At 38.4% G+C, this 115,343-nt stretch carries 95 protein-coding genes, 9 tRNA genes and 2 pseudogenes; 64 read left to right on the top strand and 42 right to left on the bottom strand.

The genetic code is table 11. The features are described from left to right. Nucleotides 1–66: 66 nt before the first annotated feature. Nucleotides 67–1,131, top strand: a complete 1,065-nt coding sequence (locus AC1M9M_RS10895; RefSeq protein ID WP_481596332.1) for a hypothetical protein — start codon at nucleotides 67–69, stop codon at nucleotides 1,129–1,131. A 28-nt stretch (nucleotides 1,132–1,159) separates the two neighbouring features. Here the strand turns inward: AC1M9M_RS10895 and metG are convergent, their stop codons facing one another. Beyond that, nucleotides 1,160–3,217: a methionine--tRNA ligase gene (metG, locus tag AC1M9M_RS10890; RefSeq protein ID WP_481596331.1), complete on the bottom strand. Its 2,058-nt coding sequence runs from the start codon at nucleotides 3,215–3,217 to the stop codon at nucleotides 1,160–1,162. Between the two features lie 184 nt (nucleotides 3,218–3,401). Between metG and AC1M9M_RS10885 the strand changes: the two genes are divergently transcribed. After that, the gene (locus AC1M9M_RS10885) at nucleotides 3,402–4,208 is read left to right on the top strand and encodes a hypothetical protein (protein ID WP_481596330.1); all 807 of its coding nucleotides are present in this window, start codon (nucleotides 3,402–3,404) and stop codon (nucleotides 4,206–4,208) included. A gap of 148 nt (nucleotides 4,209–4,356) precedes the next feature. Continuing rightward, nucleotides 4,357–4,707 carry a hypothetical protein gene (locus AC1M9M_RS10880; protein ID WP_092766966.1) on the top strand — a complete coding sequence of 117 codons (351 nt, stop codon included), beginning with the start codon at nucleotides 4,357–4,359 and terminating at the stop codon, nucleotides 4,705–4,707. Between the two features lie 41 nt (nucleotides 4,708–4,748). Here AC1M9M_RS10880 and AC1M9M_RS10875 read toward each other — a convergent pair whose 3' ends face one another. Then, nucleotides 4,749–5,018 carry a hypothetical protein gene (locus AC1M9M_RS10875; RefSeq protein WP_481596329.1) on the bottom strand — a complete coding sequence of 90 codons (270 nt, stop codon included), beginning with the start codon at nucleotides 5,016–5,018 and terminating at the stop codon, nucleotides 4,749–4,751. A gap of 385 nt (nucleotides 5,019–5,403) precedes the next feature. Here AC1M9M_RS10875 and apbC point away from each other — a divergent pair, with 385 nt between their 5' ends. The 8 genes and pseudogenes from apbC to AC1M9M_RS10835 all read left to right on the top strand — a co-directional run bounded on the left by apbC (nucleotide 5,404) and on the right by AC1M9M_RS10835 (nucleotide 14,445). Beyond that, the gene (gene apbC / locus AC1M9M_RS10870) at nucleotides 5,404–6,687 is read left to right on the top strand and encodes an iron-sulfur cluster carrier protein ApbC (protein WP_481596328.1); all 1,284 of its coding nucleotides are present in this window, start codon (nucleotides 5,404–5,406) and stop codon (nucleotides 6,685–6,687) included. Between the two features lie 142 nt (nucleotides 6,688–6,829). Then, a complete protein-coding gene (locus tag AC1M9M_RS10865; protein ID WP_179999384.1) occupies nucleotides 6,830–6,985 on the top strand; it encodes a hypothetical protein in 156 nt (51 codons plus the stop codon). Between the two features lie 272 nt (nucleotides 6,986–7,257). Continuing rightward, the gene (locus AC1M9M_RS10860; RefSeq protein WP_035269555.1) at nucleotides 7,258–7,851 is read left to right on the top strand and encodes a LysE family translocator; all 594 of its coding nucleotides are present in this window, start codon (nucleotides 7,258–7,260) and stop codon (nucleotides 7,849–7,851) included. A 114-nt stretch (nucleotides 7,852–7,965) separates the two neighbouring features. Beyond that, nucleotides 7,966–8,535: a dCTP deaminase gene (gene dcd, locus AC1M9M_RS10855; protein ID WP_004694514.1), complete on the top strand. Its 570-nt coding sequence runs from the start codon at nucleotides 7,966–7,968 to the stop codon at nucleotides 8,533–8,535. A gap of 218 nt (nucleotides 8,536–8,753) precedes the next feature. Beyond that, nucleotides 8,754–10,163, top strand: a pseudogene (locus AC1M9M_RS10850) (hypothetical protein); the annotation flags it as partial. 106 nt (nucleotides 10,164–10,269) lie between these two features. Continuing rightward, nucleotides 10,270–10,959, top strand: a complete 690-nt coding sequence (locus AC1M9M_RS10845; protein WP_481591613.1) for a hypothetical protein — start codon at nucleotides 10,270–10,272, stop codon at nucleotides 10,957–10,959. Between the two features lie 25 nt (nucleotides 10,960–10,984). Next, on the top strand, nucleotides 10,985–13,453 hold the full coding sequence (locus tag AC1M9M_RS10840) for a DUF6160 family protein (RefSeq protein WP_481596327.1): 2,469 nt from the start codon (nucleotides 10,985–10,987) through the stop codon (nucleotides 13,451–13,453). Nucleotides 13,454–13,485: 32 nt separating this feature from the next. Next, nucleotides 13,486–14,445, top strand: coding sequence for a DUF6160 family protein (locus AC1M9M_RS10835; protein ID WP_481596326.1), 960 nt, complete (start codon nucleotides 13,486–13,488; stop codon nucleotides 14,443–14,445). 36 nt (nucleotides 14,446–14,481) lie between these two features. Here the strand turns inward: AC1M9M_RS10835 and AC1M9M_RS10830 are convergent, their stop codons facing one another. The 4 genes from AC1M9M_RS10830 to AC1M9M_RS10815 form a co-directional block, all read right to left on the bottom strand. Continuing rightward, entirely contained in the window at nucleotides 14,482–16,197 is a 1,716-nt protein-coding gene (locus tag AC1M9M_RS10830) for a proline--tRNA ligase (protein ID WP_481596325.1), read from the bottom strand. A 94-nt stretch (nucleotides 16,198–16,291) separates the two neighbouring features. Beyond that, complete coding sequence (locus AC1M9M_RS10825; protein ID WP_481596324.1) at nucleotides 16,292–19,396, bottom strand: efflux RND transporter permease subunit; 3,105 nt, start codon at nucleotides 19,394–19,396, stop codon at nucleotides 16,292–16,294. A 15-nt stretch (nucleotides 19,397–19,411) separates the two neighbouring features. Beyond that, entirely contained in the window at nucleotides 19,412–20,533 is a 1,122-nt protein-coding gene (locus tag AC1M9M_RS10820; protein WP_481596323.1) for an efflux RND transporter periplasmic adaptor subunit, read from the bottom strand. A gap of 34 nt (nucleotides 20,534–20,567) precedes the next feature. Further along, nucleotides 20,568–21,140, bottom strand: a complete 573-nt coding sequence (locus tag AC1M9M_RS10815; RefSeq protein WP_481591663.1) for a hypothetical protein — start codon at nucleotides 21,138–21,140, stop codon at nucleotides 20,568–20,570. 348 nt (nucleotides 21,141–21,488) lie between these two features. Here AC1M9M_RS10815 and pilG point away from each other — a divergent pair, with 348 nt between their 5' ends. From pilG to AC1M9M_RS10790, 5 genes and pseudogenes are all read left to right on the top strand, one after another. Beyond that, complete coding sequence (gene pilG / locus AC1M9M_RS10810; protein WP_481596322.1) at nucleotides 21,489–21,875, top strand: twitching motility response regulator PilG; 387 nt, start codon at nucleotides 21,489–21,491, stop codon at nucleotides 21,873–21,875. Nucleotides 21,876–21,893: 18 nt separating this feature from the next. Beyond that, nucleotides 21,894–22,268 (top strand): response regulator, encoded by a 375-nt coding sequence (locus tag AC1M9M_RS10805; protein WP_035269071.1) that lies wholly within the window; start codon nucleotides 21,894–21,896, stop codon nucleotides 22,266–22,268. Beyond that, entirely contained in the window at nucleotides 22,265–22,819 is a 555-nt protein-coding gene (locus tag AC1M9M_RS10800) for a chemotaxis protein CheW (RefSeq protein WP_481596321.1), read from the top strand. The genes AC1M9M_RS10805 and AC1M9M_RS10800 overlap by 4 nt, the downstream gene beginning before the upstream one ends. Before the next feature lie 529 nt (nucleotides 22,820–23,348). Beyond that, a pseudogene (locus AC1M9M_RS10795) lies at nucleotides 23,349–24,473 on the top strand (methyl-accepting chemotaxis protein); the annotation flags it as partial. Nucleotides 24,474–24,480: 7 nt separating this feature from the next. Further along, on the top strand, nucleotides 24,481–28,539 hold the full coding sequence (locus tag AC1M9M_RS10790; RefSeq protein WP_481596320.1) for a hybrid sensor histidine kinase/response regulator: 4,059 nt from the start codon (nucleotides 24,481–24,483) through the stop codon (nucleotides 28,537–28,539). A gap of 72 nt (nucleotides 28,540–28,611) precedes the next feature. On the opposite strand, the gene dapE is transcribed toward AC1M9M_RS10790, so the two are convergent. The 3 genes from dapE to AC1M9M_RS10775 form a co-directional block, all read right to left on the bottom strand. Next, nucleotides 28,612–29,745 carry a succinyl-diaminopimelate desuccinylase gene (gene dapE, locus AC1M9M_RS10785; RefSeq protein WP_035269063.1) on the bottom strand — a complete coding sequence of 378 codons (1,134 nt, stop codon included), beginning with the start codon at nucleotides 29,743–29,745 and terminating at the stop codon, nucleotides 28,612–28,614. Between the two features lie 138 nt (nucleotides 29,746–29,883). Continuing rightward, nucleotides 29,884–30,036, bottom strand: a complete 153-nt coding sequence (locus AC1M9M_RS10780; RefSeq protein ID WP_092766976.1) for an entericidin A/B family lipoprotein — start codon at nucleotides 30,034–30,036, stop codon at nucleotides 29,884–29,886. A gap of 126 nt (nucleotides 30,037–30,162) precedes the next feature. Further along, a complete protein-coding gene (locus AC1M9M_RS10775) occupies nucleotides 30,163–31,008 on the bottom strand; it encodes a DUF1853 family protein (RefSeq protein WP_481596319.1) in 846 nt (281 codons plus the stop codon). Between the two features lie 99 nt (nucleotides 31,009–31,107). On the opposite strand from AC1M9M_RS10775, the gene AC1M9M_RS10770 reads away from it, so the two are divergent. From AC1M9M_RS10770 to AC1M9M_RS10720, 11 genes are all read left to right on the top strand, one after another. Further along, a complete protein-coding gene (locus tag AC1M9M_RS10770; RefSeq protein ID WP_035269059.1) occupies nucleotides 31,108–31,476 on the top strand; it encodes a YbaN family protein in 369 nt (122 codons plus the stop codon). Nucleotides 31,477–31,512: 36 nt separating this feature from the next. Then, complete coding sequence (gene elsL, locus AC1M9M_RS10765; protein ID WP_481596318.1) at nucleotides 31,513–32,040, top strand: cell wall-recycling L,D-carboxypeptidase ElsL; 528 nt, start codon at nucleotides 31,513–31,515, stop codon at nucleotides 32,038–32,040. Nucleotides 32,041–32,252: 212 nt separating this feature from the next. After that, nucleotides 32,253–32,328, top strand: a tRNA-Val gene (locus AC1M9M_RS10760). Between the two features lie 22 nt (nucleotides 32,329–32,350). Then, nucleotides 32,351–32,427: transfer RNA gene (locus tag AC1M9M_RS10755), tRNA-Asp, on the top strand. 49 nt (nucleotides 32,428–32,476) lie between these two features. Then, nucleotides 32,477–32,553 (top strand) — tRNA-Asp (locus AC1M9M_RS10750). A gap of 22 nt (nucleotides 32,554–32,575) precedes the next feature. After that, nucleotides 32,576–32,651, top strand: a tRNA-Val gene (locus tag AC1M9M_RS10745). 13 nt (nucleotides 32,652–32,664) lie between these two features. After that, nucleotides 32,665–32,741: transfer RNA gene (locus AC1M9M_RS10740), tRNA-Asp, on the top strand. A gap of 23 nt (nucleotides 32,742–32,764) precedes the next feature. Further along, nucleotides 32,765–32,840: transfer RNA gene (locus AC1M9M_RS10735), tRNA-Val, on the top strand. Between the two features lie 51 nt (nucleotides 32,841–32,891). Beyond that, nucleotides 32,892–32,968 (top strand) — tRNA-Asp (locus AC1M9M_RS10730). A gap of 92 nt (nucleotides 32,969–33,060) precedes the next feature. Next, nucleotides 33,061–33,136: transfer RNA gene (locus AC1M9M_RS10725), tRNA-Val, on the top strand. 76 nt (nucleotides 33,137–33,212) lie between these two features. Then, nucleotides 33,213–33,683, top strand: a complete 471-nt coding sequence (locus AC1M9M_RS10720) for a DUF2750 domain-containing protein (RefSeq protein WP_035268330.1) — start codon at nucleotides 33,213–33,215, stop codon at nucleotides 33,681–33,683. A gap of 5 nt (nucleotides 33,684–33,688) precedes the next feature. Here AC1M9M_RS10720 and AC1M9M_RS10715 read toward each other — a convergent pair whose 3' ends face one another. From AC1M9M_RS10715 to AC1M9M_RS10695, 5 genes are all read right to left on the bottom strand, one after another. Continuing rightward, nucleotides 33,689–34,429, bottom strand: a complete 741-nt coding sequence (locus tag AC1M9M_RS10715; RefSeq protein WP_481596317.1) for a YdcF family protein — start codon at nucleotides 34,427–34,429, stop codon at nucleotides 33,689–33,691. 142 nt (nucleotides 34,430–34,571) lie between these two features. After that, nucleotides 34,572–37,187: a PepSY domain-containing protein gene (locus AC1M9M_RS10710; protein WP_481596316.1), complete on the bottom strand. Its 2,616-nt coding sequence runs from the start codon at nucleotides 37,185–37,187 to the stop codon at nucleotides 34,572–34,574. A 155-nt stretch (nucleotides 37,188–37,342) separates the two neighbouring features. Then, nucleotides 37,343–37,903, bottom strand: coding sequence for a YcxB family protein (locus tag AC1M9M_RS10705; RefSeq protein WP_035268336.1), 561 nt, complete (start codon nucleotides 37,901–37,903; stop codon nucleotides 37,343–37,345). Between the two features lie 101 nt (nucleotides 37,904–38,004). Next, a complete protein-coding gene (gene yccS, locus AC1M9M_RS10700; RefSeq protein ID WP_481596315.1) occupies nucleotides 38,005–40,179 on the bottom strand; it encodes a YccS family putative transporter in 2,175 nt (724 codons plus the stop codon). Nucleotides 40,180–40,325: 146 nt separating this feature from the next. Then, nucleotides 40,326–41,033, bottom strand: a complete 708-nt coding sequence (locus AC1M9M_RS10695) for a nitroreductase (RefSeq protein ID WP_481596314.1) — start codon at nucleotides 41,031–41,033, stop codon at nucleotides 40,326–40,328. A 376-nt stretch (nucleotides 41,034–41,409) separates the two neighbouring features. Between AC1M9M_RS10695 and AC1M9M_RS10690 the strand changes: the two genes are divergently transcribed. The 5 genes from AC1M9M_RS10690 to AC1M9M_RS10670 all read left to right on the top strand — a co-directional run bounded on the left by AC1M9M_RS10690 (nucleotide 41,410) and on the right by AC1M9M_RS10670 (nucleotide 46,568). Next, nucleotides 41,410–42,663 (top strand): DcaP family trimeric outer membrane transporter, encoded by a 1,254-nt coding sequence (locus tag AC1M9M_RS10690; RefSeq protein WP_092766984.1) that lies wholly within the window; start codon nucleotides 41,410–41,412, stop codon nucleotides 42,661–42,663. 511 nt (nucleotides 42,664–43,174) lie between these two features. After that, a complete protein-coding gene (gltS, locus tag AC1M9M_RS10685; protein WP_481596313.1) occupies nucleotides 43,175–44,422 on the top strand; it encodes a sodium/glutamate symporter in 1,248 nt (415 codons plus the stop codon). Nucleotides 44,423–44,553: 131 nt separating this feature from the next. Further along, nucleotides 44,554–45,549, top strand: a complete 996-nt coding sequence (locus tag AC1M9M_RS10680) for a patatin-like phospholipase family protein (protein WP_481596312.1) — start codon at nucleotides 44,554–44,556, stop codon at nucleotides 45,547–45,549. 153 nt (nucleotides 45,550–45,702) lie between these two features. After that, the gene (locus AC1M9M_RS10675; protein ID WP_035268348.1) at nucleotides 45,703–45,882 is read left to right on the top strand and encodes a hypothetical protein; all 180 of its coding nucleotides are present in this window, start codon (nucleotides 45,703–45,705) and stop codon (nucleotides 45,880–45,882) included. Between the two features lie 170 nt (nucleotides 45,883–46,052). Beyond that, nucleotides 46,053–46,568, top strand: coding sequence for an acyl-CoA thioesterase (locus tag AC1M9M_RS10670; RefSeq protein WP_035268353.1), 516 nt, complete (start codon nucleotides 46,053–46,055; stop codon nucleotides 46,566–46,568). A 31-nt stretch (nucleotides 46,569–46,599) separates the two neighbouring features. Here AC1M9M_RS10670 and AC1M9M_RS10665 read toward each other — a convergent pair whose 3' ends face one another. Continuing rightward, entirely contained in the window at nucleotides 46,600–46,950 is a 351-nt protein-coding gene (locus AC1M9M_RS10665) for a hypothetical protein (RefSeq protein ID WP_228143104.1), read from the bottom strand. Nucleotides 46,951–47,176: 226 nt separating this feature from the next. Beyond that, a complete protein-coding gene (locus tag AC1M9M_RS10660) occupies nucleotides 47,177–47,407 on the bottom strand; it encodes a hypothetical protein (RefSeq protein WP_035268355.1) in 231 nt (76 codons plus the stop codon). Nucleotides 47,408–47,988: 581 nt separating this feature from the next. Between AC1M9M_RS10660 and AC1M9M_RS10655 the strand changes: the two genes are divergently transcribed. The 4 genes from AC1M9M_RS10655 (at nucleotide 47,989) to sbmA (ending at nucleotide 51,365) form a co-directional block, all read left to right on the top strand. Beyond that, nucleotides 47,989–48,990 carry a CobW family GTP-binding protein gene (locus AC1M9M_RS10655; protein ID WP_481596311.1) on the top strand — a complete coding sequence of 334 codons (1,002 nt, stop codon included), beginning with the start codon at nucleotides 47,989–47,991 and terminating at the stop codon, nucleotides 48,988–48,990. A gap of 102 nt (nucleotides 48,991–49,092) precedes the next feature. Continuing rightward, the gene (locus tag AC1M9M_RS10650) at nucleotides 49,093–49,623 is read left to right on the top strand and encodes a YaeQ family protein (protein WP_035268360.1); all 531 of its coding nucleotides are present in this window, start codon (nucleotides 49,093–49,095) and stop codon (nucleotides 49,621–49,623) included. Nucleotides 49,624–49,661: 38 nt separating this feature from the next. Continuing rightward, nucleotides 49,662–50,000 carry an FKBP-type peptidyl-prolyl cis-trans isomerase gene (locus tag AC1M9M_RS10645; protein ID WP_035268363.1) on the top strand — a complete coding sequence of 113 codons (339 nt, stop codon included), beginning with the start codon at nucleotides 49,662–49,664 and terminating at the stop codon, nucleotides 49,998–50,000. Between the two features lie 165 nt (nucleotides 50,001–50,165). Then, complete coding sequence (gene sbmA / locus AC1M9M_RS10640; RefSeq protein WP_481596310.1) at nucleotides 50,166–51,365, top strand: peptide antibiotic transporter SbmA; 1,200 nt, start codon at nucleotides 50,166–50,168, stop codon at nucleotides 51,363–51,365. A gap of 71 nt (nucleotides 51,366–51,436) precedes the next feature. Here sbmA and AC1M9M_RS10635 read toward each other — a convergent pair whose 3' ends face one another. From AC1M9M_RS10635 to salA, 3 genes are all read right to left on the bottom strand, one after another. After that, complete coding sequence (locus AC1M9M_RS10635; RefSeq protein ID WP_481596349.1) at nucleotides 51,437–52,327, bottom strand: LysR family transcriptional regulator; 891 nt, start codon at nucleotides 52,325–52,327, stop codon at nucleotides 51,437–51,439. Between the two features lie 123 nt (nucleotides 52,328–52,450). After that, on the bottom strand, nucleotides 52,451–53,815 hold the full coding sequence (locus AC1M9M_RS10630) for an aromatic acid/H+ symport family MFS transporter (RefSeq protein WP_481596309.1): 1,365 nt from the start codon (nucleotides 53,813–53,815) through the stop codon (nucleotides 52,451–52,453). Between the two features lie 58 nt (nucleotides 53,816–53,873). Then, nucleotides 53,874–55,181 carry a salicylate 1-monooxygenase gene (gene salA, locus AC1M9M_RS10625; protein WP_481596308.1) on the bottom strand — a complete coding sequence of 436 codons (1,308 nt, stop codon included), beginning with the start codon at nucleotides 55,179–55,181 and terminating at the stop codon, nucleotides 53,874–53,876. A gap of 308 nt (nucleotides 55,182–55,489) precedes the next feature. On the opposite strand from salA, the gene AC1M9M_RS10620 reads away from it, so the two are divergent. Beyond that, nucleotides 55,490–55,975 (top strand): hypothetical protein, encoded by a 486-nt coding sequence (locus tag AC1M9M_RS10620; RefSeq protein WP_481596307.1) that lies wholly within the window; start codon nucleotides 55,490–55,492, stop codon nucleotides 55,973–55,975. Nucleotides 55,976–56,112: 137 nt separating this feature from the next. On the opposite strand, the gene AC1M9M_RS10615 is transcribed toward AC1M9M_RS10620, so the two are convergent. Then, nucleotides 56,113–57,012, bottom strand: a complete 900-nt coding sequence (locus AC1M9M_RS10615) for an NADP-dependent oxidoreductase (protein ID WP_481596306.1) — start codon at nucleotides 57,010–57,012, stop codon at nucleotides 56,113–56,115. A 454-nt stretch (nucleotides 57,013–57,466) separates the two neighbouring features. Here AC1M9M_RS10615 and AC1M9M_RS10610 point away from each other — a divergent pair, with 454 nt between their 5' ends. Beyond that, nucleotides 57,467–58,762, top strand: a complete 1,296-nt coding sequence (locus tag AC1M9M_RS10610; protein ID WP_481596305.1) for a hypothetical protein — start codon at nucleotides 57,467–57,469, stop codon at nucleotides 58,760–58,762. Nucleotides 58,763–58,808: 46 nt separating this feature from the next. Here AC1M9M_RS10610 and gatB read toward each other — a convergent pair whose 3' ends face one another. The 3 genes from gatB to gatC are packed head-to-tail and all read right to left on the bottom strand — an operon-like array spanning nucleotide 58,809 to nucleotide 62,122. Beyond that, the gene (gene gatB, locus AC1M9M_RS10605) at nucleotides 58,809–60,284 is read right to left on the bottom strand and encodes an Asp-tRNA(Asn)/Glu-tRNA(Gln) amidotransferase subunit GatB (RefSeq protein WP_481596304.1); all 1,476 of its coding nucleotides are present in this window, start codon (nucleotides 60,282–60,284) and stop codon (nucleotides 58,809–58,811) included. After that, nucleotides 60,284–61,762: an Asp-tRNA(Asn)/Glu-tRNA(Gln) amidotransferase subunit GatA gene (gene gatA, locus AC1M9M_RS10600; protein WP_481596303.1), complete on the bottom strand. Its 1,479-nt coding sequence runs from the start codon at nucleotides 61,760–61,762 to the stop codon at nucleotides 60,284–60,286. Before gatA ends, gatB begins: the two co-directional genes overlap by 1 nt. 45 nt (nucleotides 61,763–61,807) lie before the next feature. After that, nucleotides 61,808–62,122: an Asp-tRNA(Asn)/Glu-tRNA(Gln) amidotransferase subunit GatC gene (gene gatC / locus AC1M9M_RS10595; protein ID WP_035269791.1), complete on the bottom strand. Its 315-nt coding sequence runs from the start codon at nucleotides 62,120–62,122 to the stop codon at nucleotides 61,808–61,810. A 133-nt stretch (nucleotides 62,123–62,255) separates the two neighbouring features. Between gatC and AC1M9M_RS10590 the strand changes: the two genes are divergently transcribed. The 6 genes from AC1M9M_RS10590 to AC1M9M_RS10565 all read left to right on the top strand — a co-directional run bounded on the left by AC1M9M_RS10590 (nucleotide 62,256) and on the right by AC1M9M_RS10565 (nucleotide 67,035). After that, nucleotides 62,256–63,302 carry a rod shape-determining protein gene (locus AC1M9M_RS10590; protein WP_035269793.1) on the top strand — a complete coding sequence of 349 codons (1,047 nt, stop codon included), beginning with the start codon at nucleotides 62,256–62,258 and terminating at the stop codon, nucleotides 63,300–63,302. Between the two features lie 30 nt (nucleotides 63,303–63,332). Continuing rightward, nucleotides 63,333–64,190, top strand: coding sequence for a rod shape-determining protein MreC (mreC, locus tag AC1M9M_RS10585; protein WP_035269796.1), 858 nt, complete (start codon nucleotides 63,333–63,335; stop codon nucleotides 64,188–64,190). After that, entirely contained in the window at nucleotides 64,177–64,671 is a 495-nt protein-coding gene (gene mreD / locus AC1M9M_RS10580) for a rod shape-determining protein MreD (protein WP_481591637.1), read from the top strand. The genes mreC and mreD overlap by 14 nt, the downstream gene beginning before the upstream one ends. After that, nucleotides 64,659–65,225, top strand: coding sequence for a Maf family nucleotide pyrophosphatase (locus AC1M9M_RS10575; protein WP_035269801.1), 567 nt, complete (start codon nucleotides 64,659–64,661; stop codon nucleotides 65,223–65,225). Before mreD ends, AC1M9M_RS10575 begins: the two co-directional genes overlap by 13 nt. Nucleotides 65,226–65,276: 51 nt before the next feature. Continuing rightward, complete coding sequence (gene rng / locus AC1M9M_RS10570; protein WP_035269804.1) at nucleotides 65,277–66,731, top strand: ribonuclease G; 1,455 nt, start codon at nucleotides 65,277–65,279, stop codon at nucleotides 66,729–66,731. A gap of 136 nt (nucleotides 66,732–66,867) precedes the next feature. Next, complete coding sequence (locus tag AC1M9M_RS10565; RefSeq protein ID WP_171076802.1) at nucleotides 66,868–67,035, top strand: PA1571 family protein; 168 nt, start codon at nucleotides 66,868–66,870, stop codon at nucleotides 67,033–67,035. Nucleotides 67,036–67,087: 52 nt separating this feature from the next. Here the strand turns inward: AC1M9M_RS10565 and AC1M9M_RS10560 are convergent, their stop codons facing one another. Continuing rightward, nucleotides 67,088–68,542: a WS/DGAT/MGAT family O-acyltransferase gene (locus tag AC1M9M_RS10560; RefSeq protein WP_481591639.1), complete on the bottom strand. Its 1,455-nt coding sequence runs from the start codon at nucleotides 68,540–68,542 to the stop codon at nucleotides 67,088–67,090. A gap of 166 nt (nucleotides 68,543–68,708) precedes the next feature. Continuing rightward, nucleotides 68,709–69,443 (bottom strand): phosphoadenylyl-sulfate reductase, encoded by a 735-nt coding sequence (locus AC1M9M_RS10555; RefSeq protein ID WP_035269807.1) that lies wholly within the window; start codon nucleotides 69,441–69,443, stop codon nucleotides 68,709–68,711. Nucleotides 69,444–69,641: 198 nt separating this feature from the next. Between AC1M9M_RS10555 and thrH the strand changes: the two genes are divergently transcribed. After that, on the top strand, nucleotides 69,642–70,259 hold the full coding sequence (gene thrH, locus AC1M9M_RS10550; protein ID WP_035269809.1) for a bifunctional phosphoserine phosphatase/homoserine phosphotransferase ThrH: 618 nt from the start codon (nucleotides 69,642–69,644) through the stop codon (nucleotides 70,257–70,259). A gap of 51 nt (nucleotides 70,260–70,310) precedes the next feature. Here thrH and AC1M9M_RS10545 read toward each other — a convergent pair whose 3' ends face one another. The 5 genes from AC1M9M_RS10545 to AC1M9M_RS10525 form a co-directional block, all read right to left on the bottom strand. Further along, nucleotides 70,311–71,498: an OmpP1/FadL family transporter gene (locus tag AC1M9M_RS10545; RefSeq protein WP_481596302.1), complete on the bottom strand. Its 1,188-nt coding sequence runs from the start codon at nucleotides 71,496–71,498 to the stop codon at nucleotides 70,311–70,313. 294 nt (nucleotides 71,499–71,792) lie between these two features. Then, a complete protein-coding gene (locus AC1M9M_RS10540) occupies nucleotides 71,793–73,100 on the bottom strand; it encodes an OmpP1/FadL family transporter (protein WP_481596301.1) in 1,308 nt (435 codons plus the stop codon). Nucleotides 73,101–73,437: 337 nt separating this feature from the next. Then, complete coding sequence (locus tag AC1M9M_RS10535) at nucleotides 73,438–74,724, bottom strand: OmpP1/FadL family transporter (protein WP_179998572.1); 1,287 nt, start codon at nucleotides 74,722–74,724, stop codon at nucleotides 73,438–73,440. A 219-nt stretch (nucleotides 74,725–74,943) separates the two neighbouring features. Then, nucleotides 74,944–75,019: transfer RNA gene (locus AC1M9M_RS10530), tRNA-Arg, on the bottom strand. A 70-nt stretch (nucleotides 75,020–75,089) separates the two neighbouring features. After that, nucleotides 75,090–76,439: an amino acid permease gene (locus AC1M9M_RS10525; RefSeq protein WP_180028093.1), complete on the bottom strand. Its 1,350-nt coding sequence runs from the start codon at nucleotides 76,437–76,439 to the stop codon at nucleotides 75,090–75,092. A 322-nt stretch (nucleotides 76,440–76,761) separates the two neighbouring features. On the opposite strand from AC1M9M_RS10525, the gene prpF reads away from it, so the two are divergent. From prpF to AC1M9M_RS10510, 3 genes are all read left to right on the top strand, one after another. Continuing rightward, nucleotides 76,762–77,949, top strand: coding sequence for a 2-methylaconitate cis-trans isomerase PrpF (gene prpF, locus AC1M9M_RS10520; protein ID WP_180028094.1), 1,188 nt, complete (start codon nucleotides 76,762–76,764; stop codon nucleotides 77,947–77,949). A 234-nt stretch (nucleotides 77,950–78,183) separates the two neighbouring features. Next, a complete protein-coding gene (locus AC1M9M_RS10515) occupies nucleotides 78,184–79,146 on the top strand; it encodes a GGDEF domain-containing protein (RefSeq protein WP_481596300.1) in 963 nt (320 codons plus the stop codon). A gap of 136 nt (nucleotides 79,147–79,282) precedes the next feature. Continuing rightward, a complete protein-coding gene (locus tag AC1M9M_RS10510; RefSeq protein WP_092767007.1) occupies nucleotides 79,283–80,194 on the top strand; it encodes a polyprenyl synthetase family protein in 912 nt (303 codons plus the stop codon). Between the two features lie 35 nt (nucleotides 80,195–80,229). Here AC1M9M_RS10510 and putP read toward each other — a convergent pair whose 3' ends face one another. The 5 genes from putP to AC1M9M_RS10485 all read right to left on the bottom strand — a co-directional run bounded on the left by putP (nucleotide 80,230) and on the right by AC1M9M_RS10485 (nucleotide 84,949). After that, nucleotides 80,230–81,720, bottom strand: coding sequence for a sodium/proline symporter PutP (gene putP / locus AC1M9M_RS10505; protein WP_481596299.1), 1,491 nt, complete (start codon nucleotides 81,718–81,720; stop codon nucleotides 80,230–80,232). Nucleotides 81,721–81,888: 168 nt separating this feature from the next. Continuing rightward, entirely contained in the window at nucleotides 81,889–82,743 is an 855-nt protein-coding gene (locus AC1M9M_RS10500) for an SPFH domain-containing protein (protein ID WP_035268029.1), read from the bottom strand. 24 nt (nucleotides 82,744–82,767) lie between these two features. Then, nucleotides 82,768–83,241: an NfeD family protein gene (locus tag AC1M9M_RS10495; RefSeq protein ID WP_481596298.1), complete on the bottom strand. Its 474-nt coding sequence runs from the start codon at nucleotides 83,239–83,241 to the stop codon at nucleotides 82,768–82,770. Between the two features lie 86 nt (nucleotides 83,242–83,327). After that, complete coding sequence (locus tag AC1M9M_RS10490) at nucleotides 83,328–84,257, bottom strand: patatin-like phospholipase family protein (protein WP_481596348.1); 930 nt, start codon at nucleotides 84,255–84,257, stop codon at nucleotides 83,328–83,330. 74 nt (nucleotides 84,258–84,331) lie between these two features. Further along, nucleotides 84,332–84,949 carry a lysophospholipid acyltransferase family protein gene (locus AC1M9M_RS10485; protein ID WP_481596297.1) on the bottom strand — a complete coding sequence of 206 codons (618 nt, stop codon included), beginning with the start codon at nucleotides 84,947–84,949 and terminating at the stop codon, nucleotides 84,332–84,334. A 137-nt stretch (nucleotides 84,950–85,086) separates the two neighbouring features. Here AC1M9M_RS10485 and AC1M9M_RS10480 point away from each other — a divergent pair, with 137 nt between their 5' ends. From AC1M9M_RS10480 to AC1M9M_RS10435, 10 genes are all read left to right on the top strand, one after another. Beyond that, nucleotides 85,087–86,373, top strand: a complete 1,287-nt coding sequence (locus tag AC1M9M_RS10480; protein WP_481596296.1) for an MFS transporter — start codon at nucleotides 85,087–85,089, stop codon at nucleotides 86,371–86,373. 110 nt (nucleotides 86,374–86,483) lie between these two features. Continuing rightward, complete coding sequence (locus AC1M9M_RS10475) at nucleotides 86,484–87,203, top strand: HAD family hydrolase (protein ID WP_481596295.1); 720 nt, start codon at nucleotides 86,484–86,486, stop codon at nucleotides 87,201–87,203. A gap of 140 nt (nucleotides 87,204–87,343) precedes the next feature. Further along, on the top strand, nucleotides 87,344–88,252 hold the full coding sequence (locus AC1M9M_RS10470) for an AEC family transporter (RefSeq protein WP_481596294.1): 909 nt from the start codon (nucleotides 87,344–87,346) through the stop codon (nucleotides 88,250–88,252). 125 nt (nucleotides 88,253–88,377) lie between these two features. Then, nucleotides 88,378–88,890, top strand: coding sequence for a hypothetical protein (locus AC1M9M_RS10465; protein WP_481596293.1), 513 nt, complete (start codon nucleotides 88,378–88,380; stop codon nucleotides 88,888–88,890). 112 nt (nucleotides 88,891–89,002) lie between these two features. Then, nucleotides 89,003–89,221, top strand: a complete 219-nt coding sequence (locus AC1M9M_RS10460) for a hypothetical protein (protein WP_481596292.1) — start codon at nucleotides 89,003–89,005, stop codon at nucleotides 89,219–89,221. Nucleotides 89,222–89,518: 297 nt separating this feature from the next. Continuing rightward, a complete protein-coding gene (locus AC1M9M_RS10455) occupies nucleotides 89,519–89,857 on the top strand; it encodes a hypothetical protein (RefSeq protein WP_481596291.1) in 339 nt (112 codons plus the stop codon). A gap of 94 nt (nucleotides 89,858–89,951) precedes the next feature. Continuing rightward, nucleotides 89,952–91,739, top strand: a complete 1,788-nt coding sequence (locus AC1M9M_RS10450) for a cholesterol oxidase substrate-binding domain-containing protein (RefSeq protein ID WP_481596290.1) — start codon at nucleotides 89,952–89,954, stop codon at nucleotides 91,737–91,739. A 235-nt stretch (nucleotides 91,740–91,974) separates the two neighbouring features. Beyond that, nucleotides 91,975–93,243, top strand: coding sequence for an HlyD family secretion protein (locus AC1M9M_RS10445; RefSeq protein ID WP_481596289.1), 1,269 nt, complete (start codon nucleotides 91,975–91,977; stop codon nucleotides 93,241–93,243). A gap of 11 nt (nucleotides 93,244–93,254) precedes the next feature. After that, a complete protein-coding gene (locus AC1M9M_RS10440) occupies nucleotides 93,255–95,387 on the top strand; it encodes a peptidase domain-containing ABC transporter (protein ID WP_481596288.1) in 2,133 nt (710 codons plus the stop codon). Beyond that, nucleotides 95,384–96,925: a TolC family protein gene (locus AC1M9M_RS10435; protein WP_481596287.1), complete on the top strand. Its 1,542-nt coding sequence runs from the start codon at nucleotides 95,384–95,386 to the stop codon at nucleotides 96,923–96,925. Before AC1M9M_RS10440 ends, AC1M9M_RS10435 begins: the two co-directional genes overlap by 4 nt. A 58-nt stretch (nucleotides 96,926–96,983) precedes the next feature. Here AC1M9M_RS10435 and AC1M9M_RS10430 read toward each other — a convergent pair whose 3' ends face one another. The 3 genes from AC1M9M_RS10430 to AC1M9M_RS10420 all read right to left on the bottom strand — a co-directional run bounded on the left by AC1M9M_RS10430 (nucleotide 96,984) and on the right by AC1M9M_RS10420 (nucleotide 101,116). Next, nucleotides 96,984–98,321, bottom strand: coding sequence for a CitMHS family transporter (locus AC1M9M_RS10430; RefSeq protein WP_481596286.1), 1,338 nt, complete (start codon nucleotides 98,319–98,321; stop codon nucleotides 96,984–96,986). Nucleotides 98,322–98,658: 337 nt separating this feature from the next. Further along, on the bottom strand, nucleotides 98,659–99,981 hold the full coding sequence (paeA, locus tag AC1M9M_RS10425; RefSeq protein ID WP_481596285.1) for a polyamine export protein PaeA: 1,323 nt from the start codon (nucleotides 99,979–99,981) through the stop codon (nucleotides 98,659–98,661). A gap of 142 nt (nucleotides 99,982–100,123) precedes the next feature. Next, a complete protein-coding gene (locus AC1M9M_RS10420) occupies nucleotides 100,124–101,116 on the bottom strand; it encodes a LysR family transcriptional regulator (RefSeq protein WP_035268043.1) in 993 nt (330 codons plus the stop codon). A 680-nt stretch (nucleotides 101,117–101,796) separates the two neighbouring features. Between AC1M9M_RS10420 and AC1M9M_RS10415 the strand changes: the two genes are divergently transcribed. Beyond that, nucleotides 101,797–103,398, top strand: coding sequence for an isocitrate lyase (locus AC1M9M_RS10415; protein WP_035267987.1), 1,602 nt, complete (start codon nucleotides 101,797–101,799; stop codon nucleotides 103,396–103,398). 194 nt (nucleotides 103,399–103,592) lie between these two features. After that, the gene (locus AC1M9M_RS10410; RefSeq protein ID WP_481596284.1) at nucleotides 103,593–104,180 is read left to right on the top strand and encodes a 1-acyl-sn-glycerol-3-phosphate acyltransferase; all 588 of its coding nucleotides are present in this window, start codon (nucleotides 103,593–103,595) and stop codon (nucleotides 104,178–104,180) included. A 31-nt stretch (nucleotides 104,181–104,211) separates the two neighbouring features. Here the strand turns inward: AC1M9M_RS10410 and AC1M9M_RS10405 are convergent, their stop codons facing one another. From AC1M9M_RS10405 to trpS, 4 genes are all read right to left on the bottom strand, one after another. After that, entirely contained in the window at nucleotides 104,212–104,949 is a 738-nt protein-coding gene (locus AC1M9M_RS10405) for a sulfite exporter TauE/SafE family protein (RefSeq protein ID WP_481596283.1), read from the bottom strand. Nucleotides 104,950–105,128: 179 nt separating this feature from the next. Next, complete coding sequence (locus AC1M9M_RS10400; RefSeq protein WP_481596282.1) at nucleotides 105,129–106,835, bottom strand: flotillin family protein; 1,707 nt, start codon at nucleotides 106,833–106,835, stop codon at nucleotides 105,129–105,131. 18 nt (nucleotides 106,836–106,853) lie between these two features. Next, a complete protein-coding gene (locus AC1M9M_RS10395) occupies nucleotides 106,854–107,492 on the bottom strand; it encodes a YqiJ family protein (protein WP_481593582.1) in 639 nt (212 codons plus the stop codon). 387 nt (nucleotides 107,493–107,879) lie between these two features. Then, a complete protein-coding gene (gene trpS, locus AC1M9M_RS10390; RefSeq protein ID WP_481588074.1) occupies nucleotides 107,880–108,893 on the bottom strand; it encodes a tryptophan--tRNA ligase in 1,014 nt (337 codons plus the stop codon). A gap of 202 nt (nucleotides 108,894–109,095) precedes the next feature. On the opposite strand from trpS, the gene AC1M9M_RS10385 reads away from it, so the two are divergent. From AC1M9M_RS10385 to AC1M9M_RS10370, 4 genes are all read left to right on the top strand, one after another. Beyond that, a complete protein-coding gene (locus AC1M9M_RS10385; protein ID WP_092767024.1) occupies nucleotides 109,096–110,019 on the top strand; it encodes a DUF808 domain-containing protein in 924 nt (307 codons plus the stop codon). Nucleotides 110,020–110,074: 55 nt separating this feature from the next. After that, entirely contained in the window at nucleotides 110,075–110,974 is a 900-nt protein-coding gene (ypfJ, locus tag AC1M9M_RS10380; protein ID WP_481596281.1) for a KPN_02809 family neutral zinc metallopeptidase, read from the top strand. Nucleotides 110,975–111,179: 205 nt separating this feature from the next. Then, on the top strand, nucleotides 111,180–112,679 hold the full coding sequence (locus AC1M9M_RS10375) for a cation:proton antiporter (RefSeq protein ID WP_179998547.1): 1,500 nt from the start codon (nucleotides 111,180–111,182) through the stop codon (nucleotides 112,677–112,679). 578 nt (nucleotides 112,680–113,257) lie between these two features. Next, the coding region (locus tag AC1M9M_RS10370; protein ID WP_481596280.1) for an Ig-like domain-containing protein at nucleotides 113,258–115,343 on the top strand (2,086 nt) is incomplete at its 3' end.

Raw genomic sequence — 115,343 nt, 5'->3', positions numbered from 1 at the left:
ATCTAACGACATTGTTTAAAATCTTTATGGCTTATAAAATGTACAATTAACCAATAGGAACATTGTATGAGCGAACTGAAATATTCAGGAAAACCTCTAGCGTATTTAGATCAAAATATTTTAGATGCCTTTTTAAAAGCAGATGATAAGGATAAAAGTTTCATTGAGGGGTTCTTATCAAAAGTTCAAGTCGTATATTCTGATATTACTTTGCAAGAAATTCATGTGTCAGGATTAAAAAATATAGATTATACAAAATCTTTTTTACAACTTTTGATGGATATAAATGCTCATCATATTTCTATGCAGATAGATCAAAATTGGAAACCATTAGATGCTATAAGAGGATCATCAAATTCAGCATTTCATCACTATCAATTATTTTTAGAAAATAGACAATACGATGAATTAATACACGAAGGAAAAATGAACCTATTTGCGTTATATGGGGGAGTTAAAGATTTTGATCAATTAAAGGTTAAACAAATTAGTAATCAAAATGAGTTGTTAAATGATTTGGAAAGGCAGTTACATGATTTAGAGAAGTTAGGTACTAGTGATCCCATTATTAACTATTTTATAAAAGAAAAAGAAGGTGAATTACAAATTTTAAAATCCCAAATGCCTAATTTTGAAGAAGCGGTAATTTTTACAACAGAAAAATTAGCAGAAGCTAATGCTGAAACAGATGCGCATCTAGCATTTAGAAAGCAATTAGGGATAAATATTGATAAGATAAAAGAAATAGAATCTCCTAATGTTATAGAAAAAATTTGGAGATATATTCAAAGTAATAATGATGCTTTAGAAAAAATAACATTTGATTATTTTTGTCAAATCAGCTCAGATCTTAATGATTCTAATAGAAAATTAACTGATTTTGAAAAAATTCACTCTATTTATACTATATTAAATCTAATTGGTTATATGCCAGAAAAGAAAGTAAAAAACGAAAAGAAGTTCACTGCATCTGATAGAGATATTTCACATGTTGCTTATGCAAGTTATTGCCATTATTTCATAACTAATGATGAACGATTAGGGAATAAAAGCAGAGCTATTTACGAATACTTAAATATTCCAACAGAGGTTATAGAAATACCATTATTCAAAAAAGCCCCTACGATGTAGAGGCTTTTTATCATCTTAATCTAAAAAATTAAGACACTTTATCACCCGGTTTAGCACCAGTTTCAGGTGAAATCACCCAAACGCCGTCGCCATTACCCGCAGCGAGTACCATACCGTTAGAAATGCCAAAACGCATCTTACGTGGTGCAAGGTTTGCCACCATCACCACCAATTTGCCTTTAAGGTCTTCAGGCTTATAGAACTCACGAATACCGCTGAATACGTTGCGTGGCTCAGCTTCACCAACATTTAAAGTCAATTGAAGAAGTTTATCCGAACCTTCAACGTGAGCGGCTTCTAAAACTTCAGCCACACGCAGGTCAACTTTCATAAAGTCTTCGATGCCAATAATTTCAGCTTCACCCACTTTCGGTTCAGCTTTTTTCTCTTTGGCTTTTTCTTTTTTCTTTTCAGCTTTTGGTGCTTCAGCAGGGGCAGTTAAAGAATCTTTAGATGCATCCACCATGGCAGCAACCGCTTTCGGATCAACACGTTGCATCAATGGTTGGAACAATGCAATTTCATGTGCAACCAAGATTTGCTTACGAGATTCAAAGTTGAAGCTGTCAAGCTGTAAGAACGCTTGAACTTGTTCTGCCAATGTTGGCAATACAGGCGCAAGGTACACCGCCAATTGACGGAATAGGTTAATACCCACTGAACACACATCATGAACTTGTTGTTCTTCACCTTCAATCTTCGCTAAAGCCCAAGGCTTTTTCTCATCGATGTATTGGTTGGCTTTATCTGCAAGCGCCATGATATCACGAATGGCAGTTGAGAATTCACGTGATTCGTATGCTTGCGCAATTGAATCACCTGCATCAATAAAGCTTTGAACCAACTCAGGCTCTGCACACGTTGCAGAAAGCTTGTTATCAAATTTCGTGTTGATAAACTTGGCACAACGGCTTGCGATGTTTACCACTTTACCGACTAAATCAGAATTTACTTTCTGAACAAAATCATCAAGATTCAAATCAGAGTCTTCAACTTTATCAGACAATTTAGATGCAAAGTAATAACGTAAATATTCAGGGTTTAAATGCTCTAAATACGTTTCCGCTTTAATGAACGTACCACGAGATTTAGACATCTTCTGACCATTTACAGTCAAGAAACCGTTTACGAATAGGCTTGTCGGTGTACGGTAGTTGGCACCTTCAAGCATTGCAGGCCAGAACAATGCGTGGAAATACACGATGTCTTTACCAATGAAGTGATACACCTCATTTTTAGAATCTTTTTTCCAATAGTCATCAAAGCTTAAGTCAGGACGTTTAGTTTTGATGTAATTTTCAAAGCTCGACATATAGCCGATTGGCGCATCCACCCAAACATAGAAGTATTTGTTTGGAGCATCAGGGATTTCAAAACCGAAGTAAGGCGCATCACGAGAAATATCCCAATCCGACAAACCTGCTTCAAACCATTCATCTAACTTGTTGGCAATCGACACAGGTAAACGACCTTCGTCACGTGTCCATTTTTGTAGGTATTCACCAAAGTTAGGTAGTTTAAAGAAGTAGTGATCTGAAGATTTCTCAACAGGAGTCGCACCGCTCAAAGTTGATTTTGGATTGAGTAATTCAGTTGCGTTGTAGGTTGTGCCGCAGACTTCGCATGAGTCGCCGTATTGATCTTCCGCTTTACATTTCGGGCAGGTGCCTTTAATAAAACGGTCTGATAAGAACATGCCTTTTTCAGGGTCAAACAATTGCGTTACAGGGCGCACCGCAATATTGCCTGCTTCACGGTTCTTAATATAAATCTCAGAAGCGCGAGCTTGGTTTTCAGCGCTGTTGGTTGAATCGTAATGATCGAAATCAACCTTGAAGCCGGCAAAGTCACGCTCATGTTCTTTTTGTACATTGGCAATTTGCTGTTCTGGAGTAATACCGTTGGCTTCAGCACGTAGCATAATTGCTGTGCCGTGAGCATCGTCCGCGCAGACATAAGTCACGTTATGACCCATTGCACGCATCGCACGTACCCAAATATCTGCTTGGATATAACCGAGTAAGTGACCCATATGGATCGGGCCATTGGCGTATGGAAGGGCGTTAGTGACTAAGATATTACGCACGGATCTGACTCTCTCATTCGTATTTTATGCAATGGGCGATAATTTTACATGAGATAGGCGAGACTTGCATGAGCCTTTTGATGAATTCTTATTTATTAACAAAGTTAGAGCACGTGGAAAGGCTACTTTGTTACAGACTTATCAGGGATAATAGATATCCTGCTATTCACCTGAGTGTTTGACCATGTATGACGATTTTGATGATTATGAAGATGAGCAACCTGTAAAACGCATCAAATTGAATGTGCAGGGCTTACCAACTCTGGGTAAGCAAATTCTTAATCAGGCACAGGATTATCTTGATCAAATCTCACAAGGCGAACATACACTTTTAGTCAATCATTTACGTGAACTTGCCCAGCAAGATGAATATTTTAATGTGCTTGCCGATCAGTTGGATCAACCTGTCGGTTCGAAAGTTGCCAATGATGCGTTAAACCTGATGCACTTTTGGCAACAAATTCATGCTTATGAAGATGTGCAAAGTTTTAACTTACTTGATGTTATTAACAAGGAAGCTTTTCAAAAAGATGTGTTGACCGCTTTCGATGCTATGCAGATCGATGAGCAGAATAAAGCCTTGCGTCGTCCTGTGATTATCGAAGCTTTTAAAATGTATAAACTCGGCTGTTATGCAGGTTGTGTGCCTTTACTCTATGCACAGTTGGAAGGGCTGTTGACAGATGTACTGATTCAACAAGCATTCTTAAAACAAAACGGCACCAAGTTTGTCGATGTCTACAAAATTGTGCCAGGTCTAAAAGGCAATGAAATTAAGAGCCTTTGGCATAAATCCAAGATTGCCATTGAGCTTAATCCATACTTTGCAGAACTCGCGGCTTATAAAATGGATTCAAGCTCGAATGTGACTGCGACACGTCATAATATTTTGCATGGCACGGATGTCGAGCATTTCACACAAGCACGAAGCTTTATTTTATTTATTTGGTTGTTTTCTGCATTGAACTTTATGTCGAGTATTCGCTCCTAAATTCATCATTTTCAAATCAAAAGTTACAGCGTATTGTTGTTCTACATCATCATGTGAGAAATTGTAGTGATTCGAAACATTTACGATGAGCACTGCAAATCTTCGATATAACTAAGATTCACTATCAAAGCGATAAAGAGGATTGAAGATGTCGAATAATAAAATTGATGACTTAAAAAACAAAGCTTCAGAACTCGGCGATGATCTGAAATTGAAGGCGAAAGAAGCTGAGCTGAAAGGCGAGAAAGCATTGGATCAAGTGAAGCATGGTGCAGCAGAAGCCAAGCTTGAAGGTGAAAAAAAACTGAATGATCTTAAACATGATACGCAGCAAAATTCTTCTGAAGCGCATTCAACTTTAGATGATTTAAAACATAAAGCTGTAGATTTAAAAGAGCAAGCAGCAGATAAATTGCATGACCTGAAAGATCAAGCGAGTGAAAAATTTGCGGATCTTAAAGCAAAAGCATCAGAGAAAATTGATCAACTGAAAAAGTAAATTGATCACAAAAAAGCTCATCATCAGATGAGCTTTATTTTTTAATTTTTTCTAATCCATTCGATTTTTCTAATTTCATTATTCACCACAGTAAAGGTGTAAATCAGATCATGAAATTCGTAGGTATAGCTATACGCCATAAAACGATTTTTTCCTTCTTTCCATTCATAATTTTGTGTTGAAGTCGGCGTCTGCTTCATGTGTGAGCTTAATTTTGCATAAGAGTCACCTAAGCTGATGATTTGTCCAGAAGGAGTACGAAAACTTCGGGATTCATTGGCGGCATAGCCTAAAATTGGTAGAAGCAGCATTGTGCTCATTAAGGCAGTTATTGAGCGTGTTTTTAATTTAAGTTTCAGATTTCTTTGTTTTAAAGACATATCGAAGTGTTATCTTGGTTTTATATTCTTTTCAATTTTAATTTGAAAAATTCTCTATTGTGTTGCTATTTGTTGAAAGCATGAATCACTTGCAACATGAATCAAGGCGTTTAACAGTGAAATCAAGTTTATAGCCTGTAACAATGACAGCATTCGCAATACGCCAATAAAAATAATAAAAAAGGTGACTAATTTAGTTGGAATTCGACTAACATATTTCTAATCAAACGGGGATCAATATATTGTTGCTTAACCTTGTTGATATTTCTCGTTAAACTATTCCTTTATCAGTTTCTGTCCAGACTTGGAGTACGGTATGTCGTGGCTTTCTTCACTCAAATCTGTTTTTTCACCCTCAAAGGAGGTGAATGAAGAGGCTGTACAACACGTATTACAACACTACGTTTTGCCGAATTCTGACAATTTTTTGAAAGATCGAATCACACAGGTCAATGTTGAAGGTGATGTACTGCAAATTACCATTAATACCGTGCCAAGTGAAAAAGATCAGTTACAGCAAATTCACGATGAACTTGCTGATGCTTTGGAAAAGTGTGGGATTAAAGAGCTGAATATGCATGTCATTCAGCAAAAAACAGGCAGTCATGCTCAACAACAAGGTGGTTGTGGGCACAACCATGCAGCAGATGAAAGCTGTTCAAGCAAAAAAGCTGATGCCCCAAAATCTAATCTGCCTCCTGTTGTAGATGCATCTGCAAGCCAAGATGCGGTAAAACAAGCGAATGCGAATTACCAACCTCAACAAGAAGAAGCACCGATTCAAAAAGCTGCACCACAGCAACGTGATGTACCTAAGCATCCACGTATCCAGAACGTGATTTTAGTTTCGTCAGGTAAGGGTGGTGTAGGCAAATCAACCACTACGGTCAATTTAGCTTTGGCATTACAAAAGCTCGGGCTAAAAGTAGGTGTATTGGATGCAGATATCTATGGTCCAAGTATCCCAACGATGCTTGGCAATGCCGGTAAAACCCCAATGATCGAGGCAGAACATTTTGTACCGTTGGATGCTTTCGGTATGGCAGTGTTGTCGATTGGTCATCTGACAGGAGATCACAATACTCCTGTGGCTTGGCGTGGTCCAAAAGCAACAGGCGCATTGATGCAACTGTTCAACCAAACCCTTTGGCCTGATCTTGATGTATTAATGATCGACATGCCACCAGGAACAGGGGATATTCAATTAACTCTGGCACAACGTATTCCAGTGACCGGTGCAGTGATCGTGACGACACCACAAAATGTCGCATTGATGGATGCGACCAAAGGTATTGAATTGTTTAACCGCGTTCAAATTCCTGTGATGGGGGTGGTGGAAAATATGTCGACACATATTTGTTCAAACTGTGGCCATGAAGAGCAAATCTTCGGTACTGGTGGTGGTGATAAGTTATCGGAACAATACGGTATTCCATTACTTGGACGTTTACCATTGAATGCGAAAATCCGAGAGCATGCCGATGAAGGTAAACCATCTGTATTGATTGGTGATGATGCAGCAGATAGTTATATTGAAATTGCACAGAAGATTGCAGCTGCATTGCCTAAAGCTGAAAAAGATCAAAGTCGGATTTTCTAAGTATTTGAAAAGACTCGATGTTAAACCTGTCTAAGTCTGACTTAGGCAGGTTTTTTGTTGACCGTTCGTCGTTTTAGGATTATTTACTCTAATTTTTCTACCTAAAATATTTTGTGAAATTTCACGTTATATGGGTATAGAAATGCGTTCAATCACTGCAATGAAGATGGTTATGATTTCTCTCATTCTGTCAACGACAGCTTCTGCTGCCATTATTCCTTATGTTGATTATCCTGAAGAATTCCAAAAGAAATCTTTAAATATTCAGGTTCAAGAAGCTGAACAACAGTCAAATTAATGCTTGAACTCAGCATCACAGCGTGAATGGACTGTGATGCTGAATTTCATCGATGAAGAACGTGCTATAAGCATTTTTGCAAGAGTACATCATGTTTGTCATTTCGATTACATCGTGTGACTTCAGAGTTATAATTTAAATGACAAACTAACCTGATGAAAAATATTGCAAAAAAAATTGTGTTTCATTCTTGAGAAATTTTCACACAAATAATATTTTGCCAATTGAAATAATCCTGATTAATCTGAGCGCATTATCAGCGAGGTCATCCTATGATTTCATGGCTCTTTATTGCGTTGGTTACCACGATTTTATTCACACCCGGACCAACCAATACTTTACTTGCATCTTCAGGCATACAGGTAGGTATTAAAAAGTCATTTCGCTTAATACCCGCGGAAGCATTAGGTTATCTTATTGCCATCACTGCATGGGGATTTTTAATTGGTCGTGTCACCACTCATTTGCCAATTTTGCCAGTGATATTAAAATTATTTAGTTCATTCTATATTATCTATCTGGCCATCAAATTATGGCGCACTGCCAACGTAGAACATCAGTTGAATCAGCCCACCATCAAGGCTTCTGAATTATTCTGTGCAACTTTACTCAATCCTAAAGCTTTGCTTTTTGCCTCGGCTATTTTCCCTGCAATTGTTTGGGTGAGTGTAGATTATTATATTGCGCACATGTTGATGTTTATTTTATTGATCCTACCCATCGCTTTTATTTGGACACTCATTGGGTCGCTGTTAGCCAATAATAAAATTAAATGGTTAAACCAGTCCAATATGCAAAAAACAGCATCCTTAGTCCTGATGAGTTTCTCAATTCCAATGAGTTATTCGGCATTGTTAAGTCTTTAAGATGATTCACCGTAGCAGACTGAATAGGAATACAAATCGTGGGTTATTTCCATTGACGGGGTTTTCAGTTAAAGTACAGCGCAGTAATTGAATATGTATTCTGGGAATAAATAAATGGCAATTAAGTCTGATCGTTGGATTCGCGAAATGAGCGAAAAACACGGCATGATTGAACCGTATGCAGAAAACCAAGTTCGTCTAGACGAAAATGGTCAAAAACTCATTTCATATGGCGTTTCAAGCTATGGTTATGATGTTCGTTGTGCGCGTGAGTTCAAAGTGTTCACAAACGTTCACTCTGCTATTGTTGACCCAAAAAATTTCGATGATAAAAGTTTTATCGATATCGAAGCTGACGTGTGTATTATTCCACCTAACTCATTTGCGCTTGCTCGTACAGTAGAATACTTCCGTATCCCACGTAATGTCTTGACGGTGTGTTTAGGTAAATCAACCTATGCACGTTGCGGTATTATTGTAAACGTGACGCCACTTGAGCCAGAGTGGGAAGGTCATGTGACCTTGGAATTTTCAAATACAACCAATTTACCTGCACGTATTTATGCTGGTGAAGGTGTTGCTCAAATGTTGTTCTTTGAGTCTGATGAAGTGTGTGAAACATCTTATAAAGATCGTGGTGGAAAATACCAAGGTCAAACAGGTGTAACTTTACCTAAAACCTAAGTATTGAATTGTAAGACTTCATGCAAAAAGCAAACTCAATGAGTTTGCTTTTTTTATAAGTGTCTGAAAAATTGAGTTTATTCATTTATCGGAAAAAATGCCAACCCAATCTCAATTTTTTGCAAATTCTACTTCATTTATATACTATAAACTGTGATGTAATCTTAATATTAAAAGAGAAGCATGGAATTCTTCTCTGAACAATTAAAAATATAAATATGGTGCAAGGCATCGTATACGGGAAGGTCGAGATGGCACTTAATTATACGAACATATTTAATCAGACTTTACTTGCAAGTTTAATGACGCTTACTACGGTTTCGGTCTATGCATTGCAGCCTCTTTCGGATGAAAATTTAAGTGCGACGACTGGTGAGGGTGTCGCCATGATTCCTCAAGATGCTTATTTTGTTTTTCAAGGGGAAAATTCAACTGCGGCAGATTTAATGAATCGCCAAAAAGATACTGGATATATTCATCTCATTCCAGTGGGTCCTTTAACAGATGCGGCATTGGATACCAATAAGAATGGAACAGTAGGGTCAGAAGATCATTCCGTGGGTAAGGCTGATTTGTTCGTGTATGGTCTCGCATTATCTAAATCTGATAATAATCACAATACGCGCTTAGCTGCGACAGATAAAGATGCACGTATAGGATCATGGGGAACAGCAACCAATCCATGGCTACTTCGAGTCGGTACTGAAAATCAGGTTCCAAATTTTGATTTAAATAAAACATGTATAAGTAATGATCCTAGCTGTCAGGTTCCATTCTTGACGCTTGAAGCTCCATTAATGGACACAGTTCGTCCTACGGATGCAGCCAATGGTCTTGATGCTTACAGATTGAAGATGGCCATGTGGGCGGATGCTTTTGTGCTTGATCCATCTCGTAAAGAAGGGGATCCACTACTTTACCAATTGGGTGAAAAAGCAGGAACGAGTAATGCGGATCGTGCTAATCGACTTCGTTTACAGGCCATTTGGAATAATTTTTCCATTAATGGAAGTAATATAAAAATCTTTCAAACTTTAAATGGTGCAAGTAACCAAGCAGGCATGAGTGCATTTTATAACAACACCTTGGGTGTTGCTGGACTTGTGCGTTTGAACTCAGGTGATGGTCAAAATCTGACGACGGGGAATAAAACAGCCAATATTCTTAGACTGAGTACGCGTGAAACATCAGACACTCCTAATTTACAAACCCCTGCCATCAACAATACTCTGGCACCAGTATTTGATGCCAATGAGGGTATCTTTATTCATAATTTGAATGCCAATATCGTATTGGGTTCACTCTATCAGCCTTTGATTCTAGGCTCTGATGGTAAAAACTTTAGTTTGGAACTCACGCGTATTCCAAATAAACCTGAAATTTATAAAAAAATATACACAGATTATAGCAATCCAAACTCGACAGAATATGCGGGCTCAACCTGTAACTTTTATAAATGTGGTAACAATGGTTTGAATGGCTATCAAGGGACGAATGCAACACATAGCAGTATCACTATTGGAAGTACTTCTTATAACGCTGCGAATAATACTTTAAGTGCTTATAAAGGATCAGATGCAGTAGGTATAAGTTTTGGTGCAGTCAATCCAATTCCCCAAACGCCTAATGCCGCATTGCCAGCATCAAATTTTAAAAATATGGGTTCTGCGGTCGTTGATGGTGTTCTTATTCAGCATATGAAAATCACCACAAAAGGATTATAGGAGAGCATTCATGAAAAATTCATTAGTCGCTGTCCTATTCATTGTTATAGCATCAATGACTTATGCTCTTGAGCCCATGTCAGATGAAGCTTTAAAAAATGTTGAAGGACAAGCTGGAGCTGATCTCTCATTAAAACTTTCTTTAAACCAAAAGTTAGTGACTGAGAATAATGTTCAACGTTATGTGTTTGATGATGCACTGTGTAAGGATGTGGAATATTGTCGTCTCGCACTTGCTGTCAATAATCGCTATATCAAAGATGGTCAAGCAAGTAGTACGGATGGTTTTAAATTATGGCTTGTTTTTAAAGGGATTCAGGGCACTCTAAATATTCAAAAGATTGGCTTGGATGGTGTAGATCTCAGCTATAAAAATGATTCTGGTACTGATCAGCTTAAAGCAGCGATGCAACTGAGCTTTGATGCATCTAAGCCAATTCAAATTCGTAATTTTGGTTTTGATGCTTTGGCTTTTGGTCAGGATAAATTTACCAGTAATGCCACCACTGAGGGTGTAGGAACAAGTCCTGCTGACTATGGTTACCTGCAAGTGACACGTTATGATTCATCTAATGCTCCTCGTTCTGCATATGACCATGGGCGAGAAACTGGTTTTATGGGTTTAAAAATGAATGGTAATTTAGCTGTTCAGGGTAAAGTCATGATGTTTGGTTGTGACGGCAGTCACCAGCGTTGTTGAAATTAAACATGCATAAGGAAATGTGATGAACAATAAAAAATATAATCACAGCTCATTGTTGGTTATGAATGCATTAAGCCTGAGTATCTTGCTTGCAAGTGGTCATGCCATGGCTTTAGAAGTGATGCATGATGAAGCTTTGCGAAATGTAAATGGTCAAGATGGTGTGCATATCTCGACAACATTGACTGAAGCCAACATGGATCAGGTCTATTGGCAAGATCAAGCTGGTCGTAGCAGTAGTGGAGCAACCAATAATACATTGCAGGCAACAGCAGATAATGTCTCTATTCGAAAAAGTAATGTCTCTAATCAAACATTAGGGGCAGATATTAAAATTAATGCTGGAAGCAATGCGAACCAAGCAGGTTTAGACTTCAATGCCAGTGTGACACCTGCTTTAGTGACTATGAATAATCTCAGAATTTGTGATAACGAGAGTTCAAGCCGTTGTAGTTTTTCAATGGGTCAATTGGCTTTACAAACTACTTCGAATACTGATTTATCACTTAGAACGATTCACGGATTATTCAGCAAAGAGAATCTTAGCGAAATCGCACTAGGGATTAAAAATGCCAATATCTATTTAGGGCAGACTGACGCACGAAACCAACTCAACCAACTTGTTTTAAACAACTTCAATTTCAACTTCAAAGCACGTGGTGCCATGTTTGTGGATGAAGTTGAGGGATTGAGAATGCAGTCGAATACACGTACAGGGTCGACAGATAATGTTGCCGGTATGAGTAGTACGCCTAATGATAATTTGGGTTATGTGGATTTAAACCGTGTTGCAAATTCGGCTTCAAAAAAAGCAGGATTTATTAACACAGGAACCTATGGCAATGGTAAGTCAGGTGCTGAGGGTGAAACAACAAACTCAGGTCTAAATATTGAAGTAATGTTGAATAAGAACGTGAGTTCAAATGACCCATATGCTTTAAATAGCAATACGAATAATCCTCAAGGAGCTAAAGGTCTCATACGTGTAGGTGCCAGCGGGCGAATGGTCAATTCATCGTTGCAATTTCGTGGTACAAAAGGCAATGAAAGTGTTCTAGGAAATGCCAATAGTCCAACGGCTTCATCTAGTAATAGTGTAATTGGTGATTCTGGAATCGGATTCCGTATGAAAGCTGACTTTACCAAAGACAATGATTCAATGCTCGGAAGTGATGGACAAGCAACGACTTTAGAAATTGGTGGGGCAGGTCTAAATGCATACGGTTTTGAGTTTAGTAACTTAACAGGGTTAAGACCAAATACTCGAGCATCTTTTGACAGCGGTAATGTGTATCTCAATTTAGCCGATACAAAAACACTGCGCTTACCTGAAAACGAAGTGTTCCAAAAAAGTCGTTTTGGTAATGGAAGTTATTTAACCTTAGCAACTGATTATCAGCACCAAATTCATAATGCAGTAACAGGTGATAATCCATACAGCTTGATTGCTGCGATTCGTGGTGCTGAATTTCAGTCTATTTCCCGCCGTGGACGTTTTACCAATAGTGCAGGAACACCAGCAGCTAACTTGTTTGCGAATACAAATGTTAAAAATGAGTGGGGTTTGGCACTGCCTTTTTATAATCTGAATGCCAATCTTGCTCTATATGGAACATCAGTTCGTGCAGATCAAGCTTTTTATTACACTTTAGCAGGCTCCGATGTTGTTAAAAACATGATTGCTACAACGGGTAATACCTCAAGAATTGGTTTGTCTTTTGCAATGAGTACCTCTGGGGTAGACCGAGCTAATGGTCAAGCGCTAGGTAATAAAACCACGTCAATTTTAGTGGTTGATGGAGGTAAGGTAGGCAGTGGAGATACGGCAACACCAACAGATTACTATATGGGTTTACGTAATATTGATCTGTACGCGAAGGGTACAGGAAATATGGGCGTAGAAAATGGTAGTGTAAATGTCAGCTTGCGCGATATGTTGATTGTTCTATCAACAGAAGTTGCTGCGGGATATCTGCCAGGTACCATTTATAAAACCTGTAAATTAAATAGTGGAGCAGCAGGATGTGCTACGCGAAGTTCATCACCAGACAACAATTTTGCTTTAGCTGATGATGTGATGTTTGTGGTGAAATCACGTCTTGGTGGTGATGTTGATTTTTCTTTAATTCCAAATAATGCTGCTGAAGATGGTCAGAACTTAACTTTTGTAGGTGAATTAGAGCTGAAAGGTGACAATAACACCTTCCAAATTACCGATCCTCATAATGGTTCAACACTTGGTTTAGACCGTTTGACAGGTAAAATTGCATTTAATAATGCATTGGTTGTTAGTAAAGATCAAAATGGTGCGGGACAATTAGGTGTGAATGCTGCCTTGATGTTCAATCCTCAAAAGACAACTTCGGGTGTTTTTAGAGCAAGAGACATCAACTTCTATCCTCCAACTGTAGGTGCTGGCGCTCGTTTAGGCGAATTGGCTATTACTGGCGGTCGCTTGAATAGTGAATTGCGCATTACACCTCGAAATTAATAAGTAAATATGGAAAGTTGAGGGATAGACTCATGAATATGATAAAAACAAAACGATTCAGTTTGCTTATTTTGACCACTGCGGTGGGATTCCCGTGTTTTGCTATGCAACCATTAGATGATCAGTCTCTTTCATCTACTACTGGTCAAGATGGGATCAGCATTGGTATTGGAATGGATAAGATCCAGTTCACACAGGCTGCGATCATTGATCAAGACGGAATTAAAGATCCAATATTAGGAAAAAATTATTCACAAGCTGCTGGCTTAGTGGTCGCAGGTCCAACTGGTAATCCAATTCAGGTTCAATTTTTAGGTCATACCCCTGGTTCGTCTACAATCAATGCAAAAATTGATACAGACGGAGGCAATGGCACGCCATATGCCAATATAGGTATCACTTTTGCGGAGCAAATTACTGGGTTTAAATTGAGTCCATTCGCACTCTATATCACCAGCAGTAATCAGGTGTCTAGTACTACGCAAACTAAATCGATTTATAATGATCTGAAGCAATTGGTGCCTGGCGTCGCTAAAATTTTAGAAATAGGCAGTACTGATCGAAACTTTGAAATTACATTAAATCAATCCCAACGTCCTCAAATCAATGTTCAATTAGGCAATGTGCCACAAGGCTACATGGTCCAGTTTGGAGGCGCAATTCAATCAATCTGTGGCACAGGCTCAGGCTGTCCTATTGCATTTGTATCTGGTAATTCTTCTGCAAAATTCGATTTTCAGGCTAAAGCTACTGATCAAAACAATGGCTTTTCATTATCTGGTTTCCATGCAGGTGTTGCACCTTTAGGTATCTACATCGGAAATACAGGACAATCTAGTAAAATGAATGTTGGTCTCAACAATGTGATGTTGGGACGTGAGGGGGCGAGTAGTCCGACGGTCTTTAATGGTTTAGAGAATGGCTCAATGGGGAGCTTTGGGGCTATTGGTACATCTGTGAAAGATTTGAAAGTGAATATCAACGGTCTATAAAAAATCCCGCGAATAGCGGGATTTTTTATGCTCAAATTATTGGGCGATTTTAGCGAGTATTTCTTCTTTACTCAGGTTGCTTGATTCAGTATCAGAACGACCTTTGTACTCAAAAGTACCAGCATCTAAACCTTTTTCACCGATAACAATACGGTGCGGAATACCTGTAATTTCGATATCGGAGAATTTAACGCCTGGTCGTTCTTCACGGTCATCTAAAAGCACGTCATAACCAGCAGCTTGAAGTTCTGTATAAAGTGCTTCAGCAGCCTCTACAGTACGAGGTGATTTATGAGCATTCATCGGAACGATTGCGACATGGAAAGGTGCAATAGCAGCAGGCCAAATAATTCCTTTTTCATCGTAATTTTGTTCAATGGCAGCCGCGACGACGCGAGTCACCCCAATTCCATAACAACCCATTGTTACAGTGAATGGTTTACCATCCTTACCTAATACTTTGCAGCCCAGAGCTTCAGAGTATTTTTGACCTAATTGGAAAATATGACCAACTTCAATACCACGTTTAATTTGAAGTACACCTTTACCATCTGGAGATGGATCACCCTCAACAACATTGCGAAGATCATAAACTTCAGTGAATTGAGCATCACGCTCCCAGTTCACACCCGTCGCATGTTTGTTTGCTTCGTTTGCACCTGCAACAAAATCAGACAAAACTGATGCTGCTCGGTCAACGATGACATTAATCCCTTTTTCGACTAAACCTTGAGGACCAACAAAACCAGCGGTTAAGCCTAAAGCACTCAGTTGTTCTTCAGTTGCAAATGCAAGTGGTGATGCAATCAGCGGATGTTTCTCAGCTTTGATTTCGTTTAGCTCATGGTCACCACGAAGGAACAGTGCCACGACAGGCGCAGTTTTACCTTCTTCAGCGACTCCTTGTACCAACAAAGCTTTGACAGACTGTTTTGCATCAGTACCTAAGAAAGCAGATACATCAGCTATAGTCTTTTGATTTGGAGTTTCAACAATTTTTAATTCTTGAGTTGGTGCAGCACGTTCACCTACAAGAATCGCTTCAGCCATTTCAATATTGGCTGCATAATCTGATTCAGTTGAGAATGCAATATCGTCTTCACCGCTTGATGCCAATACATGGAATTCATGCGAACCTGAACCGCCAATTGAACCTGTATCCGCCTGAACTGGACGGAAGTCTAAACCTAAACGAGTAAAAATACGGCAATAGGCATCGTACATCGTGTCGTAAGTTTCTTGTAATGAAGCTTGATCTGCATGGAATGAGTAAGCATCTTTCATCACGAATTCACGAGAGCGCATAACGCCAAAACGAGGACGAACTTCATCACGGAATTTAGTTTGTACTTGGTAGAAATTAGCGGGTAATTGTTTATAACTTTTGAGTTCGTTACGCGCTAAATCAGTAATGACTTCTTCATGTGTAGGGCCGAGAACAAACGGGTTGTTGTGACGGTCATTAAAGCGTAAAAGTTCTGGACCATATTGCACATAGCGACCAGATTCTTCCCATAAACTTGCCGGTTGGGTCACAGGCATCAATACTTGTAGTGAACCAGCACGGTCCATTTCTTCGCGAACAATCGCTTCGACTTTATTTAACACACGTACGCCCATTGGCAACCAAGAATATAATCCTGAAGCCAATTTACGAATCATACCCGCACGAAGCATCAGCTGATGAGAGATTACTTCAGCATCACTTGGGGTTTCTCTTAACGTTGCAAATAAAAAGCGACTCGCGCGCATGGAATTTGTCCTAATAATGAGCGTTAAAGCATAAGATTATACGATAAAAAATGAGGTGAGCATTTTGAATGACACCTCATGACAATTCTCTACATTATGACATGAATTTTCGTGTTTGACGTACCATAAAATTCTTAAAGTCATCTAAGTAGGTAAAGATAACGGGAACGACAACTAAGGTCAGCAGGGTAGAGGTAATGACGCCCCCAATGACAGCATGCGCCATCGGAGCACTTTGTTCACCTCCTTCACCCAAGCCTAATGCCAATGGCACCATACCCATGACCATCGCACTTGTGGTCATCAGAATGGGTCTCAGTCGAGTTTTACCTGCAGCAATAATGGCATCAAAACGTGTCTCACCGCGATCAATAGCTTTCTTAATAAAGTCAATGAGGAGAATCGCATTCTTGGTTACTAATCCCATTAACATGATGATGCCAATAATGGAAAATAAATTCATTGTTGAGTTAAATAAGAATAATGCAAGGAATACCCCGACCAATGACAATGGTAATGAGGCCATGATCGCCGCAGGATGAATAAAACTATTGAATTGAGAGCCTAAAACAATATAGATAAATACAATAGAAAGTGTAACAGCTGTAACAGCGTACCCAATCGATTCTTCCATATCTGCGTTTGCACCTTGTGTTTCAAAACCATAGCCGGCAGGCATCTCGAAGTTATCTTGCAATGCTTTAATATCTCGACCAATATCACCTGCAGGTCGACCTGAAGTATTGGCTTCAACCATGACTTCACGTGCTAAATCACGACGGTTGATTTGAGATGCACCATAACTTTCTTGTGTGCTTGTTACGCTTGAGAGCGGAACCAAGATCGGTTGATTATTCACATCCACTTTTTGCGATTTTAAATATAAATTATTGATGTCACTTGGAAGCGTACGTTGATCTTCAGAGAGGCGCAAATTGACATCATAGGTTTCACCTTTTTCGTCTTTCCACGTCGTTACATCATCACCAGCAAGGAGAGGGCGGATAACATTGGCAATTTGGCTGACTGATAATCCTAAATCGTTTGCCAGTACACGATTTACATGCACTTCAAGGGTAGGTTTAGGCTCCTTGAGCGAGCTTTCTAAATCCACGACACCATCAATTTTTGCCATTTCCACCATGAAGCGATCAGAAATTTTTTGTAATTCATCTAGCTCAGGTCCTTTAATGGAAATCATGACAGGCTTTTGACCACCAGACACAGTTTCATCCGCTGAAGCTATAGAGGTGAGGGTAATACCCGCCACGGTTTGTAGTCGATCACGAAACTCATTGGTTAAATCAGTCAGTGTCTGAGAGCGCTCTTGGCGAGGACTTAAACTGACTCGGATGCTTACGTGGTTTTTCCCGCGATCAGTCACCCCATTAATAACGCCGTACGTTCCTTTAACCTCTGGATGCTGTCGAATAATAGATTCAACTTGTTTTAACTTTGCCTGAGAGTATTCGAGTGAAGCATCTACGGGCGTTTCAAATTTGATCCGAATTTCACCTTTATCTGGAACAGGTACAAACTCTGTTCCCACCATTTTTGATAGCGCGAGCGCGCCAAACAGTGAAGCAACAGCAACGACAATTGTTAGAAAGCGGAATCTTAGAGCCAGTTTTAGCAGCTTCTCGTACACTTCATTTAATGAATCAAGTTTATTTGAGATCCCATTGAAGAAGCGTTTCAATGCGCTCGGTTTTTTATTTGGATGATGACGTTCAGCCCAGTGAGCTGAGAGCATTGGATCGAGCGTAAAACTGACAAACATTGAGATTAGTACGGCGGTACTCACTGTCACGCCAAATTGGTAGAAGAAACGACCGATAATACCGCCCATGAATGCAACTGGTAAGAACACCGCAACAATAGTCAAAGTGGTTGCGAGAACTGCCAGCCCAATTTCTTTGGTTCCATCTAAAGCAGCAGTCACATGATCTTTCCCCATATCAGCATGGCGGACAATGTTTTCACGTACCACAATTGCATCATCAATAAGAAGACCAATACTTAAAGACAGGGCAAGAAGAGTCATCATATTGATGGTAAAACCAAAAGCCCAAATGAACGTTAATGTACCAAGTAAGGCGATTGGCAGGGTAAGGCCTGTAATAATCGTCGATCTAAATGAACCTAAAAACAGTAGAACGATGACAACCGCAAGTACACCACCTTCAATAATTGTACGGGCAACATCACCAATACTTGCTCGTATGCCTCGAGATGTATCGACAACTACTTTCAATGTTGTCCCTTTCGGGAGTTGTTGTTCTATACGGTTTAGTGTTTTATAAGCCGCATCTACAACATCAATTACATTTGAATCAGAGCTTCTGAGAATATCCAACGCGACAGCATTTTGACCGTTAATGAAGGCACTCGACTCGAGTTCAGCTTGGCTGTCGTAAATTTCAGCTACTTGTTTTAAGTAGATTGGCGTGCCATTTTTACTCGCGACGATGAGATCCCCAAAGGATTGGGGATGAATTACTCTTGATTTAATTTCAACGACCAGCTCTGAATTTGACTGTTTGAGTGTGCCCCCAGGGACTTCAATGTTTTCGCCTTTTAGTGTGTTAATGACTTGATCAACGCCAACACCAAGACTTTGTAATTTTTGTGGATTAACTTCAATACGAATTTGACGCTGCGAGTCACCTAGCAGGTTAACTGTACCTACCCCACGAACAGTTCTCAATTGAGGAACAATTTTTTGATCTAAATAAGAGCTGAGCTCTCGGAGTGACATATTCTCAGACTCAAATACCACCGACATGATGGCACCTGCGGAAGGGTCATAGCGCTCAACAATAGGATCAGTAATTTCATCACGAAATTCAGCTGTCACTGGCGCAATTTTGTCTCGAATATCTTGAGCTGCAACGGTTGAAGGAACATCCAAATTAAACTCAGTGATAATTGTAGAGAGTCCTTCACTCGACTGCGATATCACTTGTTTAACACCTGAGATCGTATTGATCTGATCTTCCATCTTTTTGGTAATTTCAGATTCAACAGTTTCAGGAGAAGCACCTGGGTAAGTGGTATACACGACCACAAATGGGAAATCGACATCAGGGAATTCTTCAACTCCCATTCGTTGCCATGATGATAAGCCCAATACCATCAGGCATAGCATCATCATGATCGTAAAGACAGGATATTTCACACTGATTCGAGTTAACCACATAGTTCAGATCCTGTCTTACTTTGAAGCAATTGAGACTGTTTTATTTAAGTCATCATTATTAAACTTAATTCTACTGATGTAATCCGTTGGCTGAAGACCACTGATCATTGCAATATTCTCGTTGGGTTGTCGATCCAGAATTCGAATATTGGCTTTCTGAATTTTCTGATCACGGATGATCCACAGATAAGGTTTGCCATCTGCATCTTGAATAGTATCAAGCGGAACTTTTTGCCCCTGAATTTGTTTGTCATCTAAAATGAAACCTTCGACAAAAGCACCAATACTCAGTGAATTGATTGATTCATTTGGTTGAGCAAAAAACTCAACCTGACGACTGATTTGATCGGCCATTGGGGAAATGCGTGTTAACTTGGCAGTATAATTTTGGGTAGTCCCTTGAATTTTATATTCAATGTTGTTTCCAATGTTGAGCGCATGTTGAGATTCGACAGGGAGTTTTGCTTGAATCTCTAATTTTTGTGGATCTACGATTTCAAATAGTGTTTGACCCATTGAAACGGTTTGACCAGGTTCAACTTGACGTTTGGTAATCACGCCAGAAATGGGGCTACGAATTAATCCATCAGCATCGGCTTTCAGTGCGATATCCACATTTGCTTGCTGAGCTCGTACAGTTTCGAGTTGAGCTTTATGCTCAACTTGACTTTGTTCATATTCAACCTTAGAAACAAATCCTTGATCATAAAGTCGTTTTTTTCGAGTGACCATATTTGCAGCTTGTTGTGCCTGCGCTTGTGCAGAAGCAAGATTAGCGCGAGCTTGTGCGAGTCGGGCTGCATTATCTTGATTATTTAAACGTACCAAGACTTGTCCTTTAATCACCCTTTCACCGACTTGTACAGAGACTTGACTAGCAGTGGCAGTCACTTGCGCTTGAATTGTACTTTGATTCACAGCGCGTATGGTGCCTGTGAAAGCAAATTTCAGATTTGAGACCCCATTTTCAACTTTGACTAAGTCCTGTTGTATTAATTCAATTTTTTGAGGGGTAGATGAGGTTGGCTGTACACTTTCGTCATTTTTTTGACAAGCGGCTAAAAGACAACTCGTACACAGCGTTCCTAATACGAGATATTTCTTAAACTGACTGCTGTGTCGAGTCGCATTCGGCATGTGATAATTCCTTTCCATTCAGACAAACTCTTCTTTATTCAAGAGTTTTTAAGCGCTTGATAATATTGTCGTATTGTGACTGAGTATTTCGATAGTTTGTTTGTAAAGATTCAATATTTTTTTGGATATTACTCATATTCTGTGCATTATAAGTGATTCGATCTTGTAAGTTTTTAGGGACAGGGTTCCCTTTCTTGATATAGGTCTGTTCCTGCTTTTTAAACAATATTCGATCTTGCTCCAGTTGTTGGTACTGTTGTTTTTGAAAGGTGATTTGTTGGTTGATGTTTTTCAACATATCATCACGTTTGTTCGCAGCCACTTTACTAGAACCGTAAGCGCGTTTTAAGCGTAAATCTTGTTCATGTTGTTTGGCTTGTTGCGTACGTACAGCACTTTGTTGCTGTTCTTTATCGGCATCATAAGGTCGATTTTTTTTAATCACTTGCATATTACGGTCAAGTGCTTCATAACCATGACGAATATGCTCGGGTGTTACCGAGCTACTAATATTAGCTACGCCATTTTTATCATAATAACGATACCAAGACGGTTTGGTCACTGTGGTATTAGCAATTGCTTCACTGATACATAAACCAAATGTCATTATGATCACTAAGAATGTTTTATGATGAAGATGCTTTAACCCAATTCTTGATTTGTGCGAAAGATTAAACATTGGAATCGGCCCCCGTGATATCAATTCAATTTTTTAATTTTTGCTTTTAATAACAAGCATTTTATGTGGTTCTGGTAAATTTATAAATATAAACCGTTAAATAATTTACGCTTAATCTGATTCACCCTTAAATTCTCTGAAGCTTTGTGACACAATCTCTCCGCGAGTACTCAACTGCATTGAAAATCAATGTAATGTTATGTTAGAAAATAATGGTTATTCTCTAAATTAAGCGCTTCATTTTTCTTTAAATCTCATCTCAGGAAGGATCATTCAATGGATGATAATCTGCAAAATATTAAAGTGATGGTCATTGATGATTCAAAAACGATTCGTCGGACCGCAGAAACTTTATTACAGCGTGAAGGATATGACGTTGTAACTGCAGTAGATGGATTTGAAGCATTATCTAAAATTGCTGAAACTCGACCTGATATTATTTTTGTAGATATTATGATGCCGCGTTTAGATGGGTATCAAACGTGCGCATTGTTAAAAAACTCACAAAATTTCCAACATATTCCAGTGGTCATGTTATCCAGTAAAGATGGTATGTTTGATCAGGCAAAAGGACGAGTTATTGGATCTGATGAATACCTCACGAAACCATTCAGTAAAGATGAGCTATTGAATGCGATTCGTAAACTTGTCGCTTCACGTTAAGTACTGGGAAAACAAAATATGACACGTATCTTAGTGGTAGATGACTCTCCAACAGAAATGTTTAGATTTAAAGAAATTCTGTCCAAAAATGGCTATGAAGTGCTAGAAGCAACCAATGGTGCAGATGGTGTTACCTTAGCGCAAGCAGAGCAACCAGATCTTGTACTTATGGATGTGGTGATGCCTGGTGTGAATGGATTTCAAGCAACTCGGCAAATTGCAAGAGCTGATGTAACGAAGCATATTCCAGTTGTCATTGTCAGTACCAAAGATCAGGATACGGATCGAATTTGGGGCAAAAGACAAGGCGCGGTCGACTACCTGATCAAACCTGTAGATGAATCAAGATTACTTGATGTTATTCAGCAATATTTAAATACAGGCACAGCATGATCACTCAAGATGAAAGTGATCAACAACACTGGTTAACGCAAGCCAGTAATGCTAATTCGGCTCAAGTAAATGAGTACCGTGATGTGCAAAATCAGGACCTCTGGTCTGGTGTATGTTTTAAAGTTGAGCAGCAGCAATTTATTACCCCACTTGGTGATATTGCGGAGGTTAGCCCTTTACTGAGCATTACTTCTTTACCACTTACGCCGCCGTGGTATTTAGGTTTGGCGAATTTGCGAGGTCGAGTACTGACCGTATTAGATCTAAAGCAATTTGCTTTGGGTAAAACCACACAACTACACGCTAATGTTAAAATTTTATGTTTTAACGTGGGGCAAGACTGTGTTGGATTACTTGTGGATGAAGTCCTCGGTGTAAAACATTATAAGAATAATACCTATAGCGCCGGTTCGGATTTGATCGCAGAACCATATAGATTATTTTGCCAAGGTTATTTTCTCGATCATTCAACACCTGTAGCTGTGCTGATGATGAGTCAGTTATATGAGCATGATCGCCTAAAGCATATGTTCACATCTAATTCAATTTAATGTCTAGTCAGCAATAGTTTTTTGGGGGAGCTGAGTGAGTTTACGGTTAAAAAAGACCAGTCGGAATGTGAATGATTCAGATTCCAACACACAGGGATGGAAAGCTTCACTTAAGTTAAAACTTGAACAGTTTTCAGAGCTGTTTGGGCAATCTGCCCAAACGAAGTCTTATTTAATCATGGCTATTATTAGCCTCGTTTGTGCTTTTCTGATTTTATTGTTTCTTATGTTTAATCTCCCACGTACGGTGGAGCAAAGTCGTGGGGTGGGGGAACTGAAATATCTCAATCAAATGATGATTATTCAGACTCAACAGTTTGAGGATAATCCTACAGATTACACATTACAGATTCTCAAAAACTCTCAGCTTATTTTTAGTTCACAACTTGAAAATGTAAAATCAGTTTATTTTTATAGTCCAGCTTTAAATGAAGTAGATCGACTGTGGTTAGAGTCTCAAAGCAATATCACGGAGTCTCAGTTACAAAAAATTCAAGTAGCCCTCAATGAAATTCGCACAGGTTCTACGTGGTTACTGATTTTACTGTCACTTTTATTGTTGATTAGTTTATCGAGCTTCACCTTTGCTGTAATTAAACTTTTTATTTTGAGAAGCCAAGAAGATCGTCTGCGTTTAATGGAACTGGTGGATAAAGATAAGAAGAATCAAACCGCGATTTATCGGCTTTTAGATGAAATTGGGGATTTAGCTGAAGGCGACTTGACCAAATATGCTGCGGTTTCTGCAGATTTTACGGGGACAATCGCGGATTCAATTAATGTAGCGATAGATCATTTGCGTGATTTGGTGATGAGAATTAATCAGGCTTCTCAACAAGTTACCCAATATATTCATCAAACTCAGCACATGAGTTCACAATTGGCGCAATCTTCAGAGCTGCAAGCTCGTGAAATCCAAAATACATCGCTCGCCATTCATGACATGGCGGACTCAATTGATCACGTTTATGAAAATGCAGCGCAATCTGCAAAAGTTGCTCAGCGTGCTGTACTTATCGCAGCGAAGGGTGGGGAAGTGGTTGAACGATCAATAGATGGAATGGATCAAATACGAGGGCAGATTCAAGAAACATCTAAAAAAATTAAAAGGCTGGGTGAATCTACTCAAGAGATTGGAAACTTTGTTGCAACCATTGAAGACATTGCAGGGCAAACGCATCTGTTGGCTTTAAATGCAGCCATTCAAGCCGCAATGGCAGGCGATGCTGGACGAGGTTTCGCTAGTGTTGCTGATGAGGTGCAGCGTTTAGCTGAACGTTCAACTGCTGCGACCAAACATATTGAGATATTGGTAAAAAATATTCAATTAGATACGCATGAGGCCGTTCGCTCTATGGAGCAAACAACTTCTGAGGTGGTTAAGGGGACTGGACTTGCTCAAGATGCGGGAGCAGCACTTGCAGATATTCAGTTGATTTCAAAACAGTTGGCTCAACTGATTGCGAATATTTCAGCATCCTCAAAAGTTCAGTCAGCTGCTGCGGGTCAAATTGCGAAAACAATGTCGCTTGTGCAAGATGTCACACGAGAAAATCATGCTTCAACCTTAGATACTGCACAATCTATAGCAGAACTCACTCAAATGGCTGATTCTTTAAGGAAATCAGTTGCAAACTTTAAATTACCTGAGTGATTGAGCCATGAAAAATAATAATCCTAATAAAATACAATTATATCTTTCAGAAGCACTCTATCGTGCATATATAGATATGCAGCTTCCTCAGGATGAATCAAATTTTGAAGATGAGGAGCTTATTACCACCTTTGCTGAAGAGCTTAAGGAATTACTTCTAGAAATATCAGAAAATCTTCAAGTCTTATCGAATGGTTTAGAACAGGTAAATATTTGGCAAGCATTGCGCCGTAATTTTCATACCTTAAAGGGTTCAGGTCGAATGCTTGGATTCAACTCAGTTTCTGAGCTTGCATGGACCGTTGAGACAATACTGAATATTAGGCTTGATCAGCAACGTTCATGGAGTCAACTGGTCCTTGAGTATGTTGAGCTGATCTCTCGTATATATCGCTACATCATTGTGCCTAGTTTAACAGTGAAACAAGCGATTCAATTAGATGTTAAACCTCTATTGCTTTTAGGTCGGCAATTAGAACATTCAAATATCATAGATCAATCATTGCATCCTTTGTTGGCGATCAACGCTCATCTCACACAGCTAGATCTAGATTTCAGGATTGAATGTCATTGTTTGAATGACTCAAATTCACTCTCAGCAGCAGCCACAATTGAGAATACTCAAATATGGGATAACGAGGTTCTGCAAAGTTTTTATGCTGAAGCTTCAGAACAATTGAAATCCCTGCAAGATATGTTGGATAAATCCAATCAACAATTTCAGGTGGATGCGCTCGCACGTGTTGTCCATTCTCTCAGGGGGAGTTCTGCAATTGTTGGACTTGAGAAAATTGAAGTATTGAGTCAGTCATTCGAAAAAATAATACAACGTAATCCATTTCTTGATACCAACAATAAAGAATTGCAAGCGCTCACAACGCAGTATATTGATTTAATCCAGTATTACTTAGAAAGCTTGCAAACAACAGGTGACAACGTAACGAGACAACAACAGTTTCAGGCATTAGAGCATACTTTTTTAATCGCATTGAGAGACTTCTCAGAACAGATTACACAGAACGATCCAAATCTTGATCCGCAAGAGTTACTCAAGAAAATTGTAGATTTGGGTGTAGAAGATGTTTTTCTTATCGATACCTTTGTACAAGATGGTATTTCTAACCTCGTTAGCTCTACACGTGCTACTGAACGTTCGAGCTTACTGAGTCAACAACTCAGTTCAATTGCTAAATTTGCCATTAAAGTTGATTTTGATCTCCTTCGAAAAATTTCAGAAATTTTGAGTTCAATTCACTCCAACATTGCAAGAGAACCGAATTCAATTGCCTACTCAAATGTCCACCGAGTTTTACAACAAGGGCATGAAAAACTCTTAGAAATATTTGATGAACTTGCTATAGGTCAATTGGCTCAAAATAATGAGGCTTCTCAGCAACTATTAGATGATTTAAAACAACTTAATCATGAATACTTCAGTTTTTCCAATCAATCGAATTGTAGTGGTACTATAGAGCAGGAGAGCGAAGTATCTGCTCGATCCTTAGATGAAACAATTCTGACATTACTCAATATAGATTACGCACTCAAAGATTCAGCGAAAGCAAAACAGGGCTTAGATCGCGAAGTAAGTGGTTTTTTTGTCGAGGAAGCGGAAGAAATTTTGTCTCAAATCGAAGACTTGTTCAATACATGGTTAGAGTATCAAGAAGATGCTACGTGTATCCAAAAAATTATGCGGCAACTGCACACGTTGAAAGGTGGTGCATACATGTTGCAAGCAGATTACTTTGCAAATCTAATCCATGAGCTTGAATCTGTATATCTTCAACTCATTTCAGAGCAACACATTGATATAAAAAGTTTCATTATTTTGATTAAAGCCTTACAGCAGGATTTGGTACGGCGTGTCAAAATCATTAAAACTGAGTCTGTTGATTATCCGATAGAACAGGCATTAAGGCTTATTCAGGGTTTAATTGAGCTTGGACATTTCAATCTTAAGGGTGGTGACTCGAAGCTGAACTTAGTACATTCGATGCAAAATGATATCACTCACCACATGTCTTCAGATTTTAGTATTCATTCAACTTTATCAGCGGACCTTGAAACCAATTTAAGTGATTTAGTCACTACGCATAATAATTCATCAAAGTTTGACTCTTCTTCCATTCAGCAAAACTCACATCAGACTGAACCATCTAACGCTAAGGAGAGTGTTTTACCGCCTCCAATGAGTGGTAATTTGCAAAAGTTTGTGCAATCTGCCGTAGCGAACGAGACACTTTCAGTCTCTACTGCTGTAATTGAAGCAACCCTTAATTTGATTGGGGAGGATTTGATTCAACGTTCGCAAGTCGAAGTAGAATTAAAATCATATCGGTCAAATTTGGTAGAAATGGATCAAACCATTCAGCGCCTTACTTCACAATTGAGACGGATGGAAGGGGAATTAGAATCCCAAATTTTATTACAACGTAGATCACATAATTCCGCCGAGCATGGATTTGATCCCTTAGAAATGGATCAATATTCATCACTTAATCAACTCTCAAAATCAATATCAGAGTCAACATCAGACTTGTTAGATATCAGAAACACTCTGCACGAAAAGCTTCAGTCTGCAGAAAGTATATTGATTCAGCAGGCAAGAATACAAAACAACATCCAACACTCGTTGATGCGTACTCGTGTCGTGCCATTCAAGACGATACAAATGCGTCTTGAACGCTTATGCAAGCAACTTTCGATGAATCTGAATAAATCTGTTCAGTTACAGATTGAACATGCAGACATCGAATTAGATCGTAGTATTCTTGAAAAGTTGATCACCTCACTTGAGCATATTCTGCGTAATGCGATTGATCACGGAATTGAGTCAGCAGAACAGCGGTTGAAATTAAATAAACCTGAACAAGCAGTCATGCAACTGACACTGGTGAATCATCACAATGAGCTGAGTATTTTGATCAAGGATGATGGTCGAGGAATTGATTCACAAGAGATTAAGCAAAAAGCTGTTGAATTTGGTTGGCTCAATACTGAACGGGAATATTCTGAAACTGAACTATTACAATTGATTTTTAGACCAGGCTTTACCACTGCTGCAAAATTAACAACGGTTTCAGGACGTGGTGTCGGTTTAGATGTCGTAAAAAGTGAAATACAGGCACTGGGTGGGCATGTTCATGTTACTTCGGAAAGAGGACAAGGAACTTGTTTTGAAATCAGAATTCCTAAATCTTCAATTATTACTGAAGCGTTGATGGTAAAAGTTGCAGATCAATTCTTTGCCTTACCGTTACATCAAATACAACGTGTTGAAATGATCGATAGACATGATTTAAATCATGCGAAACAACAGAGTCAGTTGTTGAGGGTGCATGAAGCAAGTTATCAATTAAACGATTTGGCTGACTTCGTGTTGTTAAATCAAAATATAAAAAGAAACTCACCATATTCAGAAACCCAAAAAGTTCCAGTGATTTTGGTGAATATGCACCAGTCTCAACCTGTGGCTTTATTCGTTGATGAAGTCTTAGGAACTAATTCACAAATTATTGTGAAACAGACTGGGAGGCTTATCCATCAAATTGATTATCTCAGCGGTGTAACCATTATGGGCAGTGGAGAAATTTGCCCAATTTTAAATGTAAATCGTGTGGTTCAATATCTCACTCAGCAGGATTGGTCTGTACATCCAGAGTCGAAGCTCTCAAATTTAAAACATGACAATGAGGCACCTACGATTTTAGTGGTTGATGATTCGGTCACAGTTCGAAAAGTGACATCTAAACTACTTGAGCGTTATGGTTACCAGATTGTCACAGCTACAGATGGCATTGAAGCACTTGAATATTTACAGCATTCAACACCTGCCTTAATGTTAATTGATGTTGAAATGCCAAGAATGGATGGTTTTGAAGTAATGCAATGGCTGAGAAATCAACCACATTTGCAGAACTTACCTGTGGTTATGATCACTTCACGAGTGGGGGATAAGCATAAACAACATGCTCTTGAACTTGGTGTATCGGCTTATATGGGTAAACCTTTCCAAGAAGCAGTGTTGATTGAGCAGATCAATCAGCTTTTAAAACAGGATTAAAGTATTTTAAGCGAATTAAAAAAGGATGCATTCGCATCCTTTTTTATATTTCATTGCTCTTAAATTTTAATGTTATGCCAATAGCTCAATTAAGATTTTTTCATAAATTTCAGCCAAAGGTTCCAAATGTGCGATTTCAACATGCTCATTAATCTGGTGGATCGTGGCATTAAGTACTCCCAGTTCGAGTACCTGAGCTCCAGTTGGTGCGATAAAGCGACCATCTGATGTACCACCACTGGTTGATAATTCTGTTGTCGTGCCAGTCACATCCAAAATCGCTTTTTTGGCAGCATTGACGAGCTCTCCAACAGGGGTAAGGAATGGTAAACCTGATAGTGTCCACTCGATATCATACTCAACGCCGTGGCGATCTAAAATTTCATGTGTACGTGCTTTTAATTCATCAGCAGTAACTTCTGTAGAATAACGGAAGTTAAATAATAAGTTCATCGTGCCAGGCACAACATTGGTTGCACCCGTTCCAGCAGAAATATTCGAGATTTGGAAAGACGTTGCAGGGAAATACTCATTGCCTTGATCCCATTCTGTCTCACATAATTCAGCAATTGCTTTTGAGGCTGTATGAATTGGGTTAATTGCCAAATGTGGATAGGCCACATGCCCTTGCTTACCTTTCACGGTTAAATTGGCATTGAGAGACCCACGACGGCCATTTTTAACAATGTCACCTAAAGTATTCGTACTTGACGGTTCACCGACCAAACACCATGTCATTTTTTCTTGGCGTGCTTCTAAAGTTTCTACAACTTTCACTGTTCCATTGATAGATGGACCTTCTTCATCTGAAGTGATCAAAAAAGCAATCGAACCTTTGTGGTCTGGATGCTTAGCAACGAAACGTTCAGAGGCAATTACCATGGCTGCCAACGCCGTTTTCATATCTGCACTGCCACGCCCGTATAACTTTCCATCTCTAATTTCTGGGGCGAATGGATCGGAGTTCCACGCTTCTAGATTGCCTGTAGGAACAACATCAGTATGACCCGCAAAACAAAACACAGGTGATTCAGTCCCGCGACGAGCCCATAAGTTATCAACATCTTCAAAACGCATATTTTCAATGTTAAAACCAATCTTTGATAATCGATCAGCCATAATATTTTGACAGTTATGATCGACTGGAGTCACTGAAGGTTGGCGAAGTAATTGTAAGCTTAAATCGAGTGTTGCAGATTGGGTCATGGAAAGAAATCGAATTGGTCAAAGTCGAACTATCATAAAGTATGTTGAATTTGATGCAAAATATTAATCATTCAAGGGAATCAAATTTAAATAAAAAAAGCCCTATTAAAAAATAGGGCTTTTAGCTTCAACTTCGAATTAGTTGTTACGAATTTCGTTTGAAGTTTTTTCAGCAGTATTTGTTACAGTTTCCCCAGCTTTTGAAACGTCTTGTCCAAAACCTTTGAATGTATTACAACCAGTTAATACAAATGCAACTACGAATGAAGCGGCTAATACTTTTTTCATCATTATCTCCAATGATTGTAAATTATTTTGATGCTTAATCAGAATAAAAATTAATCATTTAGAAGAATATGAGAGTTTTATTATCAGAATGTTATTAATTGTATTCGATACATTTTTTTATTACACGAACTACACGTAAGGGAGCTTTAAAGCTGGTTGACGGTACATATAAAACTGATTTGTTTGTACATTGTGATAAAGCCCATTACTCCACCAATGTGCTTCATTTGAAGTCTGACTTGCATTCGGACAAATCCATTCCTGTCTTTCCAGTCGATAAAAAGATGATCGTAATTGATGTCCCCATGTGCCTATACGACGATGTGGGCTGACCCAGTTAGGTAAGGTTTGAAGTTCGGTATGATACGGAAAGTAGAGTTGACCTTTTATCACCGCAATTTTTCGATCAATTTTATAAGTATTGGCTTCAGTAAATTGAAATTGCTTTTGCGTAAAATGATTGAGCTTTCTAAATAGAGTGTCGCTTCGATTTAATCCGTACCAATGTTGAAGTTGAAAGTCTTGTTCTGCTAAATAAAATTTCAGTGCAACTTCCCATTGTTCAATTTCTTGGGTGTGATGATTTAATATCACAAAGTCAATTTCACCCAAAGTATGGCGGCCGTCAATGATTTGAACACTGTGATCTAACAGCGAAAAATCAGCTTGATCGCGTTGATCATCTTGCAGCCAGAACCACATTAAATATTCAAAGCGCAAACCTAGACGCGTACTTTTAAGTTGCTGAATAAAATCAATCAGCTCTTGTGGGTTTTGATCTAGATCATGCAGTCTGGAGATATATTTTTCGTACTGAGTTTGCCAAAATTGTTTATGGTGCAATTCAAAAGGATGAACGATCGTTAATTCTTTAGGCGCAAAACGAATAATATTAGGACTTGCGATGACAAAAGCCAGTTGACGTACAATTGTATGATGAAAGTTCTGCCATGGCTCATAAAAATCAGATTGCACCGTTTCTCCAACTAGAATTCAAAATTGAAAATAAATTTACAATCAGACACTACCACAAAAGCATATATACTAGTGAGATTCAACTGAATGAGTTGCGGTATGAAAATCGTGTTTTGGCGGAGCTTGGTCATTATTTTTGTGACTCTAGGTTTTATTGGTGCGCTATTGCCAGGATTGCCAACCACAGTCTTTTTAATTCTTGCCGCATGGGCTGCTTCAAAAGGTTGGCCACAGGTTGATGATTGGCTACTCAATCATCCTAAATATGGACCAACACTGCGAAATTGGCGTGAGCATGGCACGGTTCCACGCAAAGCAAAATGGCTCGCCTCGATGATGATGTTGATCAGCGGTATTCTTATGCTTTATACCAATGCTCCTGATTTAGTAAAAATTTTTACGAATCTCACCATGCTAATTGTCGCGATTTGGTTGTGGTTAAGACCTGAATCAAAAAATATTGTTTAAATAAATGATTAAAAATAATTTAACGCTGAGTTTTGTATGAACCCAAATCTTGAAAGTTATACCCTAAGTCAGGCGGATATCCTGATTGATATGGCGAAACAAGTTCTATATATACCACGTATGAAAAAAAGCTATTTGGTGTCTACTGGATTGAACGGTATAGGTGAACAGGAAAATTCAGGTAAAACACCAAGAGGATGGCATCGCATTGAACAAAAAATTGGCGATGACCACCCAATCAATGCTGTTTTTAAAGCACGAATTTGGACTGGGGAGATCTATGATGTGGAACTTGGTGACCAATTTCCAGAACGTGACTGGATTCTAACTCGAATTCTTTGGTTAGCAGGTTTAGAACCTGGTTTTAATCAAGGGGAGGGTTGTGATACCTATAATCGATATATCTATATTCATGGTACGCCAGAGTCAGAACCTTTAGGTATTCCTAAATCACATGGATGTATTCGAATGCACAGTGCAGATGTCATTGAGCTATTTGATATATTGGACGAAGGCGCTTTAGTCTATATTTCAGAACAAGAGATCGAATTGGATCAAATTTAAATCAGAATCGTAAAATGTGTTGTGATAAAAACTTTGAATAAAAATAAAAACATATCTCCAATCAGGCAAATAATAGACAAAAAAGCGATTTTTCAAGAGAAATGATCTATTTTTTAATCATTCAAACTGAAAAACTGAGAAACCTGTAGAAAAGCGTTTGACAGTATCTGAGGATTCTCTATAATGCACCACACAAACGATGAAGTCGTAAAGGGCGCTTAGCTCAGTTGGTAGAGCGTCTGCCTTACAAGCAGAATGTCGGCGGTTCGATCCCGTCAGCGCCCACCAAGCCTTTACGTTAAGTTTTAGTGCAGCGGTAGTTCAGTTGGTTAGAATATCGGCCTGTCACGCCGAGGGTCGCGGGTTCGAGTCCCGTCCGCTGCGCCACTTTAAACTTAATAGATTGTTTGTACTTTAATAGAGATATTACATAAGTGCAGCGGTAGTTCAGTTGGTTAGAATATCGGCCTGTCACGCCGAGGGTCGCGGGTTCGAGTCCCGTCCGCTGCGCCATTTTATGTAATGACCTTATTAAGGGCGCTTAGCTCAGTTGGTAGAGCGTCTGCCTTACAAGCAGAATGTCGGCGGTTCGATCCCGTCAGCGCCCACCAGATTTTTTGTGATGCAGCGGTAGTTCAGTTGGTTAGAATATCGGCCTGTCACGCCGAGGGTCGCGGGTTCGAGTCCCGTCCGCTGCGCCATCCTAAAAATCAAAGCCTAATAAGGGCGCTTAGCTCAGTTGGTAGAGCGTCTGCCTTACAAGCAGAATGTCGGCGGTTCGATCCCGTCAGCGCCCACCATATTCAAGCTGAAAAGCTTATATGACCCTAATTGCGTAAGCAGTTGCCGTTGCAGCGGTAGTTCAGTTGGTTAGAATATCGGCCTGTCACGCCGAGGGTCGCGGGTTCGAGTCCCGTCCGCTGCGCCATTTTCTAGATCCCTTGTCTAGATATAATGGTTTAAATCAGCAAGATTTCTTTCTTGCATCTTAAAAATAGCGGTGCTATTTTTATTCCTCAAGGGCGCTTAGCTCAGTTGGTAGAGCGTCTGCCTTACAAGCAGAATGTCGGCGGTTCGATCCCGTCAGCGCCCACCATATTCTTTCTATAAAAAGTCTTTTAAGTTTCTATAATTTATATAAAATATGATGAATTCATGTTTATAATAGAATTATGAGAAATCCATACCAGCGTAAGCCTTCAAGTACCTCTATTGCCTCTACAGTTGTCTCTCCAAAAGAACAATACCAACAATTTATGGAAACAATTGTAGCTCAGGCTAAAGTTTATAGTTTATATAATGATGGTTGGGCATTGTGCTCCACTCCATCTGGTCAGCGCACGCTTGCTGTTTGGCAAAGTAAAGGAATGGCACAATTATTGGTTCGTGATAAGTGGGAAAAATATCATGTGGAGGAAATCCAACTGATACCATTTATTGAACAAGTTGTTCCTTATATTCGACAACATAATACTCACTTGTCACTGAACTTGATGCCAGAAGGTCAAAATGTTTTGGTATCGGGGCGACAATTTCTAATTGACCTAAAAGCTTATCTATACCAGTTATCGATCGATCAACCTGAAAAATTAAATAGAGAAGGGGTTCCTTCTCCTCGAAAAATCCGAATACATGATAAATAAAAAATTTAGTATTCTTTTAAGATCCAGCCACTAATATAAGCAAAATATTCTCTAAGCCATGCGTTATATCGTGTGGTTAAAGGAGTTTCAGCACTGACTGATGTGATTTGGGTATAACCTTGAAATCGGGCAATGGCTGCAGCACGTGGGGTATGAAAATCACTGGTGACAACCACAATATGACTATCTTGGTTTAAGCCTATTCTGTTTAGAAGCGGAACACTGTTTTTTAGATTGAGTTCGGTGCTGGTGCTTTGACTTTCTTCAAATATACGCTGTGGGTGAATACGATACTTGTCGATCAAATATGCTTTCATCACTGCAGCTTCAGTAATTTTCTGATCAAAACCTAAACCGCCAGTTACAATAATAGAACTACTGGAATATTGAGCGGCGATCGTTGCACCTTGGTCTAATCGAGCCTGAAGCGTTGGGGAGGGTTGGTTATTGATTAAACCACTACCCAAAATAATAATCGCATCAGGTGGTGTATTCATGATGGGGGAATGATTTGATTTAGCTAAAAAATAAAAAAAAATAGCCAAGCTGATTAACCAGATGGAAAAAATTGTCCATCCCATTTTCCAAAACAAGTTAAAGTTAGAATGATTCAAACGGTAGTGTTGGATTTTCTTATTAAAAAACAGACATACAATAATCATTATGCCAATAAATGCTGGAAGTACAGTACCTAAATGAATTTTATTTTGACTGATTAAAATGATTCCATCGATTAATAGTATCAATGCTATTAACCAAGCGAAAAATTTTAAAATCCTTATATACATTCGATATCATCACTAGTGGGAAATGCGAAAAAGTATAGCGCATAAAAAAACCGAGCAGATTAAATAAAAATCGTGCTCGGGTTTGATCATAATAACCGTGTTAATAAACGTCTCTACGGTAGCGACCAGCTTGTCTTAATTCATCTACAGTAGTTTCACCTAAGATTTCAATTAAGGCTAGATCAACATCGCTTGCCATACCATTGATACTGCCGCACACATAGATTACAGCACCTTGATGAATCCATTTAACGACTTCATCCGCATTTTGACGCAGAATATGGTGTACATAGACTTTTTCTGGTTGGTCTCGAGAGAACGCAAGATCAATACGCTTTAACATCGCTGTATTTTGCCAAGCTTCGATTGTTTCTTTATAAAAGAAATCATGTTCGCGTTGGCGTTCACCGAAGATGAGCCAATTGTCAGTGTAGTCTAAGCGTACGCGAGCTGAAATTAAGCTCATTAGCCCTGCGATTCCTGTCCCGTTACCGATACAGATAATCGGTCGATTATCATCAATTAAATGGAATGATTCATTGGTTCGAATACGAAGTTGTACCTGAGCACCAACCGCAACATGATGTGTTAACCAGCCTGAGCCTAAGCCGAGTTGCTGTTGTTCATCACGTTGTTGACGTACCACCAATCGCATCATGCCTTGAGTTGGAATACTAGCAATCGAATATTCACGAGTAGGTAAGTTTTCAAGCTGCTCAACGAGTTCTTCAGCTGTATTAAATGGCTGAATCTCGCTATTTAAATTTTTATTCCACAGGCTTTCAACTAAGGTTTGACCTGTAGTTGCGAGAACTAAAGCCTCATCTAAGTTGTGTTGTTGTAAAAATGCTTGAATATGTTCAATGCTATTGCCTGGTTGAATTTCTGCAATATCTCCAGCTTGCCAGATCGCGTCGTGATCAGACTCAAGCTCTAAATTATAAGCAGGTTGACCCAAACTGTTTGGATTGAGCAGTGTACGTTTTTGAAGTTTCCATTGATCAAAGACTTTATCAATAGATAGTGTTGCTAATTCCAATTGAGCAGCTTGTGCGAGTGCATCTGTCCAATTTTGAATATCTTGGTTATTGGCATTGTCCACTTCAATCACATTAAAGAGCGGAGTTGCACCAGATGCACTGAACCAGTCATAAATACGATGACCAAAACTACAATAAGTGTCAGGATATTCACGTGAACCAAGTGCCATAACTGCGAATTGAGCATGACTTAGATTCAGTGGATGAGACATCAATTTCTTTTCAAAGCTTGCAGCTAAGTCTGGAGCTTCACCTGTACCGTAAGTACTCGCGACCACTAGAATTTGAGATGCTGTTTGTAGCTCATCAGTGGTCAGGCTTTGCACTGATTTAACAGTGACGGGTTGGCGTGCTGCTTGCAGAATTGAAGCTGTACGCCAAGCCAATTGCTCGGATACACCAGTTTGACTTGCATAAGCGATGAGCCAAGGTTTGGCATTTGGATCAACATCAACCATTGCTAAATTTTGCTTCGCTTCACGGGTCAATTGTTTTTGCTTGCGGCGTTTGAGGTAGAGCATCCAACCAGTCACAAAGAATAACGGCATAGCGAGTGCAGCTAACATCGCGAAGAACTGGTAAATAGGACCAAAGAAGCTGCCACGGTGTACAGGTAACATGCTGCTCATGATTTTTTCATTGAGCTTTTTGTCTTCGTACAATTCAACATCTTTCAATTGATTCGTATTTAAGTCGACAGTCGCTTTGTTACGAGCACGTTCATGTTGCGGAACAGGATCAACGAAACTCAGTTCTAATTCACCGTTTGCACGTTTAGGAATGGTGAAGGTTACGGAAGAAAATTGATTTTTAAACTGTTGATCAAACGTAGACCAAGATTGGTTGAGCGCAAAGTGAATCTGTTCTGTTTGGAGTGATTTACGCTCTTCACGTCCTTCACGTCCTTCACGTCCTTCACGTCCTTCACGTCCTTCACGTCCTTCACGTTGAGCATTTGGTCCAGCATTTGAACCAGGACCTCCCGCTTGCATTTGGGGTTGCGGGCGCTCAACACCAAGCACTTTAAACATGCCGTTGCGCCACCAGTCATATGACCAATATAAACCTGTGCAAGCCAACATGAGATAGAAAATGGCCACCCATGTTCCAACGACTGCGTGTAAATCCCAAATAAAGTTTCGACCTTTTAATTTGGGTTTAACTGAAAACCATTGTTTGAAACTGTGTTTTTTCGGCCAACGTAGATATAAGCCACTGAGGACAAAGAAAATAAGAATCAGTGTACATGCACCGGTAATTTGTTTTCCAACTGGTCCGACTGTCAAGTTACGATGTAGTTGTTGTACGAATGCGAAGAATTTTCGACCTTTAATTTCAGGTAGTAATTCAGCACTGTAGGGATTGATCATCATGGTCAAACCACGACGTTCGCCTTCCTTCGCAACATTGATACTTGATGAGTCAGTAGGTTGAGCAGCAATCGTAATGCTATTGATTTTAAGGTCAGGATGCTCCTGCTGGAAATGTTGATAAATTTCAGCTGGTGTTAATTTTGGGCGTTGTTCAGCAACAACTGTATAACTTTCCTGATTGATCAGCTTGATAATTTGCTGCTCATAAGAATATATTGCCCCAGTGACACCCATAAGTGCCAAAATAAGGCCTGCTGTTATTCCGAAAAACCAGTGTAACTGGAAAAATATTTTCTTGAACATAAGGGTCTGAGTGAATTGGAATTTTTGAATGGTGCGATTATAACCTAACTCAAAAAAAGTGGAATGTATTTGAAGATAATATTTATTCTCATTCTCATATAAAAAATTGTGATAAAAAAACCTCCAAAGTCGGAGGTTTTAATATAAAGCCGTATTTACAGTGATTTTGGCTCACCTACGCTTTCTTTAAGATGTTTACGGATGGTCTCGAAAGAGAAGTTTTTGCTGTTCATTCGTTTTGGCAAGATATAAGCGCCTTGCTGACCTTTAACTTTAAAGTTCACCAAAATGAAATCTGGCGTGTTATACCACTCATAGATATCTTTCCAACCAATTGAACCTACACCTTCTTGTAGTCCCATTTTTTGACGCATCACGATACCATGAGGCTGAACACCTAATTTAATTCCAGTAATTTCTTGTACTGGAAACTCATTCATTTTGCGTTTAGCGTACCATTCTAGTCCAAACTTTCGTACTAAAAAGTATGTCAGCACACAGACTAAAGCCACCCAGCAAAATACAGTAGAGTAATTTTTAATAAAAATTAGACCCAAAATTGCAAGCGCAGTAATTGCACCCATAATAGCCCAAGCTTTAGTTCCAATTTTATTTGTGCTGCGCCAGATTGCGAGTTGCGCATGGCGTTGTTCAGCTTCAGTAACCTCGTAAGGAACGGGTTGTAAAGTATAGGCGTATAAGTTTTTTGCAGTCATAGTTTCGTTAACAAAATGTGTATATCTGAGCAGAGTTTAGCATTAAATTAATACAATCAGGGAGTATATTGTACTAATTTACTGCCTTGAAAATTCAACATTTACAGTGATGCCAATGCGCTGGATTGAGTATCATGTTCATGACTTAAACTTTGTTTTAAGGTACTTAATCGTCTTAATACACCAAGCATTAAAGAAAGTTGCTGTAAAACAATCAATGATTTATGTGAATCCTGATCATCTTTATTCAAACGTTCACGAATCGCGGACTCCAAATTTGTCAGATTTAGCTCAGGGAATTCATCTCGTAAAAAAGCACCTTGGATATCATTTAACGCTTGTTGAAGTAGTTCTAATGTTGACTGATCTTGAATTTTTTCACGGTGTGCACCTAGCGCAGCAATATAGCTGATAAATGTATGATTGAGACAGAGGAACTCAAATGCTAGAGATTTTTGCGTTGGATCAAAATCAGGTTCTGTTGCTAATGTCGATATGAGTGATGCGACATCCGCATCACGATTATGTGCAGTGCGGCGGACTACGCGGTAGTTCAAACTATTATTACGTCCATGATGGTACTGTTGTACGACTTCAGTAAGATACTGACATTGAGCTTCGAGTGAACGTCTGATTGAATGGGGGAGTCGTCTGAATTTCCAATCTGGAAAAATAAAGCTTACCCCAAACCATGCCAATGCACAGCCAATTAAAGTATCTAACATTCTAGGAAATGCTGCTTGGAAACCTAAACCGTCCAAATTGAAATTAATTAAGGCTAAGATCGTAATAAAGGCAGTGGCTTGCGCATATTGCTTACTGCGTAATTCAAAAAATAGGACACCACTCACAATTAATAATAAGAGTTGACCTTCAACAGAAGGAACGAAATACAGAATTGCAAAACCAAGAGTAATGCCACCGAGTGTTCCCATGATCCTGAGTCTGAGTCGACGTTTTGTGGCGTTGAAGTTTGGTTGACTAACAAATAGGGCTGTTAACAGTACCCAATAACCGTATTCGATATTGGTGACTTGAACAAATACATATCCGATGAAAAGTACGATGGAAACACGAATTGCATGTCGAAAGAGAACGGATTCAGGGGTTAAATTTTGTTTGATACGAGAAACGATATCTTCCCAACCTTTCAGATCGTCATCTTTAAGTTGGTTTTCTAAATGTTTAGTGCGGTCAAATTTAATATGCCGTTCAGTTTCAAGATTTCGTAATTGAGCATCGATGGCTTTTAAGTTCTGGAGTAAGGCAAAAAGAGCATTAACCCAGATAAGATCATGTTTTTGTTCATCACGGATTTTTTCTAATGACTTTCTGAGATTACTAAATGCATGTTCAAAACGAGGATTATGCTGGTAAGTTGTGCGATTTAAGATGCTTTCACTTAAATCTTTACATGCTTTTGCTTGCAGTGTCAAAATGCGTTGGAAGCGAAATAAAATATCACTATGTTCAAAGGCTTTGGTTAATTGTTGATAATCAATATGCGCAGAGTCAGCGCGCTCGTGAATATCCTGTGCAATAAAATAATATTGTAAGCTGCGACGGGTATCACTTTGACCACGGTCTCCTTTTAGTCGGGTAAGGAGTGTGGTTTTCATATCATTGAAGATACCTACTAATTTCCCATTTTCCAGCGACAAGCTGATCATACTTTTTTGGTAGCTATAGCCTGTCATATCCACATCAAAGAGATTGGATTTAGCAAAAAGGAAATCACCGAGTGAAGAATAGCTTTTCGAGAGTTGATCTTGAACTTGTCGAGCTGGAAAAAGCAAGAAACTAAGCGTAGACAAGATCCCATACCAAATGGCACCAATCACCAAAAGACTGGGTTGCATGTACCATTCGTCAAAAATATCAACACCTAGCATGGCATAGACAGAAATCACTAAGCAACCATATGAGATGGTGGCATAACGTCTGCCTAATGAGCCTAGTAAAATGAGACCAATACAAGAGATGATCAGGCCTGAAGCAAAAAGCACAGGATATGGGAATAACAGTTGAACAGAAGCTGCCGCAATAAAGAAACCAATATAGGTATAAATCAGATTCATGATACGTACTGAGAAGCGATCATCGATGTCGCTCAGCCCAGCAGCAACAACCCCTAATGTTAATGGAATTGTCATCAATTGCTGATCTAACAGATAGGGAATAAACGCGGTACCTGCGAAAGCGACGATCATCCGCAGGTTATACATAAATGAAGTATTATAGGTCGCTTTTTTAAGCTGAATCAGCCATTTGTTCAAACCAGAATCCTTTATGAATAGAGGATAGGGGGAGATGAATATAAGTTGAATATTCATCTAATTTAAATAGGGATTATATGCTTGAAATTAACTGTTTGTCTTTATAAAACCACCCTAACTGAATGAGCGTTTTGATCCTTAAAAAATCAGTCTTCCAAGAAAACAGCAAACTCTTCAACTGGAACTCGAGGTGTTCTGAAAGTATTCACAAGCGCATCAGGGTCGGCATAGCCTAAAGCCATCCCACAAACGAGTTCTTCGTTGGCAGGAGCATCCAGAACATCAGTGACGATTTGATGAAAATGATTCCATGCCGCTTGAGGGCATGTATCTAAACCACGTGCTTTTGCTGCTAGCATAACATTTTGAATCATCATGGAAATATCCATTTTAGAGCCAATGCCCATGGCTTTATCCACGGTAAAGAAAATGCCAACAGGTGCATCAAATAATTGATAGTTTCTAAGATGTTGTGCAGCCATCTTATCCTTTTCACCTTTTTGAATGCCCAGCAACCCATAAAGTCCCCAACCATTTTCACGACGACGATCGATATACGGGGAAATCCATGTTTCTGGATAATAAGCAAAAGTCTCGTTGTATTGTTGAGCAAGTTCAGGGTTTTGATAAAGTTGCATTTGTGCATGACAAACTTGATCAATTAAACGTTGACGACGTGCGCCTGTCACCACATAGACTTTCCAGGGTTGAGTATTTGTGCCAGAAGGTGCTCTTGATGCGACTTCTAAGATTTCTTGGATAAGTTTTGTGTCTACGGGGTGATCTAAAAAGGCACGTATAGATTGGCGGCCAGTGATCACTTCATCAACGGCTTGAGTATGTTCTGTGGACATTGCAACTCCTATTTGAATAATTTTGGATGATCCATGATGTCTCTACGACTAAGGTATAATTTTGAATATGCTTTTAAATAAAGATTTTATAAATTATACAGATATAAACTTTTTTCAATTCATCATCAGAAATTGTGATTGAGAAAATTGGTTTTGACAATAAAAAACATTTAATTATGAAACATAAGTTGCTAGATTAAGTTACAACGAATACACATTATGTTACGTATTTATTTTAATCAATTCATCAAATTTAAAAAAAAGCAGTTTAGTGCATCGTTGATTATTTTAAATTAATCAAACGTTGTGATTGGGATTCAGCAGGTTGACCAAGCATATATGCACGGATGCAAGATGAAATAATTGGAGATTTTTAATGAGTCAATCAAAACATCAAACATTTTTAAAGAAAAGTTTAGCAATCGCAGTTGCAACTTTTGCAGTTTCTACTGCACAAGCAGCGACTGAAAAAGATGAAATTCAAAAATTACGCCAAGAAGTTGAAGCGTTAAAAGCTTTAATTCAACAGCAACATCAAGTACAACAACAGCAGCAAGTACAATTGGCTGAAGTTAAAGCTCAACCAGTAGCAGCAGCGCCTACAAACTTGAAAACTAAAGCAGGTGCTGAAGTGAATCTATATGGTTTTGTACGTGGGGATGCGAACTATATCATTGAAGGTGCTGACAATGACTTTAATGCTGTAAACAGCGTTGGAACGAGTAATAATCCGTTAGTTGAAGATAAATTACGTGCAACTGCAAAAACAACACGTCTTGGTTTAGATTTCAAATCTAAAGTAGAAGGGGCAGACGTTGGTGGTAAAGTAGAAGTGGACTTTGCAGGCTCAAATGAAGCATTACGTATTCGTCATGCGTATTTAACACTAAATAATTGGTTATTCGGTCAAACTACTTCAAACTTCTTGTCAAATCATGCCCCAGAAATGATCGATTTTGGTACCAACATTGGTGGCGGAACAAACCGTTTACCGCAAGTGCGTTGGTCTCACAAATTAGCGCCAACAACTCAATTATTTATTTCAGCTGAAGAGGGTAATTCTACTGGAGATGGTATTAAATACCGTCTTCCAACTTTAACTGCAAAAGTCACGCAAGCTTATGCAGAGGGTAAAGGTAATGCTTCAGCTCGTGCCTTAATCGAAAATTATAAATCTGATACCGCTGGTGATGATAAGACTGGTTTTGGTGTAGCGATCGGTACAAATTACCAAATTAGCGAACCACTCAAAGTATCTGCTGACGTGTCTTATGTAAAAGGAAACAGCAACTATTTATATGGCTCAAATAGTGCTTATGTTGTCGATGCAAATAACAATATTGAACAAAATGAGTTTATTGCAACCCAACTTGGTGCTACATATAAGTTCTCACCTCAGTTACGCTCAACACTGGCTTATGGCGCACACTATGCTGATGACAGCACGGGATATGCTAAAGCGAACCCAAGTGCAAATGAAACTGTTCAACAAGCATGGATTAACTTTATCTATACACCTGTGAAACCTGTTGATTTAGGTGTTGAATATATCAATGGTAAGCGTGAGACTTTCGCAGGTCAAAGCTATAATGATGACCGTGTAGGCCTAATGGCGAAATACAGCTTCTAAGCATGATCTATAAAAAAACCGAGCATAGTCTCGGTTTTTTTATTCACTTGTCATTCATCAGTTCAGACTAAAGAATGTCTGAATCTTGCTGATTGAATAAACAAAAGTAATGCGAAATATAAAAAAAAGTGCATAATGTTCGGCTTAAACAGTGAGCAGTCCTGATCATCAGGAATTTCTTAATCATTTTAAGTTCACTAAAACATATTTAAGTGTTTGTTTGAGCCATAAATCAATTGTATCTAGCAAAACGCATGTCTAAGAATAGAGTGCGTTTTGTGCTACTGATTTATTTTGAAAAGTGTATGTTTTTTATTAACAAGATTGAATCCAATGAAATCGAGGAATTAATATATTGTTACTCAATTAAAAATTTTATCTATTCTTTTAGATAATCAATATTGAATAAGGATATGTTTATTTTTGGATGTGAGATTCGAAATAAATCTTATTGATTAAAAAACAAGCATAATATGAATTAACAGTCATCTGTATTTGCTGAGAATTAATGATGGAATTTACTTTTAACGCTTTTTACACGTTAATTGCTGCAGTAATAGTTTTATTGCTTGGCCGTTTTCTTGTCAACAAAATCGACTTCTTAAAAAAATATAATATCCCAGAGCCTGTAGCTGGTGGTTTGGTTGCTGCCATAGTTTCGTTAATTGTTCACAATTTGTGGGGTTACAGCATTACCACGAGTAGTGAATTGCAAACCAGTTTCATGTTGGTGTTTTTTGCCTCGATTGGTTTGAGTGCAAACTTCGCCAAACTCAAAGAAGGTGGTATGGGACTGGTGATCTTCCTGATCTGTGTCGCATCATTTATTATCGTACAAAACTTTGTCGGTATGAGCCTTGCAACGTTACTTGGTATTGATCCACTTATTGGTTTAATTGCAGGTTCTATTACCTTAACGGGTGGTCATGGTACTGCTGGTGCATGGGGTGAGATTTTAGAAGTCGAGCATGGTATTCAAGGTGCTTTAGCACTGGGTATGGCAAGTGCGACATTTGGTTTGATTATTGGTGGTTTGATTGGTGGTCCATTAGCGAAATTATTGATTAATAAGCACCAGCTTTCATCACCAGTGACGAATTCGGTTGAAAAAGATACACGTGATGCGAATGCAATTGCAAATCCGAATGATCAAGGCGAGTTTGTGCCTTTTGAAAACCGTAATCAAGTTCGTTTAATCACTGCGGACAATGCGATTACCACATTAGGGTTATTTGCTGCGTGTTTGGCATTTGCTGAATTTATGACAGGTTATAGTAAAGGTACTTGGTTTGAGCTTCCAACTTTCGTTTGGGCATTAGGTGGTGGTGTTATCCTGCGTAACATCCTCGAAGGTCTCATGAAAGTGGAAATCTTCGATCGTGCAATTGATGTATTTGGTAATGCCTCTTTATCGTTATACCTAGCAATGGCACTTCTTTCACTTAAGTTGTGGCAATTGGCTGATCTTGCAGGCCCATTGGTTGTAATCTTAACAGCTCAAACCTTAACTATGGCTTTGTACGCAGCATTTATCACTTTCCGTGTGATGGGTAAAAACTACGATGCAGCAGTTCTTGCAGCAGGTCACTGTGGTTTCGGTATGGGAGCAACACCAACAGCTGTTGCAAACATGCAGGCGATTACAAATATGTATGGTCCTTCACATAAAGCATTCCTCATTGTACCTTTATGTGGCGCATTTTTTGTTGACTTAATTAATGCAACTGTAATTCAGATGATTTTAAAATTCTTTGCTTAACATAAAATCTTCTTAATAAAATGTCATGTACAAAAAGCCCCGCATCTGGGGCTTTTTGTCATAAAAAATTCATACAGACGACTTGTCAATGATATGCTTTCATTCAGTTTTGATTTTTAATTTCTGATGCAATGAAGAAGTTTGTACTCCTGATTTCCCTCTTACCTTTGATTGGCTTACAAGCCTGTCAACAGGTTGTAGCCAAAGCTCAGCTTTCAAAATCTGTGTCTACACCTTTGGTGGATGCTTCATCTCATATCATTAAAAATAAGCATAAGAAAACTGATGCTCCAAGTATTGCATTGGTGCTTGGGAGTGGGGGAGCGCGAGGCTATGCGCATATTGGTGTCATTGAAGTTTTAGAGCAACGTGGAATCAAGCCTGATTTTATTGTTGGTACCAGCGCAGGGAGTATAGTCGGGTCAATATATGCCAGTGGAAAATCAGCAAAATCGTTACGTGAAGTTGCATTAAATATGCAAGTCAATGATGTACGTGATTTTAACATTGGTATTCAAGGATTTTTTGATGGCGCTAAGGTTGAGAACTATGTCAATAAACAAGTGGACTTTATGCCCTTAGAACAGCTTCCTATTCCAATGTATGTGGTGGCAACAGAGTTAAAAAATGGAAATTTAACAGTATTTAACTATGGTAATACTGGGCAAGCAGTGAGAGCTTCTATCTCTATTCCAAGTATGTTTATTCCCGTAAAAATTGCTGATAAGGATTATGTTGATGGCGGTTTAGTGAGTCCTGTACCAGTCAATGTGGCGAGAGAATTAGGGGCAGATATTGTCATTGCTGTTGATATTTTGGCCCAGCCAGAGCACACGGAAACCTCGAATGTGTGGGGGATGTTTAATCAAAATATAAATATTATGCAAAATAAGATCGCGTATAACGAGCTAAAAAATGCAGATATTGTGATACAGCCAGATCTAAGAGAAAAAGCACATATCTTTGATGTTAAGGGTCGTGAAAATACGATTCAAGCAGGTATGACTGCAGCATTGAACAAAGTTAGTTTATTAGATCAGATACGTCATCGGACGATAGGACAATATGATGCTCATCAGTATCCTGCCCATGATGATAGTAAAAGAGCTGTTTGTTTAAATTGCTAAATTGAATCAGATCTTAATTGTCTCATAAAATATATATAAAAAATAAGTAAAATCATTGTTATAAATTGAATGATTGTTATATTGGGGTCATAAAAATGAGGGTTAGTACTTTATCTAACCCTTAAAAAGATGAAATATAAATTAAGGTGTAGTGTGTCAGTTTTTCAAGTTGGTCAAATTGTTTATTTAGCGTCAAATTCAGATATTACATTCGAAATAATACGAATTAACTATGATGAAACCTATGAAATCCAAGTCAAGAATCAAGCATCGTTAAAGTTAAAATACGATAATATTTCTGCTGAGATGCTTCGTTTAGTCAAAGATGAATAAATTTTAAGCAAATTTATCATAGTTTCTGAGAGTGAATGATTTCCTCTGATACTTTTAAGCTATCAAGTCTTGAAATTATTGGAGTTTGTTTCTGATTTAAACATTTTATAATCAAGAAAAAAGTTATAATAGTGTATTAAATCTCCTGTCATGATTGAGTTCTAATATTTATGTCCGAATTTAACCAAGCGTTACCGCTTGCAGATGATCAGTCTGAATTAACGATGTCTGTATTAATGACGCCGGATATGGCGAATTTCTCAGGTAATGTACATGGTGGAACAATTTTAAAGCTGCTTGACCAAGTTGCTTATGCGTGTGCAAGTCGATATTCAGGTTCTTATGTGGTAACTTTATCTGTTGATAAAGTGAACTTTAAAGAACCAATCCACGTGGGTGAGTTGGTGACTTTTTTAGCCAGTGTGAATCATGTGGGGCGTACCTCAATGGAAATTGGGATCCGCGTTGAAGCACAAAATATTCAAAAACGTACGGTACGACATACCAATAGTTGTTATTTCACAATGGTCGCTGTGGATGAACATGGGAAACCAAAACAAATTCCACCGCTAAACCTAGATAATGACTGGAAACGCTGTCGTTTTGAAGCTGCTGAGCATCGTAAAATTGCTCGTTTGAATGAAAATCATCATCCTTCTTGCAGCATATATAAGAAATCGGTTTAAGAAAAAAGACTTCACCATGTGAAGTCTTTTTTTATGGATTTTGTAGCTTGGCGAGGGTATGTCCATCGACAATCATGTACCAATTCCCTTGTGCATCCTTGTAGGGGTGACGAGTGACAATAAATTTCGTGTTGATAGGACCTAAACCTGTTTCAAATCCAGTATCTGAAAACTGTTTAATTGGAGCTGAAACGGCGGTTTTTTTACTGAGCTGATTGTTACTATATTCTATACGACCATTAGCAGTAATATTCAATTGAACACGACTGTCCGCGCTAATCCAATGTCCTACATAATCCAGTTTATCCTCTGGTAAAGGTTTGGAACATGCAACCAGCCATAGGCTGAGTATAGCTATCCCAAGAAATTTCTTCATTTTCATGTCACGTGCTTAGAATTAAATTGGCTTTTTGGTTAAAATATGTGATTTATTTGTCATTTATATCGTTTTATAATAATTATGTATATGTGTTTATCGTAATTTATAGAGAATTATTCAAAAAAAAACAGGCATAAAAAGTAGAGCTGTAGCAAAGCTCTACTTTTAATCAGATCAAGCCATCGGGGGAAGACTTGGTCTAAAATTCAGTCAATTTATTTTTGATTAATTACTGAGCAGGTTGAGCTACAGGAGCTTCAGTACCTTCTTCAGCTGCAACCTCTGTACCCGGTTGAGCAGCTGTTGGTTGACCAGCAGCAGTAGTTTCAGCATTCACTGGTTGTTCTTGAGAAGAAATCAACACTTCCTGTTTTTTTTCATCTTTTGCTTCTGTTGCAGCAAATGTTGAGAAAGCTGTGAAGGCAAGTGTAGTTGCTAATAAAGTTTTAACTAAATTCATGAGTGGCATCCTTATTCAATAAAATAAATTAGAATTTAATCTCATAAGCTTTCCGAGGAGAGAAGCGAATATGAAATTAAATCTAGATCATCGCGTAAAATGTTAAAAGCTGAATCGCATCTAATACGGTTAGCGAGTCAACGAAATTCATCCTAAGTCCAGAAGCTCAATTGGGCAATCAATGCAACAAAGTGAAACACGATAGTTAACGCACGACTAACAAACCAAGGTGTAATGTAGTTTTTTTGTCTCAATGAGAGTCAATATGCCGCATAAAGTTGTCAAAAAATATGTCATGGTGAAGAAAAAAACAGCAATTTTTTTACTTAGTTTTACATTTGAAAAGGTTCGATTATAAAATCAAAATTGAAGTTTTGAATTAAATTCAGAGTAATGATCTGTGAAATAGATTTACATATTTTCAATTTTGATTCAACAGTTCACTTATCCTATTTAATTCCAATCATTTAGTCTTTTGAATTCATGCATTCATATAAATTATGAGGAAAATTATCCTAGACTTGTTTTTTAGATAAATTCCGACAAGAATCCGTACACCTCTTCAAATTCAGAGATCCATTTTGAAAGTACTTGCAACTCAGTCAGTGCCTACACATATCATTACAGGTTTTTTAGGTGCAGGGAAAACCACGCTTTTACAACAACTTCTCAAATTTAAACCTAAAAATGAGCGATGGGCTGTATTGATGAATGAGTTTGGTCAAATTGGCGTTGATCAACAGTTATTGCCAAATAATGATGGCTATGAAATCAAAGAGCTATTGGGTGGATGTCTGTGTTGTACAAGTCAATTGCCAATGCAAATTGCATTGTCTCGGTTATTACAAGAATCTCACCCAGATCGGCTATTTATAGAGCCGACAGGGTTGGGTCATCCTGCACAGTTGGTTGAACAACTGACTGAACCACATTGGCAACATCTAGTTGCGATGCGTTCTGTAGTGACCGTGATTGATGGATCTCGTTTACATGACTCTGATTGGATGAGGCAGAGTTTATATCAAGATCAGTTAAAAGCGGCTCAAGTTGTGGTTGTGTCTCATGCTTCGGACATGAATGACATGGATCGAAAAGAATTGGCTGATTTAAAACAACAATATTTAGCTTATATTCCACATTGGCTTGAAGCTGATCAAGGCAATATTCGCTTAGAACAAATTGATTATCCTTATGTGGGAATTCAGCGTTCAATGCAACCCTTATTCAAGGTTCAGCGACAGTTCAAAGCTGATGTGGAAATGCCTGCTGTAAAGCAACTTCCATATCATTACGTCGAACAGGCTCAAGGGTATATTGTGGCAGGATGGAAGCTTCCAAAACGTTGGCAGTTTGATTTTTATGAATTATTAGACATCCTTTGTGAGCTAAAACACTGGGTACGTATTAAAGGCATCTTCAATACCAACCAAGGTTGGATGACATTCAATTTTAATCCTGATCAATTCAATTACAAATCAGGCGAAGAGAATATTGATAATCGGATTGAAGTGATAACCCAGCAGAATCAAGATTGGGAGCATTTAGAGCAATCAATTCTTAAGGCGCGAATCGATGATCAATAAAATCGTTAGATCATTCAACTCAGAATACAGACGGATTGAAAAGCATTTTCTCAATGCACGCTGAATCGGGTATGCTTAGCACCAAATTTGAGGATACCCCTTATGGCGTTAAAAGCGACGATTTATAAAGCAGATTTAAACATAGCCAATATGGATGTTCATCAATATGGCGACTATCAGTTAACGATGGCTCTACATCCGTCGGAAACGATTGAACGTTTGATGGTTCGAGTATTGGCATATGCTCGTTTTGCAGATGAGCATTTAGAATTTACTAAAGATTTATTTGAAACTGATGAGCCAGCACTTTGGCAGAAAGATTTAACAGGTCAGTTAGAAAAATGGATTGAAGTGGGTAGTCCAGACGAAGATAAAGTAAAAAAAGCGAGTGCGCGTTGTAAGGAAGTTGCGGTGGTCACTTATGGATCATCAGTGGATGAATGGTATAAGCGCAACAGTAAATTGAAAACATTGAAAAATGTGCAAATCTGGCAACTCAGTGAAAAAACAACGGCACAAATCCAAGCATTGTGCGAACGTACAATGCAACTGCAATTGAATGTGATGGATGGCGAGTGGACATTGATTTCAGATCAAGGTCAAGCTGAGATTGAGTGGACTCAATTACAGTAAGCCACTAAGATTTTAAAGATTAAATTTGGAGTAAGCACATGACGGCTGAATTAGAAATTATTGACTTGGTGGTAGGTGAAGGTAAAGAGGCTGTAAAAGGTGCTTTAATTACCACTCATTATACTGGTTGGTTGGAAGATGGTACGAAGTTTGATTCATCATTAGACCGTGGTAATTACTTTGAGACTGTGATTGGTACAGGTCGTGTCATTAAAGGTTGGGATCAAGGTATTATTGGAATGAAAGTTGGGGGTAAGCGTAAACTAATTGTGCCTGCACATTTGGCTTATGGTGAGCGTAAAATGGGGAATATTATCCCAGCCAATTCTAATCTAATCTTTGAAATTGAATTGTACGATGTAAAAACTCGTGATTAATTAAAGTCGATGAAAAGCCCTGCATTGCGGGGCTTTTTTATGTTACAACAATCCTGAGCGTGCAATAGATATAACAAAAAATTTCTAAAAAACGCACCGACTCAGCAGAATTAGGATTACTATTCAGAAAATTCATTCAAACAAAATTAGGGATATAAGCGCTGAATGTTTAAGTCATTTTTTCCGAACCCAAAGTGGTTTTTTCTCTCTGTCATCTTATGGTTTTTTATTAATCTCGCTTTATGGTTTTTTGCGGATGGAAAACAATGGGGCGAATATTTAGGTTTTCCTCAAGGTTATGCAGAGGCTGAACTTGCGATTAATATCAGTCGTTTTTGGTCACCGCAATTTTTGTGGTTCTATCTATGGTTCTTGGTGGCGACCGCCTTATTTGCACTGTTTTGGAAAATAAAATCAGACAATCCGTGGCAGCGTTGGTCAGTATGGGGATCTGCATTTATCCTTTTTAATATTTGGTTAACAGTACAAGTCAGCGTTGCTGTGAATGCATGGTATGTACCATTTTGGGATTCTATTCAACAGATTTTAAATTCTGGTGGTGGTGAGGTGGATAAACTCTATGCGGAATCATGGACCTTTATCAGCTTGGCCAGTATTTCAGTGACATCAGGCGTCATCAGCGCTTTCTTTACCAGTCACTATATTTTTAGATGGCGTACAGCAATGAACGAATACTATGTTCAGCATTGGGAGAAATTGCGTCATATCGAAGGTGCTTCGCAACGTGTACAGGAAGACACCATGCGTTTTGCAACGATCGTTGAGGATTTAGGGGTTGAGTTAGTCCGTGCAGTACTGATGTTAATTGCCTTTCTTCCTTTATTATTTGCTTTGTCTGCGAAAGTGCCTGTTTTACCGTTTATTGGTGAGTTGCAATATTCTTTAGTATGGGCTGCGATTGGATGGGCGGTATTTGGTACTGTCTTATTGATGGTGGTGGGTATGAAACTGCCAGGATTAGAATTTAATAATCAAAAAGTGGAAGCGGCATATCGTAAAGAGTTGGTATACGGCGAAGACCATGAAAATCGTGCGCAACCTGCAACCTTAAAACAACTTTTTAAGAATATTCGTGCTAACTATTTTAAATTGTATTTCCATTATGCCTATTTCAACTTGTTTGCACGTTGGTATGGACAACTGGACAATCTCTATATGTTATTTGTGTTGTTCCCCGCGATTGCAGCAGGCCTGTTGACACTGGGATTGATCCAACAAATTATGGGTGTATTCAATCGTGTTCGTGAGTCATTCCAATACTTGGTGAGTTCGTGGAAAACGATTATTGAACTACTTTCTATCCGTAAACGTCTAAAAGCATTTGAATCTATTTTGGATAAGTAGTGTCCATCATGGATTTAAATTATTAAAAAAAGGCTCGTATAGACGAGCCTTTTTTATGTCTGAGTGGGAACTTAGAGCGTGCTGAAAATATTTTTTAGAATCTTACAAAACCACTTACGTGCGTCTAAGTCATCCTTATGGTTATACCAGTTAACACTGACATTGAATGGACGAACCTCAAAAGGGAGTTCAAAAATTTGGATATCCGTATGCTGCTGATAAACCTTCGCGGCTCTCGAAGGCAAAGTAACCAGAAGTTCTGAGTGTTTCACCACGTTCTGCAAAACACTGAAATGTGGGACTTCAAGCATGATCTGACGAGAATGACCGAGTTCTTTTAAACGCTGATCAATTTCAATATGACCAGTACTCGATTTGATCGCAACATGTTTTTCCGATAAATACGCTTCCATGCTGAGCTTCTGCTGTATGCGCGGATGCTCTTTTTTAGCGATACAGACATAACGTTCCTCAAACAAATTTCGAGATTCAATTTTGGGCATAATGGTGTGACTGCTATTAAAAACGGCCACATCCAAAAAGCCTTCAACCAGCCATTCCTCTACTTTTTCAGAGTGAATTTCCTCAATTTCAAGTTTGATATTGGGAGCATGTTGTTCTAAATATTCAATCAGCGAGGGAAGTAAACAAATTTCTCCTAAATCAGAAATGCCTAAACGAAATACTTTTGAAGAGGTTAGCGGGTCGAAATGCTTGGCAGAATCAATCGCCATATCAATTTTAACAATCGCTTCGTAGAAACTTGGATAAAGACTTTGTGCAAGCTTTGTGGGTTTAACACCAAACTTGTTACGTACAAAAAGCTGATCATTCAGCATTTTCCGCAGTCGATTTAAATTATAGGTGACAGAAGGTTGGCTGAGATTCAAGCGCTCTGCGGCGTGACTGATATTTTGAGTTTGATAAATAATAATAAAAACTTTAATCAGACTTAAATCGATCAACTTTACATTCCTTGTAAATATTTAGAGACAGTCGCTATATCGAATAACCACTGTAACAAAAAAAGAGAGAGTTAACTCTCTCTTTTATTTTTAATGACTTACATGTTGTTGATGAATCATCTACTCATAAGCCACGTTTTTAACGCCGTTTGCTGCGCCTGCAATTTTTTTATTGCGCAGATGGATCGCAGTCACACTGATCACTGCAATCATACAAGGGATAGATAAGGCAATGAAATTATATTGCACTGGCAAATTAAGGCTAAGTAACCATCCACATAAGATTGGACCCAAAATTGCGCCTAAACGACCTACGCCAAGTGCCATACCTAGACCTGTCGCACGTATGTTAGATGAATAATATTGTGACATATAAGCCAACAATAAAATTTGTCCGCCAATCGATGCTGCACCTGCGACTGCTACACAGAAGTAAAGCACCATGGTTGGTAAGTTATAGCTTAACAAGAATAGGGAAATTGCGCCGCTCACAAACAAGGTGCAAAGAACTTTAGGTAAACTGAATTTATCAGCAAAAAAACCACCAAAAATTGCACCCAGCATACCACCAATATTGAGCGCAAATAGGAACACTAAACTGGTTGAGAGGTTGTAGCCAGCTTCCATCATCAGTTTAGGTAACCAGTTACCAAGCGCGTATACCAATACCAATGCCATAAAGACACTTGCCCAGAATAGAACAGTGGTTACTCCACGACTTTCAGTAAATAAGTCTTTCACTGGTGATTTAGACGATTCTTGGTTTTCTTGATGCAGACTAATGCGCATATAAGCAGGAATTCTTAGATTTGTGTCAATTTGTTCTAAGATGTGAGCAGCTTCTTTATGCTTATTTTGACGAACCAAGTAATCGATGGATTCAGGCAATAACTTCCAAATGATTGGCAATAGAATGAGTGGAATACCTGCAATCATAAACATGATTTTCCAGCCAAATTGCGGTACTAGCCACATGCCTAAAATGGCAGAGCACATTCCGCCTACAGCGTAACCACTAAACATCAATGACACTAAGGTGGAGCGTAAACGTTTAGGCGCATACTCCGTCATTAGTGTAATAACGTTCGGCATCACGCCACCAAGACCTAAGCCAGCAATAAAGCGATAGATCCCGAACTCTTGAGGATTGCTCGCTAGGCCACACATCACGGTAAAACCACTAAAAATGACAATACAAACTGCAATCAGTTTCTTACGGCTAAAGCCATATTTTTCAAGTTTGTCACTCATACTGCCAAAAATGATGGCTCCAAACATCATGCCAAAGAGGGCAAGACTTCCTAAGAAGCCCGCCGTCATTGGATCGATTGCCCATTCTTGCATGAGTTTAGGCAATGCCACACCGTAGATGACTAAGTCATAGCCATCAAAAATAATAATCAATGCGCTGAGTAAGATGACTCGCCAGTGAATGGCTTTGAGTTTGGCATGATCAATAATTTCATTTGCATTTAACGTATTCATGGAGACCTCCCTGGTCAATGAATCGGTTGATAACAGTCCTGTTAATGTTTTTGCTTATTTATATGGCTTCAGCCACGAGATGTTTCTCTATTGCTTGGCCTAAGCGTTGTTGTGCGAGTACAACGTCTTTTTCTAAATCGTGTTGCCATAACCAATCAAAACGGTGTGCCAAATGTTGACCTACACTGTCAAAGTCTGGATATAGGGGGGAATATAATTCGTAAATCTCACCAGATTCGCGTGACGTGTTTTGTACACGGATGGCACGCTCTTTGCGCAGTTGCTCATAGACATGAGAGAGTTGTGCAAGGTCTTCAGAGCAGATTTGCGCTGAGTGATGTTCCAGATGTTTGAATAATGCAGAAAGAATTAAAGCATCTTCAAGACCTTGACCAGCACCAGCTCCTTGGTGTGGCAACATCGCATGTGCTGCATCACCAATCAAAATGACATTGTGTTCGCTGTTTTGATAGGTCTTAAGTGGCTCAATCTCATGAAGGGCCCAGATGGTAGGTTTTTCAATTAAGTTCAGTAATGCGCGACAGCTCTCACTCCAATCCGCAAAATCAGCCAGCATTTCAGTTTTGGTTGTTGGTCGTGTCCAAGGAGTCCCTTCTGGCAGAGTTGTATTCTTGCGATCTGATTTAAAGGCAACAATATTGATTTCTTCACCTTTACGAATAGGGAAAGTTAAGATGTGTTTGTCTTTACCCAATAACATTTGTGGGACATCTGCAAGTTCAGGATCGTGTCCAAGTTCTGCAATAACCTGTTTAAAATCTAAATACTTGATAATGCCGCGATAAGCCCATGTTCCTGAAAACTGAGGATCGACTTTTGGAAGTTGATGCGATGCCAATACATGATCACGCACAACAGAATGGATACCATCACAACCAATCACGTAATCTGCTTCAACCACTTCACCATCTTGAAAGGTTAAACGTACTCCAGCGCTCGAAGCTTCAACAGATTGCACACGTTTATTGAAATGTGCATTTTGTGAAGGAACGAATGGAATAAGTGCATCTAAAAAATCAGCACGATGCACTGAAGATTGACCGACTTGAGGTGCGATCGAAGCCGATAGGTATTCATCGGTATAGCCATTACGCCATTGGAACCAAATATCTTGATAAGGCGCAGCAACTGTATCCGCAATGGCGTGATATTCTTCACCCAAGCCTAGAAGTTCAATTGCTTTAACAGCATTGGCACCAAATGAAATGCCTGCGCCAATTTCAGAAAATTGTGCTGCTGACTCATATAAATGCACATCAAATTTTTTATTTTTTACTAAGTTGGTCATTAAAGCTAATCCAGCAATACCACCACCAATGAGCGCAATCTTAATTCTTCTTTCCATGATTCAATTCCGAGTTTTTTGCCCTGAATAAGATCATTACTGATTTTTAACTACTTATCCAATTTATATATTTTGGTGAAAACTATTTAAAAAATTGATAGTTTGAAATTCACGTCTATTTCCACTGGTTTTGAAGCTTTATTGTCAATATATGATCATTCATGTGCATGATTTAGCAAATTTACTACCTAAATTTTCATGTGCTTACTTGTTTTACAGTGTATCTGTAGGGAAATACTTTCTGAATGTGATACAACAAAAATGATAATGACAACGATGAAAATTGAGTTTAAGTGATGACATTAAAAATGAATAAAACTGTTTTACGTACACTGTGTGCATCGGCTTTGATCATGGGCGTATCGACATTTTCGAATGCGGGAGCAGCTGTAGATCAATTGAGTGATTGTTTGGTTAAGTCGACGACTGCTGCTGATAAAACGACAGTATTACAGTGGACATATTCAGCACTGTCTACTCATCCTGATTTAAAAGGGTTTAGTAATGTCAGTGCTGAACAACGTACGGCATTGGATCAAAAGTTAGCGCAAGTCTTGCAACGTGTGATCGTAGAACAATGTTCAACACAGACCAAAGCGGTGATTCAAGCTGAGGGTATTCAAGCTGTTGGTGAAAGTTTCCAAGCATTGGGTCGTAGTGCAGGCGAAGAAATCATTAAAAACCCTGAAGTGAATAATCAGCTAAAAGGGGTGGTGCGTTATATTGATTTAAATAAATTGGTGACAACATTCCTTACCCCTGATATTTGGAACAAGCTTGGGATCACTCGCTAATCTCTGATTTCAATCAATCGTAAGAATATACATAATTTGGCGATTGATGAATGTAGGGTAGAGTTACTCAATATCAAAATTCGAACTAAAGAAAAGGCAGGATGATATCCTGCCTTTTCACATTGTACGCATAGAAATTATTTGAATAGCAGCACACTTTTACCTTGCGTATGACCCTCTAAAATGTCTCGATAGGCTTGCTGTGCTTCTGTAAAAGGATATTCACGACTGACTGTCCAATTGAAGGTGTTATTTGCAACGCCTTCGACCACATGTTTTAAATTGGAAACATTACGTTTAACCCAGACCGCTTGAATTTTAGCGGATGACAGTTTGCGTCCTGCAATCGTGCCCATAAATCCGCCATTTTTCACTGTTGCCAATGAGGCTTGAGTGGCATCCTCGTTACCTGCCATATCAATCGAAGCATCAAATTGACCTGGATGGACTTGTTTCAGACGCTCAATTAAACCTTCGCCGTACATGACAGGAATCGCACCTAAACTGCGGATATAGTCTTGGTTTTTTGCTGATGCTGTTGCCACAACTGTAATGCCGCGACTCACTGCCAATTGAATGGTGATTGAACCCACACCGCCTGACCCACCGTGTACCAATAAGCTCTGCATTGGACCAATTTCATCTAAAATGGTCATGGCAGTTTGAGCTGCTCCTGCAATCGAGCCTGCAATCGACCAGTCTAAATTTTTAGGTTTTTTAACTAAATTTGCGATAGGCACATCAATCACTGTGGCATGGGTAAATGCTCCACCAGAACCCAACACTTCGTCACCGACTTTCCATACACTGTTTTCAGGTAGGTCTACGATTACCCCTGCAAACTCAGTTCCAAAGGTTTGTGGGAGTTTTGCATGTTTGAATTCACCTGTCATGCGACGTGCATCAATGGGGTTAATCCCTGCGGCTTTGACTTGGATGCGTGCCATGTCAGGGTTTAATGGTGGGAGTGTGTAGTCTGTAAATTCAAGGACTTCGGGTTGTCCGTAGCTTTGGGCGTTGAGTACTGTTGATTTCATGATTTGTTTCATTCTTCTTGATGATGAAATCAGTATAGAAGAGTGAAAGCAGGCAAATGAAGATCGAAAAATAGAACAGTGTTTTCTGATGTTTAGATTTTTTATTTTAAAAGATGCCTCTCCTTTACGAACCTCAAAAATATATTTTGAGGATTCTCATCACTTGCGCTTCGATTTAAAAGCAATGCTTTAAATCTTGCTCAGGAGAGGGAACGTCCAATATTAAATTCATGTTGTTATATGATTCGCAACGATTTCTCCGTCTCCCTTTGGGATGAGAAGCATTGCTTCGCAAGGGGGTGAGGGCTTTAGTCACACATAAAAAAAGACTTTGAAAATTGGATATGTCCTAAGTCTTCGAGTTTGGCGATAGAAGATACTTTTTTGATGGTCATCTTATTTAATAAACAGTTCTTTGTGCTAGATTGCGATGTAGATTTAAAGGGGGGAATAAATGAGTTATTTTTCTATAGATGAATCAGTTGAAAACATTAAAAACCCATATACTAAAGAATTGTTTAAAGAAGTTTACTCTTCCTATGCAATGGGAAACTATAGGTCTGCTACCGTGATGCTGTGGTCTGTTGTTGTAACGGATCTTGTCCATAAATTGAAAGAGTTGGATAGTGTTTATAATGATCCAAAAGCAGCACAAGTTCTTCAATATATTCAAGTTGAGCAGACTAAAGATCCTAAGTCGTCTAAGTGGGAGTCTGAAATTGTCGATAAGTTTCATAAGGAAATAAACTTTTTTGAAACTTTTGAAGTTGCTAATTTAGAACATTTACAAAAAATGAGGCATGTCTCAGCTCATCCTGTTATTACTTCAATAGACTTATTGCATTCTCCAACAAAGGAAACCGTTTATAGTTTAATAAGAAATGCTTTAGAAAGCGTATTTACGAAAGAGGCTTTATTTTCGTCTAAAATTATTGATGTTGTGTTTAAAGATTTAAATACTATTAGAGATACTTTAGTTAGTTATGAGCAAAGAGATCGTTACTTTTCTCATAAATTCCTTTCAAAAATGCCTAATGCTGTATTGTTCAAGTTTTTGAAGACATTATGGAAGTTTCTTTTTAGAGTAGATAATTCGGAAACAAGGCTCAATAAGGAAATTAATTTAGATATTTTAAATTGTATAATTAATAGAAAAGAACAGATTTTTATAGAGTTTTTAATTAAAGAAAAAGATTTTATTTCTGACCTTCAGTTAGAAGATAATTTAAAAGAAACTCTACTTAATTTTTTATTGAAGAATAGATGGTGTTTTGAATATTTTAGTGATAACTCTATTCAAACGATAACAACAATCATTGAGACAAGTGATAGTAAATTTCAATTAATCAAGTTTAAACGTATTGTTGATTACATAGATTTTTTAATTAAAATTTCAAAAAACTATTCATTATCAAACTTTAATATTATTGAAGATGAAGCTGGTGAATATAGTTGTAAAGATAAATTCTATGACTACTGTATTGAGGGGTATTGTTTTTCAGTGTCATTTGATTCAGCTAATGAGAGGTTTGATCAATTAATCCGTCCTTATTACGAAAATTTTAGTTTTCAACAATTAAAAAACTTATCTAATAAGATTAATCACAATTCTCAGTGTTATGACCGCAGCCGTGCTAAAAGGGATCATAAATTAATTATTGAAAAAATATTAGAAAATGATCCCGATTATGATTTTACAGGTTTATATGGATTTATAGATGGAAATGAATCGCTTATATCTTCAACTTAGCATCAAAAAACCCGCTTTCGCGGGTTTTTTTTCAAAACTGATAAGATCAACCAATCAATTTCTTCATCAATTCATTCACTTGTGCAGGGTTGGCTTTACCTTTCGCTGCTTTCATCACTTGACCCACAAGACCGTTAAAGGCTTTCTCTTTACCAGATTTATACTCTTCAACCATCTTCTCGTTGGCAGCAAGCACGTCCTTAATAATTGCTTCAATTGCGCCTGTATCAGTTTCCTGTTTTAAGCCTTTTTCCGCAATAATCTCGTCCGCAGTTTTGCCTTCTTCCCACATAAAGCCGAACACTTGTTTCGCAATCTTACCGTTAATCGTGTTGTCCACAATACGTGCAATCATGCCACCAAGTTTCTCTGCTGTTACAGGAGAGTCAACCAACTCTAAGCCCGCTTTGTTTAAAGCACCTGAGAATTCACCCATCACCCAGTTTGCAGCAATCTTACCTTGTGCAGCACCGCCAGCAGCTTTTACCACGTCTTCATAAAACTCTGACATTTCACGAGTTAGCGTCAATACGTGCGCATCGTACTCAGTTACACCAAAGTCCGCTACGAAACGTGCACGACGTGCAGCAGGAAGCTCAGGCATCGTCGCTTTAATCGCTTCGATTTGCTCATCTGCAATGATCACAGGCAACAAGTCTGGGTCAGGGAAGTAGCGGTAATCGTTCGCTTCTTCTTTAGAACGCATTGAACGCGTTTCCATTTTCACAGGGTCGAACAAACGAGTTTCTTGGTCGATGGTGCCATCCCATTCCAAGATTTCCATTTGACGTTCAATTTCAACATTGATCGCTTGTTCGATGAAACGGAATGAGTTGAGGTTTTTAAGCTCACAACGTGTACCGAAAGGTTGACCCGGACGGCGTAAAGACACGTTACAGTCGGCACGGAAAGAACCTTCTGCCATGTTACCATCAGAAATACCTAACCAACGCACGAGTGTGTGAATCGCTTTAATATAAGCAACCGCTTCTTCTACAGAGCGCATATCAGGTTCAGATACAATCTCAAGAAGTGGTGTGCCTGCACGGTTTAAATCGATACCTGACATGCCTTCAAATTGGTCATGGATTGATTTACCTGCATCTTCCTCTAAATGTGCACGAGTCACGCCAATGCGTTTAGTCGTACCATCTTCAAGTTGGATGTCGATATGACCCAAGCCAACAATCGGGTTGTCCATTTGGCTGATTTGGTAGCCTTTTGGAGAGTCAGGGTAGAAGTAGTTTTTACGTGCAAATACTGACGCTTGGTCGATGTACGCATCGATACCCAAACCAAAGCGAATCGCAAGATCAACCACTTCTTTGTTCAATACAGGCAACACACCCGGCATTGCCAAATCAACAAGGCTCGCTTGTGTATTTGGGTCTTGACCAAATTCAGTTGAAGAACCTGAGAAGATTTTAGATTTAGTCGCAAGTTGAGTGTGAATCTCAATACCAATAACGACTTCCCAACCATCAATCAAATTTGACTTAGGTTTTGCATTGTTCTTCGCCATTATGCATTCTCCTCAGCAATTGCAGCGCGTTTGGTGTGCCAATCAGTTGCTTGTTGGTATTGGTGCACCACAGACAACAATTGAGATTCTGACCAGTAGTTACCAATCAACTGTAAGCCAACAGGTAAATTATTTTGATCAAAACCAACAGGCGCGTTAATCGCAGGAAGACCAGCAAGGTTGACCGCGATGGTATAGATATCACCCAAGTACATTTCAACTGGAGAAAGGTTTGCACCAATCTTATACGCCGTTGTTGGCGCAGAAGGCGCAGCAATCACGTCAACAGACTCGAATGCTTTTAAGAAATCTTGTTGGATTAAACGACGTACTTTTTGTGCTTTGACATAGTAGGCATCGTAATAACCTGCAGACAGCGCATAAGTACCAATCAAAATACGGCGTTGAACTTCAGCACCAAAACCTTCAGAACGAGAACGTTTGTACAAGTCCATGATGTCTTTTGGATCTTCACAGCGGTAGCCATAACGTACGCCGTCAAAACGTGACAAGTTAGAAGATGCTTCAGCAGGGGCAATCAGGTAATAGGTTGGAACATATGCCTCAGTCATGTTGAGGTCAATTTCAACAAGCGTTGCGCCCATCTCTTCCAATTTTTTTAGAGATTCTTCAACACGAGATTTAACGTCAGCAGCTAAACCTTCAACATTAAAGTACTGTTTAGGAATACCAATGCGTAAACCTTTTACAGACGTGCCGTTCAAGTTTGCAACGTAGTCATCAGCATCTTTTTGTACAGAGGTTGAATCTTTTGCGTCATGTCCTGCCATCACGTTCATGAGGTAAGCACAGTCTTCTGCCGAACGCGCCATTGGACCGCCTTGGTCAAGTGATGATGCATAGGCAATCATACCGAAACGTGATACACGACCATAGGTTGGTTTTAAGCCTGTAAGGCCACAGAACGATGCAGGTTGACGGATTGAACCACCTGTATCTGTACCAGTCGCAAACGGTGCAAGGTCAGCTGCTACAGCCGCAGCAGAACCGCCTGAAGAACCACCCGGAACACGGTCAAGCGCCCAAGGGTTCGCCGTTGCACCAAAGTAAGATGACTCTGATGTAGAGCCCATGGCAAATTCGTCCATGTTCAGTTTACCTAAAGTCACTAGACCCGCAGCTTTACCTTTCGCTACAACGGTTGCGTCGTACGGAGAGATAAAGTTGTCTAGCATTTTAGAACCAGCCGTGGTTTTAATGCCTTGCGTACAGAAAATATCTTTATGTGCAATAGGTAAACCAGTCAAAGTGGTTGCTGTACCTGCTTTGATCGCTGCATCAGCTGCATCAGCTTGAGCCAATGCTTGTTCAGCAGTCACAGTAACATAAGATTTGACTTGCGCATCAATTTTTTCAATACGGTTTAAATAATGTTGCGTCAATTCACGTGAAGAGAATTTAGCGGTTGCTAAACCATCGATAAGTTCACGAACCGATAAGCGATGTAAATCTGTCATGAGAAAAATTCTTAACTAAAATTTAAATAGGGCAAAACTGAACAATTATTCAATTACACGTGGAACAAGATACAAACCGTCTTGCACAGCTGGTGCAACGGCTTGATAGTCATCACGATGGTTTTGTTCAGACACAGCGTCTTCACGTAATGGCTGCGGATGGTCAAATGGACTCTTAAGTGGCTCAACACCTTCGGTATCAATGCCTTTCAAGGTTTCCATCATTCCTAAAATTTTATTCAAACTTTGAGCATATTCAGCAGATTGAGTGTCATCCAAAGACAAGCGTGCTAAGTGTGCAATGCTTGAAACGGTTTGTGCATTTAAATCTGCAGATTGCTGAGCATCTGATGCTGACATGCTGTCTCACCTAATCAGTAATAAAAATATTCAAAATATCATGCGTTATAATAAGCGATTGACTTGTCCAAAGCATCACATTTAGTTAAAGTTGCCATCTTACGTCTATATAACGTTGAACTGAGAACGACCCGTGATTCTAAAACGACTAATTGGCTTGTTTTCGCCAGATCTAGCCATAGATTTAGGCACCGCTAATACACTAATTTATGCGCCAGGACGGGGCATTATATTAAATGAACCGACTGTTGTGGCAATTCGTCACAGTGGTTCACAAAAAATAGTTGCCGCTGTTGGCTTGGATGCTAAGCAAATGCTTGGTCGTACCCCTGCGAATATTTCTGCAATTCGTCCAATGAAAGATGGCGTGATTGCGGATTTCGAAGTCACTGAGACCATGTTAAACCAATTTATTGGTAAAGTGCATGAAAAGCGTCTTTTCCCACCAGCGCCACGTGTTGTGGTGTGTGTGCCATGTAAATCAACTTTGGTTGAACGTCGTGCGATTCGTGAGGCTGTATTCAATGCAGGCGCACGTGATGTACGTTTAATCGAAGAGCCAATGGCAGCAGCGATTGGTGCAGGTATGCCAGTTGAGCAAGCATGTGGTTCGATGGTCGTAGACGTAGGTGGTGGTACAACTGAAATTGCAATCATTTCATTGCAAGGTTGTGTCTATGCAGACTCATTACGCATTGGTGGTGATGTTTTTGACGAACAAATTATTCATTATGTTCGTAAAGCACACGGTTGCGTCATTGGTGAAACGACAGCTGAAACCATCAAAAAAGAAGTGGGTATGGCGCTTCCTGATGAAGATGGCAAAGTGTTAGAAATCGAAGTTCGCGGTCGTAACTTGGCGGAAGGTGTTCCGCGCGCAATTACGGTGACTTCTGATGAAATTACTCAAGCAATCACTGATCCATTGCAAAGCATTGTCTCTGCAGTGAAATCTGCGCTTGAACAAACACCTCCTGAGTTGTCATCAGATATCGCGGAGCGCGGTATTGTATTGACTGGTGGTGGTGCGTTATTACGTAACTTAGACAAGTTATTGTCACAAGAAACAGGTTTGCCAGTAGTAGTTGCTGAAGATCCACTTTCTTGCGTAACACGTGGTGGTGGTAAAGTCTTAGAACTCTTTGACAACCCGAACCATGACATGCTGTTTGTTGGTTAATTTTCTGTAATTTAATTTAAGGACGAGGCGGTGCAACCGAATCTGTTTTCAAGACAACCGCCATCTTTTCGCTCTTTCATCATTGCAGTCATCGTGTGTTTGTTCGTGTTAATGTTTAATTGGCGTGCTCCACACTTGATTCAACCAGCAAGAGATGTCTTGTACGCGGCATACAATCCCATTTATGCCATTGCAAGTTATCCCGTTTTATCGAAAGAATGGCTCAGTCAACAAACCAAGTCTGAAGCGCAATTGCGTCGTGAGAATACTGCGATGCAGGCAGAGCTGCTTCAGGCTCAGGTTCGCCTTCAAAAACTCTCAGAACTCTCTGCTGAAAATACGCGCTTACGTGGATTATTGGATACGCCTTTGATCATTGACGGTCGTATGGAAATCTCTGAGGTGATTGGCACAGATGCTGATCCATTACGTCATATCATTATCATTAACCGCGGTGCTGCGAGCCAACTGCGGGTCGGGCAAACGGTGTTGGATGATAACGGTATCATGGGGCAGATCATCAATGTTTATCCGCACAGTAGCCGTGTCATGTTATTGTCTGATAAAGAACACTCCCTATCAGTACGTCTTGAAAACTCTGGCATGCGTGCCATTGTGTCAGGCACTGGTGATTTAGGTCGTCTGAAAATGGAATATGTACCGACCAGCGCTAACGTCAAAGTCGGGGACAAGGTGTATAGTTCAGGTTTAGGACAACATTTTCCTGCGGGTTATTTGGTCGGAACAGTGTCCAAAGTTAAGCGTGAAAATACCGGTGAGTTTGCGCAGATAGACGTGAAACCTGCAGCTCAGTTGGCCGGTGGACACCATGTAGTGGTACTGTTCTCAGACTCATTAGCCATGGAGCAACCTCATGCTCAGCGCTAAAAAAATATCATCAGTTAAAACACGTGATCCACTATGGATCATCGTGCTTTCAATCATTATTGGTTCAGTCTTGGTGGTGTATCCGCTGTCTTATTCATTGGCAGGATGGCGACCGCTGATCATGCTGATGATTACGATGTATTGGATCTTGCTTCAACCGACATGGTGTGGTGTTTGGTTTGCTTTTGCAGTCGGATTATTTACCGATTTACTGCTTGATGCACCCCTTGGATTACATGCGTTAAGCTTCGTTTTACTAACATTTAGCATCCGTTGGTTTGTGCGTGAACGCCGTTTAATGACGTTTGGAAATACTTGGGCAATCGCTAGTGTTGCTATATTGGCACATTTGATTTACGTCCTTTTTGCACAAATTATTTCCGATATGCAATTTTCGATAACTCGTCATTGGCAGCCACTAATGAGCAGTATTTTAACTTGGCCCATCTTGTATTATTTGCTTAGAAAATGGCGAATTTAATCCTGGCGTCGAGCTCGCCTCGGCGTAAAGAACTGCTTGCACAGCTTGGACTTAAATTTGATATTTTTAGTCCAGAAATCGATGAGTCTGTACATGATGGTGAGCAAGCACATGATTATGTTCGACGTTTGGCAGAACAAAAAGCTCAGGTTGTTTTAGCACAATTTCCAGATGCGGTGGTCATTGCTGCAGATACAAGCCTCAGTTTAGATGGGCAAATTATTGGCAAACCTGACTCGAAGCAACATGCGTTTGAAATTTGGCAATCCTTGTCAGGGCGTCAGCATGAAGTTCTCAGTGGCCTTTGTGTGGCTTCACAACATAAAACAATAAGTACGGTAGTGAGCACAAAGGTTGATTTTCAATCACTCAGTCATCATGATATGGAAGAATATTGGTCAACTGGGGAACCTGTAGGAAAAGCAGGGGCTTACGCAATACAAGGAATCGCCGCAAAGTTCGTTCCTCGTATTGAAGGTAGCTACACCAATGTGGTGGGTTTGCCTTTACATGAAACATCACAGTTACTGAATCAAATATTGAAAAGTGGTTAAGGCACTAAATTAACCTTTTAAAAAATTTTTATAATGTTTTGAGTGTTTTTTATGTCTGACGAGTTGTTGATTAACGTCACCCCAATGGAGTGTCGGGTGGCGTTAGTTGAAAATGGGACGGTCAACGAACTATTTGTTGAACGCAACGCTAAACGTGGTTTAGTCGGGAATATTTATAAAGCCAAAGTTGTACGTGTATTGCCTGGTATGCAAGCGGCATTTGTAGACATTGGCTTATCTCGTACTGCTTTTTTACATATCAATGACATGATTTGGCCTCGTAATCAACCGACGCCAAATGTCTTTGATCTTCTGCAACCAGGTCAGATTCTGACAGTGCAGGTCATGAAAGATATGTTAGGCACGAAAGGTGCGCGTTTAAGTACTGATCTTTCCATTCCTTCTCGCTATTTGGTGATGATGCCTTATGGACATCATACTGGCGTGTCTCAGCGAATCGAATCAGAAGAAGAGCGTGATCGTTTACGTTCGATCATTGAGCGTATTCAAGCTGAACATAAGTTACCCGGTTCTGTCATTGTACGAACTGCAGCAGAGGGGATCGAAGAAGCCGCTATTGCGCAAGATATGGCGTATTTGGCAAAACTTTGGGAATTTATTCAGCGTAAACAAAAAAGTGTCGTGGTGCCATCACTTATCTTTGAAGAGCTACCACTTCCTCAACGTATCATCCGTGATCTGGCAAATGAAGATACGGTAAAAATTCAAGTCGATTCAAGAGAAGTGTTTGGCAAGCTACAAGAGTTCGTGGCTGAGTTTGTACCAAATATGGTTGATCGTCTGAAACATTATCCTGGTGAGTGTCCGATATTCGACTTATACAATGTTGAAACAGATATTCAAAAAGCACTGCAAACACGTGTTGCTTTAAAGTCTGGTGGTTATCTCATGATTGATCAGACGGAGGCCATGACCACTATTGACGTCAATACAGGCTCATATGTAGGTGGACGCTCTCTTGAGGACACCGTCTTTAAGACCAACATGGAAGCGACACAAGTCATTGTGCGTCAACTCAGACTGCGCAACTTAGGTGGAATTATCATTATTGACTTTATTGATATGCAAGAGGCCTCACACCGTGATGAAGTGCTTAAGCAATTTGAAAAAGTCTTAGAACGTGACCATGCAAAAACTAAAATTACTCAAGTGTCTGAGCTTGGCTTGGTAGAAATGACGCGTAAACGGACGCGTGAATCACTTGAACATTTGTTATGTGAGTCTTGTCCAACGTGTCAGGGACGTGGTTATGTGAAAAGTGCCGAGACTGTTTGTTACGAAATCTTTCGAGAGATATTAAGATATGCTCGAGATTTTGAGTCTCAGACTGACTTTACTGTCGTTGCGCATCCATCGGTTGTGGATCGATTATTAACCGTAGAAGCTGCGGCCGTCTCTGATTTAGAGCATTTTGTGAAACGTGTCATTAAGTTCCAAGTCGAAAATTTATACACGCAAGAGCAATACGATATCATTTTGAATTGAAATTGTAACAGAATATCGTTAAACACTTGTTACAACTGAGATTTTACATTCGATCTCGATTTCTCAATACTTAAGAAATCAAATCGAATAGCCAAAGACAGCGATGTTGTCTTAGCAAAGTGAGGTCAAAGTGGGTATGAATTTAACGGAACAATTAGCGGGTAGCCATCGTCAAATTGTGGATTCAAACAAAAGCGCTTGCTTGATGCTCAACGATCAAGGTCAAGAAGTTCGAGTTACACAAGCGATGGTCGTTTCTCTCTGTCAGCAATTAATCAAGCAGTGTCGTAATATTAAAAATTAAGGGGCCTTTTTAAAGCCCCTTAATTTTTTTGTAAATATCGAAATATACAGCCTTAAGCTGGTTTTTCATTTGCAACTTCTATATCCGCTACTACTTGTTTCTTTGTTACACTACGCTTAGTAGCCTTTTTCATAATCTGCGGTTTGTCATCTTCAGGTAGCCCCACAATTTTTTCAAATCGTTGAATCTCATCTTCTAAATGGGTCAATAAATTTTGCATCTTAGGCAAAGCATTTCGACATGCGGTTAAACCGACTTCTAATTTATCCATATAACTGGTCATTGTGATATTCAACGCTTGACCATCAAGTACGATAGAAGCAGGGTAAAGTGCGTCCAAACGTGCACCATTCCAATATAGCGGCTCTTTAGGCCCTGGTACGTTAGAAATAACGAGGTTAAATGCCTGACGTTTAGGTGCTAAACCAGAGATGATATTTAAACCTGCAGGACCATATACGAAGGCACTATAGTTGAGAATCTGATCTGAAGTCATGCGTTTGAATTTTTGTTTCGCATTCATTACGCTACGACGAATAAGATCGAGTCGTTCTAATGGATCGGCTTTATGTGTCGCTAAGTTCGCCAGAATCATCGTAATACGATTTGACATATCTGAATCATCCGTACGAACGGAGACAGGAACCATAGCGATTAATGGTTTTTCTGGTAAAGCACTTTGACTGATTAAATATTCACGTAAAGCACCGGAACAAATCGCAAGCACAATATCGTTAATGGTCACACCCAGTGATTTTGAAATATGGTTGAGACGCTTAAACTCATATGACTGAGCAGCGAAACGACGTGATGAGCTGACTTTTTGATTCAGAATACTACTTGGGGCTTGAAAACTAGATACATAGTCCGGATTACGTCCCATATCTTTAAAGACAGTTTCAGACAGCACTTTGAATACACCCGGTGTAGACTGCACTTGACCTTTCAAATTAGACAAGATTTGTTTTGCACGGCTTACTTTAGGTGTTTTAAGTCGCTTAGCACGCGGACCTTCAACACACCATGGCGGAACGATACTTCTTGCATTTGGATCATGAGAGAGTGATTTTTCAATTAAACGCATGCCTGCAATACCATCGACCATCCCATGATGTATTTTGAAATACATGGCGAAACGATTCCCTTCAATGCCTTCAATGATATGACACATCCATAATGGCTTAGCTCGATCAATTAATGAACTGTGCTCTTGGGAAATGTAGGTGAGTAGCTCACGAATACGACCAGGATGTGGTAGAGCAATATGTCTGAAGTGATGATCAAGATCGAATTCAGTGTCTGTGTCCCAAAACAGTCCGTTTAATTTATTATTAAACGGTGGAATTGGAATAGATTTTGAGTTGCGAATATCTGCCACTAAATCTTGAATAAAGGTTGGTGGCGCATCTTCTGGAATTTCAAATAAAAATAATCCGCCAACATGCATGGGCTGTTGTCTTTTTTCCAAAGATAAGAAAATAAAATCAAGCGGGTGTAATGGGCGCATAGTCTAGGTTTGCCTCACTGCAAATTTCTAAAATTGTTTTTTAGAATTATCAATCCAAGAGATCAGTATAGACGTATTTGTTGGAGGGGGCATAAATTTTTTTAATGAATGGTCAGTACAAAAAAGCCACTTTAAATCAGTGGCTTAAAACTTTGTGAGACAGTTTTTACTTTTTTAAATTACCTGAATGTAAACCACATTCTTTATGCGTTGCTTCTTCCCACCACCAACGACCTTCACGCTCGTGCTGATTTGGAAGTACTGGACGCGTGCATGGTTCACATCCAATTGAAATAAAACCTTTTTCATGCAATGGATTATATGGAATTTCCATCATGCGAATATAATTCCAAACGTCAGCACTCGTCCAATTCGCCAAAGGGTTGTATTTAATGAGTTGTTTACCTTCACCTGAAAAACCTAGATCAGCTTGAATCACTGGAATTTCAGTACGTGTACCCGGACTTTGATCTTTACGTTGACCCGTGATCCAACCATCAAGTGTTGCTAGCTTTTTACGAAGAGGTTGAACCTTACGGATACCACAACACTCTTTATGATCATCTTGATAAAAGCTAAACAGTCCTTTTTCGTTGACCAGATTCTGAACAGCTTCAGCTTCCGGGAAACATATTTCAATGTTGATATTATAGTGCTTACGAACAGTCTCAATAAATTGATAAGTTTCTGAATGCAAGCGACCTGTATCAAGACTAAACACGCGAAAAGGTTTACCTAAATTTGCAGCCATATCAATCAATACAACATCTTCAGCACCTGAAAATGAAATGGCAATTTCACCTGTTTGATTTAAAGCTAAGGCTATAATTTCCGAAGGGGATTTATCTTCATACTCTGATGCAAGTGCATCAATTAAATCTATGCTTGGAATGGTAGTCATGAGAATCCTGGCGATATAGGCTTGGAAACAACAAGTCCTATATTAAAATATTTGATGTATATTTTAGTTGAATTCAGAGATTTATCTTATGAAATAAAAATAAATACTTATGAATAAAATAGATTTAAAAAATTACATCGATATTCAACAATCTTCGGCTATGATATTGCAAATTTTATTAATGCTGAGGGCAGTATCATGGAAATCGTTTGTCTAGATCTTGAAGGCGTTTTGGTTCCTGAAATTTGGATTAATTTTGCAAAAAAAACAGGAATTAAAGAGCTTGAAGCAACAACTCGAGATATTCCAGACTACGATGTGCTCATGACTCAGCGTTTAAATATTCTTAAACAACATGGTTTAGGTTTAAATGACATTCAAGCTGTTATTGCAGATATGGGACCGTTTGAAGGCGCTAAGGAGTTTGTCGAGTGGGTACGTACTCATTTCCAACTCATCATTTTATCTGACACATTCTATGAATTTGCTCATCCATTGATGAAGCAGTTAGGTTGGCCTACGATTTTCTGTCACAAATTAGAAACTGACGAAAATGGTATGATTACAAATTATAAACTACGTCAACCTGATCAAAAACGTAAAGCAGTGCAAGCTTTACACGGTTTAAATTTCCGTGTAATTGCTGCAGGCGACTCGTATAACGATACCACGATGCTCGGTGAAGCAGATCAAGGTTTCTTATTTGATGCGCCAGATAATGTAATTGCAGAATTCCCACAATTTCCTGCGATTAATGGTTATGCTGCATTGAAAGAAGCGATTCGCAACGCTTCTGTTCGTGATATTCCAGCTTAAATTATTACTTTGAAAAAAGGACGCTTTAGCGTCCTTTTCTTATAACAATTGTTAGAATCGATACCCGATTTTCATGCCATAACCTAATGCATAATTGTTGCTGAATTCTCCAACATTTATGCCACCCGTTTGTGCAGTTGCATCGCCTAACCAGAAATATTTAACACCAGCTTGAATAAAGCTTTGCTGTGATGGGTTGAATTGACCACCTAAGCCTACACTCCAATAACCTTCAGTTGGACCTAAAGTGGTTACAGGGTTTCCAGCTCCAGAGTCATAGCCTACAGTTGTGGTTGCTGCCCATTGATCATTAAATTTATGTGCAACACCTAAGGTTGCAGAGTACTGATCATCGGAATACGAAATGAGGTCCTGTCCAACTAATCCAAGTAATTTAGGTGTAACCGTAAATTGATCCCAATGAACCCAACGCAGGTTAGCAAACGCCAAAGTGTTTGTTGCAATTCCAGACTGTAAATCAATATTTACAGATTGTGGAGTAACTGCTTCAGTTACTGCAGCGATCTTCTCTAATCTATTAAACTCAGGCTTTTTTAATGCATCGGCGTAAAGTGGAAGGAGCGAGGTTTCATTCGACTGAGCTTTGTGTTTAATCTCAGAGCGATAAGTGATAGATGCTTTTAATGCAATTTTTGGAATTTGGTATGCAGTACCTGCAATCCAGCCATAAGCTTCTTTTTGGTCTACATGGATGTTATAGCCATTTAAGACTTGGTATGCACTACCTTTTAAATTGATATCAGCTTCAACTGTTTGCCATACTGGACCAGCATAAAAATTCCAATTTTCAGTGGGTTGATAGCCAATGAGTGCAGTTAAATTTTGTGTCTTAACTTCAACTGATGTACCACTTAAACTATTGCCAAATGATTGATTTTTAGCATCGTATAATGCATCTGCACCAAAAGGCTGATCGTAAATTAATCCTAAAGAAACTTGGTCAGTAATCTGTAGTTTAAGAGCAGTGTTTACAAAATAATAATCACTGCCCATATCGGTAATTTTTTCGCCTGTTAAATCCTGACCAGTGATTTTATTAATCACTGTGGAAGAACCTTTAACGGTAGGATCTAAAACAGAAATGCCAGCTTCTGCATAATTACCTGATTGGAGAAATGCTGAAATCGACTGACCTGAACGATCTAATCCTGCGGCGTAAATTGAACTTAATGGGAGTGTAGATAATAAGACTGAGTATGAAAGTACTTTAAATTTCATGATGTTCATCCATGAATGCCATATGGCGAAAAAATTGCATGAAAAATAACATAAATAAAAAAAGAGTAAATACTCGGAAATGATTGAAATATAATCAAATTTATATTGCTTCATTATCAAGTTATGAGATTAAATAATTATGTCCATGTTTTTAAAAAGTATTATTGAGCAAAAAAGGAATTGTAGTTTGTGTCGTTTTTTTATTTTAAATGATGATATAACAAACAATTAATTTATACTTGTATAAAAATAAAAAAAGACCACAATCATGTGGTCTTTTTTATTGACGAATGATTAGAATTTATAGCCGATTTTAAGACCGTAAGCTAAAGCGTCATTGTCTTTAAATTCTGCAACGTATTCATTCCCACCAGCTTGAGCCCCAGTTTGAGCCTTAGCATCACCTAACCAGAAGTATTTAACACCACCTGCGATAAACGTAGCGGGGGTAGGGCTATATTGAAGACCTAAGCCCACATTCCAATAACCTTCGGTAGGACCAAGTGTTGATACAGGATTTCCGGCACCAGAATCCCAGCCAACTGAGACATTACCTGCCCATTGTTCACTTAATTTTCTGCCAACACCTACGGTTGCAGAAATTTGGTCATCAGCATATTCAACTAAGTTAAAACCGTTAGGACGGTTTACTAGACCACCTACAGCTTGTGAAGCTACACCAAATTTGTAGGGTTGAATTGAGAAACTAGACCAATCAACCCAACGTAAATTTGCAAATGCAACAGTGTTTTCCATAATGCCTGATTGAAAATCAATGTTAACAGACTGAGGAGTAGTAATTTTTGTACTTCCTTCAGCATTATTTGCCGCAGCGAAGCCTGTTAAAGCTGGTAAAAGAGGAGCGGGTACTGCACCTGAACCAGCTAATAAGGGTGCAGCAGCTGCTAAAGCAATATTTTCGTCAGCTTTAAATTTATGATCGATTTCAGAGCGATAAGTGATTGAGGCTTTTAATGCAATCTCTGGAATTTGATATGCTGCACCAGCTAACCAACCCCATGCATAATCTTCACTAATATTTGCATCATAGCCATTAAATACACTATAAGCTTGACCGCGAAGACTTACATTACCCTTGATTGATTGGTATGCAGGACCAGCATATAAATTAATATTCTCATTTGGCTGAAAACCAAAAATCATAGATAAGTTTTGTGTATCTACTTCTACAGATGTACTTCCTGTTGGGGCAGAAGCACCTAACAAACCTGTTTGTAATGGTAGACCAGTAAGAATAGTATCAGTTGGTGCTGCAACAAAATTGTTTTCCCCATGATAGGTTGCATCAGCTCCAAATGGTTGATCGTAGATTAAGCCAAATGAAAAATTGTCATTTAATTGCAATTTTAAAGCAGCTGAAGGGAAATAATAATCGCCAGCCATATCATCAATATTTCTTTCTAATCCAACAGTTTCTTTACCTGATACTGATGGATCTAAAATTGAGATACCTGCTTCAAAGTAATTTCCTGGTTGAAGGAATGATGAAATAGATTGTCCAGAACGATCTAAAGCAGCAGCAAAAGAACCTGATGATGCTAAACCAAATAATACAGCAGCTGATAATTTTGTTAATTTCACTTGAATTTTCCCTGATCTTCTTCAATGAATTATTTTGTATTTTCCAATTGAATTGAGGATTAGTTATCTTAAACTGATCCTAAATCATATATTCACAAAATAACACATTAAGAATCAGAGTAAATACTCTAAGGAAATAAATTTATAATTGAATTTTAATTCTGATAAAAATAATAGGAATTTTATTTTTATATAAATTATTGAATTTATGAATTATTTAACTTTGAGTCATACTATCTTATCGTTAATTTATAAATGAACTATACAGTCAGTCAACGGTATTCATGATTAAATAAAAAAAGAGCACTAAAGTGCTCTTTTGAAAAATAAATGGCATTTAGAAACGATAACCCATTTTTAAACCATATGCCCAAGCATTGTTATCTTCAAAATTACCGACATATTTGCCAACAGAACGAGCTTCAGCATCTCCTAACCAAAAATATTTGACGCCTCCACCGATAAAAGTTGCTGGAGTAGGGCTAAACTGTGCACTTAATCCGACATTCCAATAACCTTCAGTTGGACCAAGTGCAGTTACAGGATTACCAGCACCTGAATCCCAACCGGCAGAAATAGCACCACCCCATTTTTCATTAATTTTTCGCCCAACACCAACTGTGGCAGACCATTGGTCTTTATCATAATCGATAATATTTTGTCGTTGGCCTGATAATAATTGGGTAATACTTCCAAATTTATCAATATCTATACCATAGCCACCCCATTCGACCCATCGTACATTTGCAAAAGCAACTGTATTGGCCATAATGCCAGTTTGGAAATCTAAATTAACGGATTGAGGTGTGGAGATTTTAGTTTTTTCTGAATCAGAATTAAGTAACTTGTTTCGTAAACTATTTGCTGCTAATGCTTGAGCTTTATCTTCTGCAGAAATAGGCAGAGAACTTACCACTTGCTCAAATGTAAGTGTCCCGTTTGCTAATGCCACAAGTCCATCAATTGTTGCAACTTGATTGTTAATTACACCAACGACTAAATTTGAATTTTCAGTAGTGTCAAGCTCATGATCAATTTCAGATCTATAAGTCAAAGACACTTTTAATGCAATTTCTGGTATTTGAAAAGCTGCTCCTGCTAACCAACCGTAGCCTTCATCACGTTTAAAAGTTGAATTATAACCAATACTAGACAGTGTTAAGTTGCCTCTCACATCTTGATATACACCGCCTGCATAAAAGTTCCATTGTTCATTAGGTTGAAAGCCGAAAAGAGCAGTAATATTATTTGAATTAACTTTTACATTAGTGCCTGCAAGTGGCCGATTACCTAAGGCTCCATCATCAGGAATCATACCATCTGTATAAGTTGCAGATGCCCCAAATGGCTGATCATATAGAATACCGAAAGAGAAATTTTCGTTAAGTTGTAATTTCAAAGCTGCGCTTGGAAAATAATAATCATCACCCATATCACTAATTGGACCCAATTGATTTTTTCCAGATACATCAGGGTCAATAATGGAGATACCTGCTTCAAAGTAGTTATTTGGTTGTAAAAATGCTCCTATCGATTGACCTGAGCGATCCATAGCGGCTGCATAAGCCCCAGAAATCGGTAATAAAGCAAATAATACAGATGCACTGATGGTTTTTAATTTCATGTTATCTATCCTTAGATAATTTGAATTTTTAATTTAATAGAATTTTTTTAGTTATTTCCTTAAGAGCTGATAAATAAACGATTTATGCTTAAATGTTTATTTTTTGCTCTACAAACAACATATCATAAAGGTAATGAGATGCAACAAAAATTTGACTGAAATGACATTATTTTTTTTATTTTGGGTCAATTTGTTGATAAGTGTATTAATCTAAGAAAATGGTGCGCCCTGCGGAACTCGAACCCACGCCGGTCACTTAGGAGGCAACTGCTCTATCCAGTTAAGCTAAGGACGCATACTAATCTAATTAAATAAATTTTTGAAAAAAGTTATTGCTTAGCAATAACTTTTTCTAATGCGTCTTACTATTTTCGGTAAAGTAATTTAAATAATACCAACATCAGGATAATCCAGATCGGAATCATGATCACAGCACCGCTTAAGCCTTGAGTCCACATGATGTAAAGCACGACAAGAATAAACCCAAGAACCAAATAGTTACTCGCTGGTGACCATAAAGCAGGAAATTTTGAAGTGGTATTCGACTGTTTCATCGCTTGTTTAAATTTCAAGTGAGTCAACGCAATCATCGCCCAGTTAAGTACTAGAGCACCAACAACAATATAAATTAAATTACTTAAAGCATCTTCAGGTGCGAAATAGTTTAATAAAACACATCCGAAAATTAACACCGCTGACAACAATACCGCTGGAACAGGTACACCTTGTTTATTGGTTTTTTCAAAAATTTTAGGGGCATTACCTTGTTTTGCTAAACCAAAAAGCATACGGCTATTCGCGTACATTCCACTGTTATATACCGATAGCGCAGCAGTCAAAATAATAAAATTGAGCAGGTGAGCAGCCCAATCAATACCCAGTTGACTGAAGATCATTACGAATGGGCTTTTATCTAGACCACCAAGTTGCAGTTGATTCCATGGAACTAAAGAAAGAAGAATTGTAAGCGACCCAACATAGAAAATCAGAATACGGAAAACAACTTGATTAATTGCTTTAGGAATCGTTTTCTCTGGATTTTCAGCCTCAGCTGCCGCCATACCAATCAGTTCAATACCACCAAAGGCGAACATCAGGAATGCCAACATGAAGAATAAACCTTCGAATCCATGAGGGAAGAAACCACCGTGAGTCCAAAGATTACTGAATGATGCAGTAGAGTCAGATCCTGCTGTAAACAACAAGAATAAACCGAAGATAATCATCGACACGACAGCTGCTACTTTAATAATAGACAGCCAAAACTCTGATTCTCCATAAAATTTAACATTACAGAGGTTAACTAAGGTAATGATAATAAAGAAGAAAAGAACTGATGACCAAGCAGGAATGTGAGGCCACCAATAGTTAATATATTTTGCAACAGCTGTTAATTCGGTCATCGCGACCAAAATATAAAGAATCCAATAGTTCCAACCTGCTAGGAATCCAGGAAACTTACCCCAATATTTATTTGCAAAATGACTAAATGATCCTGCAACAGGTTCATGAACAATCATTTCGCCTAATTGGCGCATAATTAAAAAAGCGATTAAACCACCAATTGCATAACCCAAAATAATAGATGGGCCGGCAGATTGGATCACGTGTGCGGAACCTAAAAATAAGCCTGTACCAATTGCACCACCCATAGCGATTAATTGGATATGACGATTCTTTAAGCCACGCTGAAGTTGTGAAGACTTGTTATTCAAAGTATTCAGCCCGACGATTGAAATAAGTTACAAGATTGTAATAGATCAAATTGCATTAGCCTAGTACGTCAGAGTTCATGAATGTTTTTTATGTTTTAAATAAAATAAAATTATTATAGAAAAATGATTTAATTATTTTTTAATCAATCATTTAATTTTATTAGAGTTTATTTTTGTTAGAGTGAATTAAATTTAATCTATCGTAATTGATGGAAATTCATACCATAGTGTTAAGTGCTCATATCCACATAAAAAATCATTTATACTGTATTGAACTAAAAATCACGATTGATAACAAATATTAAAAGAGAAGGAATGAGCTATGAGTTCAACACCACAAATTAAAATTCCAGCCACTTATATGCGTGGAGGAACGAGTAAAGGTGTTTTCTTTAACTTAAATGATTTACCCAAAGAAGCTCAAGTTCCAGGTAAAGCAAGAGATCAAATCTTATTACGTGTGATAGGAAGCCCTGATCCTTATGGCAAACAAATTGATGGAATGGGTGGTGCTTCATCTAGTACCAGTAAGACAGTCATTCTCTCTAAAAGCGCTCAATCTGATCATGATGTAGATTATCTTTTTGGACAGGTTGCAATTGATCGACCATTCGTCGATTGGAGTGGTAATTGTGGCAATCTTACGGCTGCTGTAGGCTCATTTGCGATTTCAAATGGTCTCGTGAGTGCAGAAAAGATTCCAGAGAATGGGATTTGTACGGTAAAGATTTGGCAGGTCAATATCCAGAAAACGATTATCGCGCATGTCCCAATTACAAATGGTCATGTTCAGGAAACAGGTGATTTCGAGCTTGATGGGGTAACATTTCCAGCTGCAGAGGTGCAAATAGAATTTTTAGATCCCGCAGATGATGGAGAGGATGGGGCTGCCATGTTTCCCACAGGAAATGTGGTTGATGAGCTGGAAGTCCCAGATATTGGTCGCTTTCAGGTGACGCTGATTAATGCGGGTATTCCAACTATTTTTATGTGTGCTTCAGACTTGGGGTATGAAGGAACTGAACTTCAGGATCATATCAATAATGATGTCGAGGCCTTGGCCAAGTTTGAAAAAATTCGTGCTTATGGTGCTGTAAAGATGGGTATTATTCAGCATATTGATGAAGCGGTTCAACGTCAGCATACACCTAAAATTGCATTTGTATCTGCGCCTAAAAATTACATCTCATCTAGCGGAAAAGCAGTACACGCTGATGAGATCGACTTGACGGTTCGTGCTTTATCTATGGGTAAACTACACCATGCCATGATGGGAACCGCAGCTGTAGCGATTGGAACCGCCGCTGCAATTCCTGGAACATTAGTCAATTTAGCCTCAGGTGGTGGTGAAAAAAAATCAGTCAGATTTGGGCATCCTTCTGGAACACTCAGAGTGGGCGCTGAAGCCGAGAAAATTAATGATCAATGGACTGTAAAAAAGGCCATTATGAGTCGCAGTGCTCGAGTACTCATGGAAGGATGGGTGCGAATTCCTGGCGATACGTTTTAATATGAAAAAACCACTTTCGAGTGGTTTTTTTACGCGCTTAAAATATGTGATAAGTATACTAAATTAGCCTGAAAGCATTACTAACAGTACGATTCACTCATAAATAATTGAGACTATGACAATTTTGACATGTTATATTAAGGAAATAAGTCAACGTGATTATATTCACCGAATTCATAAAATTAAGTTGCTGAATAGCCTTCGCTCCACGAATAATTAAAATGAGAAAGACCAATGAAGAAGGATAATAATTTTGAGCAGGATACGCCCAAGATTGATCAAGAGTTTCTAAACCAAATTCATGCTACAAATAAATTAGATTTGGTATCTGTGATTGCCAAAATCCCTGTGCCTGTGGCGCTAGTTCAGCATGATGGTGTATTTATTAGTGCAAATCAATTATTTGCTGATATCTATGAGAGTGATGCACTCTATTTACTCGGAAAGAAATTAGGTTTCGTATCAACGACGGTTTACCAATTATTTCAAGATGCGCTGCAATTGTTTCGACATGATTCACGCTTATACAAAATTGAAAATGAGTTCTATTCAAAAGGGCATTTTTTTCAAATTTATTTTAGTGCTTTAAGAGATAAATCATCCTCTTTGGATTGCGTGTTGATCGTATGTGCAGATATAACAAAATTGAAAAGACGTGAACGTGTCTTGATCCAAAATAATAAAAGGTTGTTTGAAGAGCTATATTTGGACCCTGTGACTGGGATGAACAATAAGCTGGCATTTGAACAGTTTTTAAAAGATCGCTTCCTTATTCAAGAGCGGAAAAATTATTCTTTTATCAAGTTTGAAGTCGAAAATTTTAAAAAGTTTAATCAGCTCAATAGTTATACCATTGGCGATGAAATTTTGAGTCGTATTGGATCTCTGATTAAAGAGGAGTTGAATCAAGATTTAGCAGAAGTCTATCGTTTGAATTCTGCAAGTTTTATCTTGGTGATTCAAGAATCAACTCCTTGGAAAATTCTCACCATTGCTGAACGCCTAAAACAAACATTGGTCCGTGAAAAAATTTATTTCGATCCTCAAGAGGATGAGGTACTCACGTGTGCGATTGGGATTTTTCATCCTAATTGCCAGAAAATGTACTCAGAAAAGCAAATATTAGAAACCTTAGATCGGGCTGTTGACATTGCACATGTATTGGGTCGAAACTCGATTCATGTGTTGGACGAATAGTCACTCTTCATTTAAACCTATCACTAAATAAAACAAATCAGCATTGTGTTTTGTAGCAATCACAATTGGTTGTAGAATAAGGACAATTTTATATATACCGACATGAAACGGTATAACTTGAGGTTCAAAGACGGCAGTGACAGTACATATCTCTGTGAATAGTGAAGTATTACAACGTGCTCAACAGCAAATCCAACAGGATCTGAAAATTGCCCTAGATGCATTTTTCATTCCAGAACCTTTGAAAAGTGCTGTAAATCATGCAGTCATGTTAGGTGGAAAACGGGTTCGTCCAGCTTTAGCGTATGCAACAGCAGAATTAAGTGAAGATCATAAAAATTTTGCTGCTGTGCGACGTGCAGCAGTTGCAGTCGAGTTAATTCATTGCTATTCACTTGCTCATGACGACTTACCATGTATGGATAATGATTTGTTGCGTCGTGGTCAACCAACTTGCCATGTTGCATATGGTGAAGATACAGCACTGCTTGCGGGAGATATCTTGCAGTCGATGGCATTTGAGGTTTTAGGAAGTCGCCTTTTTGATACACAAGTCACTGTAGATCCTTCTATTGTGTTGAAGCAAATGCAGATATTGGCGACATCATCTTCTAAGATGGTTTGTGGTCAAGTCCTAGATTTGCAAGCGGAAGGCAAGAAAATTGATCAGGAAGCATTGGAAAATATTCATCGTAATAAAACTGGTGCACTGATTCAGGCCGCAATCATGATGTCAGCAGTGACAGTGATGGACGGTGTAGATGCAGGAATACCGAAATTGCGTGAATTTGGTCAGGCATTAGGTTTAGCATTTCAAGTACAAGATGATATTTTAGATATAGTTTCGGATACTGAAACGCTTGGAAAGACCGCTGGAAAAGATGAACTTGTAGAAAAATCAACATACCCAGCTTTATTGGGCTTAGATGCTGCAAAAGAATATGCAAATAAGCTTCATCAGCAAGCCATTAGTGCTTTAGATTATTTTGGTGATTCGGCATCTGAACTTAAGCAGATTTCAGCTTTTTTACTTGCTCGAAAAAGTTAAAAAAAAAGAGGACTGAAAGTCCTCTTTTTCATTTGTTATTTTGTCGCTTTATATAATCGGTCTGCTTCGTCAAATCGGTCAGTAACATCTGAGGTCGGTTGCTTACCTAATAAACTCACAACAATGATTGCGATGAGGGAGCAAATAAAGCCAGGAATGATTTCATAGATTCCAGTATCAGCCCAAATATTTTTCCATACAATAACGGTCACTGCACCAATGATCATCCCCGCCAAAGCGCCATTTAATGTCATGCGTTTCCAGAATAAAGACAGAATAATGAGCGGGCCAAATGCTGCCCCAAAGCCTGCCCAAGCGTAGGCAACTAGACCAAGTACTTTAGATTCAGGGTTTGACGCTAAAACAATCGCAAGTAAAGCAATCAGTAGCACCATCAAGCGACCCACCCAAACCAGTTCTTTTTGAGAAGCAGTTTTACGGATGAAAGATTTATAAAAATCTTCGGTTAAAGTGCTTGAACAAACAAGAAGTTGACAACTCAATGTACTCATTACCGCAGCCAAAATGGCAGCTAATACAATGCCGGCGATCCATGGGTTAAATAGAACTTTCGTTAACTCCATAAATACAGTTTCAGGGTTAGCATTCACAATATTAGCGAACTGTGGATTTTGCTGAAAATAAGCAATACCGACATATCCAGCAGCCACTGCACCACCAAGGCACAGAATCATCCAAGTCATACCAATACGACGAGCATTAGGAATCGATTTAACTGAATCAGCAGCCATAAAACGTACGAGAATATGAGGTTGTCCGAAATAGCCTAAACCCCAAGCCAGTAATGAAATAATTGCGACGGTACTTAAGTTACCCATTAAACTGCTTGCTTCTGGTCGCGCTGCTTCAAGTGCTAGATTCACTTGAGATAAATCGGAAAAAGTCAGTAAAGCCACGATGGGGGTAAGCAATAAGGCAAAAATCATTAATCCCGCTTGGATGGTGTCTGTCCAAGAAACAGCTAAGAACCCACCAATAAAAACGTAACTGATCGTTGCAATTGCACTAATCCAAAGGGCAGTGCTGTAAGAAAGATCAAACATACTTTCAAATAATCGAGCGCCTGCCACCATGCCTGAAGCACAATAAATGGCAAAGAAGATTAAAATGACAAATGCAGAAACGATTCGTAGAATTTTTTTCTGATCATTAAAACGATTGGAAAAGTAATCTGGGAGTGTAAGGGCATTGTGTTGAACTTCAGTATGAACTCTGAGACGTCCTGCCACTAACAGCCAGTTGAGCCATGCACCAATAATTAAACCAATTGCAATCCACATTTCTGATAGACCGGAAAGATAAATAGCACCTGGCAAACCCATAAGTAACCAGCCACTCATGTCAGAAGCACCAGCTGAAAGGGCTGTTACAAAACTTCCCAAGCGTCGTCCACCCAAAATATAATCTGAAAAGTTCGTGGTCGCTCGATACGCGATTAAACCAATCACGACCATGGCGACAATATAGAACAAGAAAGTGATTAAGGTGGGATCAAAGGTGCTCATACAATTTCCATGATGCAGTTAGACGATAGATTGTTTTCATGCAATCTTTCAGGATGCGAAATTTAACCATAAATTTAAAATAAATGCTGAAGAATTGAATCTTGAGTCATATCAATAACAAAGGCAGCCGAAGCTGCCTTTTTAAATTTTGAAGAGTGTTTGAGCGATTTAAGGATTATTACGACCCATTACCCCACGAATCGTATTCATGATGTCAGCAGGCAATACCACAGTTTTAGCATTATTAGATTTAGCCATATCCTGCATTGCTTTTACATATTGTTCACCAAGTAGATAAGCGACAGGGATCTCTTTGTCGCCTACAGCATTGGTAACCATATTAATGGCTTTTTCTGAAGCTTCAGCGAGTACAACTTGAGCCTCAGCATCGCGACGTGATGCTTCAAGACGACCTTCAGCTTCAAGAATCGCAGCTTGTTTTTCACCATCAGCACGTGTCACTGTCGCACGACGCTGACGTTCAGCTGCGGCTTGGGCTTCCATTGCGGATTGCATTGTACCTGATGGTTGAATATCTTGGATTTCAACCGTTTTAAGCGTAATTCCCCAATCTGAAATATCATCAGAAATTGCTGCTTTTAGCTTCGCTTTAATGTGATCACGTGAAGATAAAGCATCATCCAAGTCCATTTCACCTACGATTGAACGTAAAGAAGTTTGGACAAGGTTTTGGATTGCCCAAGTATAGTTTTCGATACCGTAGACTGCTTTTTCTGGTGTAGTAATGTTGATATAGGCAACAGCGTTCATTAAAAGAACTGCGTTATCTCTTGTAATCACTTCCTGAGATGGAATATCGAGAACGATATCTTTTGTCGTGACTTTATATGCGACTTCATCAACATAAGGAATCACAAAGTTTAGACCTGGACTTAAGGTTGTATGGTATTTACCCAGACGTTGTACGATCCATTTATAGCCTTGAGGAACAATACGAACCCCTTTAAAAATAGTGATCCCGACGAATGCCAAAAATGCGATGGCAATAATTGAACCAGACATTTCTACTCCTTTAAGAATTATTGTTTATAACGGTGAGTTGAGGTTACTGTGCGCTTGAACGACCAGCTCATTACCTAAAATATCTGTAACTCTGACACGATCACCGACCTGAACAGGGTTCAGTGTTCTGCAATTCCATTCGTCAGAGCCGAGAACTGGAAGCTGAAACCGAACTTTGACTAATTCAGGTTCATGACCAATTTGAGTCACCATCCCAACTTGTCCGATTGTCGCTTCACGTGAGAGCCCCGCTTTAGTCTTATCAACGGAAAGTGGTTTAATAAATTTAAACCAAATCACCGTACATGAAATCGATAGGACAACCCATAAAATAATTTGAGCTGGAAGCCCCATAGAAGGAAATAGCCACACCAGTATGCTAATAATGACTGCAGCTATACCAAACCACAGTGCAGCAAAGGCCGGTAAAATGAGCTCAGACAGGATGAGCAAAATACCTAATACAAACCAATGCCAAGGTTCAATCAATAAGTCCATACATCTACTCTAATCGTTATCTTGTTATAGACGAAAACATCTATATCAAGATAACAGACTAGGGCAGAGAAGCCTATAAAAAATGCTTAAAAGCGAGCTGTTGGTGCAGGTTTGAAAGCAGCAGGAGATTTTTTGAAATTGGCAATTGCGGTATCTATTGATTTAATTTTCAGTTGCGCTGCTTTCTCACCTTCAAGTATTGCCTCATTGCTGGCTTTCAAATCCAAAGTTCCTAAATGGCCAACTTTTGGCTGAATCACGACTGTAGCTGCATTGAGTTCAGTATTGATACTTTGTTGACCCATAATATTAATCGTTTGATCCAACAGTCCCCACATGCTCATCGGCTTATTGCCTGCAGGGCGTGCAGAAATATCAACTGCTATCACAATATCTGCACCCATATTTTTGGCAGTTTGAACTGGAATTGGACTCACGAGTCCACCATCAACATATTTGGTTTTGCCAATTGTTGTTGGAACAAAGACGTTAGGGATACTACATGACGCTCTTACGGCTTGACCTGTATTACCTTTGACGAAATCAGCGCGTTTACCATTATCTAAACGTGTGGCAACTGCAGCAAATCGAATCGGGAATTGTTCAATCGGTTTGTTCCCAACCTGTCGATTGACATAATCTTGGAGCTTTTGACCGAGGACCACACCCTGTCGATTTAAAGTTAAATCACGAATATCGGACTCTTTCAGCTGAAGTGCAATTTGCTGTAGTTGATAGGGAGATTTGCCTGAAGCATAAATACTACCGACAAAACTTCCAGCACTTGTACCCGTAACAATTTTGGGTTTTATACCATGAGATTCTAAAACCTTTAATACACCAATATGCGCAAAACCTTTTGCACCACCACCGCCTAGAGCAATGGCGATCACTGGCTCGCGTGCTTGAATATGAGTGGATTGTGTAGGATTTTTTACAGTAGAGTTACAGCCTGATAGCGCCAATAAACTCAGGCCAATGAAGCTGATTTTGGGAAGATTGAGGAGCAATGACATAGACATTAATCTGCTAAAAAGTGTCAAAATTTTAGGCATATCTCAACAGATTGCTGTCTATTTTTCTAGCATTTTTACAAAAGTTCTTTAAAGGGTAATGCTAAACGACTTATATTTTTAGGAGAAATTTTTCCACGATAATATTCTAATATTTTGTGCAGATCAGATTCATAGTCTCCCGTCATTTCAAGGCTTCCTAAACATCGTATGACTTTATGATCATAGTCAAATGCAAACATTACCACTGGTATATTTGCACCTAAGGCAATGTGATAAAAACCGCTGCGAATGTTTTTAGCACTTTTTCGTGTACCTTCAGGTGCCATTGCCACCCAAATTTTATCTCGTTCATGAATAGCTTGAACAATTTGTTGAGTCAAGCCTTGGGGGGTATCACGTTTTACCGGAATCACCCCGATCCATTTGAGTAAATGTTTGAGTGGAGATTTGAACAGACTATCTTTTCCAAAGATTGTGACTTCAATGCCAATGCCAAGCATCGCGAGAAAGGCATACAGTCCATCATAATTTGATGTATGCGGGGACACAATTGCGACAGCTTTGGGAAAATTTGGAAATTCTCCTTCAAAAGACCAGCCTTGTCGAAGATAAAGCTGTTTGAACGCTGCTCGACTCAACTTTGAACCGCGTTGAGGAACTTGTGATGGTAATTTTGGAAATCTATTGTTCATTGTGCGTTGTATAAATGCTTTTTAAACTTATTATAAAGACCTTGTGTATGAGATACATTGGCAGAATAAGAATCAAGTGACAAGGACATCTCAATACGAATTGATTAAGAAGACATCAGTTGCAGGACACCTCTTTCATGTCACCAAATACCAAAATGTATGTTCTTTTATTTTCACTCTATTGGGCGCAAGGATTGCCAGTAGGATTTATGACACATGCTTTGCCCGTGATTCTGCGTGCTGAAGGTGTTTCCTTAACGCATATTGGTGGATTTGGATTGCTGATGGCTCCGTGGGCACTCAAAGTTTTATGGGCTCCATTGGTTGATCGCCATCATTTGTTCAATCAAGGGCATTACCGCAGTTGGATTATACCCACTCAGTTACTCACAATGATTACGCTGGTTATCTTATCATTTATCCCCATTCAATCACTGAATCAACCTCAATATCTCTTTGGATTTTTCGTGGCACTGTTGATAATGAACAGTATCGGAGCGACTCAAGATATAGCAACCGATGGCTTAGCTGTGAATATTTTAAAAGGTGAACAACAGCATCTAGGCAATATGTTCCAAGTGATTGGTTCAAGATTGGGCTTTATTGTGGGAGGCGGTGCGATATTGTGGGTATTAGATGCATTGACATGGCAAACCACTTTTTTATGCTTGGCTGTTTTGGTGGCATTTAATACGCTACCCGTATTATTGTATCGTGAGCCTCAACATGCTTCACAAAGCATCAATAATCATCGAGATGATGATTCATCATCTAAAACTCAAAGTTTCGTGAAAGCTTTAAGTCATTACTTAAATTATTTTTTTCAAAATCGAGAACTCAGACTTTGGTTTTTTGTATTGTGTAGCATTAAAGTGACGGATGGTTTGTCTGGACCTATTCTTAAACCATTGTTGGTCGATTTAGGACTATCTAAGACGCAAATTGGTGTCAATGTGACCATGCTTGGAGCATTTGCTGCTTTGATCGGAGCAGGTATTGCAGGTTGGCTACTTAGGTTTGATTCGCGTCAAAGTGCTTTAATTACTTTTTCACTGCTTAAATTATTGAGTCTCATTGGATTTGCATGGTTATCGCATTATGAGGCGCGACCTTCTGAATTGAACGTCGTGTGGATCTATATCATCAATGCTTTAGAAGATATGTTCGCTGCGATGTTATTGGTGATTATTCTAACCTTGGTGATGCAATACAGTCGGAAAGAATTTGCAGGAACAGATTTTACTTTCCAAGTCGCATTGATGGCTTCCATTGCGGGAGCACTGTATACCTTGAGTGGCATATTAGGCGATTGGCTTGGTTATACCTCATATCTCATTTTGATCTGTATATTAGGATTATTTTTGTTCATACCAATTTTAGTATGGAGTCGGTATACAGTTCAAAACAAACATCAATGGAATTAGTCTGTAATCTATCTTTTATTCATTTTCATGCTTAGGATGAAATAAAAAGGAATAATCGAGATTGCGGAGAGTTGATAGCATGGGCAAATGAATACACTCCTCTGAGCACTATGAAAATTCAAGCTGTTATTTTTGATTTGGACAATACACTGACACACCGAGATTTAAGTGTTCAAACTTTTAGTCGGGCATTATTTAATACTTATAAACAGCAAATCGATCAATCTGCCTCGTCTGCGCAAGCTGAGATTCTCGAAACGATTCGATATATTGATCATGGTGGCTATCCCATCCGAGAAAGAATGACTGAACCTACCATTGGTGGTTCAGTTGCTCATGCATTACTCAAGCAGTTGAAATGGAAAAAAGCACCAGAATTAGATGAATTAAGTGACTATTGGTTTAATCAATTTGGACTAAACGCAGTCATGATGCCAAATGCTATTCAGACGCTTGATCAGCTTAGAAGCGAAGGATTTAAGTTGGCAATCATTTCGAATGGAGGACATTTCACTCGACACAAAATTATCGAAGGTCTAGGAATCGCGCATTATTTTGATGTGATCATGAGTTCTGAGAAGGCAGGTGTGTCAAAGCCTCAAGCAGAAATATTTCATATGACTTGTCAACAATTAGGAATTGCACCTGACCATTGTCTTTATGTTGGTGATCATCCAGTGAATGATTATTGGGGTGCTACTCAGGCTGGATTAGATGGACTATATTTGGCGGGGTTTCACCAATCCTTAGCTGAACATCAACCGCCGTTAAATAAAACAATTCAGACTTTGCCTGAAATTTTAGCGTATAAAAAACAAGTCAATGCATGATGTAAATGATGAATTTTTGAGACGATCAGCTTGATGCAGTGTAATATAAAATGATCAGTTCAAAATGCATGCAATAAACCACTGTGGTTGATTGAGCGTATTAGGACTGAGCGATCTGCACTCGATTAGGCTCATCATTTATGTACAGCATTGTTTTATCCTTAGTGCCGCTGATAGGGCTCATATTAATTGGATATTTTCTTAAACAGAAATCGTATTTAACAGACGAGTTTTGGGCGGGTGCAGAGAAACTTAACTATTTTGTTTTTTTTCCTGCCATGCTTTTTGGTAATTTGGCTCAAGCTGATATTCATATGGAGATGGTGAGTAAAATTTTAGTCATTTTACTCGTGGTCTTTCCAATTGCTTGTGCTGTTTTATATATTCTAAAAAGAATTTTTCAGACCCCAACACGAAGATTTGGAGTCTATGTTCAAAGTAATGTACGTTTTAATACCTATATTGGTTTAGCAGTTGTTGCTTCGCTTTTTCCAGCAGAAGGCATGACGATTTTTGCATTACTGTTGGCGATCAGTATTCCTGTTGTGAATATCATCTCGGTATTGGCACTGACCGATCATGAAAATATGAATTTTCGAGCAGTGATTATATCGCTACTCAAAAATCCTTTAATTTTAGGTTGCTTGGTTGGGGTGCTCTACAATGTATCCGGGCTGCCATTATGGAAAGGTGCAGAGTCATTAATTTACCAACTTGCGATATGTAGCTTACCTATGGGACTAATGTGTGTCGGTGCTGCATTGCAATTTGTGGCTCTTAAAAAAGAATCTTTTCCGCTAATGATCAACACGCTATCGCGTTTATGTTTAATGCCGATTTTGGCTTGGTTGGTCTGTAAAATGCTGGGCTTCAATGCTTTAGAGACGCAAATCTTTATTTTATATTTTGCATTACCAACGGCTTCAGCTGCATATATTCTGACGAAAGTATTGGGTGGTGACAGTCAATTAATGGCTGGCATAATTAGTCTGCAAATTATCGGTGCTGCAATCACACTACCCATCGTTTTGACTTTCATATTGCACTAAAACTCAGAAGTATAATTCCAAATATTTAGAATCATTTGAAAGCTTATCGATTCAATTTGAATTAGATTATGTATTTGTGTTGAATTATGAGAAAATGCAAGATTAAGTTGAATTGAAGTACTCCCATGACACACCACAATGCTGAATCTTTAAGTGATATCGAAATTTTAGATATTTTGCAGTCAATGAAATCTGACGAACTTAATGTTGAGGCGAATAAACTGATTCGAAGTGGTGGTAAAGAGGGGCGTCAGGAAGCACATAAAAAAGCCTTGGTTGCATTACATCAATCATTCGAAGAAAAGTTTGTTGAAGCAGTGACACTTGCGCTAGGCTTAAATGAAGCACAAGCAAAAAAAATTAAATATAAAAAAGACAGAATTCGTATTCTTAAAGCGCGTGGTATTGATTATCTTGAGATTGATGGTGCTGAAACGGCACAAGTTTTATCGCAGGTTGCACAGGCGATTACACGTGAAGAAGCAATCGTAACGCATGATCTACACAATATTTTTCCTTTTTGGAAAGAAGGCTGGCCAATGGTTCAGTTAGATAATGCGTATGCTATTTTAGCTGAAGACATCAACATTCATTATCAAGCAACTTTAGATAAACTTTTAGAAATCTATGGTCGTTAATACCTTATTATTCAAATTAAACAAAAAATTGAAAACTTAGTTCAGTGAATCAACTGACTGAAAACCGATTTAAGTAACAGACTTAAATCGGTTTTTTCTTTTACCATCAACCATGGTGTTGTTCTACTCGGACATTGCACTGGGATACTTTTTTAATCTGCCCGCTGTATTAGGATTCTTTATCGGAATTGCTGCAGATACTATGACCCCCTATGACAGTTATACAACCATACTTATTGCTTTGTATTCAGTTTTGCTTTGTCTTGGTGCTGACTTTTCAAGTGCTATTGCTCATGATGATCATGGTGTATTTTGGATTAGTAAATATTAAGACCTTCTAAAATAGACCTTAAAATTTAGTTTTTTATTGCCATGTCTGTAATGCTCCTAAATATTCTATCAATGGTGATGAACGGGCCAATAATGTATCTATGATTTGAAATTGAACAGTTATTTTCGATAAAAATAGTCGACTAGATTATCTTAAATAATGTTAAATAAATCACAAAATAATTAAATAACGTTAGTTGTTTGTCATTAATACTACATATTTCATCCTGTATATTAAAAAATGCTTAACAAAAGTTAGGTGTATTTAACATAAATTCTTTATAACGAGGTTTTAATCATGAGCTTAGTTGAATTAAAGCAAGAAGAAATCAATGAAGTATCTGGTGCTGGAACGTTGATTGGTGACTCAATCATCCACGGTGTGAACTTATTCAATCAAACACTTAATTCAAAACTGATTTCATCAGTTGGTGTTGTATTTAGTGCAGTAGGTTTAGGGCTAGTACACCAAGCTGCTGATACTACTGGTTTAGTGGCATCAAAAACATTAATTGGTCTAGGTCGTGCACTTGGTGGCGATATAGATGAAACTCCAAACCATTACGAAAAAGAAAAGGCAGAAGGTCAATATAAACTTCTTCCGACTTTGAATGGCGTTCGTGCTTGGCTCTCATAAGTTTTAAATAAAGTGTTAAAGGCAGACTGGTCATGAGTACTTGTCTGCTTTCAGTAACAGAAATAATAAAGCTAAACTTTTGGTGGCTATAACAATGCAGAATTCTTCAGAACAAATAGATCACGATAAAAGAAACTTTCTAAAAACAATGGGTAGCTTAGCTGCTGTTGGTGCTGTTTCAGCATGGTTCCCAACACAAAAGGCAGAGGCTTGGTTTTTTCCTTTACAAGAAAGATTAGTAAATTTCCCAACTGAAATCTCAATTTTTAAACAGGAATATGAAAATTGGTCTGGGGAATCTCGTTATGAAAATGCATGGACAGCATCACCCAGAAATCAAGAACAAGTTTTAAAAGCGATTAATTGGGCTCACCAAAATGGTTATAAAGTCAGAGCCAAAGGGATGTCTCATAATTGGTCACCTTTATTGTTGGATGATCAAGACACGATTACTAAAATTTTATTGATTGATATGCCAACGCATATCAACAAAGTAAGTATTGATGCAAACGGTATTGTGACTGCCGAAGCAGGCATTCAAATGGAAGCATTGTTAACCGCAATGGAATACCGTAATCGTGGATTTGTGGCAGTACCAGCACCTGGAGATTTAACTTTGGGTGGTGTGTTGGCCATCGATGGTCATGGCACAGGTGTACCTGCCGTAGGGGAAATAAAACAAGAAGGTCAAACTTATGGTTCGATCAGCAATTTAGTGGTATCGATCACTGCTGCTGTTTTCGACCAACGAGAAGGTCGATACGTTGCAAAAACCTTCCTGCGAAATGATCCTGAAATTCGTGCATTTTTAGTTCATATAGGTCGTGCATTTATTTTATCTGCACAATTACAAACGTCAAAAAATCAATATATTCGTTGTGAAAGCTATACCGACATTCATATCAATGAGCTATTTGCTCCAGATAAGCATGCTGGACGTACCTTCTCTCATTTCCTGGATAAATCTGGTCGTGCAGAAGCAATTTGGTTTCCGTTCACCGATTATCCTTGGTTAAAAGTTTGGACTGTTACTCCGTATCGTCCTTTGACTGCTCGACAGACAGTCAAACCATTCAATTATTGGTTCTCAGATAATTTAATCAAACCTATTACTGATTTGATTCATAAAATCATCGTCAATAAAAGTACTTATCTCACGCCAACCTTCGGTTTTACTCAGTATGAAATCTCTAAACTAGGTTTAAATGGTACGCCATTATCTGGAATAACGACGATTTTGACTGGTGGTTTGGCTTCTACTCAAACTTATGATTTATGGGGGACGTCAAAAAACGTTTTACTGTATGTCAAACCAACAACTTTGCGTGTTACGGCAAATGGCTATGCTGTCATTACCAGTCGTGCAAACGTTCAACGGGTTATTGCTGATTTTTGTGATTATTACGGCATTAAGATGAAGCAATATCAAAAATTGGATCGCTTCCCAATGAATGGACCTGTTGAAATTCGAGTTACGGGCTTGGATCATGCAGAAGATTCAATTGTTCGCGGCGCTCAAACAGCAGCATTATCAGCCATTAAACCTTGTCCTGATCATCCTGAATGGGACTGTGCCGTTTGGTTTGATATTTTAACCTTGCCAGGTACGCCATTCTCAGCGCAATTTTACACAGAAGTTGAGGAGTGGATGTCACAACGTTATCAAGGTGATTCTTTGATGCGACCAGAATGGTCTAAAGGGTGGGGCTATACCAATCAAAAAGCTTGGGATAGTTCAACTTATATCGATTACGAAATTCCACGCGTCCATGCTCAGGGTCAATCTAATCATTTAACCATTCAGTCGAGTAGTCATATTTTAAAGCAATATGATCCTCATGCTTTGTTCACAGCACCTTTAGTCAATCGAGTTTTGAAATAAAGCGAGATTAACGCTTCGTTTTTAATCTATTGAAATCAGTATCCAACTGAGTTTATTCAAAGCAGATTTAGGTGAGCGAAGTGTGGGATAGAACAGGAGACAACACAGATTATGACTATTTTATTGAAAACTTTTGGTTTGTGTTTGTCTCTTTTATGCACGCTGTTGAAATGTAGTCAACTTGATGAAAATTCAATATAAAAACCCGTACTTGAAAAATTAATTACAAATATATATGACAAATAAGCTGTTTAGAGACAAAGCGATTGATGCACAAAAGTCAAAGTGGATTGGTGAAGTCATTTTGATTCGACCATTTTCATTTACGGTACTTACGATTGTTGTCGCCACTTTCACTGTTTTATTAGTGAGTTTTATTTTTTTTGGAAGCTACACGAAGAGGACGAGTGTTAAAGGATTATTGATTCCTAATACGGGTTTAATCCGAGTTTATAGTGCTGAAGGCGGCACAGTCAGTGAAAAATTCGTCAAAGAAGGTCAGTTAGTGGAGAAAGGGACACCATTAATTGCATTAAAAATGACGCGTTATAATAGTACAGGTAACTATAATGAGTCTGTACAACAACAAATTGAGTTAAAAAAACAAAGTTTAGATACTGAAAAAAATAAACTAAAAGACTTACATTTAAATAGTGTTCAACAATTAAATGCAGAAATTCAATCTATACGTTTAGATTTAATAAAATTAGATGGCTTAATTGCCGAGCAAAGCCAACGTCTAGCCCTTGCACAAGAAAATGCACATCGTTATCGAGATTTAAAAGATAAAGAATATATTTCGATTGAAGAATATCAACTGAAGCAAGATAACTATATCAGCCTAAAAGTTGCTTTACAGAGCTATGAGCGAGAAAAAAATACTAAACAAGCTGAATTAGAAAATAAATTATTGGCTCAGCAAGGACTAGCATCGAAGTTGGAAAGTGAGCTGACTTTGGTCGATCGTCAATTAGCTTCGAATCAGCAAGAGTTTTTAGAAAATAAAGCGCGGGATAGTTTGCTATTACAAGCCAATGCGACAGGAAAAATAGCATCGATTAATGCAGAGGTTGGTCAGTTTATTTCTCCTAATATTCCTGTCATGAATATTGTTCCAACGCCTTCTTACTTAGAAGCACACATTTTTGTACCCAGTTCAGCAATTGGATTTATACGGACTGGTCAAACCGTAAAACTTCGTTTTCAAGCCTATCCTTACCAAAAATTTGGTCAAGGTGAAGGTGTGATTCATTCAATCTCAGCGACGACGATGAACCCACAAGAACTGACCAATTTAGGCGAGTTAAGTCATGGTGTAACACTTAACCAAAGTGAACCTGTGTATTTAGTCAAAGTCAAATTAGAACAACAGTTTGTAAAAGCCTATGGTGAAAGTAAGCCTCTTAAAGTAGGTATGGCCTTTGATGCAGATATCATGCAAGAAAAAAGAAAACTATATGAATGGGTACTCGAACCGTTATATAGCATCACGGGCAAGATATAAGAAGAAATAACATGCAGATAATAGACAAAATTTCTCTTGGATTTGGACGGAAAATTCCAACCATTTTACAGACGGAAGCAACCGAGTGTGGATTAGCATGTATTGCGATGATTGCGCATTATTTTGGCTATGAGTCTGATTTATTAACGTTAAGACGTCGTTTTTCAGTTTCTCAAAAGGGTTCAAATCTCAATCAGCTGATCAAAATTAGTAATCAGTTGAAAATGGTAACACGCCCATTAAAGCTGGATTTAGAAGATTTAGATCAGCTTAAAACCCCATGTATTTTACATTGGGATTTCAACCACTTTGTGGTGTTGCAAGAAGTCAGTGCCAATAAAGTCACGATTTTAGATCCAGCATTTGGTAAACGTGTACTGACACTCAATGAGGTATCTGAACATTTTACGGGTGTTGCATTAGAGCTTTGGCCAGATACTGAATTTGAAAAAAAAGAAGATAAAAATCAGATTCAGCTTAAAGGTCTAATTGGTCATGTTCGTGGTTTATGGAAATCTCTCGGGCAAATTTTGATCTTGGCTTTAGCCTTAGAAGTTTTTTCATTAATTAGCCCATTCTTTATGCAATGGGTGATCGACCATGTGATCGTATCTGCAGATCGGGATCTCTTAACGATACTGGCTATTGGCTTTGGCATGTTAATGTTACTTCAGCAGTTTATCGGGCTACTTCGTTCTTGGATCATGATGTATATGAGCACACATTTAAGTGTGCAGTGGCAAGCCAACGTCTTTAATCACATGATTAATGTTCCTGTCTCTTATTTTGAAAGACGATCACTCGGTGACATTGTTTCGCGATTTGGATCAATTGGGAACATTCAAACCACGCTCACCACAACGTTCTTAGCTGCGATTCTTGATGGATTAATGACAGTATTTACGTTGATTTTAATGTTTGTATACAGTCCGAAGTTAGCTTGGATTGCAATTTTTACCATGGGCTTATACGCCTTAATCCGATGGATTTGGTATGCACCTTTGAAGCGAGCGACTGAAGCGCAAATTATTCATGCAGCGAAGCAAAGCAGCCATTTTATGGAAACCGTGCGTGGGGCAAAAACCATAAAACTGTTCCAGCGACAAGATGTTCGCCGTTCGACTTGGTTAAATCTTATGGTCAATCAAGTGAATGCCGGATTAACCACCCAAAAGCTGGGGTTGGGATTCTCATTGGCGAATGGAGTCTTATTTGGGATTCAGAACATTCTAATTATTTGGTTAGGTGCCACATTGGTATTGGAGGGTAATTTTACAGTTGGTGTGCTGATGGCATTTATGGCGTATAAAGGCCAATTTGATAGTCGGGTTGCAGGACTAATCGATAAGTTTATCGAAGTTAAAATGCTTCAAATTGATGTAGAGCGTTTATCCGATATTGTGTTAACAGAACAAGAAAAATTATACGGTGATGCTGAAATCACAAATGTAGATCAGGTTGAGAATGCAATTGAAGTCGAAAATCTGCACTTTAAATATTCAGAAAATGACCCTTATGTACTCAAGGGGATTAGTTTTAAGATTCCCCAAAATCAATCTGTCGCCATTGTCGGGGCAACAGGTTGCGGTAAGACCACACTGCTACATGTTCTGTTAGGCGTATTTAAACAGAATGAAGGTGAAGTCAAAATCATGGGGCGTGACTTTGAACAATTAGGATTAAACGCTGTGCGAGATCAAGTCGCGACAGTGTTACAAGATGACATTCTATTTGCTGGTTCAATCGCAGAAAACATTTGCTTTTTTGATTCAAATCCAGATATGCAATGGGTACAACAATGTGCAGCATATGCCGCAATTCATGATGACATTAGCCGTATGCCAATGGGATATCAAACCTTAGTGGGGGATATTGGTAATATGTTGTCAGGAGGACAGAAACAACGAATTTTATTGGCTCGTGCTATCTATAAAAAACCAAAGATTTTATTTATGGATGAGGCGACCAGTAGTTTAGACGTATTAAAAGAACAAGAGGTCAATGCAAATCTCAAGCATTTGAATATTACCAAATTGATTATTGCACACCGTCCAGAAACGATTTCATCTGCTGAGCGGATTATCGCTTTACAAGATGGCGTGATTGTCCGTGATATGTTGACCAAGGATTTGCAACCTAAATGAAAATTCCATACATCGCTTTCATTGTTGTTGCTGAGTCGCTATTCGGACATAGTTCGTTGGCTTATGCAGAGAGTTGGTTGTCAAAACTGACTCCAAATCTAAAAAAACAGCGCGAGACTTTATGGTTTGATGAGCTCACGGCTCAGCATAAAGCCCGTGAGAATGAGACAAAACGTAAGCAAATAGAACAACAACTCAATCAAAGTGTGTCACTTGATCTTCAAAATCAGAAAATGTTAAGTCAACCTCAACATTGTTTATCTCAAAATAATCTCAAGAATGAACAGCAGATAGAGCTCCTTGATGCCATTGAACGTGCAGTTTGTCGTAATCCTGAGACTAAAAGTGCTTGGGTACAAACGCGTATTCAAGCTGCTCAGCTTAAAATCTCCAAAGCAAATTATTATCCTCAAGTGAATAGCACCTTGAATTACGATTGGTCACGTGATGATAATCAAGTAAAAGATCGTCCTATTTTGAGTTATGACACTGACTTACGCCGTTACGGACTTGGAATAAGAGCCAATTGGCTACTTTATGATTTTGGTAGTCGATTTTACCAAGCAGAAGAAGCCGAAAAATTATTAGCGATGTCTTTGGCACAGCATGATGTTGCTTTGCAAAATATGATCATCAAAACGATTTCGACTTATTATCAAATTATTCAGGCTGAGTTAAAGTTAAACAATATTACTGAGTTGGTTGTATTTGCAGAAAAAAACTATGAAATTGCAAATGCTCGATATCGTGCGGGTGTTGGTATCAAATCAGATGCATTACAAATGTCCGCAAATTTGGCGAAAGCAAAGTCAGATCAAACTAAATTTTTAGGTGATTTAAAAATAGCAAAAGGACTTTTAGCATCATTAATGGGTGAGCCTACATACCAAAATTTCAAAATTAATAATCAGTTAAAAATTCCAAAAGAGCTAGATCTTAAACCGATTGAAATGCTCATTCAGGATGCTGAAAAAATGCATCCAAAGTTTAAAGCTGCACAGTATGATTCACTCGCAGCTGAAAATAAAATTAAGGCAATACAGCGGTCTAGATATCCATCTATTAGTTTTAACGGCATTTATGATCAGCAAAAACAAACGAGTGACAGCTATGGAAGTGATCGCCAATCTCTACAAGCGGGTGTGCAAGTTAATTTCCCATTGTTTGATGGTTATAATCGAAAAAATCAAATTGTCGTTGCTCAAGAAAACTTAAAATTAAAGCTATTAGAGCAAGAGAGATTGAAGCTTGAAATTAATGCTGAAATCTGGAAAAACTATAATGAGCTAAATGCAATTCATGACAATATTAAGGCGCTAACGATATTGAATCAAAGTGCTTCAGAAGCCTATGAAGTCGCTCAAGGACGTTATAAAGCGGGTGTAGGAAATTTACTAGAAGTGCTTAATGCTCAGAATGTGTTGAGTGAAGCAAAAATGAATTATTCCACCTTGTTGACAGAGTTTTTAGTGGTGAGGTATCAACTTCTATCTAACATGGGAAATTTGAATATTTGGAATGAGACTCAAGCTCAATAAGTCTTTATAAATAAGAGATTGGAGTGATCAAAAAATCACTCCGAAACTCGAGATACGATTAAATAGCAGAATAGAATGGGAACATCCCAAATATTAATCCACTTGCAAGCATCACTAAGCACGTAATAATCGCCCATTTAATGGTAAATTTTTGGTGTTGACCAAACTCAATCCCAGCAAGCCCGCAGAGTAAAAAGGTAGATGGAACTAAGGGTGAGAGCAGATGAACGGGTTGACCAACAATCGATGCACGAGCCATTTCCACAGGAGAGATGCCATAATGTGCTGCAGCTTCAGATAAGATGGGCAGAACACCATAGTAAAAAGCATCATTTGACATAAAGAACGTTAAAGGCATGCTTAAAACGGCTGTGATTGGTGCCAAATATGGACCCATACTATCTGGAATAATCGATACTAACTCTTTTGACATGGCATCGACCATACCCGTGCCAGTGAGTAAACCTGTAAAAATACCAGCGGCAAAAATAATACCAACGACATTTAAAGCACTACCAGCATGATGAGCGACTAAGCTTTTTTGCATATCAATATCACGATAGTTCACGACTAAAGCAATACACAATGCAATCATAAATAAAATAGGCATAGGCAAAATACCCATGACTAGGCTGGCCATCAGTGCAAGAGTTAATAATCCATTGAACCATCTCAAATGCGCTCGATTTGCCTCTGGGTTTGATGAAATTTGAATATTGTCGCCATGGCTAATATCCAATTCCATGATGCCTAATCTTTTTCGCTCCATTCGGCCATACATGGTTCCTAAAAAGTACAACCAACCAATGGCGAACAGCATCGGTAAAATCATAGGAACAAACACATCGCTAGGATCTACATGGAGTGCACTTGCCGCACGTGCAGTAGGTCCACCCCATGGCGTTAAATTCATGATTCCACTGGCTAACATCATGAGACAGGCCATAATTAAAGGGCTCATGCCTAATCGCTTGTAAAGCGGTAACATGGCAGCAACACAGATCATATAAGTGGTAGAGCCATCACCATCTAAAGACACGATCAATGTTAAGGTAATCGTACCTAATACTACTTTGAGGGGATCACCTTTTACCAATCTGAGAATAAATTTCACTGATGGATCGAATAAACCTGTATCAATCATGATGGCAAAATACAAGATAGCAAATAGCAGCATGACGCCGGTAGGTGCTAACTTTTTAACACCATCTAACATCATTTCACCAAGTTCATTAAGTTGAATATGGTTCAAACTATCCACAAAAAAACCTAATCCATATGCAATTAGCGCAAAAAGAACGGGAATAAGCGTGAGTGCGACGAGGGGAGTCATACGTCTAGACATAATGAGGTACATAAAGCACAAAATCATGCCCAAACCAAGCAAGGTCAACATGGATCTATCCTTAGATTAGCGTTTTAATCAATATTGTTTCTATTACAGTATTTGTTATCTTCGAAAACGCCGACCATCTTAGAGAAATTTATGATTAAACTAAATATTGTTTAGAAAATATTAAAATAACCATAATTTTTATAAAAAATAGTAGTTAAAATTCATAAGTTTAAAATTTATATTTTGTGATTGGAGACATTAAACATAATTTTTAAGTGTGATAGTTGTAATAAAAATTGAGTATAAATTCTAATTTTAATAATTTTTGAAGGTGAAAAGTCTCAAGTTTAATTAGATAAACTGAATAAAAAAATCCACCTGAGTGGTGGATAGTGTCTTATTCAACAGTTGATTCTAATTGTGCTTTTTCATCAAGTAATCTGGTCACGAGTAGTTGGTCAATTTTAAAATGGTCAACATCGACCACCTCGAATTTATAACCATTAAATACTACACTATCAGCAGGACGTGGAATCTTACGAAGTTTAAACATCATAAACCCAGCTAAAGTTTCATAGTTTTCATCATCAGGCATTTCATCAATTTCTAATGCATGCTTGACATCTTCAATAGGTGTACTGCCTTCAATCAGCCAAGAATGATCATCTCGCTTGATAATTTGAAGATCTTCATCCGTTGGCGTAACCCAGTCACCCATCACGGTAATCATAATATCAGATAGGGTAATAACACCAACCACCAAGGCATATTCATTGATGACTACGGCAAACTTTTCTTTACTAGATCTGAAGCGATCAAGTAATTCTGATAGTGTAAGTGTATCTGGAATCGTTAATACATTACGGATAGTGGATTCATTCAACTGATTAAATTTTTGATTATTTAAAATACGAATCAAGATATCTTTAGCATCAACATAGCCAATCACTTGATCAATATTTTCATTGCAGACTAAATATTTTGAATAGGGAAATTCAGCCAGTTTTTGACGAATACTTTCTTCTGATTCATTGATGGTAAAGAAAACTACGTTTTCACGTGTAGTCATACTCGAAGGAACATTTCGCTCTTCAAGCTCAAATACATTTTCAATAAAGTGATGTTCTTGTTTTTGTAAGACACCTGCTTGTGCCCCTGCATCCATTACCGCAGAAATATCATCAAAGGTGATATTATCATCACGAGTAGTATTTACTTTGAATAAACGGAATAATAGGTTGGCAATTGCATTGATAAACCAAGCTAATGGACGACAAACAGTAATGAATACCTGAATAGGATTAATTAAAGAGACAGCGATTTTTTCAGGTGCAATCATTGCCAATCGTTTAGGCATAAGATCAGCAAATAAAATAAACAGTGATGTCACTAAAGTAAATGACAATGCAAAACCAATTGATTGTGACCAAGGACCATCATAGAAACGATCGACCAAAATCACAAAATAAGGTCTAAATGCAGCTTCACCTAAAATCCCCCCCAAAATTGCAATAGCATTTAAGCCGATTTGCGAGGCAGCAAAGAAATCAGCTGAATTCTCTTGAAGCGTAAGCACTTTTTGTGCACGATCATCACCAGACTCAGCCAAAATTTTCAGTTTCACTTTACGTGATCCTGCAAGTGCGATTTCACTTAATGATAAGAATCCAGCTCCAGCAATCAAAATCATAATGATCACGAAATTCTGAAAGAGGCTCACACGAACACCTTTGTTTTTAAATTATTTATGAGGAAAGTTTTATCACAAAAAAACATAGAGGTAGTGAATTTTTACACTACCTCAATATCATAGTTATTGAGTAAAAAATTTTAAAGTATTGATTTAAATCAGCTCTACTCAATCAAAATTGTGAGAAGTGGGTATTGTTATTTGAAAGAAATTCACGATTTTCTTCCTCAGTCATTTGACGAGCAACATATAAAATCAACTGACGTAACCAACGATGAGCAGGATGATGATGTAATAGAGGGCACCACGCCATTTTGAGTTCAAATTCAGGAATGTAAAATGGAGGGTCTTTGAGCATCAAGTTTTGACTTTTAGCTTGTAGGCGAGCGATTTTCGTCGGTAATGTCGCAATGAGATCGACATTAGACGCTAATAAACCTGGCATTTGATAATGACGTGTAAATACCGAAATTTTGCGTTTTTGACCAATACGCTCTAAAGCTTGATCAATCCAACCTAAACCGGCTTGTTTCTCTGGGTTAACACCAAATCCTACACCCATCCCAGTTTTAGAAACCCAGATATGTTGCGCATCTAGATAACTTTTAAGATTCAAATTATTTACGGCAGGATGCTTATTATTCAGTAAGCATGAAAAGCTGTCACGCCACACCAGAACCTGATGAAAACTTTGTGGAATTTCGTTGAAACGGTTGATGGCAAGATCAACTTTACCTTGTTCCATATCACGATAAGATACATCACTCGGTGTTAGAAAATCTAAAACAACATTTGGTGCTTCTGAACGCAGAGCCTTAACTAAGCGAGGCACAAGTGTAGCTTCAGCATAATCTGAAGTCATGATGCGGAAAACACGATTTGACGTATAAGGTCTAAATTCTGTTCGTGGTTCTAAGATCATAGATAGATCAGAAAGAGCATCACGAATACGAGGCTGTAGTTCTAAAGCCCTTTCCGTAGGAGTCATTCCTTCAGAAGAGCGAATTAAAAGCGGATCATTAAATAAGTTACGAAGACGACGTAAAATATTACTCATTGCAGGCTGAGTAACACCTAATTGTTCTGCTGCACGTGTAACATTCTTCTCTCGCAAAAGAACATCTAAGTAAATTAAGAGATTGAGATCAACCCGCTCAAGATTCATAAAAAAAATACCGAAAATAAATTTTTGAAATCGTGGGGAATTATGCCACAAGCGCTTAGGTTTGTGTGTTTTTATGCTGATTTTTTCAGCAGAATTTAACATATATTCATCAAATTTACGTCTTTTTTGTCATAAGACAGACCCTATACATTTATTTAGAAATAGGGCTTTAGTTGTTTTTGAAATTACCATGCTATGTTCTAAATTGTTTTTAGGTTTATCTCAATTTAAATGCTTTATTGGTAATTCCATCAATATGGTTCACAGTTTAAAAAATATTCATTTAAAACTAACAGTTTAATAACGATGCTCTGTCAGAAAAGTCAATTGAAGGTTAATATCTAAAGATGTTTGAAGAAAAATTAAACGTAATTGTGAGCTTGATACTTAAGTCTAATGAATAAGAATTACTCAAATTGTGTTAAAAGTGTACAAATGCTCATTTTATAAATTTAATTAAAATCAATAATTTATAGAATGGTATTTCATTTATATTACGACTTTAATCTACATATTTTTTAAATAAATACTGAGAATTAAACGAAAATATTGGATTAATTTCTAGAGTCAATCTAAGCTAAGTCTATAGCAACGAAGCGCTCTAAATCTGAACAATTAATACCGAGTAGATTTAGTCCTTCGATTGATAAATCCTAAAATTATATACAGGGTAAAATATCATGACTACATACCAAACAGCGATTGATGCAATCCGCGAATTAAAAGCAAAATTCGGCAACACTTGGGCAGACATCAGTCCTGAAGATGCTGCACGTATGCAACTTCAAAACCGTTTCAAAACTGGTTTAGATATTGCGAAATACACAGCTGCGATTATGCGTCGTGATATGGCTGCTTATGATGCTGATTCTAGCAAATATACTCAATCTTTGGGTTGCTGGCATGGTTTCATCGCACAACAAAAAATGATTGCGAACAAAAAATACTTCGGTACTACTGAACGCCGTTACATCTACCTTTCTGGTTGGATGGTTGCTGCACTTCGTTCTGAGTTTGGTCCACTTCCTGACCAATCTATGCACGAAAAAACTTCAGTTCCTGCATTGATCGAAGAAATCTACACATTCTTACGTCAAGCAGACGCAAAAGAATTAAACGACTTATTCCGTGCACTTAAAAAAGCGCAAGAAGCGGGTGACACTGCTAAAGCTGCTGAAATCACTTCACAAATCGACAACTTCCAAACTCACGTTGTGCCAATTATTGCCGACATCGACGCTGGTTTCGGTAACGAAGAAGCAACTTACTTACTTGCGAAGAAAATGATCGAAGCGGGTGCATGTGCACTTCAAATCGAAAACCAAGTTTCTGACGCGAAACAATGTGGTCACCAAGCAGGTAAAGTAACTGTTCCACACGAAGACTTCATTGCGAAAATCCATGCACTCCGCTATGCATTCTTAGAAATGGGTCTTGACGACGGTATCATCGTTGCACGTACTGACTCTGAAGGCGCTGACTTGACTCAAAAAATCCCAGTGGTTAAAGAGCCAGGCGATATCGCTTCTCAATACATCAGCTACTTAGACACTACTGAAATTGATATATCAGAAGCGCAAGAAGACGAAATCTTAATCAAACGTGATGGTAAATTACACCGTCCTAAGCGTTTAGCTTCTGGTCTATATCAATTCCGTGAAGGTACTCAAATTGACCGTGTTGTACTTGACTGTGTAACAAGCTTACAGAACGGTGCTGACCTTCTTTGGATCGAAACTGCAACGCCAAACGTTGAAGAAATCGCTCACATGGTGAACCGTGTACGTGAAGTTGTGCCAAATGCAAAACTTGTTTATAACAACTCACCATCATTCAACTGGACGTTAAACTTCCGTCAACAAGCTTACGACCGTTGGGTTGCTGAAGGTAAAGACGTATCTGCTTACGACCGTGCTAAGTTAATGAGCGCTGAGTATGACAATACTGAATTAGCTGCTGATGCTGATGCGAAGATCCGTACGTTCCAAGCTGATGCTTCTCGTGAAGCAGGTGTATTCCATCACTTGATTACACTTCCTACTTACCACACTGCTGCGCTTTCTACACATGAGCTTGCAGAAGGTTACTTCGGTTCTGAAGGTATGTTGGCTTATGTTGCTGGTGTACAACGTAAAGAAATCCGTGGCGGTATCGCTTGTGTTAAACACCAAGCAATGGCTGGTTCAGACATCGGTGATGACCATAAAGAAATCTTCGCTGGCGACAACGCGCTTAAAGCGGGTGACGATGCGAAAAATACAATGAACCAATTCTCTGCATAAGCACTGAACTGATTCAAAAAAACCCTGCGTAAGCAGGGTTTTTTTATTATTAATGCAATGATTTAACTAAATACATGAGCCAATTTAATTGATGTACAGATAGAAAAACAGTAATAGTAAAACCTAATAGATATTTTGAATAAAAGTAATGCCAAAGCTGTTACAATTCCGAAAATTTACATTTGTATATTTATATGTTTGAAAGATTTGCTGAACAGAGTTTAAATGCGTTAGGTTGGGAAATTGATAACCATTGGCCCTTAGATTTACATCAATGTGTCATGATTGCTGCACCACATACCAGTAACTGGGATGCTTTATACGCGCGATTAGCGCTCAAAGCTTTAGGTGTAAATGTCAGAATTACAATTAAAGACAGCTATATGAAGTTTCCATTTGGTCCTTTTGTCCGAGCTATGGGAGGGATCGGAATTAATCGCCGACCAAAGAAAGAGGGAGAGGAAAGACCAAGCATGGTGCAATTAATGGCAGATCTTTTTAAAGATCATCCAAAATTGGTTATGTTGGTGACGCCCGAGGGAACAAGGTCAAAACAAGAAAAATGGAAAACGGGTTTTTACCATGTGGCAATTACAGCGAATGTCCCAATCGCTTTAGCATATATGGATTACAGTCAAAAAAAATGTGGTGTAGGTAAAATTATTTATCCTACTGGAGATATAGAAGTGGATATGGCAGAAATTATGGAATTTTATTCAAAGATTTCAGCTAAATTCCCCGAAAAATTTAGTGTTGACCAACGATATTCACACAACAGTTAATATATGGAGAAGGCAGAACAATCTGCCTTTTTTAATACAAGAAAATTGCGTTTAAGGTTAAAATAAAGCCTGAAAAAAACAATAAAGTTAAGACAATCGACTTAAATTTTTGCCCAGATATTTGATAAAAAATTTTTGCTCCAATGATCGCTGGTAGGCTGACCGTGAAGATCAAAATCCACAAATAGGACAAGTGATTTACGTTAATGGTCTGGTTAAATAAATAGATAAGCAAAGTAAACAGTTGAATGGCAAAATTAAAATGTCGAAGAATGTTGCGTTGCTCATGTTTAGGAAGTTGTTTAAGCATCACCCAAGCCGAGGGAATTGCACCACAGAATCCACCGAGCCCACCTAAAATTCCACCCAAAAAACCAATCAAGCCGTCCATCTTGAGTCCTGTATCTTTTAAGCAATGTAGTTGCGGATTAAAGAACATGAGTGGACACCAAATTAATAAAAATATCCCAAGTAGTAATTTGAACGTGTCTGCATTGATATAATGGAGCAAAAAAGTACCCAAAGGTACTCCAATTAAGCCAGCGATAATATAGACCCAAACGATAGAAGGCTTTATAAAGGTTCTTGGTTCTTTATACATTGAAATGATATGACACCATAATGATGCACAAACGACCAAGGGGGCGGTGATCTGAGGCGGTAGAATCCATACCCAAAAAGACATCGCAATAAGAGCGAAGGCAAAACCTGTGAGACCTTGAATAAATCCAGCAAAAATTGCGCCTAGAATAAAGATACATAACGTCATAAGGTGACTGCATCAATTGCTGAAGCAGGAGTAAAAGAAAAATGCATGAGATCGTCGGGTAGGGAAAACTGATCAATCCTAAAATAATATTTGTTATCTTAAAAATAATAAGAACAGCAATAGCTAGCAGTAAAGTGAATAAAAGCCCTGAAAATCAGGGCTTTTATCATTAATTGGTTTTAGGTTTTAGGTTTTAGGTTTTGTGTTAGACCGTTGATGTCTCCACCCTGAATACCGAGTTCACTCATTAAGCTGTCAATAAGAGGGGCTTGTGAACGATATCTAAGTGCGCTATTCACCACTTGATCTGAAAGTGCAACGGATTGTGATTGATCTGATTGATCAGCTGAAGTTGTGGCGCCAGTAATGCCACCAAGACCATTCACTTGTAATATCTTGATATCATCAATATTTTCCATTGGTTTAACACTTTCACGGATGATTTCAGGCAAATACTTCAAAAGTGCCAAACGAATTTGCATCTCAACTTGTTCGCTCGACAAGATATTATTTGCTTCATTGACTGCGCGTGTCCCTTCAGCATCGACTTGGTATTGTTTTTCTAAAGCTTGAGCCAAAAGAATTTTAGCATCAGCTTCACCTTTAGCTTTCAAGCGGACTTTTTCAGCTTCTGCTTCAGCCGCAGTACGAACAGCTTCAGCCTCATCTACAGCAGCTTGTTTTGATGCCTCGGCAGCCACAGTAATTGAAATAGCATCAGTTTCTGCAGCCTGTTTTGCAGCAACAAGTTCAACCGCTTTAATACGCTCAGCTCGCTGTGTTTCACGAACAGTCACAACTTCTTCCTCAGCTTTCACTGCTTGCGCACGAGCTTGGTCAGCAAGTGCTTTGGCTTCAGATTCAGCACGAGATTTCTCGGCAATCGCGATTGCGCGATCTTGTTCCGCAAGTTCAATGGTTTTCTTTTGTTCTACTTGCGCTTGTTCAATAATTTGTGCTTTTTGAATATTTTGATTTTCGACATCACGTGCAGCTGAAATACGTTTTAATTCAATTTCACGTTCTGCAGCGATTTGGGCTTCTTCTGCCTCACGCTTTTTGGCAGCTTCTTGCGTTGCAATTTCAGCAAGTTGTTCAGCTTTTCGAATCGAAATTTCACGCTCTTGTTGCATCTTTGCGTATTCTTCTTCACGCAGGATTTGAAGGCGTGCTTGTTCAGCCTCTAAATTTTTCGCTTTAATGGCTAAGTCAGCATCTTGTTCAATATCGTTACGTTTTTTTCGTCGATCTTCAATAGTTTCTGTTAATTTTGTTAAACCTTCTGCATCAAATGCATTTTGTGGGTTAAAAAATTTAAAGCTGGTCTGATCAAGTCCTGTTAAAGATACAGTTTCGAGTTCTAAACCATTTTTGAACAGATCTTCTGAAACTACTTGTTGAACTTTCTGAACGAAGTCGACACGTTTTTCATGTAACTCTTCCATAGCCATTTCTGCTGCTACTGCACGCAGGGAATCTACAAATTTACCTTCAACCAAATCTTTTAATTCATTTGGTGACATGGTTTTTTGACCCAAAGTTTGTGCTGCGGTAGCAATCGATTCAGCTGTTGGCTTAACACGAACATAGAACTCAGCCATCACATCTACACGCATTCGATCACGCGTAATCAAGGCTTGATCAGCTGCACGTTTAACTTCTAAGCGAAGGGTATTCATATTGACAGGAATGACTTCATGTAAAACAGGAAGTACAATTGCACCACCTCCTAGTATAACTTTTTCCCCACCAAATCCAGTTCTGACAAATGAAACTTCCTTGCTAGAGCGTTTATATAGTCGTGCAATAATGGTTCCGATGACAACCAGTGCAATGAGAATAAGTCCTGCAATTATAATAATTTGATAAAAACTTGAACTAAACATTTTTTTCTCTAAGTTGATTTATTGTGAAATTGCTTGAAAGCCTTTGAGACTACGTTGTGTAAGTAAGACTTGCTGACCTTGTACGAATATTTCGTCAGCTTCAGGTTCGACTAAAATGTAATGTGTTTTACCAAAGCGATCTTTGAGTTTTGCTTGCGCAGGATAGTGCAGTCGAGCAGTGCCTAAAATGATTTCTGCTCGAAGTCCAATTAAATCGTCGCTATGAATTGCTGTGGTTTCATCTTTAGGGATGATCTTTACTATCCATCTTGAGAATAGCCGTACGAATGGCATACAGACCACAAGTACCAGTGGAGTAATGAGCCAGACTGTTAAAAATGATCCAAATACATGATGGATGATAGATTGGGCTAAGAAGCCAACAATTGAAAAGGTCGTGAGAAAGATGATCAGCCAAATTAATACAGGAATACGTCCAAGATAAAGCCAATCTAAAAATTGAATCCAAATACTAGATTGATGGTCAACGATCATTTCAGGAGAAGAATCTAATGAACTAGGTAGAAATTGCTCTAAAAATCCTTGACTACTGAGACCTGTTATTAATAGAAAGACTTCAAGAATGCCTATAAAAAACATCAAGCAGATACTAATACTGAAGAATAGGTTCGACGGATTTATAAACATGTCCCACATGGGTAGTCTCTTATAGATATTAGAATTTTTATCAAATTTTAATCAAAATAATAAAATAAAGTGACGTAATTATCAATTATATAATATTGATTTCATTTTGAATGGATTCAACATAAAAAAATACGCAGTGATTGGGGTGATCACTGCGCAGAACAACGAATCTGCTTACACAGTTTCGGTTAAGGAGAAATGTTATGAATTTTGGGGGTATTCATAACAGTAATTAAATGATATTCAATTTCATTTAGCAACTCATTGGTAGTCGGGTTAAAACGTGTAAGATTACGTTAATAAGTTTGATTGAAGGTTAATTTTAAATAGGCTAATTAATAGCCATAAAAAAAGCCGCAATGTGATGCGGCTTTAAGTGTGCTTATTTTTTAGGGATTAAAATTTAAAAACACCTAATCCAGCTTTAACTTCATCTAATGTTGCTTGTGTAATATCACGACATTTGTCAGTACCAGTTTTTAAGATATCCATAATATAATCAGGATCCTTAGCAAGCTCCATACGACGTTCACGAATAGGCGTGATCAACTCTTTTAGAACACCTTCAAGGCGTTTTTTGACTGTACCATCACCTAAACCACCACGACGATAGTGATCTTTAAGCTCTGCTACTTCTTCTGGTTTTGGATCGAAAGCATCTAAATAAGTAAATACAACATTACCTTCCACCTGACCTGGATCTTCAATACGAAGATGATTAGGATCTGTATACATAGCATTTACCGCTTTTTTAATGTCTTTATCAGAAGCATCTAAAACAATTGTATTGCCCAATGATTTAGACATTTTAGCTTTACCATCAAATCCTGGTAATCGACCAACATTCGATAGCAGTGCCTTACATTCTGGCAAAAGCTCTTGACCAATCTGACGATTTAAACGACGAACAATTTCATTTGTTTGTTCAATCATTGGAATTTGGTCTTCACCCACGGGCACAATCGATGCTTTAAAAGCAGTGATATCAGCTGCTTGAGCAACTGGATAGCATAAGAATCCAGCTGGGATGTCACGCTCGAACCCACGCATTTGTATTTCAGACTTAATCGTAGGATTTCGTTCTAGTCTTGAAACTGTGACAAAGTTTAAATAAAGCATGGTCAGTTCATTCAAAGCTGGCAAGCTTGATTGAACGCAAATTGTTGTTTTTGTCGGGTCGATCCCAACAGCGAGATAGTCAGTTGCAACTTCAATAATATTACGTCTAACTTTTTCGAAGTTATCAGCATTGTCTGTAAAAGCTTGTGCATCAGCCAATAATAGATGTTGGTGATGGGAATCTTGCAAACCTACTCGTGAACGTAAAGAACCGACAAAGTGGCCTAAATGAAGTTGTCCAGTTGGACGGTCACCTGTCAAAATAACAGGGCGATTATCTTGATTACTCATTTTCTATACCAAAGTCATCAACACTAGGGCTGAATTTTTAAAATTTCGCAATATTGTACGGCATTATTTTTTTTTATGTCAGCATAAAGCATCGAAAGAATCGAATTAAAAACACCTTATTTGAGATACTTTTAATAATGTTGATACAGAATAAATTGAAATAGAAGAATAAAATTCCAAAAAACAAAGAAGGATAACAATAATGGCAAATAGTTTATTGGTGCTATTAGATGATATAGCCACCATTCTTGATGATGTTGCGCTGATGAGTAAAATGGCTGCAAAAAAAACGGCCGGTGTATTGGGTGATGACTTAGCACTCAATGCTCAACAAGTTAGTGGTGTGAAAGCCGACCGTGAATTGCCTGTCGTTTGGTCTGTTGCAAAAGGCTCATTTGTTAATAAATTAATTTTGGTTCCATTAGCATTATTAATTAGTGTGATTGCACCTTGGCTTATAAATCCTTTATTGATGTTAGGTGGATTATTTTTATGTTATGAAGGTGTAGAAAAAGTAATTCACTCATTACACCATAAAAAAGCTAAAACATCTGAACAGGCCGAAAAAGAACTCGAAAACTTAAATGTAGATCTAGCAACTTTTGAGAAAGATAAAATCAAAGGCGCGATACGAACAGACTTTATTTTATCTGCTGAAATTATCGTGATTTCATTGGGTACAGTTGCAGCAGCTACTTTTGGAATAAAGGTTGCAGTCTTGTCAGTCATCGCAATTTTAATGACGATTGGTGTTTATGGTTTAGTTGCTATGATTGTTAAAATTGATGATTTGGGATTTTATCTCGTCAAACAAACGTCTACATTGAAACAGAGAATTGGTCAGGGCTTACTTGCTTTTGCGCCTAAACTTATGAAGACACTAACCATTGTCGGAACAATCGCGATGTTCTTGGTTGGGGGTGGTATTATTAATCATACCATCCCATTATTTCATCATTTTACTGAAGATTCAGTCGATTATATTGAACATATTCCAAATGTAGGCAGTATCATCGGTGCTTTAACCCCGACGCTCTTAAACTTTGTCATAGGTTTTATTGCAGGACTTATCGTTTTGGTCGTTGTTTCAGGAATACAAAAACTATGGAACGCTAGAAAAGTTTAGAGTTTGATGAAATAACGTATTATATGAAGTTATATGATTAAAAAGGGCTGAGATTATGCGTTGGAAAGGCCGGAGAGTAAGTAGTAATTTAGAAGATCGCCGTGGAGGCGGTGGGGCTAAAGCTGGTGGAATTAGTATTCTCGGTTTAGTTGTTGCATTTGTTGCTTGGAAATTTTTTGGGGTTGATCCACAACAAGCCTATCAGGCAACTAAACAAGTGACTTCTAATAATCAACACCAAGCGATAGGGATTGAAAACCCAACACCCGAGCAACAAGAAACAGCGGCATTTGTTGGTACGGTACTCGCTGATACTGAAGATACATGGACCACCATTTTTCAAAAACAGGGAATGCAATACCAAGCACCGAAACTTGTGATGTTTAGTGGTGTAGTCAATTCAGGCTGTGGTACAGCTCAGTCAGCGATGGGGCCATTTTATTGTCCTGCAGACCAAAAAATCTATATTGATACTGATTTTTTTAAAGATATGCGTCAGCAAATGGGTATATCGGGTGAACGAAATCAATCAGAATTATCTACACAAAATGCTGCTGGTGACTTTGCACAAGCTTATGTGATTGCGCATGAAGTCGGACATCATATTCAAAATCTTTTAGGTATTTCAACTCAAGTCCAACAAGCTAGACAACGAGCTACTGAAGCTCAAGGGAACCAATTATCAGTCCGTTTGGAATTGCAAGCTGATTGTCTAGCTGGTGTGTGGGCAAAAGATACACATCAACGAACTCAATTCTTGGAGCAAGGTGATGTTGAAGAGGCAATGGATGCGGCGCATAAGATTGGTGATGATTATCTTCAGAAAAAGGCTAGAGGACATGTGGTTCCTGATAGCTTTACCCACGGCACAAGCCAACAAAGAATGTATTGGTTCGATCGTGGCATGAAAACAGGTGATGTGAACCAATGTGATACATTCAATACCTCAATCTAAATCTACCAAGCAGAATCGATTGATTTTTTTGCAAAGTTAATACATGTAGCCTGCTAATGGAATAATTTATTAGGAAGGCTACACATCTTTAAAAAAAAAGGGATTGCGAGTAAACATTCTTTATATAAAATAAATAAATGGCTATAGTTTTTTCATTTAAAATTTAAATGATCTCATTTAAATAAAACATATCATAGAGTGCAAAATGGGCAACTTTTTTTTTCTCCAAGTATTTACAGTGGTTTTTGCCCTCTCAATTGCCACAACCATATTCAATAAACGAATTCTAGGTTTTCCCCAAGCGATAGGGGTGCCAATTGTTTCAGCAATTTTTGTCTTTATTCTGCAATGGGCTGCCAATTTATTAGGGGATAATCGTTTTATCACCATTAATTTGGCAAATATTGAAGAAGCAGTCCGTCATATTGATTTTTATGATTTTCTCGTAAATGGTGTTATTTGCTTCATTCTTACATCGTCGGCATTGAAATTTAAAGTGTCTGATCTAAAAGTGTATTGGAAGCCAATTAGTATTCTTGCCACTATTGCTTTGGTTTTGTGTGCAGCATTGTTTGGTGGATTATTATTTGGATTTCAATATTTGATTGGTAACCCTGTACCAATACTCGTACTTTTATTACTCGGTTCTGCTTTAGGGGCTACAGATCCAATCGGAATCAAAGGGGTACTCAGTTCTGTACGTGCACCACATCATTTAATGGTGAAATTGGAGGGTGAATCACTGTTCAATGATGCAATGTGTATCGCTGTATTTATGACATTGTTGAATGTGCTTGAAGGCGAGCATTTTAGTCTGTTGCTGACACTACAAACACTCCTTTATGAAATTGTGGTAGCTGTAATTATTGGTTTAGTATTTGGTTGGGGGATTTTACGATTGCTTCGCGGGAAGCATGAAATGGAATCATTAATCCTAACGACAGCTTTACTGGCTTGTGGTTCATATTTGGTTGCTTTATTTGCTCATGCATCAGCACCAATCGCATGTGTGATTGGTGGACTTATTGTTGGTAATAAATGGAAAGAAATTTTACAAAATCGTGAAATCCAAGAAGTAAATCACTTTTGGCATACAGTTGAAGGTATCATTAATTCTTTTTTATTTACTTTAATTGGTTTAGAGCTGTTTATTCTTGATCTTAATGCCAGCATGATACTTGGCGGTATTATCGCATTTGTTATTTTACATATTTCACGTTTTGCTGCGAACTTTCTGGCTTTTGCATTTTTCCCATCGTTTCGTAAGAAAAGCTATAACGGTAGCCTAGCAATTTTATCATGGGGGGGAGTAAGAGGGGGGATTTCATTGGCTCTAATTCTTGCGGTTGCTAATGTCCCAGAGTTAAGGCAATACAGTAGTATCTTGATTGGTTATACTTTTATTGTTGTTTTATTATCGGGCGTAGTATGTGGTTTAGGTTTGCCAGCAGTCATGAATGCTTTCTATTACAACCCTAATGAGGAAAAAGAGGGCTTAAAGGGAATATATCAGCGATTATGTAATAAGCTTAATCGTAAAGGATTTAAATATATTGTTGGTGAAGATAGTAAAGGTAATGAGATTATTACGATTTATAATCCTGAAGTGATTTTAGATCGGACTTCTGATGATGGTGTGGCAATCGTCCATCATCCCGCTAAAGCTGAAGAGGTGAAGAAGTTAGAAAATCCAGAAAATTTCTAAAAAAATTATATTTAATTGAAGCAAGCATGATAGTGCTTGCTTTTTTTTTTTATGAATTAAGCATGATCAATGCAGAAGATAACAGTGATATTGTTTAAATATTTTATTCAGTTACGCAGAATTTTATCGATGAAATATAAAATTAAAATGTGAAAATTACATCATATTTAAAGCAAATTTTATTTCTTAACTTACTAAAAAGTAAGTATTAATTTTCACTATAAAATGAAAAGTATACTAGTTTACTAACATTAAAATGTTAGGTGAGCAAGTTACCGTATGTAGTTAAGCTAAATATAGCAGAAATTATGATAAGTAAGCCTTTGAAATTTGGTGACCTGAAATATCCTAAAAGTAAGTAAAAATATTAATTCTTATGTCATAAGTGTTTGTAAATAAAAGATATATTTTTATTGTGGATGAGCGGTTACAAAAAGCTGATAAAAGACGCAAAATCTATTCGCATTAAATCTTAAAAATGTGATATAAATCTCACTTATAGATAATAGTGTCTATCTTTTTTGTATCTTAGATGTAGAAAGATCGATAAAAATAAAATTTATAAGTGAGAATTTACCATGGCTAATATCTCCATAATATCTAAAGAGAGTCATCAGGTATTAGAGAATGTCAACTCTAGTCAAGTGGGGCTTAACGAAAACTCTGTAGTTGTCGTTCAAGTATCTAAAGATGATGTAGCTTCAATCACTCGTGATAATAATAATGCTCTAATCAATTTGCGTAATGGTGAAGTGATTGTGATTGAAAACTATTTCAATCCTTCATTTGCTGATAACAGCCTCGTATTCCAAGATGAAAGTGGTCAACTTTATTGGGTTAAATTTACCAATGAAGATGGCTCAATTGCAGAAACAATTCTGTATTACCCAATCGAAGAAATCGAACCTCTTCTTTATTCCGATGATTTTATCGGTGGTATTCTCCCTTGGTTAATTGGTGCTGGTGCAGCTGGTGCAATTGCGGCAGTCGCAGATAATGGTTCTGACTCTAATCCTACGCCTAACCCTCAGCCAAAGCCAAATGCATTATTAAATGCACCAATCGTCATTGATGATGTACCAGAGCATATCGGTGAAGTTGCTGATGGTGGTGTAACAAATGATGCTCGTCCAGAAATCAAAGGTTCTGGAGCTCAACCTGGTGCAATCATCAAAATCTATAATGGCGATGAACTAATTGGTGAGACGGTTGCATTGTCTAATGGTGATTGGAGTTTTACACCTGATCAAGATTTAAAAGATGGTATCTATGAGCTTTCTGTCACACAAACTGTAAGTGGTCAAGAAAGTGATAAATCACCGATTAAGACAATCACGCTTGATACTGTCCCACCATCAGACATCACTATTGATGAAATTGGAAATAAGGGTGAAACAAACTCAGAAACACCTAAATTATCAGGTGAAGGTGAGCCAGAATCTAATGTTGAAATAGAAATTAAAGATAAAGATGGGAACGTGGTTGATAAAGAAACTGTTCCTGTTGATAAAGATGGTAAATGGGAATATACACCTGAGAAAAACCTGGATGAAGGTAAATACGAAGTTATCGTAACGCCTATTGATAAATCAGGAAATAAAGGTGAAGAAGAAAAACAAGAATTCAATGTTGACTTAACTCCTCCAGACATAGACATCGATCCAATCCCTACTGATCCTGAACCTGAGGGTTGGGATACAGCAACGAATCAATCAACTTTTGCAATCGCTGCAATCGCAAATACTCTTTCGGAATCGGAGAATAATCCAGTGACTACAACTAAAAATCAAACTCCTACATTTACGGGAACCACTAAAGATAGTGAGAGCGTAAAAGTAGTGATTCGCGATAGTTCAGGTAAGATTATCGCAGAAGGTCCTGCTACAGTGACCAACGGTAAATGGCAGTTTAAATCACCTGTAACATTAGCTGAAGGTGACTATAAACTAGAAGCAACAGCATATGACGCGGCTGGTAATAGTAAAGTCGCTACTTCAAGCTTTACTGTGGATATTACTCCACCTAAAGTAACGATTGAAGAGTTACCACTTACGAACATTGATGCGCCTACCTTTAAAGGTAAAACTGAAGATGGTGCAACACAAGTACGTGTTGAAATCAAGGATGCGGCTGGCAAGGTTGTTCAATCTGCAGTTGTGAATGTTGCAGCCGATGGTAGCTGGACATATAAGCCATCTAAAGCGTTACCAGATGGTACATATAGTGTCGAGGCTTCAGCTCGTGATGCGGTAGGAAATGTAAGTCAACCTGCTAAAACTACGGTTGAAGTTGATACAATCGATCCGGAAATTACAATCGATCCTCTAGAAGATACTAGTGATACAACTCCTGAAATTAATGGTAAGACTGAACCAGGCGCAACAGTAAAAGTTGAAATCTTAGACAAAGATGGCAACCCTGTAGCAACAGGTGATGCGACTGTAGATCCAGAAGGTAACTGGTCGTATACACCGACTGAAGCACTACCAGAAGGTGAATATACAGTTAAAGCTGAAGCGAAAGATAAAGCTGGTAACGTTGGTGAAGCGACATCTAATGGCTCATTTAAAGTTGATACAACTGCACCATCTGATACCGATGTAACGATTGATCCAATTGCGGATACAAACGATACAACACCAGAAATCACAGGTACAACTGAAC

Source organism: Acinetobacter sp. ANC_7503, from assembly GCF_056780035.1.
Note: the sequence above shows the minus strand (reverse complement) of the source record. Positions and strands in the feature narration are given on the sequence as shown.

Bases quoted from the DNA above. Each gene is read 5' to 3' on its own strand.
- AC1M9M_RS10845 (WP_481591613.1), top strand. From the start codon at position 10,270: ATGAAAAATTCATTAGTCGCTGTCCTATTCATTGTTATAGCATCAATG.
- pilG (WP_481596322.1), top strand. From the start codon at position 21,489: ATGGATGATAATCTGCAAAATATTAAAGTGATGGTCATTGATGATTCA.
- AC1M9M_RS10405 (WP_481596283.1), bottom strand. From the start codon at position 104,949: ATGACGTTATGTATCTTTATTCTAGGCGCAATTTTTGCTGGATTTATT.
- dcd (WP_004694514.1), top strand. From the start codon at position 7,966: ATGGCAATTAAGTCTGATCGTTGGATTCGCGAAATGAGCGAAAAACAC.
- AC1M9M_RS10660 (WP_035268355.1), bottom strand. From the start codon at position 47,407: ATGAATTTAGTTAAAACTTTATTAGCAACTACACTTGCCTTCACAGCT.
- AC1M9M_RS10790 (WP_481596320.1), top strand. From the start codon at position 24,481: ATGAAAAATAATAATCCTAATAAAATACAATTATATCTTTCAGAAGCA.
- AC1M9M_RS10495 (WP_481596298.1), bottom strand. From the start codon at position 83,241: ATGGACTTATTGATTGAACCTTGGCATTGGTTTGTATTAGGTATTTTG.
- AC1M9M_RS10385 (WP_092767024.1), top strand. From the start codon at position 109,096: ATGGCAAATAGTTTATTGGTGCTATTAGATGATATAGCCACCATTCTT.
- gatB (WP_481596304.1), bottom strand. From the start codon at position 60,284: ATGGCGAAGAACAATGCAAAACCTAAGTCAAATTTGATTGATGGTTGG.
- AC1M9M_RS10840 (WP_481596327.1), top strand. From the start codon at position 10,985: ATGAACAATAAAAAATATAATCACAGCTCATTGTTGGTTATGAATGCA.
- AC1M9M_RS10645 (WP_035268363.1), top strand. From the start codon at position 49,662: ATGACGGCTGAATTAGAAATTATTGACTTGGTGGTAGGTGAAGGTAAA.
- gltS (WP_481596313.1), top strand. From the start codon at position 43,175: ATGGAATTTACTTTTAACGCTTTTTACACGTTAATTGCTGCAGTAATA.
- AC1M9M_RS10485 (WP_481596297.1), bottom strand. From the start codon at position 84,949: ATGAACAATAGATTTCCAAAATTACCATCACAAGTTCCTCAACGCGGT.
- gatC (WP_035269791.1), bottom strand. From the start codon at position 62,122: ATGTCAGCATCAGATGCTCAGCAATCTGCAGATTTAAATGCACAAACC.
- AC1M9M_RS10680 (WP_481596312.1), top strand. From the start codon at position 44,554: ATGAAGAAGTTTGTACTCCTGATTTCCCTCTTACCTTTGATTGGCTTA.
- gatA (WP_481596303.1), bottom strand. From the start codon at position 61,762: ATGACAGATTTACATCGCTTATCGGTTCGTGAACTTATCGATGGTTTA.
- AC1M9M_RS10630 (WP_481596309.1), bottom strand. From the start codon at position 53,815: ATGAATACGTTAAATGCAAATGAAATTATTGATCATGCCAAACTCAAA.
- AC1M9M_RS10560 (WP_481591639.1), bottom strand. From the start codon at position 68,542: ATGCGCCCATTACACCCGCTTGATTTTATTTTCTTATCTTTGGAAAAA.
- AC1M9M_RS10835 (WP_481596326.1), top strand. From the start codon at position 13,486: ATGAATATGATAAAAACAAAACGATTCAGTTTGCTTATTTTGACCACT.
- AC1M9M_RS10375 (WP_179998547.1), top strand. From the start codon at position 111,180: ATGGGCAACTTTTTTTTTCTCCAAGTATTTACAGTGGTTTTTGCCCTC.
- AC1M9M_RS10420 (WP_035268043.1), bottom strand. From the start codon at position 101,116: ATGAATCTTGAGCGGGTTGATCTCAATCTCTTAATTTACTTAGATGTT.
- AC1M9M_RS10515 (WP_481596300.1), top strand. From the start codon at position 78,184: ATGAAGAAGGATAATAATTTTGAGCAGGATACGCCCAAGATTGATCAA.
- AC1M9M_RS10865 (WP_179999384.1), top strand. From the start codon at position 6,830: ATGCGTTCAATCACTGCAATGAAGATGGTTATGATTTCTCTCATTCTG.
- AC1M9M_RS10500 (WP_035268029.1), bottom strand. From the start codon at position 82,743: ATGTCTGGTTCAATTATTGCCATCGCATTTTTGGCATTCGTCGGGATC.
- dapE (WP_035269063.1), bottom strand. From the start codon at position 29,745: ATGACCCAATCTGCAACACTCGATTTAAGCTTACAATTACTTCGCCAA.
- elsL (WP_481596318.1), top strand. From the start codon at position 31,513: ATGAACCCAAATCTTGAAAGTTATACCCTAAGTCAGGCGGATATCCTG.
- AC1M9M_RS10575 (WP_035269801.1), top strand. From the start codon at position 64,659: ATGGCGAATTTAATCCTGGCGTCGAGCTCGCCTCGGCGTAAAGAACTG.
- AC1M9M_RS10830 (WP_481596325.1), bottom strand. From the start codon at position 16,197: ATGCGCGCGAGTCGCTTTTTATTTGCAACGTTAAGAGAAACCCCAAGT.
- AC1M9M_RS10445 (WP_481596289.1), top strand. From the start codon at position 91,975: ATGACAAATAAGCTGTTTAGAGACAAAGCGATTGATGCACAAAAGTCA.
- AC1M9M_RS10475 (WP_481596295.1), top strand. From the start codon at position 86,484: ATGAAAATTCAAGCTGTTATTTTTGATTTGGACAATACACTGACACAC.
- trpS (WP_481588074.1), bottom strand. From the start codon at position 108,893: ATGAGTAATCAAGATAATCGCCCTGTTATTTTGACAGGTGACCGTCCA.
- mreD (WP_481591637.1), top strand. From the start codon at position 64,177: ATGCTCAGCGCTAAAAAAATATCATCAGTTAAAACACGTGATCCACTA.
- AC1M9M_RS10545 (WP_481596302.1), bottom strand. From the start codon at position 71,498: ATGAAATTTAAAGTACTTTCATACTCAGTCTTATTATCTACACTCCCA.
- AC1M9M_RS10710 (WP_481596316.1), bottom strand. From the start codon at position 37,187: ATGTTCAAGAAAATATTTTTCCAGTTACACTGGTTTTTCGGAATAACA.
- AC1M9M_RS10555 (WP_035269807.1), bottom strand. From the start codon at position 69,443: ATGACTACCATTCCAAGCATAGATTTAATTGATGCACTTGCATCAGAG.
- AC1M9M_RS10800 (WP_481596321.1), top strand. From the start codon at position 22,265: ATGATCACTCAAGATGAAAGTGATCAACAACACTGGTTAACGCAAGCC.
- AC1M9M_RS10695 (WP_481596314.1), bottom strand. From the start codon at position 41,033: ATGTCCACAGAACATACTCAAGCCGTTGATGAAGTGATCACTGGCCGC.
- AC1M9M_RS10415 (WP_035267987.1), top strand. From the start codon at position 101,797: ATGACTACATACCAAACAGCGATTGATGCAATCCGCGAATTAAAAGCA.
- AC1M9M_RS10615 (WP_481596306.1), bottom strand. From the start codon at position 57,012: ATGAAATCAACAGTACTCAACGCCCAAAGCTACGGACAACCCGAAGTC.
- AC1M9M_RS10440 (WP_481596288.1), top strand. From the start codon at position 93,255: ATGCAGATAATAGACAAAATTTCTCTTGGATTTGGACGGAAAATTCCA.
- AC1M9M_RS10490 (WP_481596348.1), bottom strand. From the start codon at position 84,257: ATGTCATTGCTCCTCAATCTTCCCAAAATCAGCTTCATTGGCCTGAGT.
- AC1M9M_RS10620 (WP_481596307.1), top strand. From the start codon at position 55,490: ATGAATAAAACTGTTTTACGTACACTGTGTGCATCGGCTTTGATCATG.
- AC1M9M_RS10705 (WP_035268336.1), bottom strand. From the start codon at position 37,903: ATGACTGCAAAAAACTTATACGCCTATACTTTACAACCCGTTCCTTAC.
- AC1M9M_RS10450 (WP_481596290.1), top strand. From the start codon at position 89,952: ATGCAGAATTCTTCAGAACAAATAGATCACGATAAAAGAAACTTTCTA.
- AC1M9M_RS10395 (WP_481593582.1), bottom strand. From the start codon at position 107,492: ATGTGGGACATGTTTATAAATCCGTCGAACCTATTCTTCAGTATTAGT.
- AC1M9M_RS10400 (WP_481596282.1), bottom strand. From the start codon at position 106,835: ATGTTTAGTTCAAGTTTTTATCAAATTATTATAATTGCAGGACTTATT.
- AC1M9M_RS10435 (WP_481596287.1), top strand. From the start codon at position 95,384: ATGAAAATTCCATACATCGCTTTCATTGTTGTTGCTGAGTCGCTATTC.
- AC1M9M_RS10825 (WP_481596324.1), bottom strand. From the start codon at position 19,396: ATGTGGTTAACTCGAATCAGTGTGAAATATCCTGTCTTTACGATCATG.
- AC1M9M_RS10535 (WP_179998572.1), bottom strand. From the start codon at position 74,724: ATGAAATTAAAAACCATCAGTGCATCTGTATTATTTGCTTTATTACCG.
- AC1M9M_RS10690 (WP_092766984.1), top strand. From the start codon at position 41,410: ATGAGTCAATCAAAACATCAAACATTTTTAAAGAAAAGTTTAGCAATC.
- salA (WP_481596308.1), bottom strand. From the start codon at position 55,181: ATGGAAAGAAGAATTAAGATTGCGCTCATTGGTGGTGGTATTGCTGGA.
- AC1M9M_RS10455 (WP_481596291.1), top strand. From the start codon at position 89,519: ATGAGCTTAGTTGAATTAAAGCAAGAAGAAATCAATGAAGTATCTGGT.
- AC1M9M_RS10610 (WP_481596305.1), top strand. From the start codon at position 57,467: ATGAGTTATTTTTCTATAGATGAATCAGTTGAAAACATTAAAAACCCA.
- AC1M9M_RS10895 (WP_481596332.1), top strand. From the start codon at position 67: ATGAGCGAACTGAAATATTCAGGAAAACCTCTAGCGTATTTAGATCAA.
- AC1M9M_RS10460 (WP_481596292.1), top strand. From the start codon at position 89,003: ATGGTGTTGTTCTACTCGGACATTGCACTGGGATACTTTTTTAATCTG.
- AC1M9M_RS10815 (WP_481591663.1), bottom strand. From the start codon at position 21,140: ATGACATTTGGTTTATGTATCAGTGAAGCAATTGCTAATACCACAGTG.
- AC1M9M_RS10470 (WP_481596294.1), top strand. From the start codon at position 87,344: ATGTACAGCATTGTTTTATCCTTAGTGCCGCTGATAGGGCTCATATTA.
- AC1M9M_RS10720 (WP_035268330.1), top strand. From the start codon at position 33,213: ATGAGAAATCCATACCAGCGTAAGCCTTCAAGTACCTCTATTGCCTCT.
- AC1M9M_RS10410 (WP_481596284.1), top strand. From the start codon at position 103,593: ATGTTTGAAAGATTTGCTGAACAGAGTTTAAATGCGTTAGGTTGGGAA.
- ypfJ (WP_481596281.1), top strand. From the start codon at position 110,075: ATGCGTTGGAAAGGCCGGAGAGTAAGTAGTAATTTAGAAGATCGCCGT.
- putP (WP_481596299.1), bottom strand. From the start codon at position 81,720: ATGAGCACCTTTGATCCCACCTTAATCACTTTCTTGTTCTATATTGTC.
- sbmA (WP_481596310.1), top strand. From the start codon at position 50,166: ATGTTTAAGTCATTTTTTCCGAACCCAAAGTGGTTTTTTCTCTCTGTC.
- AC1M9M_RS10880 (WP_092766966.1), top strand. From the start codon at position 4,357: ATGTCGAATAATAAAATTGATGACTTAAAAAACAAAGCTTCAGAACTC.
- AC1M9M_RS10670 (WP_035268353.1), top strand. From the start codon at position 46,053: ATGTCCGAATTTAACCAAGCGTTACCGCTTGCAGATGATCAGTCTGAA.
- AC1M9M_RS10465 (WP_481596293.1), top strand. From the start codon at position 88,378: ATGACACACCACAATGCTGAATCTTTAAGTGATATCGAAATTTTAGAT.
- AC1M9M_RS10565 (WP_171076802.1), top strand. From the start codon at position 66,868: ATGAATTTAACGGAACAATTAGCGGGTAGCCATCGTCAAATTGTGGAT.
- AC1M9M_RS10885 (WP_481596330.1), top strand. From the start codon at position 3,402: ATGTATGACGATTTTGATGATTATGAAGATGAGCAACCTGTAAAACGC.
- AC1M9M_RS10770 (WP_035269059.1), top strand. From the start codon at position 31,108: ATGAAAATCGTGTTTTGGCGGAGCTTGGTCATTATTTTTGTGACTCTA.
- AC1M9M_RS10805 (WP_035269071.1), top strand. From the start codon at position 21,894: ATGACACGTATCTTAGTGGTAGATGACTCTCCAACAGAAATGTTTAGA.
- AC1M9M_RS10665 (WP_228143104.1), bottom strand. From the start codon at position 46,950: ATGAAAATGAAGAAATTTCTTGGGATAGCTATACTCAGCCTATGGCTG.
- AC1M9M_RS10430 (WP_481596286.1), bottom strand. From the start codon at position 98,321: ATGTTGACCTTGCTTGGTTTGGGCATGATTTTGTGCTTTATGTACCTC.
- AC1M9M_RS10780 (WP_092766976.1), bottom strand. From the start codon at position 30,036: ATGATGAAAAAAGTATTAGCCGCTTCATTCGTAGTTGCATTTGTATTA.
- prpF (WP_180028094.1), top strand. From the start codon at position 76,762: ATGAGTTCAACACCACAAATTAAAATTCCAGCCACTTATATGCGTGGA.
- AC1M9M_RS10650 (WP_035268360.1), top strand. From the start codon at position 49,093: ATGGCGTTAAAAGCGACGATTTATAAAGCAGATTTAAACATAGCCAAT.
- AC1M9M_RS10860 (WP_035269555.1), top strand. From the start codon at position 7,258: ATGATTTCATGGCTCTTTATTGCGTTGGTTACCACGATTTTATTCACA.
- AC1M9M_RS10480 (WP_481596296.1), top strand. From the start codon at position 85,087: ATGTCACCAAATACCAAAATGTATGTTCTTTTATTTTCACTCTATTGG.
- AC1M9M_RS10820 (WP_481596323.1), bottom strand. From the start codon at position 20,533: ATGCCGAATGCGACTCGACACAGCAGTCAGTTTAAGAAATATCTCGTA.
- thrH (WP_035269809.1), top strand. From the start codon at position 69,642: ATGGAAATCGTTTGTCTAGATCTTGAAGGCGTTTTGGTTCCTGAAATT.
- rng (WP_035269804.1), top strand. From the start codon at position 65,277: ATGTCTGACGAGTTGTTGATTAACGTCACCCCAATGGAGTGTCGGGTG.
- apbC (WP_481596328.1), top strand. From the start codon at position 5,404: ATGTCGTGGCTTTCTTCACTCAAATCTGTTTTTTCACCCTCAAAGGAG.
- AC1M9M_RS10875 (WP_481596329.1), bottom strand. From the start codon at position 5,018: ATGCTGCTTCTACCAATTTTAGGCTATGCCGCCAATGAATCCCGAAGT.